Source organism: Klebsiella sp. 10-1 (assembly GCF_009758445.1).
In the GTDB taxonomy this organism is placed as follows: domain Bacteria; phylum Pseudomonadota; class Gammaproteobacteria; order Enterobacterales; family Enterobacteriaceae; genus Klebsiella; species Klebsiella scottii.
Window position 1 is genome coordinate 57,672 of the sequence record NZ_WQRE01000006.1, and the last position, 112,640, is coordinate 170,311.

Genomic DNA, 112,640 nt, shown 5'->3' on the forward strand with positions numbered 1-112,640 from the left:
ACGTTTCATTGAAGCGTTTTGCCGACTACAGCGCGCTGGCGGGGAAAGAGGACGGCTTTGTCGGCGGAAAAAAAGCGCTGGTGGAGGAAGTGCGCTTTATGGCGATCCCCGATGCGGCAACGGTGAAGGCGGGCCTGCAGTCGGGAGCCGTGGATCTGGCGCAGGTGAGCCCGATTGACGGCATCGACCTGAAAAAAGACCCCAATATCTCCCTCGAAGTGGCACCGAACGCCCAGCGTCACGTGATGCTGATCCAGACCGACGATCCGCTGCTGAAAAACGTCAAGCTTCGTCAGGCGATAGCCTCTGCGCTGGATAGCGAACAGATCGCGCTGGGAACCAGCCAGAATCTGGCGCAGGCGTCCAACTCCAACATTTCCGTGGCCTCCGCGTTCTACAGCAATATCCAAAAACAGGGCTATAAGTACGATCCGGCCCGCACGGCCCAACTGCTGAAAGAGGCGGGCTATAAAGGCGAGCCGCTGGAGATTATCGCCAACAAGCGCGCCACCGTGCCGAGTTTTGATATGGCCATTATTATCCAGGCGATGCTGCAGGCGGCGGGAATTAACGCCCGCGTCACTACCATGGAGTGGGCGACCCAGCTTGAGCGCTATCAGTCCGGGCGCTATCAGATGATGACCTTCACCTACTCCGCGCGCTTTAACCCGGCGCTGGCCTTCGAGCAGATGGTGGGGGATAAAACTAAACAGAAACGCAAGGTCTGGGGAGATCCGCAGGCTATCGCTATGACCGATGAGCTGGCCACCGTCGACGATCCGGCGCGGGTCCAGGCCATCACCGATAAGCTGCACCAGCAGATGATTGCTGATGTCCCGCTAATCATCTTTTATCCTGGGCTGGATATTGTCGCGCACCGTAAGGCTATCAGCGGCTATAAATCCTGGCTGGCTGCCGCCGCGCGGCTGTGGAACGTCAGCAAAGCCTGATGAGATAAGGAGACGCGCATGTTGCAGTTTCTGCTTACCCGTATTTTGACCGCTATTCCGACGCTGCTGCTGGTGACCGTGCTGGTCTTTCTGCTGACGCGCATGGTGCCGGGCGACCCGGCCCTGCTGATGCTGGGGGATATGGCGACGGAGTCCAGCCTTGCCGATCTGCGCCACAGCATGGGGCTGGATCAGGGGATAGTGCAGCAGTTCTTTATCTGGTCCGCTAACGTGCTGCACGGCGACTTTGGCCACTCAATTCAGAGCGGTCAGCCGGTACTGCCTTTGATTCTGCAGCGCTTCGGCGTGACGCTAAGCGTGGTGCTGGTAGCCATCGTTATCGCCTCGCTGCTGGCGGTGCCTGCGGGAATGCTGGCGGCGTGGAAACAGAACTCCTCCCTGGATACCGGGCTGGTGATGTTCTCCACGTTTCTGCTGTCGATCCCGAGCTTCTGGATGGGGCTGCTTATTCTGCTGCTGCTTGGCCTGAAGCTCGGCTGGCTGCCGGTTGTCGGCTACGTCTCATTGAGCGATGACCTGAAGGCGGGGCTGCTGTATCTGCTGATGCCGGTGATGACGCTGGTGCTGGTGGAGATCGGCGCGCTGGTCCGCATGATGCGGGCCAGTACGCTGGAGGTGCTGCGGCTTGATTATGTTTCCCACGCCCGGGCGAAGGGGCTGCGCGAGCGCGCGGTCCTAACGCGCCACGTGTTCCCGAATGCCTTTGGGCCGACGTGGACGCTGATTGGCCTGACGCTCGGCAACCTGCTCAGCGGGGTGGCGGTGACGGAAACGGTCTTCAGTCTGCCGGGGCTCGGCCGCCTGCTGGTGGATGCCATTTATGCCCGCGACTATCCGGTTATTCAGGGATGTATGCTGTTTATCGCCACGCTCTATGTGCTCACCAATCTGCTGATTGATGCGCTCTATCCACTGTTCAATCCGAGGGTTTCTGCGTGAAGAGAAAACATATCGTCCTCGCGCCAAACGCGCTGCTGGGAATAGCGCTGATTGGCACCATCGCGCTGGCCGGCATCGTGGGCTTCTTCTGGACCCCGCTGGACCCGTCGCGGATCAATATTCTGGCGCGCCTGCAGTCTCCGGGAGCGGGTCACCTGCTGGGCACCGACGAATACGGTCGCGACGTGCTGAGTCGCCTGCTGGCCGGAGCCAATGCCAGTATGACTATCTCTCTGGTGACGGTTGGCTTTGCGCTGTTGGTCGGTATTACGCTGGGGCTGATCAGCGGCTACCTGCGCGGCGCGGTGGACCGGCTGATTATGATGCTGACCGACGCGCTGCTGGCCTTTCCCGGCATTCTGCTGGCGCTGGCGCTGTTGAGCATCCTCGGCAACAACCGCTACGGCATTATTCTGTCGCTGGGTCTGGCCTACACCCCCTCGGTGGTGCGCATCGTTCGCGGCACCGTGCTGGGGCTACGCGAGGCGGAGTTTGTCTCCGCGGCGAGGGTCATGGGGCACAATGAATGGGCGATCCTACGCCGTCATATTCTTCCTAATTGCCTGGCGCCCCTGACGGTGCTGGCTACCTCGATGCTGGGCTGGGTATTGATTTCCGAAAGCGCGCTCTCCTTTCTCGGTCTCGGCGTGCCGCCTCCGGAGCCGACGTGGGGCAATATGCTGGCCGCCAGCCGCAGCTATCTCGCCCAGGCGCCGTGGCTTGCGCTCCTGCCGGGCGTCTGTATATCGCTGGCGCTGCTGGGGGTCAACATGCTGGGCGACGCGTTACGTGATTATCTCGATCCGAGGATGCAATGATGAACAACACAACCGCATTATTGCAGGTCAGCAACCTGCGGGTTAGCGTCGCGGGGCGTGAAGTCGTAAAAGGCATCTCGTTTACGCTCGCTCCCGGCGAAGTGCTGGCGGTGGTCGGGGAGTCCGGCAGCGGTAAAACTCTGGCGATGCGCTCCTTAATTTCGCTGCTGCCGACGGGGGTAACCAGCTTTGCCGATTCGCTAATCTTTGACGGCCACGATCTCAATCACCTCGCCGCGGAGCAGCTGCGCGAGCTGCGCGGTGCGGGCATCGGTATGGTTTTTCAGGAGCCGATGACATCGCTAAACCCGGCGATGACCATTGGCCGCCAGCTTGATGAAGGGCTGGCGTTACACACCCGCCTCAGCGAGCCCGCGCGGCGGGAAAAGATCGTTGCGATGCTGGAGCGCGTCGGTCTGGCTGATGCCGGGAAATTATTAGGCTCTTATCCCCATGAGTTTTCGGGAGGGATGCGTCAGCGGGTGATGATCGCCGCGGTCATGCTGCTTGAGCCGAAACTGATTGTTGCCGACGAGCCGACCACCGCCCTGGACGTGCTGGTACAGCATGAGGTTATGGATCTGATGCTGGGGCTAACCGCCGAAAAGGGCAGCGCCGTGATTCTGATTAGCCACAATCTGTCGATGGTTGCGCGCTATGCATCACGCATTATGGTGATGGAGCAAGGCGAAGTGGTTGAGCAGAACGGCAGCCAGCGGCTGCTGGCCGAACCGCAGCACGCCTATACCCGGCGTCTGCTGGAAGCGCTGCCGGTACGCCAGCCGGCGCCGGACCGCCAGCGCCTGCTGGCGGCGGAAAGCGTCATTGCGCTGACGGACGTCGATATCCGCTACGTAGGACGTAAGTCCTGGTTCCGCCCGGCAAAGGTGACGCACGCGGTAAAAGGGATCAGCTTTAACGTGCGCGCCGGTGAGACGGTGGCGCTGGTCGGCGCGAGCGGTTCCGGTAAAACCACCATCGGCAAGCTTATAGCGGGAATGCTGAAGGCCAGCCAGGGCGTGCTGGCGTTTCGGGGGCGGGCGCTGGATCCAGCGGATAAGGCGCTGATGACCACCTGGCGACGGGAGTGTCAGATGATCCAGCAGGACCCGTTCTCCTCGCTTAACCCGCGGATGCGCGTCGCGCAACTTATTGAAGAGCCGCTGCTGCTGGTGGCGACGATGAACCGCAGCGCTCGCGAACAGCGGGTTCGCGAGGTGCTGGATGAGGTTGGACTGGGAAGCCTGTTTATGTCCCGCTATCCCCATCAGCTTTCGGGAGGCCAGCGCCAGCGGGTGGCGATTGCGCGGGCGATTGTCCGGCGTCCGGCCTTTATCATTGCCGATGAGCCGACTTCAGCGCTGGATATGACGGTGCAGAAACAAATTCTCGAACTGCTCAAGCGGCTACAGCAGCATTACGGGTTTGCCTGTTTGTTTATTACGCACGATCTCGGTGCCGTCGAGCAGATAGCGGACAGAGTGCTGGTGATGGAAAAGGGGAGCCTGGTCGAGAGCGGGTGGAGTGATGACGTTCTGGATAATCCTCAGCACCCCTATACGCAGCGGCTGCTAAGCTGCCTGCCGGTTCTTATAGCGCGGGAGCAGGGAGGATACCAGCTGCAGCAGCCGGCGTGAGCGGATTAACGGGCGGATATACGAAAAATAGCGGCGGTACTCCGCCGCTATTTCTTTGGCCGCTGTAAAAGAGGGCGTTACAGCGTCGGATAATCGGTATAGCCTTCCGCGCCGCCGCCGTAGAAGCTCTCCGGACGCTGCGGGTTCAGCGCCGCTTTATGCTTCAGGCGGGCAACCAGATCGGGGTTGGCGATAAAGTCGCGACCGAAAGCGACGGCGTCAATCAGGCCTTTGCTAATCAGATCGTTGGCCTTTTCAACCGTATAGGCGCCCGCGCCGATAATGGCGCCCGGGAAGCGCGCGCGAACCTTCTGACGGAACTCATCGCTGTACGGCTGGCCGCCGGCCCAGTCCGGCTCGGACATGTGCAGGTAGGCGATACCTCGTTTAGCAAGCTCTTCAATCAGATACAGCGCGTCGGCTTCTTCATTCGGGCCGTTATCGACGTTCTGGAAGCTGCCGATTGGCGATACGCGGATACCGATGCGATCGGCGCTCCACTCTTTACTGACCGCCTCCACCACTTCCAGCACCAGGCGAGCGCGGTTTTCAACGCTGCCGCCGTACCGATCGCTACGATGGTTAGAGGTCGGGGAGAGGAACTGGTGCAGCAGGTAGCCGTGGGCGGAGTGCAGTTCCACCAGATCGAAGCCGGCGTCGCGCGCGTTGCCTACCGCCTGGCGGAAGTCGTTGACGATCCCTGGGATCTCATCGAGCTCCAGCGCCCGCGGCATGGAGGTATCGGCGCGAACGGCGTGGCCGTTCTCATCACGCAGCGACGTACGGGTGCCGGCGCTGATTGCGGACGGCGCAACCGGCGCCGCGCCGCCTGGCTGCAGGCTGTTATGTGAGATACGACCGGTATGCCACAGCTGTACGGCAATATGTCCCGCTTCGGCGTGAACGCCGGCGGTGATTTTCTGCCAGGCCGCGATCTGTTCAGGGCTGTGCAGACCCGGGGCGCCGGCATAGCCTTTAGCCTGGGCGGAGATCTGCGTCGCTTCCGAAATAATCAGTCCCGAGCTGGCGCGTTGACGGTAATACTCGGCCATCAGCGGAGTAGGGATGTCGCCGGGCTCAATGCTGCGCAGGCGGGTTAACGGAGCCATAAACACGCGGTTAGGTACGGTGACCGCACCCACTTTCAACGGGGTAAACAATTTTGATTCGGACATAATGACTCCTGAGTAGACCGGTCGTCTTGAAATGGGTTAAATAAAAACGCCTGTCAAACGCCAGGCGCGGCAATAATACTTTTGGCATGGGCAAGGGCGCTTTCAAGCGGCGTTGCGCTGCGCGTAATTTTGGCCTGCAGGTTGGCGCCCAGCCACAAGGAGTAGAGCACCTGCGACAGGGTTAACGCGTCGCCGCTGAAAACCAGGCTGCCTTCCTGACGCCCCTTGTCCAGCGCTTCGCCAAGCAGGGTAATAATCTGGCTGGCCCCTTTGTCCATCTCGGTACGCATCGACTCCGACAGATCGCAAACTTCCGCCGACAGCTTCACCGTCAGGCAACCGCTGATAATGCCCTGCTGGCAAAACTGGGTAAGCGTATGCTGATAGTAAGCCAGCAGGCGATCGCGATAGTTGCCTTCGCCGTGGGCGAAATGCTCCACCAGCCGCTGCAGATAGCCGGCGTAGTGATGTTCCAGCAGCGCAACCCCGTAAGCTTCCTTTGAGCGAAAATAGTGATAGAAAGAGCCCTTCGGCACTTCCGCCGTTTTCAGCAGTTCGCTCAGGCCCATGCCGGTAAAGCCGCGGTGCATGCACAGCTGTTCGCCGGTGGCCAGGATATGTTCGCGGGTATCGCATTCGCTATGTTTGTTCATGCCGCTCACTGTAGTAGACCGATTGGTCTAATGCAAGTGATAAATTTAAATGATGTGTGGCGTAGAGGCTGAGCAACAAAAGTTGCCAACCGCGGATGAAACGTCTTCAATGAGAGAGAGAAAGAGGCAACCGGAGGCGTGAGGTGGCAGAGCAGCTGGAGTTTTTCCCGGTACAGAGTCCGTGCCGGGGAATTTGTCAGTCGGACGAACGCGGCTATTGTCGCGGCTGTTTGCGCAGCCGCGAGGAGCGTTTTGCCTGGCAAACGATGAGCGACGTACAAAAGCAGGACGTTCTGCGGCTGTGTCGCCAGCGCCTGTTGCGCAAATTACGCGCGGCTAAGGCGGAAACAGCGGAAGAACCGCAGCAACCCTCACTGTTTTAATTGCAAAAATGGGTATACTCAAAGCACTTTTTTGTTGAGGACGTTGTTATGGTTCAGCGTATTGCTATGGCTCCGCAGGGGCCGGAATTCTCGCGTTTTGTTATGGGCTACTGGCGTTTGATGGACTGGAATATGTCCGCGAAAGAGCTGGTCAGCTTTATTGAGCAGCACCTGGATCTTGGCGTCACAACCGTCGATCATGCGGATATTTACGGTGACTATCAGTGTGAGGCGGCGTTTGGCGAAGCGCTGAAGCTGGCTCCGCAGCTACGTAGCCGGATGGAGATCGTCAGCAAATGCGGCATCGCCACGATGGCGCGGGCGGAAAATACCATTGGCCACTATATTACCGATCGCGACCATATTGTGCTCAGCGCCGAGCAGTCGCTGCGTAATCTGGCTACCGACCATCTCGATTTGCTGCTGATTCATCGCCCGGATCCGCTGATGAATGCCGATGAGGTGGCGGAAGCCTTCCTCGCGCTGCACCACAGCGGCAAGGTGCGCCACTTCGGCGTCTCAAACTTCACGCCGGCCCAGTTTACCCTCCTGCAATCGCGCCTGCCGTTTACGCTGTCGACTAACCAGCTGGAAATCTCGCCGGTGCACCAGCCGCTGCTGCTGGACGGCACCTTAGATCAGCTGCAGCAGCTGCGGATCAGGCCGATGGCGTGGTCCTGCCTGGGCGGTGGCCGTCTGTTTAATGATGAAAGCTTCCAGCCGCTGCGCGATGAGCTGGCCCAGGTTGCCAGGGAGCTTAATGCCGAAAGCATCGAGCAGGTGGTCTACGCGTGGATCCTGCGCCTGCCGTCGCAGCCGCTGCCGATTATTGGCTCCGGCAAGATTGAGCGCGTCCGCTCCGCGCTGGTGGCAGAAAAGCTGAATATGTCCCGTCAGCAGTGGTTCCGCATCCGCAAAGCCGCGCTGGGATACGACGTCCCGTAAGCGACGCAAGAGCGTTACCGGCGCTCGTGATACGCCCCGATAAACCCGGATACGGCCCGCGCCGCTCTCCGGGTTTTTTCTTTCAGCGCCAACGCCTCACGCCGTCCTTTCTTCTATCGTTCCGACGACAGGCGCCTGCTCCAGCTGCGACAGCGCGCAGTAGAGGCGCCAGATAACCGCCGCCAGCTCCTTCGCCGCCGGCTGATGATGATGACTAAGCGTGTCGCAAATGCGCTGTAGCTCCTGCAGCGTCGACGCCAGCGGCCGCTGCTGAACGCCGCGCTCGCTCATCACATCCCGCAGCAGGCTAATGCACAGGTCGCGCACCTGAGAGAGCGGGTCGGAGCGGGTTTCCCATTCCCGAAGCTGCCACACCACGTGGGAGCAGTTAAGCAGCACAACCCCCCAGCGCAGCAGCCAGCGGCGCGCCAGGGCATCCTGGCTGTTACTCAGCTGGCTGATATGGTGGTAAACCAGAGACTCAAACTCGTGCTCGCTATGCTGCGGATGGCGGCTAAGCTGATCGACAAAGTGACGCCGTAACGCTCTGATGTGACGACGGCTCTTGCGCGCATCCGAGCCCGGACTTATCACCGCGAAGGCAAGCCAGGCAAGGCCTACGCCGATGATTTTCCCCAGGTTATCGTTGAGAAATGCGGCAAAGTCGTAGACCGGCGGGTTGGTCACCGAAATAAACGAACCCATAAAAACGATCAGCTGCCCCCACAGACCCGCCAGCTTCGGCATCTGCAGCTTGAGCAGCTGCATGGTAGTGAGCAGCGGGAAGAGGAACAGCAAAAATTGCCATAAATCGGTTATCTGCACCATCAGGCCGAATTTGACCACAAAGCTGAACAGAGAGAGCAGCACCAGCGTGCGCATCAGCAGCGTCAGCGATTTAAACGGCGAGGGCGAGATGGAGTAGAGCACGCAGCAGATAGCGGCGAGGGTGAGCGCGGCGGCGCTGGACTGCCACTGGGTGCTGATGCCCCACGCCCCGACCATCACCAGCGCGCAGAAGGTTCGCACGCCGTTCCACAGCGCTTCCGCCTGATCGGTGTGGCGGGCCAGCGCGGGCGCTGAAGGAACGTTGAATTCGGTCACCGCCGTCGCGTTCTCCACCCGGGCTATCCAGCGGCTGCTCTGCAGATACAGGCGGCAGAAGTAGCGCAGGCGCATCCAGAACGCCAGGTGCCGGTAGTCGGCCGTGGCACCGGGCGCCAGCGGGGCGATAATGCGGGCGACGGAGTAGAGATCGGCGCGCGGGCTGGCCAGCTCGCTCAGCAGCGTCTCCAGCACCGCGCGGGTATTCCTGGGGGCATCGGGCCAGTTGAGCAGCATCCGGCGCAGGCTGGAGATGACGCTGGTCATACGCAGCTGCTGGTGCAGCAAATAGTTCAGCAGCGGATTCTGCCGGCGGAAGCGGTAGTGGCTCCAGAAGGCCTGAATACGCAGCAGGTTCATGGTCAGGATCTGGCCAATAACGCTTTCGTGGGCGGTGCGAATCGCATCGGTAGTTTCCGGTACCCACAGCAGGCTGGCATGCTCCAGCAGGCGCGCATGCATATTTTTCAACGCCGTCAGCAGCGTGGTGCCGTCGGAGGTGCTGGGCAGGATCATCATCATGACCCCGCCGCAAAGGATCCCGACGATGACTTCGCAAACGCGCGACTGGGCAATGCTCCACAGCTCGTTGGCGTCGGTAACGTTGATAACCGGGAAGGCAATAATGGCGCAGGTATAGCCGGCAAGCTGGAAAGCGTAGGCCACGTTGTTGGTGTACATCGCGCAGGCCCAGGTGCAAAGCGCGATCCATGCCGAGATGCTGAATAAGAACAGCCACGGATCGTTCAGGGTATGGCCGGCCAGCAGCAGGGCGGCACAGGCGCCGAGCAGGCTGCCGGCGATACGGCCAAAGCTTTTGCTGATCACGCCGCCGACGGTAGGAAAACTGACCACCGCCGCTGAGGTCATCGCCCAGTAGGGCTCATCCAGGTTCAGCCAGTAGGCGACGCTCAGCGCCAGGCACATGGCAATGCCGTTGCGCAGCGCGTATCGCCACTGCGCCCGGCTGGCCTTAACCCAGGGAAGCGCGCGCCACGTCAGGGCCTGCACCTTCACTATGGCCGGCCGATAGAAACGGTACAGGTGGTGCCGGAGATAAGCGTGATCTCCTGCGGCAGGCCGGTCAGCTCTATGCGTACCGGCACCCGCTGGGCCAGGCGTACCCAGGGAATATTCGGTTTAATATCCGCCACCAGCGCGGCGCCGTTTTCAACGCTTTGGTCAACAATGGCGCGGCCAATGCTGGAAACGTGACCTTGTAACTTTTGCTTGCTGCTATAGAGAATCACCTCGGCGCTATCCCCGGCGCGGATATGACGCAGCTTGGTTTCTTCAAAATAGCCAATGACGTAGAACGAGTGGCTGTCCACCAGCGCGAACTGGGGGCGGCCGACGGAGGCGTAGTCGCCAACGCGGGTGGAGAGATTGGTGACCCAGCCGTCAACCGGCGCCTTAATCACGGTCTGGCTGAGCTGCCAGCGGGCGCGTTCGAGACTGGCCTGCGCGACGCCCATCACGGCTTTGGCCGCTTCGAGGACCGCGTTGGCGGTATTCAGCGCGGTGCCGGCGCTTTCCAGATCTTCGGCGGAAATCACGTTTCGCGACAGATTTCGGCGGCGGGCGGCGTCACTCGCGGCTTTTGCCTGTTCCACCTGGGCCTTCGCCAGATCGGCTCGGGTTTTGGCCAGCTGTGCCTCGGCGTCGAGCAAGGCAATACGATAGGGGGTGTCATCGATCTTAAACAGCACGTCTCCGGCTTTCACCAGCTGGTTATCGCGGACGTTAAGCTGCAGGATGCTGCCGGATACCTGAGGCGTGATGCTGACCTGCTCGGCGCGCACCTTGCCGTCACGGGTCCACGGCGATTGCGTGTAGTAGTTCCAGACCAGCCAGGCGGCAATAATCGCCAGCGCCGCAATCAGTAGGGTTGAGAAGTATTTTATTTTTTTCATTGAGTTAACATTACCAGACGGTCAACAGAACCAGTGCCAGACACACTGAAAGCGCAAACAGGGAGAGATCCATCAGCAGCGGGTGCCAGATATCGCCGGCGTACATCCAGTCGCGCAGCTGACGATGAAGCACCAGCCAGATAAAGAACCCCAGCAGGACGGCTTTAAACAGAGGGGGGAAATAGATAGAAGCGCCAAACACCAGGTCCTGGAGCGACAATCCGCAAGCGTTAAGACTCAGTTTCACAAGCAAAAATCCTTTGCCGTTGCAGGGAGAATGTCAGGTAATGCTATTATTTGCATTGTAAATCATTGTTTTCATATTAGTGAATCAGGTAATTCATTTGTTTTGATTATTTAAATGCTGCACACTATTCTAAAATCAGTATAATAACTTAGCAAGCTAATTATAAGGAGATGAAATTGGAATCGCCACTGGGTTCTGATCTGGCACGTTTAGTGCGCGTCTGGCGCGCGCTGATCGACCATCGCCTGAAACCTCTGGAGTTAACGCAGACGCACTGGGTCACGCTGCATAACATCCATCAGCTGCCGCCTGAGCAGTCGCAGATTCAACTGGCGAAAGCCATCGGAATTGAGCAGCCTTCTTTGGTGCGTACGCTGGATCAGCTGGAGGAGAAAGGTCTCATTTCTCGCCAGACCTGCGCCAACGATCGGCGGGCGAAGCGTATTCGGCTGACGGAAAAAGCGGAGCCGCTGATCAATGAGATGGAAGAGGTTATCAGCAAAACGCGCGATGAAATTCTGGCTGGCGTCTCGACGCAAGAGGTTGAAATGCTGCTCGGTTTGATCCGCAAACTGGAACACAATATTCTGGACCTCCAGGCAAAAGATTAACCTGTTCAGGGCCTTGATCTCTCAAGGCCCTTCATTCTCTACTTCGACTCATGCCGCACGACGACGCGGTTGCGTCCGCCGTTTTTCGCTTCGTACATTGCCGCATCCGCACTCTTCGGTCGTCAGGCGACCGTCAACGGCGGTAAATACGCCGCGCGTGATACCACGAATACAGCATGTCACTCTGCGGGATTAGCACCGGTAGCGTAAATATATAGTCCGAACAAAAGAAGGCGCCGCTGTACCAGAATATATTGCGCAATCGGCTTATATAAACCAGCAGCATTAGCGTTATTAACCAACTAGCGACTATAACCCGGCCAATACGGTTATGCCAGAGCGGATGATTACTTGAATAAAGCCATGACGGAGTAATTATCAGCGTCGTAAAACTCGGGCAGCTCGTCAGAATAACGGTATGAACCTTTCTGGTGAGGCGCGGGCTATGGCGGAAGTGATATAAAATAATCGCGGGAGTAAAGAGTATGACCAGCATCGCGTTGCGCGGAAGATAAAGAAAATCAGCGCGGCGCTAGCGTCAGGTATGGCCCTGGTTGCAGAGAAGCCAGTCCGAATGGCCGCTAAACCTTCCCGGCACCAGCAGCGCCGATCCGCCGTAGGCGCAGGCAATGGCGGTCAGATGCAGGCGCTCCCGAACGCACCAGTACTTCATAGTGAGGTGTAATATCAATAAAAATATAGTCAATACCGGCAACAGCACCGGACTGGACGTCGATGTGCGACTATAACGTCAGGGGCGGCTGAACCGCAAAACGATATGGCCGGATTCAATATCTTGATCTTTGGGGAATAATGCGGCCCCGAAAGGCCGCATGAAAGAATATTAACGCGGGGACACGGTGACCTGGCTGCCGCTGCCGGCAATCGCGACGCGCTGGCCAACGGAGAACGGGGTGCTGCCCTGTTTCTGGACCACCAGAATGGTGTTGCCGTCATCCTTACGGATTTCCAGCTCAACGCCCTGGGTTTTATTCATTGCGCCCTGGACGCCCTGGCCGGCTACGCCGCCCGCAACTGCGCCTGCTGCCGTTGCCAGCGAACGGCCCGTGCCGCCACCGATGGTGTTACCGAGGAATCCACCCAGAACTGCGCCGCCGATAGCACCGATGGCATTGCTGTCATCGCCGCCCTGGATCTGAACCGCGCGGGTATGAACGATGGTTCCGTAAGTTACGCTCTGGACCTGTTTGGCTTCGGATGCGGAGTAAACATCACCGGAAAGGCCGCTGCTGCTGACGCAGCCCGCAAGAGTAAAACCAATCATCGAGACAGCCAAAACACGTAAAATCATTTATGAATCTCCTTCACCAAATAGCGTTCTGTTGAACTTCCATGTGGTCAATTATATGGCATTTAAGCGCCAGCTGGCATAGCTTCCGCATGGACAATATGAAAAATAATAAGCAAAAACGTCTTAACCGCAGCTAAACGTAAGCGCTTTACGCGAAGCGTCGCGTTTATAACTGCGAGGCTTCGGGCTTCTCTGTTCAGGCTTTGGCGCCGTTTTAAAGCGGCTAAAACCTGATTATCTGACAGCCGGAATGATTTAAGGTTTATCCGTTTTAGTGTTAAAAAAAATTATTGTCCCATAGCAATGACCCCGTCTTTATGATGGAGTGTCGCTATACGAGAGTCATGGAATGAAGGAAGGCGTATGAAATCAGGTCGCTTTATTGGCGTAATGTCTGGCACCAGCCTGGATGGCATCGATGTGGTTCTGGCGGTAATTAACGAAAGTATTGTGGCCCAGCAGGCCAGCCTGACCTATCCCATCCCTATCGCAATAAAAGAAGAGATTCTGGCTATCTGTCAGGGGCAGCCGCTCACCTTATCGCAGTTAGGACAGCTTGATACGCGCCTTGGTCGGCTGTTTTCCGATGCGGTACGGGCGCTAATGCGCCAGGAGAATTTGCAGGCCTCGGAGATCGTTGCGATTGGCTGCCACGGTCAGACGGTCTGGCACGAGCCGATGGGCGATGCGCCTAACACATTGCAAATCGGTGACAATAACCAGATTGCCGCCCATACCGGCATCACGGTGGTGGGTGATTTTCGCCGTCGCGATATGGCTCTTGGGGGCCAGGGCGCGCCGCTGGTTCCGGCCTTCCACCACGCGCTGTTGGCGCATCCGGTTGAGCGCAGGATGGTGCTAAACGTTGGCGGCATCGCTAATCTCTCGCTGCTGGCGCCCGGTCTGCCGGTCCGCGGCTACGACACCGGTCCTGGCAATATGCTGATGGACGCGTGGATCTGGCGTCAGTGCGGTAAACCCTACGATAAAGATGCCCACTGGGCCAGCGGAGGCAAGGTGCTGCTGCCGCTGCTGCAGGATATGCTCAGCGATCCGTGGTTCGCGCTGCCCGCGCCGAAAAGTACCGGGCGGGAATACTTCAACTATGGCTGGCTGCAGCGGCATCTGGCCCGCTATCCCGGCGTTAGCCCGCAGGACGTTCAGACCACGCTGACGGAGCTTACCGCGGTCACGATTAGTGAACAGGTGATGCTCAGCGGCGGCTGCGAGCGGCTGCTGGTGTGCGGCGGCGGGGCCCGTAATCCGCTGCTGATGGCGCGGCTGGCGGCGCTGCTGCCGGGTACGGAGGTCTCTACCACCGATGCGGCGGGGATCAGCGGTGACGATATGGAAGCGCTGGCCTTTGCGTGGCTGGCGTGGCGGACTATGTCCGGGCTGCCCGGCAACCTGCCGTCGGTGACCGGTGCCGCAGAAGCCTCCATCCTTGGCGCGATTTTCCCGGCGAATGCGCCGCAGAATCAGAGTTAACTGAATTCGCTATATTTTATTAACCGGTAAACTGGATGAAGTGAGTGGAGGGTCAGTACCCTCCTGGACCGGGAAAGTCGAAGGCAACCAAATGAAAAAAATCCTTATCGCAGCGATACCTTTTATGCTCGCAGGCTGTAGCTATTACAACCAGTTTGTCGAGCGCATGCAGACCGATACGCTGGAGTATCAGTGCGATCAGAAACCGCTGACCGTTCATCTCAATAACGCCCGCCAGCAGGTAAGCTTCATTTACGATAACCAGCAGCTGAATCTGCAGCAGGGGCTATCGGCGTCGGGGGCGCGCTATACCGACGGCGTATACGTCTTCTGGTCAAAAGGCGACGGTGCCACGGTCTACAAACACGACCGCGTGGTGCTGGAAAACTGCCAGCTGCAAACCGCCAAACGTTGAGATTTCTCTCCCGGGGGCGCACAATGACGCCACCCGACGACTATTTTCTCAATTGCCATGTCAGACAACGACGAATTGCAGCAAATCGCGCATCTGCGCCGAGAGTATACCCGTGGCGGCCTGCGTCGCCACGATCTTCCCGCCGAACCGCTGACGCTGTTTGAGCGTTGGCTCCGACAGGCCTGCGATGCCCGGCTGGCTGACCCCACGGCGATGGTGGTGGCCACCGTTGATGAAAGCGGCCAGCCCTATCAGCGTATCGTGCTGTTAAAGCACTATGACGAAAAGGGGCTGGTGTTTTACACCAACCTCGGCAGCCGCAAAGCGCACCAGATCGAAAAAAATCCCCGCGTGAGCCTGCTGTTTCCGTGGCATATGCTGGAGCGCCAGGTGATGGTGAGCGGCAAAGCTGAACGTCTGTCGACGCTGGAAGTGATTAAGTATTTCCACAGCCGCCCGCGCGATAGCCAGATCGGTGCCTGGGTTTCCCGCCAGTCCAGCCGCATTTCTGCCCGCGGTATTCTTGAAAGCAAGTTCCTTGAGCTGAAGCAAAAATTCCAGCAGGGCGAAGTGCCGCTGCCGAGCTTCTGGGGCGGGTTCCGCGTCAATATCGAACAGATGGAGTTCTGGCAGGGCGGCGAGCATCGTCTGCACGATCGTTTTCTGTACCAGCGGCAAAACGACGGCTGGCAAATCGACCGCCTGGCGCCATAAAGGACGCAAAATGTTGTTTTAAGCGCTGGTACTACGTTCCCCGGCGCTTTATTCTATAGGCTTCATTTTTCACGCTGCATCGTAGCTGGCCATGCCTGCTCATCCGGTAGCTTACCCGCGTAAGCGCCTGAGGCTTCCCATGCTTGCCGCTTTGATGCAGCCTGAATCATTTTGTGTAGTATTTTTTCGCGTCTGGCGAAAAGTCGTGTACCGGCAAAGGTGCAGTCGTTTATACATGGAGAATTTGATGGCAAGCAGTAACTTGATTAAACAATTGCAAGAGCGGGGGCTGGTAGCCCAGGTGACAGACGAGGAAGCGTTAGCAGAGCGACTGGCGCAAGGCCCGATCGCGCTCTATTGCGGCTTCGATCCTACCGCCGACAGCTTGCACTTGGGGCATCTTGTTCCATTGTTATGCCTGAAACGCTTCCAGCAGGCAGGCCATAAGCCTGTGGCGCTGGTGGGTGGTGCGACCGGTCTGATTGGTGACCCGAGCTTCAAAGCCGCCGAGCGTAAACTGAACACCGAAGACACCGTGCAGGAGTGGGTTGATAAAATTCGTAAACAGGTCGCGCCTTTCCTCGACTTTGATTGCGGAGACAACTCGGCCATTGCCGCGAATAACTACGACTGGTTTGGCGGCATGAACGTGCTGACCTTCCTGCGTGATATCGGCAAGCATTTCTCCGTCAATCAGATGATCAATAAAGAAGCGGTTAAGCAGCGTCTGAACCGTGACGATCAGGGCATCTCCTTTACCGAGTTCTCCTATAACCTGCTGCAGGGCTACGACTTCGCGTGCCTGAATGAGCTGCACGGGGTTGCGCTGCAAATCGGTGGTTCGGATCAGTGGGGTAACATTACCTCCGGTATCGACCTGACCCGTCGCCTGCATCAGAACCAGGTATTTGGTCTGACCGTTCCGCTGATCACCAAAGCGGATGGCACCAAGTTCGGTAAGACCGAAGGCGGCGCGGTATGGCTGGATCCGAAGAAAACCAGTCCGTATAAATTCTACCAGTTCTGGATCAACACCGCGGATGCCGACGTTTATCGCTTCCTGAAGTTCTTCACCTTTATGGAAATTGACGAGATCAATGCCCTTGAGGAAGAAGACAAAAACAGCGGTAAGGCTCCGCGCGCGCAGTACGTGCTGGCGGAACTGGTGACGCGTCTGGTGCATGGTGAAGAGGGCCTGATCGCCGCAAAACGCATTACCGAGAGCCTGTTTAACGGCAACCTGAGCGAGCTGAGCGAAGCGGACTTCGAGCAGCTGGCGCAGGACGGCGTACCGATGATTGAAATGGAACAAGGCGCCGACCTGATGCAGGCGCTGGTGGATTCCGAGCTGCAGCCATCCCGTGGCCAGGCGCGTAAAACCATCGCCTCCAACGCGGTGACCATCAACGGTGAAAAACAGGCCGACCCGGAGTATGTCTTCGGCGAAGGCGATCGCCTGTTTGGTCGCTATACCTTACTGCGCCGCGGTAAGAAAAATTACTGTCTGGTCTGCTGGAAGTAATTGCGTAAAGGCAGGGGCGTGGGAAACCACGCCCCTTATTTTTTGCTGTCAGGTATCCAAGATGAAGAATATCCTCGCCATCCAGTCTCACGTTGTGTTTGGCCATGCCGGCAATAGCGCCGCCGAGTTTCCGATGCGCCGCCTTGGCGCGAACGTCTGGCCCCTCAATACCGTGCAGTTCTCAAACCATACTCAGTACGGTAAATGGACCGGCTGCGTTATGCCGCCAGCGCATCTGACCGAGATCGTACAGGGCATCGCTGATATTAATCAGCTTCAGCGCTGCGACGCGGTGCTCAGCGGTTATCTGGGATCGGCGGAACAGGGCGAACATATTCTCGGGATTGTTCGTCAGGTGAAAGCGGCCAATCCGGCGGCAAAATATTTTTGCGATCCGGTGATGGGCCATCCTGAAAAGGGCTGCATCGTAGCACCTGGCGTAGCCGAGTTTCACGTGCGCCATGCGCTGCCTGCCAGCGATATTATTGCCCCGAATCTGCTGGAGCTGGAAATTCTCTGCGAGCATCCGGTGGCGAACGTCGGCGAAGCGGTGGCCGCCGCGCGGGAGCTCATTGCCCAAGGGCCGGAAGTGGTGCTGGTGAAGCACCTGTCGCGCGCCGGGATTAGCATGGACCGTTTTGAAATGCTGCTGGTGACGCGCGACGAAGCCTGGCATATCAGCCGTCCGCTGGTGGACTTTGGCCTGCGTCAGCCGGTGGGGGTGGGGGATGTGACCAGCGGCCTGCTGCTGGTGAAGCTTCTGCAGGGAGCGAGCCTGCGCGATGCGCTGGAGCACGTCACCGCCGCGGTGTACGAAATCATGCTGGCGACCAAAGCAATGCAGGAGTATGAGCTGCAGGTCGTGGCGGCGCAGGATCGCATTGCGCTGCCTGAGCATCTCTTCAGCGCCACGCAGCTGTAGGCGCTGACAGCCTGCCCGGAGCCGCGCCCGGGCAGGGCAATCAACCTTACTTCAGTCCTTCCGCTTCCAGCGCCGCCGCCACCGACGGGCGCGCGGCGATGTGCTTCATCCACGCCTCGATATGGCGATAGCCTGCCATATTCAGCTTCACCGCGTACGCCCAGCGCAGTACGGTAAACAGATAGCCATCGGCGATGGTGAAACGATGGCCGTTCAGCCACTGCTTATCCTCCAGTGATTCGTCAATATACTGCAGCTTCTTCTCCAGCTGCGCGCGTACCGTCGGTTTGTAATCTTCCGGCGTGTCCGGACGAAACAGCGGGGTGAAGCCTTTGTGCAGCTCCGTTGCGACGTAGTTCAACCACTCCAGCGTCTGGTAGCGGGCGATGGTGTCCACCGGGGCCAGCAGCTGTCGATCCGGGACGCGATCGGCAATGTACTGCATAATCGCCACGCCTTCCGTCAGCAGGAGATCGTCGTCAAGCAGCAGCGCCGGAACCTGGCCTTTCGGGTTAATCAGCAGGTAATCATCCCCGTTTTCAAGACGCTTTTTCATTACGTCCACGCCCTGCAAGGTGAAATCCAGCCCGCTTTCGCGCAGGGCGATATGCGAAGCAAGAGAACAGGCGCCGGGTTTGTAGAACAGTTTCATCGGTAACTCCTTGTGGCTGCAGTTTTCTGTATGGTAGTCCGCGCAGGGGTAAAAAAAAAGCCGCTAACGGCAGGTTAGCGGCTAAATTAAGTGGTTTTCCCGAAGCGGTTAGGCTGTTGCCGTCTCGCGATCTTTAGCGACGCTATCGTCGTCCAGAGTCATACGATTCAGCTTCGGCGCCGTCAGCAGCATCAGCGCGGCGATTACGGCCGTCACGATACCAATCTGCATGAATACGTGACCGTAAACGTTCAGAGAAACCAGCGGGTCGGTTACGTTTTCCGGAACGGCCATCAGGTTAGCAATCTTACCTGCAATAATTGCTGCGCCCGCGGTGGTCAGGAACCAGCTGCCCATGATGAAGCCCATCAGACGCTGCGGAACCAGCTGGGCAACCATTGCCAGACCCAGGCCGGAAATCATCAGCTCGCCAATACTCTGCAGCGCGTAGCTCAGAATCAGCCAGTTTACCGACACGATACCGGCATCGGTGGCGAATTTGGTGCCCAGCGGCAGCACCAGGAATGCGGCGGAACAGAGAATCATACCGATAGCAAACTTGTGCGGCATCGGCAGACGGTCGCCCATCTTGTTATAGATGGCGGCCAGAATCGGGCTACCGATCATAATCCAGAACGGGTTCAGCGCCTGGAACTGCTCCGGCTGGAAGCTGATGCCCATAATGGCATGCTCAACGTTGCGGATGGCGAAGAAGTTCAGGGACGTCGGCATCTGGCTGTAAAGGACGAAGAAGACGATCGCCTGCACCATCAGAATGAAGGCCACAACCATCTTACGACGCGCGGCGCCCTTCAGGGCGATAGCTTCTTTGGCGAAGATGATGACGATGCCCAGCGCAACCACGCCCAGAACCATACGAGCGATGCCCTGGTTATGCAGTAGCCAGGTAGCGATAACCACCAGGATAACCACGCCGACGAGGGTGGCCAGCAGTTTGCCGTAATGAACCGGGGCGAAGTCGGGTTTAGAACCGTAGTTTTTCACCCATTTCTTGCAGAACATAAAGTTCACCAGCGTAATCAACATGCCGACAAAGCTCAGGGAGAAGGCGATACTCCAGCCGAACTTCGCTGCCAGCCACGGGGTAGCCAGCATCGAGAAGAACGAACCGATGTTGATGGACATATAGTACATGGTAAATGCACCGTCCAGACGCGGGTCGTCTTTCTCATAACAGGTAGACAGCAGGGAGGACGGGTTAGCCTTAAACAGGCCGTTACCGACGGCGATAGTCGCCATACCCATATAAACGATAGCGGCGTCATGTCCGGAATACGCGACCAGCGCATAGCCGATCGCCAGTACGATCGTACCCAGCATAATGACGCGCTTGGTGCCGAGCACTTTATCGCCCAGCCAGCCGCCGATAGCCACGAGGCCGTAGACCAGCGCGCTGAAGGAGGAGAAGAGTGTAATAGAATCCGCTTCTGACATACCCAGCTGTTTTACCAGGTAAACGGCCATGATCCCTTGCAGGCCGTAATAACCAAAACGCTCCCATAATTCGATCGAGAAGATCAGGTAGAACGATTTCGGCTGCTTGAAAGCGTTCAAACTCACGCTTTCTGCTGGTTTATTGTTTGCAGTTGACACATATACCTCTTTTTTTACATCCCATATTAACGGGGGGTGTTCGGGGCGCAATCTTCGATGACCGCCGCCTTTATAGTTATTCTGGAGGGAAAACGGCAGGTAATGTTCACTATCCTGACCGTTCAGGCAATAGCTTTGTAATACTCTGTTACACATAACCGAGGCGTTATAATACGCCGGTCATTCAAATGTTATGCAGAGTTAAACTTCACCGTTTCGCCATTGGTGATATTTTTATCTGTCTGCATCCGCATGGCGGTGCATAAAGGCGATATATTCTGCTGATCAGCCTTGAACCCAGTGATATAGGCTATAATCCTAAAAAATGATGGGGTATTGTCCTGATAAGCAGGGCTCAGATATTGCAATTGCTGGCTTTAACTATCAAATAAGCAACAATAAATTAACATTGAGTTGCATGGATGATCTGGATCACAAATGTATAGAAATTTTTTCTTCGTAAAAAATGATTAACCTGGCTGAGAGTTATATGAGCAGACGATCGCCCTGTTAACTGGCGAAATTATGGCGAAAGTGGCAGGGATGAAAGGGTATGAACAGAACCATTACCACAGACAGGGTAATGGTTTTGCTCAGGGAGCGGACATCAGGCAGCGTAGACCTTCTCTTTGAACTCGCAGAGGTCCTCGATCAGGCAGGAACCGCAGCGCGGCTTGCGGGCGATGCAGGTATAGCGGCCGTGGAGAATAAGCCAGTGGTGGCAGTCCACCTTAAACTCGGCGGGAACCACCTTCAGCAGCTTCTCTTCAACCTGCTCGACGTTCTTACCGGGGGCAAATTGTGTCCGGTTGCAAACGCGGAAAATATGCGTATCTACCGCAATCGTCGGCCAGCCGAAGGCGGTATTGAGTACCACGTTGGCGGTTTTGCGCCCGACGCCGGGCAGCGCTTCCAGCGCGGCTCTGTCCTCTGGGACTTCGCCATTATGCTGCTCCAGCAGGATCCGGCAGGTCTTAATGACGTTTTCCGCTTTGCTGTTAAACAGGCCGATGGTTTTGATATACGACTTGACCCCATCGACGCCCAGGCTAAGCATCGCCGCCGGGGTGTTGGCAACCGGATAGAGCTTCGCCGTCGCTTTATTGACGCTGACGTCGGTCGCCTGCGCCGAGAGCAGTACGGCGATCAGCAGCTCAAACGGCGAGCTGAAATTGAGCTCCGTGGTGGGATGCGGGTCGTTATCCCGCAGGCGGGTCAGAATTTCCAGACGTTTGCTCTTATTCATCAGGCTTTCCCGGTGGCGTCAGAGGGCGCAACGACCGGGGTTTCGGCGCTTACCGCCCGGGCCTTGCGCTGCTTGCTTCGCTCATCAATAAGATATTTGACCGCCAGCATCATTCCGAGGCCGATAAACGCCCCCGGCGGCAGCATCGCCAGCAGGAAGGGGGTATCGGTATGGAAGACCTCGATGCGCAGCGCTTTTGCCCAGCCGCCGAGCAGACTATCCGCGCCGTCAAACAGAGTACCGTTACCAATGATCTCACGCAGCGAGCCGAGCACAAACATGGCGCAGGTGGCCCCCATGCCAATTGCGAAACCATCCAGCGCCGACAGAGCCGGGCCCTTTTTGGCCGCAAAAGCCTCGGCGCGGCCGACGACAATGCAGTTAGTTACAATCAGCGGGATAAAAATCCCCAGCGACTGATAGAGGCCATAGGCGTAGGCGTTAATCAGCATCTGCACGACGCTCACCACCGAGGCGATGATCATCACGTAAATTGGAATACGGATCTCGGCCGGCGTCCAGCGGCGCAGGCTGGAGATAGTCAGGTTGGTCAGGGTCAGAACCAGGGTGGTTGCCAGCCCTAATCCCAGCGCGTTGGTGGCGGTGGAGGTCACGGCAAGCAGAGGGCACATCCCCAGCAGCTGGACCAGCGCGGAGTTGTTTTTCCACAACCCCTGAACAATAACGTCTTTTACTTCGCTCATGCTCTAGTCTCCACAGGCGGTGAATTCGGGAATCTGCGTTGGCAGCGTTTGTGCATACAGGCCAGCGCGCTTAACCGCGTTGACGACCGCGCGCGGCGTAATGGTCGCGCCGGTAAACTGGTCAAAATCGCCGCCGTCTTTTTTAACCGCCCAGCGGCCGTCATTCTGCCCGTGGATAACTTTGCCGGCAAAATGGGTGATCCAGTCAGAAAGACGCAGCTCAATTTTATCGCCAAGGCCCGGCGTTTCGTGATGTTCGGTCACCCGGGTGCCGAGGACGGTACCTTTAAAGTCGGCGGCGACCAGCAGCTGAATCGCCCCGGAGTAGCCGTCCGGCGCGGTGGTTTCCATTACCGCACCCACCGGGATGTCGTTATTTTTAGCAATCCAGATCTTACGCTGTCCTTTCCCCAGCGCCGGGGCGGAGACGAGATAACAGCTCTTCAGCAGATCGTTATTATACAGATCTGCGGGCAGAACCTGGTCAAATAGCGCCTTTTGCTGCTGAGCCGCCTGATCTTCAATAGTCGATTTGGTCAGCTCATTGATAGCCGCCGTCAGGCCGGTGGAGCCGGCGGCGAAAAGCGCCAGCGTGATGCCGTGTTTGCGCATGCTTTTTAACATGACGGGTCCTCAGCGGTGGCCATACACGCGGGGACGCGTGTAGTAATCAATCAACGGAACGGTAATGTTCGCCAGCAGCACGGCGAAGGCAACGCCGTCAGGATAGCCGCCGAAGCTGCGAATGAGCCAGACCAGCAGACCCGCCAGCGCGCCGAAAATAAGGCGTCCGCGGTTGGTGGTGGAGGCGGTTACCGGATCCGTCAGAATAAAGAACGCGCCGAGCATGGTGGCGCCGGACAGCAGATGTATCTGCGGCGCGGCCAGGCTCTGCGGCGAGAAAAACCAGCCGAGCGTGGAGCATACGGCCAGACTCAGCAGGAAGCTGAGCGGAATATGCCAGCGAATCGTCTTCTGCCACAGCAGGAACAGCCCGCCGACCAGATAAGCGATATTAACCCACTGCCAGCCAAGCCCCGCCAGCGTGCCGCCGAATATCGGGTACTGGAGGATCTCCTGCACCTTATGGCCGGCGTGCAGGGAGGTTTTAAAGGTGTCCAGCGGCGTGGCCTGGCTGATACCGTCGACCCCGAGGCGCAGGGCGTTCATATCGCCCCCGGAGGCGGTATGGCCGGTGAAAATGACCCGCAGCGCGTCGGTAAAGCCTGGAATGTGGGCCGCAATCTCCTGCGGCGGCAGCCAGGAGGTCATCTGCACAGGGAAGGAGATCAGCAGCACGACGTAGCCAATCATGGCCGGGTTAAACGGGTTATGCCCCAGCCCGCCGTACAGCTGCTTGGCGATGATAACGGCAAAGGCGGTACCGAGGACAACCATCCACCAGGGCGCAAGGGGCGGAATACTGACGGCCAGCAGCAGGCCGGTCAGCAGCGCGGAGTTGTCGGCCAGAATGGCGGCAATATTCTGTTTTCTCAGTTTGAGGACGGCGGCTTCGGTTCCCCAGGCGGTTAAGGCCGCCAGGATAAGCTGCAGCACGGTGCCCCAGCCGAAAAACCAGGTCTGCACCACGATGCCGGGTACGGCGGCGAGCAGCACCAGCAGCATAATCCGCGAGGTCTGACGCTGGTTGTGGGTATAGGGAGAGCTTGCGATTCTGAAAACCATTTAATCCTCGTTAACTGCCTGCCGGGATGCTTTCCTGGCCTGAACTCGGGCGATTGCTTCTGCGACTGCAGCCTTGCGCGGATCGACGGTCTCAGCCGCCGGCGCGGCAGCGACCTCAGCCTGCTGCTGTTCGGCCTTGCGGGCCTTGGCGCGGGCGATAGCGGCCTCTACCGCGGCTTTGCGCGGGTCTACGCCCTCAGCCGCCGGCACGACGGCGACGTCAGCCTGCTGCTGTTCGGCTTTGCGAGCCTTGGCGCGGGCAATAGCGGCTTCTACCGCGGCTTTGCGCGGATCGACGGCCTCATTCGCCGGCGCGGCCACGACGACGTCAGCCTGCTGCTGTTCGGCTTTGCGGGCCTTGGCGCGGGCGATGGCGGCCTCTACCGCGGCTTTGCGCGGGTCTACGCCCTCAGTCGCCGGCGCGGCCGCGACGTCAGCCTGCTGCTGTTCGGCTTTGCGGGCCTTGGCGCGGGCGATTGCGGCCTCTACCGCAGCTTTGCGCGGGTCTACGCCCTCAGCCGCCGGCGCGGCCGCGACGTCAGCCTGCTGCTGTTCGGCTTTGCGAGCCTTGGCGCGGGCAATAGCGGCTTCTACCGCGGCTTTGCGCGGATCGAGACCTGCGCTGGCCGGCTGCTCAGGCGCGATCTCAGACTGTTCGCTTTTACGGGCGCGAGCCTGGGCTTTACGCGCTTCGCGCGCGGCGATGGCTTCGCTATTATCCGGCTTAGCGCCCGCCTGAATGATAATCGGCTGCGCCGCATCCTGCTGTTTTTCCCGCACGCGGGCGAGGGCGGCGTTAATCGCCTCGCTATCTTTCGCTGCGGGCTGTACGGCAGACTGCTTATGCCGTTCAAGGCGCGCGGCCTTATCGCGCTCCAGACGCGCCTGGCGGGCTTCAAAACGGGCTTTGGCTTCGGCCGCGCGCTTCTCTTCCAGGCGAATCTCCGCGATCTCGGCCTTCTCCTGACGGAAGTACTGCACCAGCGGAATATTACTCGGGCAGACCCAGGCGCAGGCGCCGCATTCAATGCAGTCGGCCAGATTGTGGGTCGTGGCCTTGTCGTGCTGCTGGCCTTTACTGAACCAGTACAGCTGCTGCGGCAGCAGATCGGCAGGGCAGGCATCGGCGCAGGCGCTACAGCGGATGCAGCCTTTTTCTTCTTCCGCCTCGCCCATTTCGCTGGCCGACGGGGCCAGCAGGCAGTTGGTGATTTTGACAACCGGCACGTCGAGCCACGGGAGGGTAAAGCCCATCAGCGGGCCGCCCATAATCACCATCGGCTCAGCGCTGGGGCAGAAACCGGCGTCATCCAAAAGGTGGCGCACCGGCGTGCCCAGGCGGGCCCAGACGTTGCCCGGGCGCGAAACCGCTTCCCCGGTTAAAGTCACTACGCGTTCGGTCAGCGGTTCGCCATCAATCACCGCGCGTTTAACCGCGTAGGCGGTGCCGACGTTTTGCATCAGGACCCCGATATCGGAAGAACGGCCGCCGTGGGGAACCTGCTTACCGGTGAGGATCTGCGTCAGCTGCTTAGCGCCGCCGGAGGGATATTTGGTCGGGATCACGCGCAGGGAGATGCCGTGCGCGTCGCTGAGTACCGCACGCAGCATGGAGATAGCCTGCGGTTTGTTGTCTTCAATGCCGATCAGCACCTGGCTCGGCTGTAATATATGGGCCAGGATGCGAATGCCGTCGATAATCTGCGCCGCGCAGTCCTGCATCAGGCGATCGTCGGCGGTAATGTAGGGCTCGCACTCGGCGGCGTTAATAATTAAGGTGTCGATTTTATCGCCGCCGCCGCGCAGCTTGATCCCGGTGGGGAAGCCGGCGCCGCCCAGCCCGGCAACGCCGAACTGATGGATGCGCTCGATAAGCTCATCCCGGGATTTGCTCTGGTAGTCACTCCAGCCGTCGCGTTCAATCCAGCGGTCTTCGCCATCGGCATCAATGATAACGCTCATCTCCGCCAGCGCGGAGGGATGCGCCGTCGAATGCGGAGCGATGGCGCTGACGATACCTGACGTCGGGGCGTGTACGGGCAGCATTTTTCCCCAGCCGCGGGTAAGCGGCTGGCCGCGCAGGACGCGATCGCCAGGCTGCACGCACAGCTCGCCCTCCGCGCCAATATGCTGCTTCAGCGGAATAACAAACTGCTGCGCAAGGGAGACCTGGCGCAGCGGCGTACCGTTTGACTGGGTTTTCATCTCCGGCGGATGAATACCGCCGTTGAAATCCCAGACTTTGTCTTTTCTGAACGCGGAAAATAGCTTAAACATGTTGTTCCACAGGAATGATGCGCACCGGGATGGTGTGTAGATCCCATTTCCAGGTTGCGGTGGTCGTCGCAACCGGAACCATCTCTATACACTGCGTCGGGCAGGGGGCGACGCAAAGATTACAGCCGGTACAGAGGTCGCTCATCACCGTATGCATCGCGCGGGTCGCGCCGACAATGGCGTCAACGGGGCAGGCCTGGATGCATTTCGTGCAGCCAATACAGTTTTTTTCGTCGATGACCGCCAGCATATGCACGGGCTCGGCCTCCTGCGCATCGCCGTCAGCAGGCTGCGGGTCGACGTTCAGCAGGGTGGCAATTTTTAACATCACCGCTTCGCCGCCGGGGGCGCAGCGGTTGATTTTCTCACCCTGCAGGCCTACCGCTTCCGCATAGGGACGGCAGCCGGGGTAGCCGCACTGGCCGCACTGGCTTTGCGGAAGAAGTTCGTCGATCTTTTCAACGACCGGATCGTCTTCCACCTCAAAACGGCGGGAGGCATAACCCAAAATTAAGCCGAAAATCAGCCCGAGAAGGCTAATAGCAATGACGGCTATCCAGACAGCACTCATATTACAACTTCACCAAACCACTAAAGCCCATAAATGCGAGCGACATTAAACCTGCCGTCACCAGCGCAATGGCGTTACCGCGAAACGGCGCCGGGACGTCCGCAACCACCAGACGCTCGCGAATGGCGGCAAACAGCACCATTACCAGAGAGAAGCCGACCGCCGCCGCAAAACCATACAGCGCGGACTGCAGAAAATTATGTCCAAGGTTAATATTCAGCAGCGCCACGCCGAGCACGGCGCAGTTGGTGGTGATCAGCGGCAGGAAGATACCCAGCAGGCGATACAGCGCCGGGCTGGTTTTGCGCACCACCATTTCAGTGAACTGCACGACCACCGCAATGACCAGAATAAAGGTCAGCGTGCGTAAATAGACCAGATCCAGCGGGATGAGAATCCAGGTATCAATTAACCAGGCGCAGATAGAGGCTAGCGTCATCACAAAGGTGGTGGCCAGCCCCATTCCCATAGCGGCCTCCAGCTTTTTGGAAACCCCCATAAACGGACACAGCCCAAGAAACTTCACCAGCACGAAGTTATTAACGAGGACGGTACCAATAAAGAGCAGTAAATAATCAGCCATCAATTCGACCTGAAACGGAAAAAGCCGCCTATTATCGAATAAAACGATACCGGCGACAACAGGTTAACTGTGGGGTTATTACGGATTGACAAAGGTCCGTTTAACCCGTTCGGAGCGCTTGAAGTAAGGAACCAGCAGCGCGGCAGCAAGGAGTGGGAACAGCAGCTGGCGCAGGGCCAGAATGTCCGATATTGGCGAGAAGGCAAAGGCTTTAATCGCCAGCAGCAGTGAAATCAGCAGCCAGATAATATAGTGCTTCGGCACAATCTTTCGCCGTTTGAAAAAAGCCAGCGTCAGCCACAGGGTGTAGTACCACATGGCAACGGCGAACAGCAGAGACGCAATCCAAAGGATAAGATTCCCGGCGCTCATTGCGCCCAGCAAGGAGAACGTTTGGGGCGCCATTAACGCATTGGCAAATATAAGCAGCGATAGCGAAGCGCTTAATAGCGCCACCAGCAGCCACGCGAGCGGCCCCAGCAGCCATCCGCCAATTCGTTCTGCAGAGTCAGAGGACATACTTTCTCCCGGATTTAACGCCAGTGATATACCCGTTGAGCGTCAGGCTGCACGCGCTTGCCTGAGCAAGCGTCCGCATATTCGTGCTGCTCGCCCGGCGGGCCAGCGCTCAATTTATTCAGGTACAGATCAAAATCAAGGGCGGGAGTATAAGCAACTGGCGTGCTTCAGAACAGTCTTTATTGCACGTAACGCCAGACTGACTTAGGAACCTGTCCAATATCGAACAGTTTACCGCCAGAAACCAGCTCGGCCCGGCGATGGTCAGCGGCGCGGTACATGTTAACAATCTCTTCGTTATCGGTCAGGGAGTAGTTAAGGTGGTCAAAAAGTTTTTCCAGACTTTCCAGCGAGCTGATTTTACGAAATTTTAATAAATAGTCCTGAACGGTCATTTGCGTATCCATTTTATAATCGGAATAAATATAAGCCTATCCCATCAGGCTATTCTGTTTGCCATTTTGGCTCAGGGCCGCGCTCGCATCCTCACGTACTGCGCGTACGCTGCGGTTGTTCCACGTTCCCGGCCTCCAAACTGGCGGCAACAATGACCCTTGGTGGGATAGCTTCTAAGTCGAATATTACCAGCTTTCAGTAAACCTGTTCTCAACCAGCGGCACCTTGTTAACGGGCCTGGGCGGAATTATTTCGGTTGTAAATACTAAAGACAAGAACTGATTACATTCCTGGTGTAGTAATAAGAAATTTAAGAATATTCTAGCGCTGAATCAGGCGCCGGACGGCGCCTGGAGGAGAAGATTAACGCTGTTGGCCGCGGGTGGCAATAACGTTTTGATACCAAAAATAGCTCTTTTTCCGTTTGCGGGCGAGCCCCTGCTGATGGTCGACAAAAACGAAGCCGTACTGCTTCTGATAGCCGTTCAGCCAGCTCAGCAGATCGATAAAGGACCAGGGATAATAGCCGCGCACGTCGGCCCCGGCGTCCAGCGCTTTTTCCAGCGCATCAATGTGGGCGCTGAGGTAGTCGATACGCGGATCGTCGACAATTTCGCCGTCAATAATCGGGTCTTTGGCTCCTAAACCGTTTTCGGTGATGTAAATCGGAATATCGCCGTAGCGCTCCTTAATCATCATAATGCCGTCCGTTAACCCCTGCGGCCAAATTTCCCAGCCCCATTCGGTATAGGTGCTTTGCGGATTACGGACGAAACAGAACAGGCCCTCTACGCCAGGCTCGCCGCCGCTTAATCCTTCCTGCGGATGGGCAGAAACGGTTTCGCGGCGATAGTAGTTGAGGCCGATAAAATCGCTGTGGTTTTCTCGCAGCAGCGCGTCATCTCCGGGGGCAAAGCGCGGGACGCCCCACAGCGCCTGGGTTTGTTGCAGCAGCTCTTCGGGATAGGTGCCTTTCAATACCGGGTCGTATAGCCAGTGGGTATGGATGGCGTCCGCCAGCTCGGTCGCCCGACGATCCTCATCGCTATCGGTGAGCGGCGTATGCGGCTGGAGAACGTTGACGAAACCAATTTCACCCTTAACGCCCATTTCACGAAACGCTTTAATCGCCATCGCGTGGGCCACAAAAACGTGGTGGCAGGCCTGAATTGCGCGGGCCGGGTCGCGGACCGCCGGCGGATGGCAGCCGTTAATGTAGCCATGTCCAATAAAAACGATGGTCTCGTTAAAGGTGGCCCACAGTTTGACCCGCGAACCGAAACGCGCGTAGCACAAGCGCGCGTATTCGGCGAAGGCCTCCGCCGTGCTGCGGGCTTCCCAGCCGCCTTCATCCTGCAGCGCCTGCGGCAGATCCCAGTGGTACAGCGTAATCATGGGCTCGATATTATGCGCCAGCAGTTCGTCGATCAGATCGCTATAAAACTGAATGCCGGCTTCATTTACCTCACCGCGGCCGCCGGGCAGCAGGCGCGGCCAGGAGATGGAAAAGCGGTAGCTCTGCAGGCCCATTTCGGCCATCAGCGCGACGTCTTCGCGAAAGCGGTGGTAGTGATCGACGGCAACGTCACCGTTAGTCTCCTGGAAAGTGGTGCCCGGCTGGTGAGAATAGATGTCCCAGATCGACGGTCCTTTCCCGTCGGCATCGTGGCCGCCCTCAACCTGATAGGCTGCGGTAGCGGCGCCCCATAGAAAATTTTGCGGAAATGCGGCCATCAGAAAGCTCCTTAGCAAATGATAAGGAGAGTGTAATGAAGGGCTATACGCACATGCAACCGGTTTCAGAAACCGGTTGCATACTTGCGAAGCGGGTCACTCTTTAGCGTTAACGCTATTTTGTTTGCACAACGTTAGCGGGAGGCGGGGATTGGTAGTTATCAATGTGATGAGCGATAACTAAAAGCAGGGCTGAAACGCCAAAAACAACCCAACCTATAAGCTCGACAATTCTGCTGAAAACGGCTGCCATAGTTCTGCTATTGAAAGTTAAAACAGAGGTAAATGTTACTAAATGAGGCGAACAACGCAAGTATTAGCTGGCGTTGTTTTGGTGATTGATGCAAGAGTGAGCGGTCGATAATGCATAAGTAAAGCTAATAAGACATTTGAGTCTTATAGTTATGGTGAATCCCCGAACTTTTCGTCAGAGAGGTTGCAAGATGAGTGACAATATTCGCGTCGCAATAATCGGCTACGGGTACGCCAGTAAAACGTTCCACGCGCCGCTGATCGGCGGTACGCCGGGAATGACGCTGGCCGCAGTGTCGAGTAGCGATGAAAGTAAGGTGCGGATCGATTGGCCGACGGTGCGCGTTGTCGCCGAACCCCACCAGCTGTTAGACGACCCCAACATCGACCTGATCGTGATCCCTACGCCGAACGATACCCATTTCCCGCTGGCGAAGGCCGCGCTGGACGCGGGCAAACATGTGGTGGTTGATAAACCCTTTACCGTGACACTGTCACAGGCACGGGAGCTTGATGCCATTGCCAGAAGCCGGGGGCAGCTGCTATCGGTGTTCCATAATCGCCGCTGGGACAGCGATTTTTTGACGGTCAAATCATTGATTAACGAAGGGCTGCTGGGCGAAGTCTGCTATTTCGAATCGCACTTCGACCGCTACCGTCCCCAGATACGCAACCGCTGGCGGGAACAGGGCGGGCCTGGAAGCGGGATCTGGTTTGATCTTGGACCTCATCTTCTCGATCAGGCAATCAACCTGTTCGGCCTGCCGGTCAGCATGACCGTCGATCTCGCCCAGCTGCGCCCGGGAGCGCAATCTACCGACTATTTCCATGCGGTGCTGGTTTACCCGCAGCGTCGGGTGATCCTGCACGCCACTCTGCTGGCAGCGGCGGAAACGGCGCGCTATATCGTGCACGGATCGCGGGGAAGCTATATCAAATATGGTCTGGATCCGCAGGAGGAGCGGCTAAAAAACGGCGAGCGCCTTCCGCAGGAAGACTGGGGATACGATATGCGCGACGGGACCCTGACGCGCGTAGACGGCGCGGATCGCAGCGAGGAGAGCTGGCTAACGCTGCCGGGCCACTATCCGGCGTACTACGCCGCCATCCGCGATGCGCTAAACGGAGAGGGCGAAAATCCGGTACCGGCGGGTCAGGCTATTCAGATTATGGAACTGATCGAGCTGGGGATTGAATCAGCAAAGCATCGGGCCACGCTGTGCCTGATTTGAGGGGAAACGCCCGGCAGGAGTTCCGCCGGGCAGGAACCTAGGCGCGCTGCACGCGCTGAATCAGCGCCGCTTTTTCCTGTGCGCTGAGGAAGGCGAGCTCCAGACCGTTGATTTGCGCCTGGCGAATTTGCTCCCGGCTCAGGCCCGCGGCCGGGGCGGCCACGTTGTATTCATGAATAATATCGATGCCCTGTACCGCCGGATCGTCGGTATTAATAGAGGCCAGCACGCCGTGTTCGAGGAACGTCTTTAACGGATGCTCGGCCAGAGATGCGACGGTGCTGGTCTGAATATTCGAGGTCAGGCAGGATTCAATACCGATACGCTGCGCGGCTAAAAAGTCCATCAGCGCCGGGTCCTGCACCGCTTTCACCCCGTGGCCGATACGCTCCGCGCCCAGCTCACGAATGGCCTGCCAGATGCTTTCCGGGCCAGCCGCTTCCCCTGCGTGAACGGTAATACGCCAGCCGGCGTCGCGGGCTTGCGTAAAGTGTTCCATAAACAGGGCCCCGGGGAAACCGAGTTCGTCACCGGCGAGGTCGAGAGCGGTAATGCCTTCGCGGTGGGCAAGCAGCGCGTCAAGCTCCTGCTGGCAGGCGGCCTCGCCGAAGGTTCGGCTCAGGATACCAATCAGCCGCGCCTCAACGTTAAAATCGCGGCTCCCGTCGCGCACGCCGGCAATCACCGCCTCAACCACGCCGTCAACCGGCAGCCGGTGGGTCATCGCCATATAGCGCGGGGAAAAGCGCAGCTCAACGTAGTGCAGGCCATTGCGTGCCGCGTCCTCGACGTTTTCATACGCCACGCGACGGCACGCTTCCAGCGAAGCGAGAACCTTTACACCCCAGTCAAGTTTGGCAAGGAAGCTTACCAGATCGGGTTCATTGCTGGTGACCTGGACATGTGGACGAAGGGCGTCGAGAGTGGTTGCCGGGAGCGCGATGTTAAACTGGCGGCCAAGATCGAGAATCGTTTGGGCCCGGATATTGCCGTCAAGATGGCGATGAATGTCGGTTAATGGCAAAGTTGAATCAATCATGGTCGCACTCATTTTTTAGTAAAAGTGCACATCATTATACATCAGGGTTATAACTGTTTAAAAGTATTGAAAAAAACCTGTCTATACAAGCATCTGGGGGCATAACGGCAACGCTTAGCTCAATTTAAGATCCAGCCAGGCTGCGGCCCGTCCCGCCGCGTTGACAGTCCGCTGCAGGATATGGTTGTATTATACAACTATGCTGTCAGGAGCGGTTGTTTATGAATAGCGAAATGCAGATCGTTGAAGAAATACGCGTGGCTTCTCGTCAGATGGTACGGGAGCTCGGATTCATGAACAGCACTCTGGCAGCGAGCGATTACTCCCCCTCCGTAGTCCACGCTTTGCTCGAAGTGCACGCGCAGGAGCTAATGACGGCGGCGCAGCTGGTGCAGGTTCTGGGTCTTGAGAAGTCCAGCGTTAGCCGCATGTTGGCAAAACTGGTTCGCGCCAATGAGCTGGAAGAAGTTCTGTCGGCTGAAGATGCCAGGGTCAAGTATCTGAGGTTGACGGTAAAAGGCAGGGATACGGTGGCGAAAATTAATAGCTATGGTAACGAACAGGTGCTTGCCGCGCTGAAAAAAATGCATCCCCACCAGCAGCAGACCGTGGCGCAAGGGCTTAAATATTACGCTAACGCCTTAGCCGCCTGTCGTGAAAACAGCGAGAACGTTACCCGGGATAGCTTTGACATTATCCCCGGCTATCATCCGGGAATGATTGGCCGCATCGCTGAAATGCACGGCAGCTACTATGCCAGAGAGCATCATTTCGGCATCTTCTTTGAATCCAGGGTTGCCGCTGGGCTGGCTGATTTTTCTGGCCGTCTGGATAGGGCATGCAATCAGATCTGGCTGGCCATGCTGAACGGGCGTATTGTTGGCTCGGTCGCGATTGACGGCGACGATCCTGGCAACGGTGAGGCGCATCTGCGCTGGTTTATACTCAATGATGGATGTCGTGGCAGCGGCGTGGGCAGAAAGCTGCTCGCCGAAGCGATGAAATTCTGCGCAGAGAGCGGCTTCAGTACCGTTCAGCTATGGACGTTTAATAAACTTACGGCCGCTCGTCGGCTATATGAATCGTTTGGCTTTAAGCTGGTAAAAGAGTGGCAGGGCGACCAGTGGGGAACCCTTGTCATGGAGCAGCAGTTTACCTGCACGCTGCGCTAAATGGTAACGGCTTCCCGGCGGTGACGGAAAATAATGCTTGCTATCGATGGTTATCTATGTGATCAATAGCAGGTCGGTTTGGTACACAGAACCAATAAAGCGGTTTAGTAAAGCAGTCCTCATCTCAAGCGTTATTCCTAAATAATCCTTTTTTCGAGCCTCCTTATCGTTATTAATTAATTTCTGTGATGCGAACTTTTTCGCCGCAAGGCTTTGAACATTGGGATAATACTTATGTCTGGTAAGATGATTGGTTTAGTAAAATGGTTTAACGAAGGTAAAGGTTTTGGCTTTATTTCTCCTGTAGACGGCAGCAAAGATGTTTTTGTGCATTTTTCTGCGCTGCAGGGCGATGGCTTTAAAACCCTGTTTGAAGGGCAGAAGGTCGAGTTTACTATCGAGAGCGGTGCTAAAGGCCCTGCTGCCGGTAATGTCGTTCTGCGCGATTAATTAATTTTGCGTTTTTATGAATCTGCGATAACGATGACGGTGTAATCCTGAGTAGTCAGATTGATAAAAAACGCGTGCGGTCATCGTGAAGTCGGTAGCGTCTACCGGCTTTAATACCTGCGGCAGGTTGGCTTTTGTCTGGAATTTCAGCAGGCTAAACGTCGTATGGGTGCTGTGGCATGAAGCGTTTTACGGGCTGATGCACTCTAAATCATTACCCCGAGCGACCATGCATCGAAGGAGTGACCGCCTCCTGAAGCAGTACATTGTGTAATTTTTTGTATTTCGTATGCCTGCGGGCAAATTAAAAACCAACAACATCCAAAATAATCGCTGATAAAGTAACATGGTTTTATCTGAAATGGTTTTCAGATTTAGCGTTAAGAAATAATGACAATGATGTCTTTGTTCTACCAACCATTCGAACAGTGATTTCCGCTGTCATTGAAGGTCAAGAAGAGCCTTCAGTTAAATATGGCTAAATGCCCCTGCGGTAGTGAATGTTGTAGCAAATAAAAGGCTAACATCATGACTGACCACATTCATTTCAGGTGCCCATGCTGCCATGGGTCACAGTACAGAACATCAAACTACGATGTATCTGAAAGCAATCCATTCGGTGCGAAGTGTATCTTTTGTAAATCCTCGATGATTACATTTGATAATATTGCCCACTATATTTCGGCAAAAGCAGCCGTATCTGGATTACGCAATTAAGCAGAAGGCCCCGGAAGGGGTCTTTTAATATCCGTGCGGCGGCGCTGGGTTTGTCCACAGCATCATGAAATCTGCTCGCGAGGCGTTAACGCCCGCGCATTTGATGCGCTTCTGCGCCATCCGTACATCAAGCCCCGGCCATCGCCGGGGCTTTGCTATTTTAGCGATCGGCGTAGGCTGCGCGTAGAGCGTGCGGGTCAACAGAGGCCTGGCGGCCGGGCTCATAGCAAAACGCTATTAATCATAGTGAATCAGTATTTAATTTCAGAGATGAGATTTTTTATAGTTCCTGGCGCTACTTTTCCTGCAATGACTGGCAGGCTATTTTAAAAAGGACCCTGGGACTATGGTATTCACTCTAAAAAAATTTGCTGTTTCGCTGGCCGTTGCCGGCTCGCTGCTCCTGACCGCCTGCGGACCCGCCGGACAGGACCCTAACCATATCAAGGTTGGGATCAGCGCCGGTATTGACCAGCAGGTGTGGTCGGTGGTGCAAAAGGTGGCGAAAGAGAAGTACAACCTCGACGTCGAAGTTGTGACCTTTAACGATTTCGTGCTGCCGAACGAGGCGCTCAATAACGGCGATCTGGACATTAACGCTTTTCAGCATAAGCCGTATCTGGATAAGCAGATTCAGGAGCGCGGCTACAAGCTGGTAGAGGTGGGTACCACCTTTGTTTACCCCATCGCCGCCTATTCAAAGCAGATTACCGCTATTGACCAGCTGCCGGACGGCGCGCAGGTTGCCGTACCGAACGATCCGACTAACCTTGGTCGCTCGCTGCTTCTGCTGCAAAAGCAGGGGCTGATTACCCTTAAAGAGGGCGTTGGTCTCCTGCCGACCGCGTTGGATATCGTCAACAATCCGAAGCACTTAAAAATTGTTGAGATTGAGGCTCCGCAGCTGACGCGGGCGCTGGACGATCGGCAAATATCTCTCGCGGTTATCAATACGACGTTTTCCAGCCAGATCGGACTATCGCCGAGCCGTAACGGGCTATTCGTCGAAGATAAGAACTCGCCGTACGTCAATATTTTTGCCAGCCGCGTCGATAATAAAGATAGCGATAAGGTAAAAAATTTGGTGAAAGCGTATCAGACCGATGAGGTGGCCGCGGCGGCGGCGGAACTGTATAAAGGCGATGCGGTTAAGGGCTGGTAATCTCTCTTTCGATATCAGGGCGAGGCCCTGATATCGAATATCGCCTATTTGTTCAGCATTTTATTGTAGACAAAAAAGTCCGTATCTCGCACAAAGCCGTTGCGCTCGTACAGCCCCTGCGCCGGGACGTTGTCGGTCGCGGTGCTGAGCATGATAAATGCGGAATCTGTTTCCGCAGCCAGCTGCTCGGCGCGCTCAATCAGCTTCTGCGCGACGCCATGTTTACGCGATTTGGCATCGACGAAGAGATCGTAAAGCAGCCAGATCCTTTTCATTTCTAATGAGCAGAACAGGGGATAGAGCTGCGCGAAGCCGACGGGCTGGCCGTCAATTTCCGCGAAAAAGATAACCGATTCATTAAGCTCTAAACGTTTGAGAATAAAGTCACGGGCCTGAGCCGGCTGCGCCTCAACCTGATAAAAATGACGATAGCCTAGATACAGCGGCAAAATTTTATCGACGTCCTGGGGCTGAGCTTGAAATATGTTCATTACGTACCTCACACTAAAAGTAAGATAATTGTATTACAACCAGGCTTCGGGTAAATACCTGAGGAACGCCTTCAGGCCGCTGTACGTCGAGGTTGCCGCGCGCGTGGCGTCTTATTTCCGTCCGTCCGCCGTGCGAATTGCCTGAGGGGCGGAAATAATGCGGGGGAATAACGATCGAAGTCATATCGTAGCCAAAAAATAGCCGCTTATTGTTCGACGTTGCTAATTTTCTGGCCGATCTGCCGGCCGGCGGCGGGGCGCCAGCCGGCCTTTTGGCTGATCTATTTCTGAATCAGGTAGCGGATTGTGGGCCCGTCCTGCTGAATATCCAGAACGGTATAGCCGTAGTTTTTTGCATCGTGCGGAATGTTGTTGATCGACTGCGGGCAATCGCTGACCACTTCGAGAATTTCCCCTTTCTTTAACGACGGCATCGCTTCAAGCGTCGCGACGGCAGGATAGGGGCAGGGCTCGCCGACCATATCGAGGCGGTAATCAGGAACGATAGTTTTCATGCGGTTTCCTTAGCGCCGGCAAGGGCAGCGGATTTTTGACGGAAAAAGCGTTTCTCCCAGGCAATGACCAGCATCAGGGCGATAAACAGCAGGAGATAGGTTACCAGCAGGCCGCCGAAAGGACCGAAGGTGCTCAGCAGATTGACCTTATCCCAGCTGGTGGCCAGCGCCGGCGACAGGTCGTCCCAGAAGTAGGCCAGAATGGTTGAGCCGATAACGTTGCCCAGGCCGACCCACCAGTAGTGAACCTGGCCTTCAACGGCGCGATACATCCAGCCGGTTTCACAGCCTCCGGCGAGAACAATCCCAAAACCGAACAGCAGACCGCCGATGACCGCATTAGGGCCGGCCCACATAATTTTCGGCTCCATCCCGAGCTGCACGTAGCTAAAGATGCCTATTGCGCTGGCGGCCATACCGAAAATAATGGCTTTGGCCATATAGGTCCGGCCGGTTATCCACATATCGCGAAACGCCGAGGTAAAGCAGATCTGCGCCCGTTCGATCAGCAGGCCGAAACCGACGCCAAACAGCATGGCCAGGCCCAGCTTCGGCCGGTCGACCGCGGTCAGCAGTCCCCAGGCAATCATGGCGAAAAAGACCAGCATCCCGAGACGAAAACGGCGCCGTGCCTGCTGAGGTTTTTGGGTTAACGGCGAGGCCGCGGAGACTTTCTGCATCTTCACCGCGATACGAAAAACCGGCAGCAGGGTAAAGCGGGCGCCAAACCAGGTCCCAATCGCGGTGGCGATGGCGAAAAACCAGGCGTGCAGCGAGAACTGTGGGATCCCGGTGAAAAATGCCGCCAGGTTACAGCCCATCGCCAGGCGGGCGCCAAATCCGGCAATAATACCGCCAGCGACGGCCTGGATAATGCGGATTCGGCTACGCGGCATACGCAGCTTAACGTTATTAGCCCAGAGCGCGGCGGCAAAACAGCCGCCAAACATGCCAATAATCATCATTCCATCAATGCGGGTTAACGGCGTCCCGTCGAGGTGAATGAGCTTATAGTAGCCCCACTGCTCGCTATGTACGCCGGCAAGCTGCAGTAATTGCCCGCCCCAGCGGGTAAATTCGCCGGTAACGGCCCAAAAGGTGCCGGTAATACCAAAGTAGTAAGTAGAAAGAATACCTGCGGCAATAACCGCCGGGGCGGGAGCCCAGAATTTAATCAGGTAGGTTTGTTTAAATTGTTGCCATGTCATAGAGCTGCCTCTGAACTCAGAAGGTAAATCACCCCTGGCGGGGTTTAAGGGGAGGGAATAATACGCTGACCGGCATGACAAAACGCTCGACGGGATCAAAAGGAATATTTTTCCTGCGCGGAATTAGCGCCCGGTTGATAAAGCGAATATGTCAGCCAGGTTACTGTTTTATGAACAAATCATTAACCTTGCCAAGGTGGATAAAATAGCGAAAGATGACCGCGTTCGGGCCTGAATACTGCTCAATGAGATCCTGAGGGATATATGAGTCAAGACGTTACGTTAAAAATGTTAAAGCCCGATTTTGATATGGAAGTGTCCGGGTTGGTTTATGGCTATCTGTTCCGCGAAGGCAATGCGCCGCGGCAAATATCCTCGAATGAGGTCTGCGCCCAATATCATGAGCTGGTCGGAGGAAATGATTTCGTCTGGCTGCATCTCAACCTGAATCATGCCACTGCCGAAAAATGGCTGATGGCGCATTTTCCCGTCGATGACTTCTTCTTTGAGGAAATTCGCGATGGTTCCCACACTACGCGCATCGAACGTCAGGGCGATAACCTGTTTGCCGTCCTCAACGATGTGCTGTTTAACCCCAAAGAGACCACCTCTGAAACATCAACGCTGTGGCTGTATTGCAGCCAGAAGCTGGTGGTGACGGCGCGCTATAAACCGCTGCGCTTTATTGAATGGATGCTGCCGCGGCTGGCAACGCTAAAGGTGAACTCCTCTACCGAGCTGCTGGCCTTTTTGCTGGAAGAGCAGGAAGAGGTGCTGGAACAGGTCGTCAGGCAGGCAAGCCGCCACGTCGATGCTATTGAGGAGCGCCTGTTAAGTAACCACGTTCAGCGCAACCGTGCCGATCTGGCGCGCCTGCGGCGCATGCTGCTGCGCTTTCAGCGCCTGCTGGCGCCGGAACCGGCGGCGATGTTCCGTCTGCTGAATCGGCCCCCGGCATGGATCGACCGCGCGGTAGTTCAGGAGTTTCGCCAGTTCACGGAGGAGTTTACGGTGGTGCTGAATGATTTGTCCGGCCTGATTGAGCGTATTAGCCTGCTCCAGGAAGAGATTAGCGCCAGGCAAATGGAGCAAAGCAACCGCACGCTGTATACCCTGACGGTGATTACCGTCCTGGCGCTGCCGATTAACATTGTGGCCGGTTTCTTCGGCATGAACGTCGGCGGGATCCCGCTGTCGACCAACCATCATGGCTTCATTTTACTGGTGCTCATTGTCGGCGTCTTTACGATCGGCGCCGGCTATCTGGCCTTTCGGCGGCGGGACGATCTTTAGGCGCCAGCTATGATTTTCGGTAGAAGACCGCGGCGCCAGCTTGCGCTACCTTATTGAGAGGAATTATCAATAAGGAGTTATGGGATGACGAGACTAAGCGCAATGCTGGCTCCGGGCCTGCTGCTGTTGCTGCTGTCGGGCTGCGCCTCCGACGGCGTAAAAAAACCGTTACCGCAGCCGAAGCCGCTGAAAAGGAGCCAGCCTGCCTATCCGATCGTGGCTCGCGCCAACCATCTGACGGGCTACGTTCAGGTTGTCTATGATGTCAACGCGCAGGGCAAAGTTGCGGAGCTGCGGATTATGGATTCACAGCCCCGTTATCTGTTTGACGAGGCGGTGGTGAGGGCGATGGTGCAGTGGGAGTTTGAGAAGAATAAACCGTACAAGGATCTGGAGATGCGCTTTAACTTCCGCCTCGCGCAGCTCAACCCGCCCGGCCAGTGAAAGCGCGTCGATGAGCGTTACGCAGCGGCCCCGCGTAACGCCTCGCGAAGTCCTACGTCAGCGAACGCAGGGCGGCAATCAGCCCCTGAACCCCTCTCTCAAGCTTTACCCGCGGACACCCGGCGTTGAGGCGCACAAACCCCGCGCCTTCTTCGCCGTAGGTCGAGCCCGGCATGATGGCAATCTTTTGCTCGTGGATTAACGCGTGCTGCAGGGCGCTATCGTCAACCTTGAGCGCCCGCAGGTCAATCCACGCAAGATAGGTCGCTTCCGGCGGACGCCAGTTCAGCTGCGGGAAAGCCTGATTCAGCTCCCGGGCGATATAGCGCAGGTTTTCCTGCAGATAGTCCCGCAGGGCGTCCAGCCAGCCGGCGCCTTCGCGATAGGCGGCAATATGGGCAACCAGCGCCGGTACGCTGGGTGAGGAGAGGCCATCTCGTGATTTCAGCGCGCTGAGGTAGCCATCGCGGGCGGCTGCGTCGTCAATCAGGCCATAGGCGCCGGTTAGCGCCGGAATATTGAAGCTTTTCGACGCGGAGGTGAACAGCGCCCACGGGCTGCGGGCGACGTCGCACCACGGCGTATGTCGGTGGTTTTCCCACGCCATATCCATATGAATCTCATCGCTGATAACCTTGACGCCGTGCTTTTCGCACAGCCGGGCCATCGTTGCCAGCTCATCGCGGCTCCAGACCTTTCCGGTCGGATTATGCGGGCTGCAGAGCAGCAGGATTTTATTGCGCGGCTCGGCCAGCGCCCGCTCCAGCTGAGCCATATCGCTGCGCCACTGGCTATCGCGAACGACGAGCGGAACCGGAACCAGCCGCCGCTGGTTGCCGGCAATGGTCTTATAGAAAGCATCGTAGGCCGGGGTATGTACCACGACGCCGTCGCCCGCATCGGACCACTGGCGAATGGTTTCCGCCACCATGTAAATCACCGATGGCCCGTAGACGATAGTATCGCGATCGATGGGGCTCTGAAATCGACTGGAGAACCAGTGGCTAACGGCGCCGAGAAACTCATCGTTTTTCCAGCGGCTGTAGCCCAGCACGCCGTGGGCCAGACGCTGGCTGATGGCATCAAGAATGCAGGGCGCGGCGGCAAAATCCATGTCGGAGATGGTGAAGGGCAGCAGCTCGGCGGTGCCGAAGCGGTCGGCGACGTAATCCCACTGCGTACACCAGGTACCGTGGCGATCGACGGGCGTTGAGAAATCAAACATCGGAACTCCCTTTATCTGAACCCCCTCCGGGCGGGAGGGGGCGCGGCGTTTATGCCTGGACGGTATTCATCAGCACGCTCATCTCATCCTTCACCGACTGCACCTGCGGCCCAATGACCACCTGCAGATTATGCTGGTTGAGCTGAACGACGCCAATGGCGCGGTTGGCCTTCAGCGCGGCGGCGTCGACTTTGCTCATGTCGCTTACCGACAGACGCAGGCGGGTAATGCAGTTATCCAGCGAGGTGATGTTTTCTGCGCCGCCCAGCGCGGCAAGGATCGCCGGCACATTATAGCCGGACTTCCCGACGCTACCGGCCGTGGCTTTCTCAAACGCGGCGCTATTTTCGCTATCGCGGCCCGGCGTTTTGAGGTTAAAGCGGGTGATGGCGAAGCGGAAGATGCCGTAGTACACCGCGAACCAGATGGCGGCGACGACCGGAACCAGATACCACTTCGTAGAGAGACCGTGCAGGATGCCAAAGACCACGAAATCAATGACGTTGCCGTCGGTATTGCCGATGGTCACTCCGAGCACCGCCATGATGGTGAACCCGAGGCCGGTCAGCAGCGCGTGGATGAGGTACAGCGCCGGGGCGACGAACAGGAACAGGAATTCCAGCGGCTCCGTAGTGCCGCCAATGACGCAGGCGATCACGCCGGAGATCAGCAGGCCCTTAATTTTGTGACGATTTTCCGGGCGGGCGCAGTGGTACATGGCCAGCGCCGCGCCCGGCAGGCCGCCGAGGAACGCCGGCATTTTGCCCTGGGAGAGGAAGCGGGTGGCGCTTTCTGAGAAACCGTGGGTTTCCGGACAGCTGAGCTGCGCCTGGAAGATGGTCAGCGCGCCGCTGACGCTGTGGCCGCAAACGTCCATGGTACCGCCCGCTTCGGTAAAGCGGATCAGCGCCACCAGAATATGCTGCAGGCCGAAGGGCAGCAGCAGGCGTTCGCCGGTGCCGAAAATCATCGGGCCGAAGTTGCCCGCGCTGTTAATGACGCTGCCCAGCGCGTTGATACCCATCGCAAAGATCGGCCAGACCAGCGGGATTGCGAGGCCGACCAGCCCCATAACCACGGTAGTCGCAATTGGCACAAAGCGGGTGCCGCCGAAGAAGGCGAGCGCATCCGGCAGGCGGATGTTATGAAAACGCTCATGCAGCATCCAGATAATAATCCCGGCGATGACCGCGCCGAGGATCCCGGTATCGATCGACTGAATGCCGATAACGTTCTGGATATTGTTGGCTTTAAGGATGGCCGCGTCGGTGGTCGGCAGAATGCCTTTCGCCGTCAGCCAGAAGTTGACCGCGAGATTCATCACCGCATAGCCGACAAAACCGGCAAAGGCGGCGACGCCTTTATTTTCGCGGGCCAGACCAAGAGGAATGGCAATACAGAACATCACCGGCAGGAAGCTGAAGGCGAAAGAGCCGATCTTGCTCATCCACACGAACACCGCCTGCAGCAGCGGGGTATTCAGCCACGGCTGCAGGGTGAGGACATCATGGCTACTTAAGGAACTGCCGATCCCCAGCATGATCCCGCAGAATGAGAGCAGGGCCACGGGTAACATAAAGGTTTTCCCTAACTGCTGGAAAAATTCCCACAACGTAATTTTTGGAGTTGTTTTCGCCGTCATAACACGAATCCTGCTGCTTAGGTTATTGGTAGGATGTAACGTCACGGAAAGATAAAACGTTTTACCACTTTTTAGTGCGATAAAAATCACATAATCAAGCGATAATAACGTTTATAAAGGTCACTCATTGATAAAACGTTTTATCGACAGCCACAGGGAGTCGGTTGCAGGCATGGCTATCGCAAGAAAAATCACCATCAACGACGTTGCCCAGGCTGCGGGCGTCTCGGTCAGCACGGTTTCGCTGGTGCTGAGCGGCAAAGGACGCATCTCGTCAGCCACCGGCGAACGCGTCAATCAGGCCATCGAGCATCTGGGTTTTGTCCGCAACCGCCAGGCGGCATCGCTGCGCGGCGGGCAGAGCGACGTAATAGGCCTGATCGTCAGCGACCTCTCGAAGCCTTTCTACGCGGAGCTAACCGCCGGGCTGACGGATGCCCTCGAATCCGCAGGTAAGATGGTCTTCCTCACTCAAGGGGGACATCGGGGCGAAAAAATGCTCCAGCGTTTTGAAACTCTGGTTTCACAGGGGGTCGATGGGGTGATTATCGCCGGCGCTATCGATCGGGGCGGCGAGCTACGCGACCGGGCGGCGGAGGTCGGAATGCCGCTGGTGTTTGCCTCCCGGGCCAGCTACCTCGAGGATATTGATTTAATCCGCCCGGATAATATGCAGGCCGCGCAGATGATCACCGAGCATCTGATCCGCCGCGGACATCAGCGTATCGCCTGGCTGGGCGGGCAAAGCTCGTCCTTAACCCGCGCTGAGCGGGTGGGCGGCTACTGCGCGACGCTGCTGAAGTATGGTCTGCCGTTTCACAGCGAATGGGTGCTGGAGTGCGAATCGAGCCAGAAGCTGGCGGCGGAGGCGATGGCCTCGCTGTTGCGGCAAAATCCGACCATCACCGCGGTGCTGTGCTACAACAGCGTCATTGCCACCGGCGCGTGGTTTGGCCTGATGCGGGCAGGGCGCCAGAGCGGTGAAGACAGCGTTGAAAGCTATTTTGAGCAGCGGGTGGCGCTGGCGGCGTTTGCCGAAGTGCCGGAGGCCGCGCTGGATGACGTGCCCTTAACCTGGGTGACCACGCCGGCGAGAGAGATGGGCAAAAGCCTGGCCGGGTGCATTTTGCGTCGTCTTGAAAAGGGGCCGGAATCAGCGCGCAACCAAATCATGCCGCCGCGGCTGGTGACCAGAAAATAGCCCTCCGAAGAGGGCTATTTCGCATCTTACTGCTGAGGTGTGACCGGCGGGACCAGCTCTTCCGGCTCCGCGCTCTGCGGGGCGGGCTCCGGCGCCGCGGGAACCGACAGGCCGAACATACCGGCGAACTCATCCAGCGGCATTTTCTGCCCGTTCAGGGTCACCTGGCCGTCGGCATACTGCAGGCTGGAGGTGATGGCGTTATTTTCCATGGCGGTGATGCGGAACATCTGCCCCATTGCCGCCAGGCCTTTGACCTGCTGGTCCGCCAGCTTCGCCGCGTCAGCCGGCTGATAGCCTTCCAGACCCGCAATCTGCGTCATAAATTCGGTCGCCATGTCTAGCGGAACGACCAGCTTGCCATCAAGAGACTTCACGCTGCGGTCAATCTCGTCAGCCAGGGTTTGCGCCGGAGCGGTCACCACGGTCGAATCTTTCAGCAAAATTGACAGATTAAAGGTACTTTCGCCCTTCGCATTGCGCCAGCTCAGCGGGGCGATGGTCAGGGACGGGTTGCCTTTCAGCAGCACCGGCAGCGCCTTAAAGAAGGTCTCGGTCATCGCCTGCTGGTAAAGCTCCGGATTCTGGGTCAGCTCCGGCTTCGCCATCAGCGCCTGCGCTTCGCTATTGTACTGCTGGCTGAACTGGTGCCACGCCTGGCCGTCGAGATTATCCAGCTTCACGGTCAGCCTGCCGCTACCCAGATCCTTGTTTTGCAGCTTAAGGCTGTTAACGGTGTAATCGAGCTGGCTGTTGATGCCTTTGCCATCTTCCGTCAGCGTAGATTTCCCGTCGATGTTCATCCCTTCCAGCAGGGCCAGCTCTTTGCCTTCTACGCCAATCGACAGTTTCTCCAGCGAAACTTTTTGCTTGCCGATGCGCTCGTTAAAGCTGGTCATCTCGGTTGTGCCGTCGGTTTTCAGATTGCTGAAGTTCAGCTGCACTTTCTGGTTGTACTCGTTGACCGCGTTGATCTGGCCGCTGCCCGCTTCGCCGGTCAGCGCAATGGCCTTGCCGTCGCGATCGGCATTCAGCTGGAACTGGCCGCCGCTAAAGGTGACTTTTTCGTCGCCTTTACTGTAATCCAGGGGCTTCAGGTCGATAGCCGACCGGCTGTCGCCGCTATAGGCGATCAGGGTATCGATGGTAAACGGCGTACTGCCCTTAGCGATATCAAACAGCGCCTTGCTGGCTTCATTATTGACCAGCGTTGTTTTGACCGACGCCATCGATGGGCCAAACTGGCCGCTTTTCAGCGCCGCCAGCGGAAACGGCCCGTGGCTGACGACTTCGTCAAAAACCAGGGGCTGCCCGGCAGCGAGCCAGCTGCTCTCTTTACCCGCGGCTGGCTTCACAACCAGCTGCAGGTGGCTGCTGAACAGACCGCGCTGATAGTTCTGCCAGCCCAGCTCAAGCCCGGCTTCCGGGGCGCTGTTTTGTAGCTGAGCATTGGCCTGCTGAACCACCTCGGCGATCCGGCTTTCCAGCTGCTTGCCCGTATACCAGGAGCCTCCGGTCCAGACCACGCCCAGGGCCACGATAATTCCTGCTGCGACCAGCGATTTCTTCATAGTATTTGTCCATAAATAAAACCAGGCGCAATAAGACGCCTGGCGATGCTGTCATGATGGGTGAAAGTCTAGCAAGAGCGGCTAAAAAGTTCAGTAACTTACTGGAGCTTATTGAAGACGCGCGCCAGGCGGCCGGTGCCGCTCACCTGTACCGGCGATTCGTCGCAGGCAATAAACGCCGACTCGCCGGGCTTCAGGGTCAGGCGCTGCTCGTCTTTGCGAATTACCGCTTCGCCTTCGACGCAGAAAACAATCGCGGCGCTCTGCTGGGCGATGGTGGACCCTTGCGCCGACAGCGCGTGCAGGGAGAAGGCAAAGTCATCAACCGGGATCGGGAAGTCCAGCTCGGCGCCGTGCTGCTCCGGCTGCGTCAACAGCTCGGCTGCCGGTTTGGCTACGAACTTAACGTTGGCGACCAGCTCCGGAATATCGATGTATTTCGGCGTCAGGCCGGCGCGCAGCACGTTATCCGAGTTGGCCATCACTTCCAGGGCGACGCCCTGCAGGTAGGCGTGCGGAGTTTCAGCAAACAGGAACATGGCATCGCCGGGGTTCAGCTTCACCACGTTGAGCAGCAGGGGAGAGAACAGGCCGCTATCGTCCGGATAGAATTCGGCGATCAGGCGAATCGTCTGCCAGGGTTCGCCCTGCTCGGCGTCGAGCGCTGACTGCAGTACGCTCAACGCGTGAGATTTTTCATCGCCCTGCATATTCAGCAGGCTGGCAAACAGCTGGCTTAAACGTTCAGCATTCGGGCTGCTGAGGAAGTCGCCGATGGCCGGGTGGGCGTCGGCAACCGGCTGCAGGAGCGTGACGATTTCCGCAAACTCGCGGAAGGCGTTCATGGCGAGGAACGGCGTCAGGGCAAATACCAGCTCCGGCTTGTGGTTTGGATCCTTGTAGTTGCGCTCTGCGGCATCAAGTGGGATCCCGGCGGCATTCTCTTTGGCAAAGCCGATTTCAGAGGCCTGCTTATTCGGATGCACCTGAATAGACAGCGGCTGGTCGGCGCACAGCACTTTGAACAGGAACGGCAGCTCGCCGAAGCGTTCGGCCACTTTGCTGCCGAGCAGGCGGGCTTTGTCGCCATCGATAATCTCGCGCAAAGAGCGCGGGGTACCGCTGGCATCGAGGATCTGTGAGCTACTTTTCGGGTGCGCGCCCATCCACAGCTCTGCCATCGGCAGATTGTTGGGGTTAGCGATCCCATAAAGTTCGGTTAATGCGGTGTGACTTCCCCAGGCATAGTTCTGTACTGAGTTAATGAGCTTCTGCATTCTCAATCCCTGTTTCCACTTGATAGTCATCGCTCTATTAAACCAGTAAACGCCTGAGAAGCAACTGCTGAAAGAAAAAGTCGACCTTGTCTCAGTTTTTGTTAAAAAATTGTGTAAAATCGATCGACTCGCTTTTCTACAGGCAAATGGAGTGTCTGCCTGAAATATAATCAGCCAAGCAGTAAGTGAGAGCACAATGTCGAATAAACCGTTTGTTTATCAGGATCCTTTTCCCCTCAAAAAGGATGACACCGAGTATTATCTCCTCAGCAGTGATTACGTCTCCGTTACCGAATTCGCCGGTCAGGAAGTCCTTAAAGTTGAACCCCAGGCGCTAACCCTGCTGGCCCAGCACGCGTTCCACGACGCCTCCTTTATGCTGCGCCCGGCGCATCAGCAGCAGGTGGCCGATATCCTTAGCGACCCGGAAGCCAGCGAAAACGACAAATACGTCGCCCTGCAGTTCCTGCGTAACTCCGATATCGCCGCCAAGGGCATTCTGCCGACCTGCCAGGACACCGGCACCGCCATTATTACGGGTAAAAAGGGCCAGCGGGTGTGGACCGGCGGCGACGACGAAGCGGCGCTGTCGCAGGGCGTTTACAATACCTATATTCAGGACAACCTGCGCTATTCGCAGAACGCCGCGCTGGATATGTATAAAGAGGTCAACACCGGCACCAACCTGCCGGCGCAGATTGACCTCTACGCCACCGACGGCGACGAGTATAAATTCCTCTGTATCGCCAAGGGCGGCGGTTCGGCCAACAAAACCTATCTCTATCAGGAAACCAAGGCGCTGATTACCCCGGCGAAGCTGAAGGACTACCTCGTCGAGAAGATGCGTACCCTCGGTACCGCCGCCTGTCCGCCGTACCACATTGCTTTTGTTATCGGTGGAACCTCTGCGGAATCGACGCTGAAAACCGTTAAGCTGGCCTCCACCCACTATTACGACGGCCTGCCAACGGAGGGCAATGCGCACGGCCAGGCGTTCCGCGACGTGCAGCTCGAGCAGGAGCTGCTGCTGGCCGCGCAGGATCTCGGCCTCGGCGCGCAGTTTGGCGGCAAGTACTTTGCCCACGACATCCGCGTTGTGCGCCTGCCGCGCCACGGCGCCTCCTGCCCGGTCGGGATGGGGGTTTCCTGCTCCGCCGACCGCAACATCAAGGCGAAGATCGACCGTCACGGGATCTGGCTGGAGAAGCTGGAAAGCAATCCGGGCCAATATATTCCGCAAGCGCTGCGTCAGGCGGGCGAAGGTGAGGCGGTGAAGGTCAACCTCAACCAGCCGATGAGCGAGATTCTGGCGCTCCTGTCGCAGTATCCGGTGTCGACGCGCCTGTCGCTGAGCGGCACGATTATCGTCGCCCGCGATATCGCCCACGCGAAGCTCAAGGAGCTGCTGGATAACGGTGAAGCGCTGCCGCAGTACGTGAAAGATCACCCGATCTACTACGCCGGTCCGGCGAAAACTCCGGAAGGTTATGCGTCAGGTTCGCTGGGGCCGACCACCGCCGGACGGATGGACTCCTACGTCGATCAGCTGCAGTCGCACGGCGCGAGCATGGTGATGCTGGCGAAAGGCAACCGCAGCCAGCAGGTGACCGACGCCTGCCACAAGCACGGCGGCTTCTATCTCGGCAGCATCGGCGGGCCGGCGGCGGTGCTGGCGCAGCAGAGTATTAAGAGCCTTGAGTGCGTGGCTTATCCGGAGCTGGGAATGGAGGCTATCTGGAAAATCGAGGTGGAAGACTTCCCGGCGTTTATTCTGGTGGATGATAAAGGCAACGACTTCTTCCAGCAGATCCAGACCTCGCAGTGCGCGAGCTGCGTGAAATAATCGCCCCGATCGTCGGGTGAGCGCCTGCCGGCGAATCCACCGGCAGGTATTTTTAACACGCCGCCGCTGCGCTCTGCGGGGCGGTTATTTGTGTCGCTTAGCGGCACGAACGACTAAAACTAATTATAAATCTGACCAATACTTAACGCTTTTAAGCCAGTGGGCTTTGTCGAAATTACGTACTTTTTATTCAAGGAGACAGTAATGACAACGCATCGCAGTGAAAAAGACTCTATGGGCGCGATTGAGGTTCCTGCCGACAGGCTATGGGGCGCGCAAACCCAGCGTTCGCTGGAGCATTTCCGTATCTCAACGGAAAAAATGCCGGGCGAACTTATCTACGCCCTGGCGTTGACCAAGCGCGCGGCGGCGAAGGTGAATCAGGATTTAGGCCTGCTGGCCGGCGAAAAAGCGCAGGCCATCGTCGAGGCCGCCGATGAAGTGCTGGCGGGAAAGCATAGCGCAGAATTTCCGCTGGCTATCTGGCAAACCGGCTCCGGTACCCAAAGCAATATGAATATGAATGAGGTGCTGGCAAACCGGGCCAGCGAGCTGCTGGGCGGCGTGCGGGGCATGGAGCGCAAGGTGCATCCGAACGATGACGTCAACAAGAGCCAAAGCTCCAATGACGTCTTCCCGACGGCGATGCACGTGGCGGCCATTATCGCGCTGCGGGAGACGCTCATTCCCCAGCTTAAGGTGCTGAAAAAAACGCTTAGCGACAAATCCGCCGCGTTCAGCGATATCGTTAAAATCGGCCGCACGCACCTGCAGGACGCCACGCCGCTGACCCTGGGGCAGGAGTTCTCCGGCTGGGTCGCCATGCTCGAACATAACCTCCGCCACCTTGAGCTGAGCCTGCCGCATCTGAGCGAGCTGGCGCTGGGCGGTACGGCGGTGGGAACCGGACTGAACACCCACCCCGAATACGCGGTGCGGGTCGCGGCAGAGCTGGCGGAGAGTAGCGGCCAGCCGTTTGTTACCGCGCCGAACAAGTTTGAGGCGCTGGCGACCTGCGACGCGCTGGTCCATGCCCACGGCGCTCTGAAGGGGCTGGCGGCGTCGCTGATGAAGATTGCTAACGACGTGCGCTGGCTGGCCTCGGGCCCGCGCTGCGGTATCGGCGAAATTGCGATTCCCGAGAATGAGCCGGGTTCATCGATCATGCCGGGCAAGGTCAACCCGACGCAGTGCGAAGCGCTGACCATGCTGTGCTGTCAGGTGATGGGTAACGACGTGGCGCTGAATATCGGCGGTGCTTCCGGTAACTTTGAGCTCAACGTCTATCGCCCGATGGTGATCCATAACTTCCTGCAGTCGGTGCGGCTGCTGGCCGACGGCATGGAGAGTTTCAACGAACACTGCGCGGTCGGGATCGAGCCTAATCGGGAACGAATCAACCAGCTGCTCAACGAGTCTCTGATGCTGGTGACGGCGCTGAATACCCATATCGGCTATGACAAAGCGGCGGAAATTGCCAAAAAAGCGCATAAAGAGGGGCTGACGCTGAAAGCCTCGGCGCTGGCGCTCGGCTACCTGACGGAGGCCGAGTTCGACAGCTGGGTGCGCCCGGAAGAGATGGTCGGCAGCATGGCTACTCGCTAGCCAGCCACAGGTGCAGGCGCGGGATCAGTAATCTGAGCGACTGCGCCTGGGGTTTATAGCGATACTGGACATTGTCGGCATCGTAATTCAGTAACTCGCCAATATCCGGCACGCTGACCCCCTGAGTGCCGGATATCAGCGTAATGAGCGGCCCAGGGCAGGCGTACTGCACCTGTTTTTGCTCGCCGGCGTACCAGACGCGAGCGATAGGCTGGACTTTGACCGGTCGCTTAATCTTCAGCTTCGCCCGCTGCGGCAGGGCGGCGATATCCTGATATTCCCGTTCCAGCTTGCTCTGCCACTGCTCGCGCGTCCACGGCGGCACCGCGCGCGGCGACTGCAGGCTTTTTTCCAGCTGCATTAGCACCTCATCGCGGGTTAAATTCTTAATCACGTGCTTATTAGCCCAGCCAAAGCGGATGCTGCTGGGATCGAACAGCGGCGTCAGCGTGCGGTAGGCGCTAAGGGTGATTAATCCCGGCAGATGACGATGCACCCACTCAAAGCGGGCCGCGGCGGGGAGGGCGGAGTCGACGGTAATGATTTTTTCGAAGGTGGCCTTTAGCGCGTTGATGCTGGCGATTTTTTGCCGCAGGTCGGCCTGCTCCTCGGCGCTGGTTTGCAGGCAGATCGTCCCGGGAAGGCGCACCGCCGCCTTGCTGCTGCGGCTTTCCGATTGCTGCTGGATAAACAGATGGCCGTAGTGCCTGAGGGCCATCTCCAGCGCCGTTTTACCGATATGCTGCACGACCTGAATCGTCTCAAGCGGGTCGTGTTCGGCATCTTTGCTCACCGCCGGTAGCTCAAATACCCGCGCGGCAAGCAGGCGACAGCGGCTTAGCGCCAGCTTCAGCTCCTGCAGCTCCCGCTCAAGCTGGCGAAAGGTGCCATTGAGTCGTTCAACGAGGTCGTAATTTGCCATCTGCGCCACCTTAGTTACAACATACTAATCGATTTTTAACTATACGCAGGCCGCAGCGCCTGCGCAAGGGGGGTCAGCCAGAGGTAAAATTCGGCAGCTGGTGGTAAATCGGCCAGCTAAAGCTGAAGCTGGCGCCCCCCAGCGGACTGGTGCGGCAGCTCACCTCGCCGGACATCGCCTGGGCGATGCTGTGGACGATAGCCAGGCCGAGCCCACAGCCGCCGGTCGCCCGATCGCGGCTAGGGTCAAGCCGGACAAACGGCTCAAACACCCGTTCGCGCTCGGCAGGGTCGATGCCCGGGCCGTCGTCATTGACCTGGAGAGTCGCCCGCGATCCCGCGAGCGTCAGGCTCACCTGAATCTGCTGATTACTGTAGCGAAGCGCGTTATTGACCAGATTGTCGAGCACGCGCTCCATCAGGCGCATATCCAGCGCGCCGTAGTCGCCGGCGACCACCTCGTGAAGCGTCACCTCGCGCTGCGGGTTAACCATCTGAACGTCTTCCACGTGGGCCTTAATCCAGGCCGGGAAGTCAGGGGTGGTCAGGCTCAGCTCATTTTGCGGCCGGTCAAGGCGGGCGTAGGTTAAAAGCTCTTCGATAAGGGCTTCCAGCTGTCCGATATCGCGGTTTAAGGCCTGTGATTCCGCGGTGGTCAGATTTTCACTCATCTCAAGGCGGTAGCGCAGGCGCACCAGCGGCGTGCGCAGCTCGTGCGCAATGCCGTCGATCAGCTGCTTTTTACTGGCGATCAGGGCGTTGATATTATCGGCCATCTGGTTAAAGGCCACGCCCAGCCGCTCAAAGCTGGACATGCTATCGAAATGAATGCGCTCGCTAAAATGTCCCTCGCCGAAACGCTGGGCGGCGGTCTCAAGGCGCAGCATATCCTGCCAGTGCGGGCGCATCCAGACGAAGACCGGGAACGCCAGCGAAATGGCGATAAAGGCCATCAGCGCGACGTCCAGCAGGCGCATCTCATGCAAAAAATAGAGATAGGGGACCGGGCCTACCGACAACACGTAGTGGCTGCGCGGAATGCGCTGAATAAAGGTGTATTGATCGTCCAGGGCGACGATATCGCCGGCGCGCAGATGCTGCATCGAACTCTCCGCCAGCTTGAATTTGCTCAGCGGTTCAATATGCAGATCAAACGACAGGTTGAGATCCAGCTCTTTGAGCGTTTTGCTCCAGTCACGCGGCGGAATTTCCCGCAATTCGCTGCGCATCAGGTACAGCGAGCTTTTCATCAGATCGTCCAGCGACTGGCGGCCCGCGCGCTCGGCGGTAAATTTATACACCAGACCGACCAGCATGGTCATGACCAGAAAACAGACGAACAGCAGGAGGTAAAACTGCACAAACAGCTTTTTCATAGCCGGACCCGTTAATTAATTGTCCCAGGCATGGGGAGCAAACAGATAGCCTTTGTTGCGTACCGTTTTGATACGGTAGGGTTCCGTTGCGCTATCGAGAAGCTTTTTACGCAGGCGTGAAATGGCCACATCGACGCTGCGGTCCATACCATCGTAGCTGACGCCGCGCAGGTTTTTCAGCAGCGCATCGCGATCCATAATTTGTCCCGCATGGGTCGCAAGCTCCCACAGCAGTTCGAAATCCGCCGTAGAGAGCGCGACGCTGTCGCCGGCGAGCAGCACCTGACGGTTCACCGGGTCGATGGAGAGTGAGCCAAAGGCGATGGTTTTATGTGGCGTCAGCGAGGCGGGCGCCGGGGTGAGCGGAACGGCAACGTGCTGGCGCAAATGCAGGCGCAGCCGCGCCAGCAGCACGGCGGGCGGGGTGGTTTTGAGGATGTAATCACTCGCCCCCATCTCAAGCGACAAAATATGGTTCATATCGCTGTCAAGGGAGGTCAGCAGCACGATCGGACCCTGCCACTGCCCGCGCAGGTCGCGGCAAATCGTCATTCCGTCCTTGCCCGGCAGCATGATATCTAATAACACCAGATCGGGTTTTTCCCGGGCAATAACCTCTTCCGCCCGGTCACCGCGTGGTTCAACCACCACGTCCATATCATGCTTACCCAGATAGGCGGCAATCAGTGCGCCAACTTCCGGATCATCCTCAACAAACACGATCTTATTCATATTTTATATGTATATGTAAAAGGTTAAACATACACCGCCAGCAAATTGCCTGCCATTACTCTTTTATAAACAAATGTTCTTCCGCTATGCTGGCGTAACTTGTTGTTTAAATGTTAAGGCAAAAGGCATGGGGCTGTTGATTAAAGCGCTGCTCGGGGCGCTGGTGGTTGTACTGATTGGCGTACTTTCCAAAACCAAAAATTATTATATTGCCGGGCTCATTCCGCTATTTCCGACATTCGCCCTGATCGCTCACTATATTGTCGCCAGCGAGCGCGGTATTGAAGCCCTGCGTACGACTATCGTATTTGGGATGTGGTCAATCATTCCCTATTTTATCTACCTGCTGTCGCTGTGGTACTTCACCGCAACGATGCGCCTGCCGTACGCGCTGGCGGGCGCCGTTGTTTGCTGGAGCCTGTGTGCCTGGCTGCTGATCCTCGGCTGGAGCCGGTTCCACTAGCGCAGGTGGCGGCCGCCGTCGACGGCGAAGGAGCGGCCGGTAACAAAATGGCTGCTAAACAAATAGTCGAGTAATTCGATGATTTCCGTTTCGCCCGCCGCTATTTTCATCAGCGATTTATCCAGCGCCTGCAGGCGATACTCGGCGTCGTCGCCGTCATTAAACATAATGAGCGACGGGGCGATGGCGTTGACCTTTATTTCCGGCGCCAGCTTGCGGGCAAAGGAGCGGGTCATATTATCCAACGCCGCTTTACTGGCGGCATAGGCGATGTGCTTATCGCTGCCGCGCTCAACCACGTAGTCCGTAATATGAATAATATCGCTGCCCGCGTGACCGTGGCCGCGCAGCAGCGCTTCCAGCGCGTGATTGAGCAGATAGGGCGCATTGACGTGAATTTGCATCATGCTGGCGAGCACCGTGCTGAGAGGCGTCCCCGGCTTTTCCGCCATCCAGCCGCTGGCATTGTGGATAACGGCGCGCAGGCCTTGGCCGGCGTGGGATTTCACCGCCTCGGCGAAGGTTAAAATCCCATCGTCGGTGCTAAAATCCGCCTCCAGACAAACGGCGCCTGCCGCGCGCAGCGCGTCAATAGCCGGATAGTGGGTACGATAGCTGACGATAACGGACTGCTGCCGCTGAAGAAAATGGTGTGCCAGAGCGAGGCCGATTCGGCGGCCTCCTCCTGTTATAAGGACCGGGCGGGGCTGTAGTTCAGCCATGGGTATCTCCTTTGAGTTCCGCGGCAGGGCAACCGCTTACCCCACCAGCATCCACGTTGCCGGTACGGCGGCAACCAGCAATAAACCAATTAAGGCTAATTCACGGCGTTTAAGCATGCGATCGTGCTGGTGCGTACGGCGGGCGTACAGGAAAACCAGAAGACCCGGAGCGTAAAGTATCACTGACAGCAATAAATGCACAGGGCCCGACGCATATAATAACCATAAGCCATAAGCGCAGGCCCCGACGCCTACGGCCTTATGCAGCGGGCGTACGGCAATTTTCAGCAGGAAGGCGCCGACGAGCAGATAGGGAACGAGGATCATCTCGGAGGCGATGGTGAGCAGCGTACCGTAATCCGAACCGGTCAGCCAAATCAGCACCAGCGAGACCTGGACGCTAATATTGGTCAGCCACAGCGAAGCCGACGGCGCATTGTGGCGATTTTGCCGGGCAAACAGGCGCGGAAACGCTTTGTGGGTGGCGGCCAGCCAGGGAACTTCTGCAGCCATGATGGTCCAGCTCAGATAGGCGCCGCAGACGGAAACGATCAGTCCGGCGGCGATCGCCACCTCGCCCCAGGACCCCATCATTCTGACCATCAGCCCGGCCATCGACGGATTACGCATTTCCGCGAGCTCCGGACGCGCGACAACGCCCAGCGAGAGCAGAGTGACCAGAAGATAAACCGCCAGCGCCGAAAGTACGGCCAGCAGCGTCGCGCGGCCAACGTCCTGCTTGTTCCGCGCTCGCGCCGACACTACCACCGCGCCCTCTACGCCGATAAACACCCACAGGGTAATCAGCATGGTATTTTTCACCTGCTCCCACACCGGCACGCCGAGCGCCAGGCCGCTGAAATCGAGAGTGAAGGTCTCTAAACGGAAGGCCATCGCGGCGAGAACGATAAACGCGCCGAGCGGTATTAGCTTGGCCAGCGTCGCGACCAGGTTGATGCCGGCCGCCGTCTGCACGCCGCGCAGCACTAAGAAATGAACGACCCACAGCAGAATCGATGCCCCGACGATTGCCTGCCAGGTATTGCCGTTGCCAAAAATAACCGAGCCGGGCGCGTCGGTGAAGAAGCTCAGCGCCGCAAACACGATAACCAGATAGGAGACGTTGGCGATAACCGCGCAAAGCCAGTAGCCCCAGGCGGAGCAAAAGCCCACCAGCTCGCCGAATCCTTCGCGCGCGTAGGTAAAGATACCGCCGTCGAGGTCGGCGCGAATGCGGGTCAGCAGGAGCATGGCGAAGGCGAGGAATAAGATGCCGACGCCGGTAATGGCCCAGCCGATCAGCAGGGCGGACGGGCTGGCCACGGCGGCCATATTTTGCGGCAAACTGAATACGCCTGCGCCCAGCATTGAGCTGAGGACCAGGGCGGTCAGGGCGCTCAGGCCCAGTCTCTTTTCCATTGCATTCCCGAAGTGACAACCGTGAAGTAAAGAATATTTATTTGGCGAAATCGCATAAAATGGACGATTACGCTAAGGCGCGGGATTTTACGGAGTGTCTTGTGCGCATGCAATGGCGGCGGATGAAAAAAAGCAAAAAGGCGGCAAAGCGCCGCCTTTTTGTTCAGCTGTAGTCCCGTTATTTATACAGGTCAGCGCTGATAGTTATGTTACCGCCGCGTTCCTGCCACTGGCGGGTGATGTGGTAATACTTCGCGCCTTTCTTCGCCGCTCGTTTGGCCACCTGGTAAGAAATTTCGGTCATATTGCCGTAGTTACCGGTGAATTTAATGCTATCGAACGGGGCCATCTGCGCCGCGGTTATTTTGTTCACCTCTTCGACTTTGGTGCCATCAGGAAGCGTGACGGTGTAACGCCCCCCCTTAGAGGACTGCGTTTCGAAGAAGCGGCCTACGCCGGTACCGGAGCCGACGGCTGCGGTAGTCGCCACGCCGGGGATTTCAACGTTTTTGGCCGCCGCGCCGCCTTCAGCCAGCGCTGCGCGCCCGGCTTGAGAATCGGCAGGAATTGCGTCCGGACTTTGCAGAACGCGTTTTTTGGCATCGGCCTTATAAACATAAGCGGTGATGCGCTGGTTGCCGCCCTGGTTAGCATCAACCTGACGAACGATAAAGAAAGAGGCCGCGCCTTTCGCTTTTGCCGCTTTGGTGATGGCATCGTTCACTTCAGGCTGGCTGCGGTAGAAACCCTGCACGGTAACGGTGTCAAACGGTTCCAGCTCAACGGCCTGGTCTTTCGGCAGCTCCATGACTCCATTAATCATTCGATTTTTTGGAGCATCTGCCTGCGGGGCGTTGTCTTTATAAAAATCTGCCGTTACGCGCCAGTTACCGCTGTTGCCATAGTCTGAGGTGTCGACAACATAAAAGGAGGCCGCGCCGTCTTTGTCGGCTTTGCGGGAGACCGCTTTAACAGCATCGCCAATCGCAGTAAAGCGGCCGGTGATGACCACGCGATCGTAGGGCTTCAGCGCCGCCGCCTGCTCCGGTGTCAGCTCGGTCGCTGCATGGGCAGACAGCGCGGTCGTAGCCAGGAGAGCAGACGCCAGGAGTGAGTTCTTAAGCTTCATAAAAATAGTCCTTTGCCTTGCGCAAACCATGTACTGGTATTGTTGTTGACTGAAAACGCTCGATTATTGCATTTAAAAGGAGTGACTGTCTGCGTCAATTTTTGCTAACCGCCCGAAACGCGCGTCACAATAATATAACATTTTGCGATATGTTGAAAAAACAGCCTCTTGACCAGCAAAATCGATAATCGATATCGCTTTAATAAGTTAATGTAATGTTAATACCATGTTCTGGCTGGCGATTAATTGCGTATTAGTGGATAAGCTAAGCGAATTATCAGGCTCGCTTATAAATTTAAGGTAAATATTGCTGCCTGACGCAGTTTGGCGCGCGTTTTACCAATAAAATCAAAAATTCTGTTTTATCGCAGTAGATCACAATCGGGATTTTCAGTAGGTTATAAAAAGTTTGTTACTGTTTCATTTTTTCAGTCGAATATCTGAGCCGGCGGGTTTTGCCGGCGGATAGTCGGCTGTAAGAAGAGAAAACCATCATCAAAAACCGATGAAAGGGAAAACTATGCGTATCGGGGTACCAAAAGAACGGTTAGCCAATGAAACCCGCGTAGCGGCCACGCCGAAAACGGTGGAGCAGCTGCTCAAACTGGGGTTTACCGTCGCAGTTGAAAGCGGCGCGGGCCAGCTGGCAAGTTTCGATGACGAGGCGTTTGCTCAGGCAGGCGCTGAGGTTGTGGACGGCGCCGAAGTCTGGCAGTCGCCTGTTATTCTCAAGGTGAATGCGCCTGACGATAATGAAATTGCTTTACTGAATCCAGGCACCACGCTGGTGAGCTTTATCTGGCCGGCGCAGAATCCGGAGCTGCTGGCAAAACTTTCTGCCCGCAATGTGACCGTCATGGCGATGGATTCGGTGCCGCGTATTTCGCGCGCCCAGTCGCTGGATGCCTTAAGCTCGATGGCCAACATTGCCGGCTATCGCGCCATCGTCGAGGCCGCGCACGAATTTGGCCGCTTCTTCACCGGGCAGATCACCGCCGCGGGCAAGGTTCCGCCGGCCAAGGTGATGGTGATCGGCGCCGGCGTTGCCGGTCTGGCCGCGATTGGCGCCGCCAACAGCCTGGGGGCGATTGTCCGCGCGTTCGACACTCGCCCTGAGGTCAAAGAGCAGGTGCAGAGCATGGGCGCCGAGTTCCTTGAGCTGGACTTTAAAGAAGAGGCGGGCAGCGGCGACGGCTATGCCAAAGTGATGTCCGAAGCCTTTATTAAAGCCGAAATGGCGCTGTTTGCCGCGCAGGCGAAAGAGGTCGACATTATCGTCACCACGGCGCTGATCCCCGGCAAACCGGCGCCGAAGCTAATTACCCGCGAAATGGTTGACTCGATGACGTCAGGCAGCGTGGTGGTTGATCTGGCCTCGCAGAACGGCGGCAACTGTGAATACACCGTGCCTGGCGAAGTGGTAACGACCGCCAACGGGGTGAGAATTATCGGCTATACCGATCTGCCGGGTCGCCTGCCGACCCAGTCATCCCAGCTTTACGGCACCAACCTGGTCAACCTGATCAAGCTGCTGTGCAAAGAGAAAGATGGCAACATTGCCATCGATTTCGACGACGTCGTGGTACGCGGCGTAACGGTTGTCCGCGATGGGGAAGTGACCTGGCCGGCGCCGCCGATTCAGGTATCCGCCCAGCCGCAGGCTGCCGCGAAGAAGGTGGAAGCCCCTGTTGAAGCGAAAAAACCGGTTTCGCCGTGGCGCAAATATGCGCTGATGGCGCTGGCGATTATTCTCTTTGGCTGGCTGGCAAGCGTCGCCCCGAAGGAGTTCCTCGGTCACTTTACGGTCTTTGCTCTCTCCTGCGTGGTCGGATATTACGTGGTGTGGAACGTGTCCCATGCGCTGCATACGCCGCTGATGTCGGTAACTAACGCCATCTCGGGGATTATCGTTGTCGGGGCGCTGCTGCAGATAGGCCACGGCGGCTGGGTCAGCGTGCTGAGCTTTATCGCGGTGCTGATCGCCAGCATTAATATTTTTGGTGGTTTCACCGTCACTCAGCGCATGCTGAAAATGTTCCGCAAAGGATAAGGGGTAACAAATGTCTGGTGGATTAGTTACAGCTGCATACATTGTTGCCGCGATCCTCTTTATTTTTAGCCTGGCAGGGCTTTCCAAACATGAGTCATCGCAGCAGGGCAACTACTTCGGCGTTGCCGGGATGGCGATTGCGCTGATCGCGACCATTTTGGGTCCGGACAGCAGCAACGTCGCGTGGATCCTGCTGGCGATGGTTATCGGCGGCGCTATCGGTATCCGTCTGGCGAAGAAAGTCGAAATGACCGAAATGCCGGAGCTGGTGGCGGTTCTGCACAGCTTCGTCGGCCTTGCGGCGGTGCTGGTGGGCTTTAACAGCTACCTGCAGCATGAAACCGGTATGGAGCAGATCCTGGTCAATATTCATCTGACCGAAGTGTTCCTCGGCATCTTCATCGGTGCGGTGACCTTTACCGGCTCCATCGTGGCCTTTGGCAAGCTGTGCGGCAAGATGTCCTCTAAACCGCTGATGCTGCCGAACCGTCACAAGCTGAACCTTGCCGCGCTGGTCGTCTCTTTTGTGCTGCTGATTGCCTTTGTTCGCACCGATAGCACCGCGACGCAGGTGCTGGCGCTGCTGGTGATGACCGTTATCGCTCTGGCGTTTGGCTGGCACCTGGTTGCCTCCATCGGCGGCGCGGACATGCCGGTGGTGGTATCAATGCTGAACTCCTATTCAGGCTGGGCGGCGGCGGCGGCGGGCTTTATGCTGAGCAACGATCTGCTGATCGTAACCGGCGCGCTGGTAGGCTCTTCCGGTGCGATTCTGTCCTACATCATGTGTAAGGCCATGAACCGCTCCTTCTTCAGCGTCATTGCCGGCGGATTTGGTACCGATGGTTCCTCTTCCGGCAGCGATGATGAAGTTGGCGAGCACCGTGAAATTAGCGCAGAAGATACGGCTGAAATGCTGAAAAACTCGCACTCGGTGATCATTACCCCGGGCTACGGCATGGCGGTAGCGCAGGCTCAGTATCCGGTTGCGGAAATCACCGAGCGTCTGCGCGCCCGTGGTATCAAGGTGCGCTTTGGTATTCACCCGGTTGCCGGTCGTCTGCCTGGGCATATGAACGTGCTGCTGGCGGAAGCCAAGGTTCCCTACGACGTGGTGCTCGAAATGGATGAAATCAACGATGACTTCACCGATACCGACACCGTACTGGTTATCGGCGCTAACGATACCGTGAACCCGGCTGCGCAGGACGATCCGAAAAGCCCTATCGCCGGTATGCCGGTGCTGGAGGTCTGGAAAGCGCAGAACGTAGTGGTCTTCAAACGTTCGATGAACACCGGCTACGCCGGCGTACAGAACCCGCTGTTCTTCAAAGAGAACACCCATATGCTGTTTGGCGATGCCAAAGCCAGCGTGGATGCGATTCTGAAAGCGCTGTGATGCCCTGAAGAGAGCAGACGAGAGTCGCTATACAACGTTTGCTTCTGAAGCCGTCTCCGTTGAGACGGCTTTTTTATATATAGCGCCAGCCCATGAATCGCTCATAAATTAATCGCCCTGGAGTGCTATACTAAAAACGTTTTTTCATCACACTGAGGATATTATGGATACCGAATTAACCCCCGCGCAAATGGCCATCGAATTTCTGCGTCGCGACCCTACCGCTTTAACCCCCGCGCAGTACCTGAAAAAATTTAAACTTCTCGAGCTGGAATTTGCCGATTTAATGTCGCTCTCCTCTATCGAACTGAAAGAAGAGATCGATCACGCCTGGCGTTTGGGTATCCATTAAAAGCCACACTTCAGCCTGCATGCATCGCTGATGAAGGGGGCCGAAAGGCCCATTTTTTCGCGCTACGCCAGGCGACGGGCAAAAAAATCCCCCGCGGCTGCAGGGGAGTGGGGAGTGGCTACGACTGGCGGCCGGCCTGCTGAAGGTTAGTCGTCGTCTTCATCGTCCATTTCAACCGGCGTTTTGTACTGGTCCGGCTTCAGCGCCAGCAGATCGCAGCGCAGATGGTCGATCACCTGCTCGGCGGTATTGCCGAGGAAGGCCGCCGACAGTCCGGTACGTCCGATGGTGCCGAGCACGACAATCCCCGCCTGCAGATGCTCCGACAGATCGGGAATCACTTCTTCCGGTAAACCCTTCTCTACGTGGGTGCGGCTCTCATCAATACCAAACTTTTGCCGCAGCGTTTTCATCGCCAGCAGGTGCTGGCCGCGAATCGCGTCGTTATAGATGCTGGGATCAAAATCAGGTAACTCAATGGCGATATTGATTGGCGTAACCGGATAGGCGCCCACCAGGTGGACCTCGGTGTGGTTAACCTGTTCCGCCAGTTCAAGCGTCTCTTTTACCAGTTTCTCATTCAGAGCATCGTGGTAGTTTTCTTCACTGGCAAGGTTCACCGCCACCAGCGCTCTGCCGCCCTCAGGCCACGGCTGGTCTTTAACCATCCACACCGGGCACGGGCATTTGCGCAGAAGATGCCAGTCGGTCGGGGTGAAGATCACCGCTTCCAGCTTGTCGTGCTGGTGCGCCATTTTCAGCACTAAATCATGCTTGTCGCTGAGGATTTCCTGAATGATGGCTTCGAAGGGGCGGTTGTGCCATACCACCTTGATGTCAATCGGGATCCCGGATTCGATATAGAACCGGGCCTGCTCCTTGATCCAGGCGCTGCGTTGGCTGATAACGCCCTGGCGCATAGCCGTTCGCTCGTCGGGCGACAGCAGGGTCGTCATCTCATATGAAAAATCATAGATTGGCAAAAAGGCTTTAATGCGGCCACCAATCCGTTGGTGTAGGTATACCGCACGCCGTAATGCGGGCTGGTCGTCCTGATTAGGGTCGATTACTACCAGCATGTTCTGATACTTCGCCATACAGGGTCTCCTTACAACTGTAACTGCAGTCTGTAATTAAAAAGATAACCTATATAGATGGATTGAAACAGGGGATGACCCTGGCCAGATCAACAAATAAGAAAAAAATTAGCGATCTGGCGAAGGGATCGGGCAATCAGGCGACGTTACGCGCTTGACCTGCCAGCTGAGAGAGGAGGTCGCTGTTTTCGATGGTGATATATTTACCTTTAACTGCCAGCATTCCGCTTTTCTGGAAACGGCCCAGCAGGCGGCTGATGGTTTCTACGGTCAGGCCGAGGTAGTTACCGATATCGCCGCGGGTCATGGTCAGACGGAATTCACGAGGCGAGAAGCCGCGTTGGGCAAAACGGCGGGAGAGATTATAGATAAAGGCCGCCAGGCGCTCCTCGGCGTTCTTTTTGGAAAGCAGCAGGATCATGTCCTGATCGCCTTTGATCTCGCCGCTCATCAGGCGCATCATCTGCTGACGCAGATTAGGCATCTTGCCTGAGAGGTCGTCCAGCGTTTCGAAGGGGATTTCGCAAACCATTGAGGTTTCCAGCGCCTGAGCGAAGCTCGGGTGGAGACCGGTGCCGATAGCGTCAAAACCGACCAAATCACCCGCCAGGTGGAAGCCGGTAATCTGCTCGTCGCCCTGCTCGGTAATGGTGTAGCTTTTGATGGTGCCTGAACGAATGGCGTACAGCGACTTCAGCTCATCGCCGGCTTTGAACAGGGTCTGTCCTTTCTGGATAGGCTTTTTTCGCTCGATGATATTATCAAGCTGATCAAGCTCGTGCTCGTTCAGAGTAAAAGGGATGCAAAGCTGGCTGATGCTGCAATCCTGACAATGGATTGCGCAACCGCCAGACTGAATGCGTCGTATAATTCTCTTTTCCGGGATCATAAGTCTGCTCAAGCCTTAATTGATATTGGTCAATTTTAACATCTTTTTGGTGAGCAGGTAAGCCTCGAACCGATGAAACACGTAATATTAAAAGGGTAAAGCAATTACACCATTTATCTCATTGATAAGAAATAAGATGTCCGAACATAGCTGATTGTAAAGTTGCCTGATGCTTCCGATAAAAGGCACTTACGGTCAAAGAAGCAAATACCCCTCATGGCGCAATAACCACTCTTTACGCTGAACGCCGCCCGCGTATCCGGTCATGGTGCCGTTACGTCCAATGACGCGATGGCAGGGAACCACGATACTGACCGGATTAGAGCCGTTGGCCGCCCCGACCGCCCGCGCAGCGCCCGGCCGACCCAATGCCTCCGCCAGCTGGCCGTAATGCATGACGTGACCGCAGGGAATGGTGCGCAGCGTTTTCCAGACTTCGCGTTGAAACGGGGTGCCCGCCGTTGCCGTCGGCAGCGTCTCGATAATCGCAAGGTCACCGGCGAAATAGTCGCCGAGCCTGCTGCTCAGCCCGCCCGGATCGCGGGAATCCACGCGCTGATACCCTTCATGGCGATAGTGCAGCTCAAGCAGCTGCTCCATCCGATCGCTATGTTCCTCCCACTCAACGGCACGCAGGCGGAACTGTTCGTCGCAAATGATCCATAGCGGCCCGACCGGGGTATCGATTTTGTCCTGAAGCAGTACCAGCATCGTTTTTCCTTATTACCTGATTCAAATGATTATTACTGCAGCCTGAGCACAAGATATCACGCCATCCGGGTGGGCAACTATACTCCATAAAGGTAAACGGTGAACGGTGCGGCTGAGGGGGCGAATCAATGAGAAAGTTTTCCATTTTGCATCTGCCTGCTGAGCAGAAGCAAAATCAATACGCAACGAAGTGCGTAATATTTAATTTTGTATTCACTACGCCGCGCGGTGCTAAATGGATTTTACTACTTTCTCCGGGCGGTAAATTCCCCTCGGCGAAGGAGCGTCCGGTTCACCCCTTTATGCAGTTTGTCATCCGCACGCGGACTAGTTTGCACTGGCTAATTCATCGGGAGGCACCCGACGCCGCAATACGCTATACAGGCACTCCTTGAATCAATTATTTGTCAGCACTTCAGTGCTGGCTTTTTTTTGTTAACGAGAAAGGTGATGGTATGCAATATATGCTGACTGGCGTTTTGATATTGATTATCAGTGGTTTGCTGTTAAATGCTGTCTCTATTATGATCGAATCGCTTTATAAGTTAATGAAAGATATGCACTTAAAGAAAAAACATCTTTAGGTGCCTGAGCAGGTTCGGCAAGCGTTTTAACGACGAACGCTTGCCGACCTGTTATTCCCGCCAGCAATACAAATATTCAGCAGGTTATCCGTTATTTTCTGGCACTTCCTTTGGCGTAACCGATCTTCAGCGCGGCGGGACGGGCGATTAACGTCGCTATTCGCCCGCCGACAAACGCGTTGAGGGCGCGCGTTGCGGCGGCTATAGTAGCCTCCGGTAGCAGCCGGAGGAGTGCAGATGAACCTTGACGACAAATCGCTATTTCTGGATGCCATGGAGGATGTCCAGCCGCTTAAGAGCGGCAACGACGTGCTGTGGCATCCCGAGCGCCACGCCCGTACCCCGCAGCGCATCGACGCGCTGCAGCTGGATAACTTTTTGACCATCGGCTACCTCGACGTGCTGCCGCTGACGACACCGCTGGAGTTCAGGCGCGAGGGGTTACAAAACGGCGTGCTGGACAAGCTGCGGCAGGGGAAATATAGCCAGCAGGCGAGCCTCAATCTGCTGCGCCGGCCGGTCGAACAGTGCCGGCAAATGCTGTTTGCCTTTGTGGTTCAGGCGCAGAAAGAGGCGCTGCGCAACGTGCTGATTGTTCATGGCAAAGGGCGCGACGACAACGCTCACCCCAATATTATCCGCAGCTACCTGGCGCGCTGGCTGGAAGAACTTCCCGAGGTGCAGGCGTTTTGCGTCGCCTCTGCGCATCACGGCGGCAGCGGGGCGTGCTATGTCGCCCTGCGCAAATCGGCCGAGGCAAAGCAGGAAAACTGGGAACGCCACGCCAAACGCAGCCGCTAGCGCAGCAGCAGCGTCAGCTCCCGGGCAGCTTTTTGCAGCTCGGGCAGCACCCGATCCAGCATTTCGCGGGTGGAAACCTGTCCGGCATGGACGCCGACGTTCAGCGCCGCCTGAACCTGTCCCTGCGGGTTAAACAGCGGCACCGCCAGCGAGCGCAGCCCCATCTCCAGCTCCTGATCGTTCAGCGCATAGCCCTGCTGGTGGACGCGCTTGAGCTCGGCGCGCAGCTTATTCACCGAATCCACCGTCTGCGGGGTATAGCGAATCATCGTCACCCGACCCAGCATATCGTTCAGCTTCTCCTCCGGCTGATGGCTTAACAGCACCCGGCCCATCGAGGTTGCCCAGGCCGGCAGCCGGCTGCCTATATCCAGATCGATAGTCATAATGCGCGAGCTGGAGGCGCGGGCAATGTACAGAATATCGTCGCCGTCGAGGGTGGCGATTGAGCAGGATTCATTAAGCATTTCGCTCAGATGCTTGAGTACCGGCTGGGCAGAACGCGCCAGCGGGGTTGAGGCGAGCCAGGCGTGGCCAAGGGCGAGGATGCGCGGGCGCAGCTGAAAATTCTTACCATCTTCGGCATAGACAAACCCCAGCTTGCCCAGCGTGTAGAGGCAGCGGCGCACCGCCGCGCGCGGGATGCCGGTCTTCTGGCTGATCTGCGAGATCGACAGCACCGGACGCTGCGGGGTGAATGCCTGGATCACCTCCAGCCCGCGGGCCAGCGAGGCCATAAAGTTCGGATCGCCCTTAAACGGGTCGCTATCGCCGGTCAGTAAATCGTCTGGATGCTTCTCCATTTTGTTCTCCATATTTGCCATCGATCACATTCTTTCGCTAAAGATATACGATGTTCGATTATCGCACCATATTTCGATTATCGCCCTTGACCAACATCGTTAAGCGGGTCACATTTTGTGCGAACAACGTATATAAGTGCGATTACCGCACATAAAGGAGCGACCTGATGATTGATAAAAGCGTGTCGACGCTAAGCGATGCCATCGCCGGGATCCACGACGGAGCGACCATCATGATCGGCGGTTTTGGTCCCGCCGGTCAGCCAACGTACCTGATTGATGCCCTGATTGAGCAGGGCGCCCGCGAATTAACCATTATCAACAACAACGCGGGCAACGGTGAGGTGGGCCTGGCGGCGCTGCTGAAGGCCGGGCGGGTGAGCAAGATGATCTGCTCTTTCCCGCGTCAGGTTGACTCGCAAATTTTTGACGATCTCTACCGTCGCGGCAAGGTTGAGCTGGAGCTGGTTCCGCAGGGCAATCTGGCGGCCCGCATCCAGGCCGCCGGCGCCGGGCTGGGCGCGATATTTACCCCGACCGGCTACGGCACGCCGCTGGCGGAAGGCAAAGAGACCCGCGAAATCGACGGGCGGCACTACGTTCTCGAATATCCGATTAAGGCCGATTTTGCGCTGATCAAGGCCCACCACGCGGATCGCTGGGGCAACCTGGTCTATCGCAAAGCGGCGCGCAACTTCGGCCCGATTATGGCGACCGCCGCCAAAACCACCATCGCTGAGGTCTCCCGCCTGGTCACTCTTGGCGAACTGGACCCGGAAAATATCATTACCCCGGGGATTTTTGTCCAGCGCGTCTTCTCGCTGGAAAAAGCCATTACCGCACAGAGCGCCTGAGGAGCCAACGATGCAAAAATTAACTCGTGATGAAATGGCCCAGCGCGTGGCTCTCGATATTCCGGAAGGGGCCTATGTGAACCTCGGTATCGGCTTACCGACCCGCATCGCCAACTATCTGCCGGCGGATAAAGAAGTGTTCCTGCACAGCGAAAACGGCCTGCTGGGAATGGGGGGCAGGCCGCAGCCGGGCGAAGAGGACCCGGAGCTGATTAACGCCGGGAAAGAGTACGTCACGCTGCTGAAAGGCGGCTGTTTCTTCCACCACGGCGACTCCTTCGCCATGATGCGCGGCGGCCATCTTGATATCTGCGTGCTGGGAGCCTATCAGGTCTCTGCCTGCGGCGACCTCGCCAACTGGAGCACCGGCGCGCCGGACTCGATTCCAGCCGTCGGCGGGGCGATGGATCTGGCCATCGGCGCGCGGCAGGTCTTCGTGATGATGGATCATCTGACCCGCGACGGCGAGTGCAAGCTGGTCGAACGCTGCAGCTATCCGCTGACCGGCGTTGGCTGCGTCAGCCGCATCTACACCGACCTTGCGGTTATCGATATCACCCCCGGCGGCCCGGTGGTGCGGGAAATCTTCAACGGCCTCTCTTTTGAGGAGCTGCAGCGCATCACTCCGGTGGCGTTGACCTTCGAACATCTGGCGAAAAGCGCGTAAGGAACCTATGATGAATCAGGCATTTATCTGTGATGCGGTACGTACACCCTTCGGTCGCTTTGCGGGCGCTCTGGCGCCGATGCGCGCCGACGATTTAGGCGCGCTGCCGCTAAAAGCGCTGCTGGAGCGCAATCCGGGGCTGGATCCTTCACGCATCGATGACGTGATTTACGGCTGCGCCAACCAGGCCGGTGAGGATAACCGCAACGTCGCGCGCATGGCGCTGCTGCTGGCCGGCCTTCCGGAAACGGTTCCCGGAAGCACCATTAACCGTCTGTGCGGCTCGAGCCTTGATGCGATCGGCGTCGCAGCGCGGGCGATTAAAAGCGGCGAGACTCAGCTGATGATCGCCGGCGGGGTAGAGAGCATGTCGCGCGCGCCCTTTGTCATGGGTAAAGCTGAAAACGCCTATAGCCGCAGCATGCAGATTGAAGATACCACTATCGGCTGGCGCTTTATCAACGCGCGGATGAAGGCGCTGTATGGCGTCGATTCGATGCCGGCAACCGCCGAAAACGTGGCCGCTGATTTCGCGATTTCGCGCGCAGACCAGGACGCTTTCGCCCTGCGCAGCCAGCGGCGAACCGCAGAGGCGCAGGAGGCCGGGCGCTTTGCCGATGAGCTCATAGCGGTCTCGATCCCGCAGCGTAAGGGCGAGCCGCTGCTGTTCACCCGCGATGAGCACCCGCGCAGCACCTCGCTGGAGGCGCTGGCGAAGCTAAAAGGCGTGGTGCGTGCCGACGGCTCGGTGACCGCCGGCAACGCTTCGGGGGTCAACGACGGGGCCTGCGCGCTGCTGCTGGCAAGCGAACAGGCGCTGATGGCGAACGACCTGCAGCCGCTGGCGCGCGTTGTCGGCGTGGCGACGGCTGGGGTCGCGCCAAGAATTATGGGCTTCGGCCCGGCTCCGGCAGTGCGCAAGGTGCTGGCATTGACCGGGCTGACGCTGGCGCAGATGGATGTTATTGAACTCAACGAAGCCTTTGCCGCGCAGGCGCTGGCGGTGACGCGCGATTTAGGCCTCCCGGACGCCGCCGCACACGTTAACCCTAACGGCGGGGCGATTGCCTTAGGCCATCCGCTGGGCGCATCCGGCGGGCGGCTGGCGATGACCGCCGCCTATCAGCTACGGCGCACCGGCGGCCGCTACGCGCTGTGCACCATGTGCATCGGCGTCGGCCAGGGAATTGCGCTGATTATTGAACGTGTTTAAGGAGCCAAAATGAGTTTGCTGACCCCGATGATGCGCACCAGCCCGCTAACCGCCTGGTTTAGCGATGCGCAGCGGGTACAGGGGATGCTGGATTTTGAAGCCGCGCTGGTTCGTGCCCAGGCCGCCTGTGGCATTGTGCCGCAGTTCGCCGTCGCGCCGGTGGTCAACGCCTGCCGCCATTCGCAGATCGATTTTTCCGCTCTGGGACAGGCGGCGACCCGCGCCGGTAACCTGGCGATCCCGCTGGTCAAACAGCTCACCGCCTGCGTTAACGCCGCGGACCCGCAGGCCGCTCGCTACGTGCACTGGGGAGCCACCAGCCAGGATGCTATCGACAGCGGTCTGGTTCTGCAGCTGCGCGGCGCGCTGGCGGAGACCGACTTGCTGCTGCAGCGCCTGACGGCTGAGTTTGCGCTGCAGGCGCAGCGGCATCAGCATACGGTCATGCCGGGGCGCACCTGGATGCAGCACGCGCTGCCGGTGACCTTTGGCCTCAAGCTTGCGGGCACCCTCGATGCGCTGCTGCGCTGGCAGCTGCGGCTGCGAGAAATGCGCGCCCGCGTCCTGGTGCTGCAGTTTGGCGGCGCGGCGGGCACGCTGGACGCGTTAAAAGGGCGCGGGCCGGAGGTCGCCGGGCAGCTGGCGACCGAGCTTGGCCTGGCGCTGCCGGACGCCCCGTGGCACAGCCAGCGCGATCGGCTGCTGGAAGTGGGCGCCTGGTACGCCGGGGTCTGCGGGACGTTGGGAAAATTTGCCAACGACTTTTCGCTGCTGATGCAAACGGAAGTTGCCGAAGTTGCGGAGCCGGTAGGGGAAGGCCGCGGCGGCTCGTCGACGATGCCGCACAAGCGTAATCCGATCGCCTGCGCGGCGATTCTGACGGCGGCCCAGCACACGCCGGGCCTGGTGGCCTGCCTGTATGCCGGCCAGGTTCAGCAGCACGAGCGCGCGCTCGGCGGCTGGCAGGCGGAGTGGGAAACGCTGCCGGAGCTGATTACCCTCGTCGGCGGCGCGCTGCAACAAAGCGTCGATCTGGTGCGCGATATGCAGGTTTTCCCGCAAAAAATGCGCGCCGATCTCGATATGACCCACGGCCTGATTATGGCTGAAGCGGTCACTCTGGCGCTGGCGGAGTTTATCGGTAAGGCCGACGCCCATCATCGGGTAGAGGCGCTGTGCCGTCAGGCGATTGACCAGTCGCGCCCGCTGCTGGCGCTGCTGGAAAGCGATCCTCTGGTGAGCCAGCACCTTAGCGCAAGCCGTTTAACCCAGCTGCTGGACCCGACAACGGCGACCGGCAGTGCGGAAATTTTTGTGCGCCAGGTCGTGGCGCGTTACAAGGAACAACGTGATGAACCTTGATTACCAGATTGACGGGCCGGAAGGTGCGCCGGTTATCGTTCTGTCCAACTCGCTGGGTACCACCCGATCGATGTGGCAGCCGCAGCTGGCAGCCCTAACCGCGCAGTTTCGCGTACTGCGTTACGACACCCACGGTCATGGTCAAACCGCTAAAAGCGGTAAAGTGACCCTCGCCCAGCTTGGTGAAGACGTTATTGCGCTGCTCGATCATCTGCAAATTGAGAAAGCCTGGTTTTGCGGGATTTCGATGGGCGGGCTGACCGGACTATGGCTGGGACGCTTTGCCCCGGAACGATTTTACGCCATCGCGGTGGCCAATACCGCCGCGCGGATTGGCGACCAGGCCAGCTGGCTCTCGCGGGCGCGGGCCGTCCGTCAGGAGGGGATGGATGTCGTCGCCGCCGGCGCGGCGGATCGCTGGTTTACCCACGCCTTTCGTCAGAAAGCGCCGGAGGTGGTGGAGTCGCTATGCCATCAGCTGACCCATAGCGATGCCGAAGGGTATGCCGCCTGTTGTGAAGCGCTGGCGGCGGCCGACCTGCGTAGCGAAGTGGGGCACATTAGTCTTCCAACCCTGATTATCGCCGGGGAAAGTGACCCTGTCACGACGGTGGCGGATGCTAACTTTTTGCATCAGCAGATCCCCGCCTCGCAGGTGGTGGTAGTGGCCGCATCGCATCTGTCTAATATCGAAGCGGCGGGGGTATTCAGCGCCGCATTGCTGGGGTTCTTCCGGGGGGAACGGCATGGATGATAAAGCGCGTTATCAGGAGGGAATGGGCGTACGGCGCAAGGTGCTGGGCGATGCGCACGTCGACCGCACGCTGGACAAGCTGACCCCGCTTAATACCGAGTTTCAGGATTTTATTACCCGCTACGCATGGGGCGAAACCTGGACCCGGCCGGGGCTGGATCACCATACTCGCAGTATGATCACCATCGCGATGCTGATAGCGCTTAACCGCGAAGCGGAGCTCAAAATGCATCTGCGCGCTGCGTTTAATAACGGCGTGACCCGCGATGAGCTCAAGGAGTTGATTATGCACTCCGCGCTCTACTGCGGTCTGCCTGCGGCCAACGCCACGATGCACCTGGCGCAGCAGGCGTTTGACGAGCTGGACGCGCAGCAGGCGTAAGCAAGCGTTCTCGGGCCGGGCGTTTGCGCCCGGCTTTCCTCGCGTTAACCCTCTATTTTGTTGACCTCTTCCGGCGCAACCGTCGGCGCTCGTCCTGACAAAATGTGCGATCTTCTTGACACGGCGTTGACAAATAGATGCCTGGTCAGTAATTTCATCTGCAATTACTGACCAGGCAAATATCATGAGTAACCATCCGGGTATTATCAATAACAAGTTCCACTTGGGTTTATTAATTCATCTGGCAAACCAGTATAAAGACCAGCTAATCAGCCAGTACTTCTCCGGCATGGATATTACTGCCGCCCAGTTTAAGGTGCTGATCAGCATCTATAAGGGCGTCACCAGTCCGGTTGAGATCAGCAAAAATCTGGTCATGGATGCCGGGGCGATGAGCCGCATGGTGGATCGCATGGTTAAGCGCGATCTCATAAGCCGTTCGCCTAATCCGCAGGATAAGCGGCAGGTCGTGCTGGCGCTGACCGGCAAAGGCGAGCTGATTTGCGAGCGCTTTGTTAATGAAGCGCTGGCGTCAATCATCAGCGACCTTACCGCCCGACTGACCCCCGACGAGTCTCGTTTACTGGTAGAGCTAATGACAAAAATGCTGCCAGACGAAATTGTTGCCCCTCATCGCTAACGTATTCAAGAAGGTCCGGACAAGATGGAAACCACACCTGCACAGCACGCCGAGCGCGGCAGCAAGCGCAAACGCAACTTTATTATTTTACTGATTATTCTGCTGCTTGCCGCCGCAGGCGGCCTGGCATGGTACCTGCTGTACGCCCGCTACTATGAATCGACCGACGATGCCTACGTCAACGGCAACCAGGTAACGCTGACCCCGCAAATCGGCGGTACGGTGACCCAGGTTACGGTGGATGAGGGCGACTTTGTGCAGAAGGGGCAGCCGCTGGTGCTGCTCGATCCGAGCGATACCGAAATTGCGCTGCAGCAGGCGGAAGCCAATCTGGCCAACACCGTGCGTCAGGTTCGCGGACTCTACAGCACGGCGGATAACTACCGTGCCCAGGTCGCGGCGAAAAGGGTTGCCCTGCAGACGGCGCAAAACGACTACGCCCGGCGGCAGAAAATCTTCCAGAGCGGCGCCATCGCGGCGGAAGATCTCTCCCACTATCGGGATGCGGTCACCAGCGCGCAGAGCGACTTAGCCGCCGCTCAGGAGGCGTTACGCACCAACACGGCGATGGTTGATGACACGGTTATCGACAGTCATCCCGAAATCAAAAGCGCGGTGGCCACGCTGCGTCAGCGCTATCTGGATAATTCGCGCAGCACCATCGTTGCGCCGGTCAGCGGCTTTGTAGCCAAACGCGCGGTCCAGCTCGGCATGCGCGTCGATTCGGGGACCACCCTGATGGCTATCGTGCCGCTGAATGAGGTTTGGGTCGACGCCAACTTCAAAGAGAGTCAGATGAACGCGATGCGCCTGGGGCAGAAAGTGACGCTCAGCGCGGATCTTTACGGCGACGACGTGGAATATCACGGCACCATTGAAAGCCTGGGCATTGGCACCGGCAGCGCGTTCTCGCTGCTCCCCGCGCAGAACGCCAGCGGCAACTGGATCAAAATCGTCCAGCGTCTGCCGGTACGCATCACGCTGGACCCGCACGATATGCAGAAAAACCCGCTGCGGGTGGGGCTGTCGATGAACGTTCGCGTTGATATTCGCGATACCGATGGCCATCTGCTGCCGCAGCAAACCGTTAGCGCCCCGCGTTTCACCACGGATGTGTATCAGAACCCGCTGGAACAGGCGGACCAGCTGGTGGCTAAAATCCTTCATGACAACAGCAAAGCGGTAGCCGCCGGCGCCCGTTAAGAGAGACGTTATGCAAGATAAGGCCGCATTTACGCCGCCCAATATGTGGCTGGCGGTGCTCGCGCTGTCGCTGGCCACGTTTATGCAGGTGCTGGACTCCACTATTGCCAACGTGGCGCTGCCGACGATTGCCGGCAACCTCGGGGTGAGCGCCGATCAGGGGACCTGGGTTATCACCTCCTTTGCGGTGTGTAACGCCATTGCGCTGCCGCTGACCGGCTGGTTTACCCGGCGCTTCGGCCAGCTAAAGCTGTTTATCGGCTCGGTGGTGCTGTTTACCCTGACGTCGTTCCTGTGCGGCTTTGCCCACAGCATGAGCGAGCTGATTATCTTTCGCGCCCTGCAGGGTTTTTTCGCCGGACCGATGTTCCCGATGTGCCAGACGCTGCTGCTGGTTATCTTCCCGTCGAGCAAGCGCAGCATGGCGCTCGCGCTGCTGTCGATGGTGACGGTGGTGGCGCCGATTGTCGGGCCTATAACCGGCGGCTGGATCACCGATAACTACTCCTGGCCGTGGATTTTCTACATCAACGTGCCGATCGGCATCTTCGCCGCGATCGTCGTCTGGACGCAGATGCGCGCGCGGGAAGAGACCACCACCCATGCGCCGATTGACTACATCGGCATTGCGCTGTTGGTGCTTGGCGTCGGGCTGCTGCAGGTGGTGCTGGACAAAGGCAACGATCTCGACTGGTTCGCCTCAATTCACATCGTTGTGATGTCGACGATTTCGGCGATTTCGCTGGTTGCGTTTGTCATCTGGGAGCTGGGCGAGCGCCATCCGATCGTCAACCTGCGCCTGTTTAAGGACCGTAACTTTGCTATCGGTACGCTTTCGCTGACCCTGGGCTATGCGGCGTTCTTTGCCATCAATATTATTTTGCCGCAGTGGCTGCAAACGCAGATGGGCTATACCGCCATTTGGGCCGGGCTTGCCGCCGCGCCGATGGGCGTGCTGCCGCTGGTGATGACGCCGGTTATTGGCCGCTACGCCAATAATTTCGACCTGCGTATTCTGGCTTCGCTCTCGTTCCTGACGATGGGGGCTTCCTGCCTTATTCGCGCGCAGTTCAACACCGACGTCGATTTTTGCACTATCGCCGAAGTGCAGCTGTTTATGGGGATTGGCGTCGCGTTTTTCTTTATGCCGATCACCACTATCGTGCTGTCGAACCTCAGCGGGGCGGAGGTGGCGGAAGGCTCCGGTCTGGCGACCTTCTTCCGCGTGCTGGGCGGCTCGTTTGCGTCTTCGCTGACCACCTGGATCTGGTCGCGGCGGGAGGTGTTCCACCATGCCAACCTGACCGAAAGCGTCTCTGCTTATAATCCGGCGGCGGTGGACTACGTGGAGAAGATGGGCGGAGCGACCCAGCAGCATATGGCGCTGATCGATAAAACCATTGAGCAGCAGGCCTATATGATGTCGACCATCGACTACTTCTGGGTTTTAGGCTGGGGCTTTATGGCGCTGATTGTGGTTATCTGGTTTGCCCGTCCGCCGTTCAGCCGCGCCGGAGCGCCGGGCGCGCCCTCGGCCGGTCACTAGCCGCGAGGTGATAAAAAACGTGCCCGAGCTGCGCCTGTCAATTCGATCGTTGCCTGCTTTTTCCTCGATCGTTGTTGCTCTCCGCAGTGATGGACATTTTGGGATGAAAAGGCGTGCAGCGGGGCCCTGGACCCCGCTGAAATCGGCGAACCGAAGGCCGGAAGACAAGGGCTGGCCGCCAGGGATGGCGGCAAGAGGCGAATCGAGACAGGAGCGAGCCCCGGAACGGGCGAGCAGGTCGAGTTGAGCCGACCGCAGGCTGCAGGCCGGGAGGTGAGCGCAGTGCGCAGCACCGATTTCCGTGCGGGACCGCGGGGATTGTTAAGGGGAAGATGGTTATCTTCCCCTTAACCCGGTCACTTCGCACTGAGGCCGCATGTTCTGCCTGACGTAGGGTGAACGGAATACCTCTTAGCTAAATGATACCACGCAGCGCCCGGCTTTAGCCGGCAACATTACCGCTGGGCACAGCCGTTACACTGCTGGTTCTGGATCTGCTGGAAGAAGTCGTTGCCTTTATCATCCACCAGAATAAACGCCGGGAAGTCTTCCACCTCGATTTTCCAGATAGCCTCCATTCCCAGCTCCGGATAAGCCACGCACTCAAGGCTCTTAATACTCTGCTGCGCCAGCACCGCCGCCGGCCCGCCGATGCTGCCGAGATAGAAGCCGCCGTGCTTATGGCAGGCATCGGTCACCTGCTGGCTGCGGTTGCCTTTCGCCAGCATCACCATGCTCGCGCCGTGGGACTGCAGCAGATCGACGTAGGAGTCCATCCTTCCGGCGGTGGTCGGCCCCAGCGAACCTGACGCATAACCCTCCGGCGTTTTCGCCGGACCGGCGTAGTAGATCGGGTGATCTTTCACATACTGCGGCAGCGCTTCACCGTTATCCAGCAGCTCCTTGAGCTTAGCGTGGGCGATATCGCGGGCGACGATAATCGTGCCGTTCAGCGTCAGGCGGGTTGAAACCGGATGGGCCGAAAGCTGCTTGAGGATATCGTTCATCGGCTGATTGAGGTCAATGCTGACGACCTGGCCTTCACCCTGTCGGCGCAGCGCTTCCGGGATGTACTGGCCGGGGTTGCTCTCCAGTTTCTCAATCCAGATCCCGTGACGGTTGATCTTCGCCTTGATGTTGCGGTCGGCGGAGCAGGAAACCCCCATCCCGACCGGGCAGGAGGCGCCGTGGCGCGGCAGGCGAATCACGCGGATGTCGTGGGCAAAGTACTTGCCGCCAAACTGCGCACCGAAGCCGAGATCCTGCGCGGCCAGCAGCAGCTCCTGCTCCAGCTGCACGTCGCGGAACGCCTGGCCGTGCTCGTTGCCTTCGGTTGGCAGGTCGTCGTAATAGTGGGTGGAGGCCAGCTTAACGGTTTTCAGCGTCGATTCCGCAGAGGTCCCGCCGATAACAAAAGCAATGTGGTACGGCGGGCAGGCGGCGGTGCCGAGGGTACGCATCTTCTCGACGAGGTAGTTTTTCAGCTTCGCCGGGGTAATCAGCGCCTTGGTTTCCTGATAGAGATAGGTTTTGTTGGCCGAACCGCCGCCTTTTGCCATGCACAAGAATTTGTATTCGTCGCCGTCAACGCTGTACAGATCGATCTGCGCCGGCAGGTTGGTGCCGGTGTTGACCTCTTTATACATATCCAGCGCGGCGTTTTGCGAATAGCGCAGGTTATCTTCGGTATAGGTGTTGTAGACGCCGCGCGCCAGCGCCGCTTCGTCGCCGCCGCCGGTCCACACCCGCTGGCCTTTCTTGCCCATGATGATGGCGGTGCCGGTGTCCTGACAGGTGGGCAGAATGCCCTTGGCGGCAATCTCTGAGTTACGCAGGAACTGCAGGGCGACGTACTTGTCGTTTTCGCTGGCCTCGGGATCGAGCAGAATGGCCGCTACCTGCTGCTGGTGGGAAACGCGCAGCATAAAGGCCGCGTCGTGAAATGCCTGCTGGGCCAGCAGGGTGAGCGCTTCAGGCGCAACCTTGAGAATTTCCTCGCCCTCGAACCCGGCGACGCTGACGTGCTCTTTGCTCAGCAGATAGTATTCAGTCTTATCTTTCGCCAGCGGAAAAGCTTCCTGATAAACAAACGGTTTAGTCGACATTGTTTAAGCTCCCTAAGAGTAAAACCGCCGGGAGTGACCCCGACGGTTGTGAATCAGAACATCATGGACATCCACGGATAACCAATCAGCAGCAGGGCGGCCAGGAAGATGGCGCCGAAGATGGTGCCGAGGCGCCAGTAGTCTTTGGTCGGCAGATAGCCGCTGCCGTAGTAGATCGGGCTGGGGCCGGTACCGTACGGGGTGATGATCCCCATAATGCCCAGCGAAGTGACCATCAGCAGTACGAATACCTGCATATTCATACCCGGAATGGTGGAGGCGATGGTCAGCATGGCCGGCAGCAGCGCGGTGGTATGGGCGGTGGTGCTGGCAAACAGGTAGTGCAGCAGGTAGAACGCCAGCAGCAGCAAGATGGTGGCGACTCCCGGAGAGATACCGCTCATCAGCGCGCCGCCTTCTTTACCCAGCCAGGCGATAAAGCCGGTGGAGGAGAGGCCATCCGCCAGCGCCACCAGGGTGGCGAACCAGACGAAGGTATTCCACGCCGCTTTATTATTGGTGATATCGCTCCATGACAGAACGCCGGTCCACAGCATCAGGACGATGACCAGCAGCGCCGCCAGCGCCGGTTCAATCCACTCGGCGGCGAAGATCCACATCGTCAGCGCGAAGCAGACGAACACCAGCAGCAGAATTTCATTACGCGACAGCCGACCCAGTTTTTCCAGCTCACGCGCGGCCCACAGCGGCACCTCATCATTCACCTTCACCTCCGGCGGATAGAACCAGTAGGCCAGCAGCGGCATCACCAGAATCAGCAGCACGCCCACCGGCAGGAAGGCGATAAACCAGGTGCCCCAGGAGATATTGATACCGACAATACTTTTCACCAGCGCGAGGGCCAGCAGGTTAGGCGCCAGCGCCGAGAGGAACATCGAGCTGGTAATACAGGCGGCGGTAATAGCCACCCACATCAGATAGGAACCGATCCGCCGGGCGCTAGGGTCGTTAGGCTTAGAGCCATACAGCGGCGGCAGGTTGGCGATAATCGGGTAAATCGTCCCGCCGCTACGGGCGGTATTCGACGGAGTGAAGGGGGCCAGCAGCAGGTCGGCAAAGGTGATGGCGTAGCCCAACGTCAGGCTGCGGCGGCCGAGGTATTTTACCAGAATCAGCGCCAGACGGCGTCCAAACTGGGTTTTGTCGTAGCCAGCGGCAAACATAAAGGCGCCGAAAATCAGCCACACGGTAGAGTTACCAAAGCCGCTTACCGCCCACTTAAACGAGGCGCCGGCAAGCTTGAATTTGGGGTCCGCCAGCTGCGCCGGATCGAATAGCAGCCACTGGCTGCACAGGGCGATAACCACCACCCCGGTGATCCCGATCACCGCCCCGGGAAGGGGTTCGAAAATCAGACCGACGATCACGCCGACGAAAATGGCAAAGTAGTGCCAGGCATATGGCGGCAGGCCATCAGGCACCGGGATGAAAAGTAGCAGTACGGCCACGATAATGGGCAGCGCCATCATCAGCAGACGACTTTTATCAACAGCCTTAGGACTGGCTGCACCGGCAGGCGGCGTGGTTGTCTTTTTCTCTTTCATAATGAGTATCTGCAAGTAGTTAAAAATAAGGTTTAGTCATCGGTGACTTCTGATTTCTTTAATTTCAAAACTTTCTTTAGTTATTAATCATTGGCTTTTATTATCACCGCGACGGTTATTTAACGCATTTTTTAGGGCGCTAAATTAAATCTGTTGGTTATTTATATATTGCTCTTTGATGTCGAATTGCAATTGATTGAGATCAATAAATCCAGGGGTGTGGCGTTTTTTTTACTTCGCGCAATAACCCTGCGGGAGAGGGTGGTTATTTGTGCGAAATATCGCTAAATGTTAAAAATAAGTCGGTTTTTAGAGTCTTGATGAAACGGGATTATCTTTTAACGTGTTGATTTTTATTGGTTGAAATATTTACGATCATTTTATTGCTTATTAACAAAAGTATCTTATTTGTTATCGATATTATGCTTTGTGTAAACGTTGTATTTTAAAAAAATAATACGATGGAGGTAGTGATGTTATTGTTGGTATTAAATAGTTTTTTAACTAACGTAAGTGATTTGGTAACTAAAAAATTCGCTATATTATTAGCATGACAACAGGAATTAAAAGCACAACTAAAAATAAATTCCTTACCGAATTCTGAATTTCAATATTTAAAATCTGGAGTATTACTATGACCAGTAATCAACGTATTTTTCAGCCCTTTACCTTACCAAACGGAACTGAGCTAAAAAACCGCCTGTTTATGGCACCGATGACCACCTGCACCGGCTATTTTGACGGCTCCGTCACCAGCGAGCTGGTGGAGTACTACCGCGCCCGAGCGGGCAGCATCGGTACCATTATCGTCGAGTGCTGCTTTATCGATGACTATGGCCTGGCTTTCCCTGGCGCCATAGGCATCGACAATGATGACAAAATTGCCGGCCTGGCCAAAATTGCCGAAGCCATCCAGGCGGAAGGGTCGAAAGCCGTTTTGCAGATCTATCACGGCGGCCGCATGGTCGACCCGCAGCTTATCGGCGGCCGACAGCCGGTAGCGCCGAGCGCGCTGGCCGCTCCGCGCGACGGCGCCGCGATGCCGCGCGCGCTAAGCGCTGAGGAAGTAGAGGAGACGATCGCGAAATTTGGTGACGGCGTCCGCCGCGCGATTCAGGCCGGTTTTGACGGGGTCGAAATTCACGGCGCCAATACCTATCTTATCCAGCAGTTCTATTCCCCGAACTCTAACCAGCGTGACGACTGCTGGGGCGGCAGCCGCGATAATCGCGCCAGATTCCCGCTGGCGGTGCTGGATATCACCCATAAAATGGTCAGCCAGTACGCGGACGACGCTTTTATTATCGGCTACCGTTTCTCGCCGGAAGAGCTGGAAGAGCCGGGCATCCGCTTTGACGACACCCTCTACCTGCTGGAAAAACTGGCGGCGCGGGGCCTCGACTATCTGCACTTCTCGGTAGGCGCCTCGCTGCGCCCCTCCATCGTCGATACCTGCGATCCGACGCCGCTGATTGAAAAATACTGCGCGCTGCGCTCCGCTAACCTCGCGCAGGTTCCGGTGATGGGCGTTGGCGGGATCGTTAACGCCGCAGATGCCGAGCAGGGGCTGGATCGCGGCTACGATCTGATCGCCGTTGGGCGGGCCTGCATTGCCTATCCTGACTGGACCGACCGCGTTGCCGATGGCGAAAATCTGGAGCTGTTTATCGACAGCACCCGGCGTGAAGCCCTGCATATTCCGGAGCCGCTGTGGCGCTTCTCGCTGGTGGAAGCGATGATCCGCGATATGAGCATGGGCGATGCGAAGTTTAAGCCCGGCGTCTTTGTTGAAACCGTACAGGACGAGGCCAGCGAGCTGGTTATCCACGTCAGCCTTGAGAGCGATCGCATTGCCGACGTGGAGCTGGCCTCCAGCGCGGTACAGACCGTGGAGTTCACCACCAGCTTTGAAGAGATCCGCGAGCGCATTTTGACCGCCAATACTCCGCACGTTGACGCCATATCCGGCGCCACCAGCCAAAGCGAGGCGGTGAAAAAAGCGGTATCCAAAGCGATGCTGAAATCCAGCAAAGCGCTGGCGATTGAAGAGGGCGGCGACGATCGCGCGGTGAAAAGCTACGACGTGGTGGTGGTGGGCAGCGGCGGTGCGGGTCTGGCGGCGGCGATTCAGGCCCATGATGAAGGCGCCAGCGTGCTGCTCGTTGAAAAAATGCCGACTATCGGCGGCAATACCATTAAAGCCTCCGCCGGGATGAACGCCGCGGAAACGCGCTTCCAGCGGGTAAAAGGGATCGTGGACAGCAAAGAACTGTTCTATCAGGAAAGCCTGAAGGGTGGGCATAACAAAAACAACCCTGAGCTGCTGCGCCGCTTTGTCGAAAACGCCCCGGAGGCGATTGAGTGGCTGGCCCGCCGCGGGATCATGCTTAACGATATCACCACCACCGGCGGGATGAGCATTGATCGTACCCACCGTCCGCGCGACGGGTCGGCGGTCGGCGGCTATCTGATTAGCGGCCTGGTGCGCAATATCAGCAAACGCGGGATTGACGTGATGCTGGACACCTCGGTCAAAGAGATCCTGATGGCAAACGACGAAGTGAGCGGCGTACGTCTGCTCAACGATGAGCAGGAGCGCTTCGACGTGCAGACGAAGAGCATCGTGGTCGCCACCGGCGGCTTCAGCGCCAACAGCGCGATGGTGGTGAAGTACCGTCCGGATCTCGCCGGTTTTGTCACCACCAACCATAAAGGGGCGACCGGCGGCGGCATCGCGCTGCTGGAACGCATCGGCGCCGGCACCGTGGATATGGGCGAAATCCAGATCCACCCGACCGTTGAACAGAAGACTTCATACCTGATTTCGGAGTCGATTCGCGGCGGCGGAGCCATTCTGGTGAGCCAGCAGGGGCGGCGCTTCTTTAACGAAATGGCGACCCGCGATAAAGTATCGGCGGCGATTATCGCGCTGCCGGAGCAGTACGCCTGGATCGTCTTTGACGAGCATGTGCGGGCAAAAAACAAAGCGGCAGATGAATATATCGCCAAAGGCCTGGCCACCAGCGCCAGCTCCCCGCGCGAACTGGCGGAGACGCTGGGGATGGATTACCATGCCTTCCTTGCCACCCTCGAACGCTACAACGGCTTTGTTGAAAACCAGCGTGACGATGATTTTGGCCGGACCACCGCGCTGCGGGCGCCGATTAACGAAGGGCCGTTCCATGCGATCCGCATCGCCCCGGGCGTTCACCACACTATGGGCGGGGTGACGATTAATACCGCGACCGCAGTGTTAAATACCGCTCAGCAGCCGATTCCCGGCGCCTATGCCGCCGGGGAAGTGGTCGGCGGCATCCACGGCGGCAACCGTATCGGCGGCAATGCGGTGGCGGATATCATTATCTTTGGCACCCTGGCGGGCCATGAGGCGGCAAAACGCGCCAGAGGATAACCCTTCGCGATATACCCCGGCCGCAAGCCGGGGTCATCCACAGGAGCTGCAACCATGTCTGACGATAGTCGCGTTTATAGCTACTCCGCCGTTTTAATGGGTTCGCCCATTTTGCTTAAACTGTTCCGTCACGATGACGCGCTCGCCTCCCGCACCTTCCAGCTGATTAAACGCTACGAAGATCTGCTTACCGTAAACCGCGCGCGCTCGCAGGTGATGGATATTAACCATGCCGCCGGTCGCCATGCGGTGGCCGTCAGCCGTCCGGTGTATCAGCTGATCAAATGCGCAAAAGCCGCCAGCATGGTGCGGGATAGCGCGTTCAACCTGGCGATTGGCCCGCTGGTAAAGCTCTGGCGCATCGGCTTTCAGGGGCGCAGCGTTCCGGCGGCGGCAGAGATTGCCGCCCGCCTGCCGCTGATCCGGCCGCAGGATGTGATCCTTGATGAGGCGGCGGGCAGCGTGTTTCTTGCTCAGCCGGGTATGGAGATCGACCTTGGCGCCATTGCCAAAGGCTACATTGCCGATCGGGTGCGCGATGACCTGCGGCGGCAGGGCGTCGACGCGGCGCTGATTAATCTCGGGGGAAACGTGCATACCCTCGGGGAGTGGTCCATTGGTCTGAAAAAACCGTTTGCCGCCGCCGACGAGCTGGTCGGCACGATTGCGGTTACCGGCCAGTCGGTGGTGACCTCCGGCGTCTATGAGCGCTATTTTGAGCAGGACGGCAGGCGCTGGCACCATATTCTCGACCCGCGCAGCGGCTATCCGTTGGATAACGAGCTGGAGAGCGTGACCATCATTTCTGATGACTCTCTCGACGGTGATATCTGGACCACCCTGATCTACGGCCTGGGCGTTGAGAAAGGGCGCGCAGCGCTGCGTCAACGTGAGGATATTGAAGCGATTTTTGTGACTAAAAATCGCGAAGTGATCCTCTCATCGCAGCGCCGCTTTCGTTTTCAGCTGCTGGATAGCGGCTATCGGCTTACTGACTGTACTGCTTGAGCAGGCTGTACTGCTCCGCCACCAGCCGATAGCGATAGACCGGCCGGCCGGTGGCGCCGTAGTGAATGCTGGTGTAGAGGATATTAATCTGCGCCAGCCAAATCAGATATTTGCGGCAGGAGACGCGGGAAATGTTCACCGCGACCGCCAGCTCGTCGGTGGAGAACTCGGTCGCCGGGTGCGCATCGATCCACTGGCAGAGCGTGCGCAGCGTTTGCGAGGTGAGCCCCTTCGGCAGCTTACGCGCGTCGGTTGCTTCCGGCGCGTCGCCGTGCAGCAGGCGGTCAACGTCCGCCTGCTCATAATAAGTCTGTCCGGTCATCAGCTTTCTTTTCTCGCGCCAGGCGGTTAACGCCTCCTCAAAACGCGGGAACTGGAAGGGCTTAATCAGATAATCGACAACGCCGTAGTGCATCGACGTTTGTACGGTGGCGGCATCGGCGGCGGAGGTGATCATAATCACGTCGATGGCGCGGCCGGAGGCGCGGATGGTCGGCAGCAGATCCAGCCCGCTATCGTGCTGCATATAGACGTCGAGCAGTACCAGATCGATCTCCAGCTCGTCGTCGTTAATCATCTCCCGGGCCTTATTCAGCGTAGATGCGGTGCCGCAGCAGCTGAAGCCGGAAATCCGCGCCACGTACAGGCGGTTCAGTTCGGCTACCATGGCATCGTCATCAACAATTAATACATTTATCACGCACTGTTCCTTTTACTATCCCAGGGTAGGTGGACAAAAAATTGGGTAAATACGCCGGGTTCGGACTCGACGGCAAGCGTCCCGCCCAGTTCGCGCAGCTGCTGGCTGGCAAGAAACAGGCCAACGCCGCGATTCTCGCCTTTGGTGGAGAAGCCTTTATTAAAGATCGCATCGATATTCGCCTCCGGGATCCCCGGGCCGTCGTCGCTCACTTCGCCGCTTAGCCAGCCATTTTGATAGTGTAACAGCAGGCTGACTTCACCCTCGTGCTGCTCGTGCATGGCGTCGAGCGCATTCTCAATCAAATTGCCCAGTACGGTGACCAGGACGGTAATCTGCTTTTCGTTGGGGCAGTCGGGGACGAGGCTCTCCTCCGCGAGGTTAAGGCTAAACCCACGCTCTTTCGCACGCTGGATTTTACCAATCAAAAAGCCGGCTACCACCGGCGATTTTATGCGGTGCTGGATTTCGCCGATGTCGGCCTGATAGGTATGGGCGGTTTGTAGCACGTACTCCTCAAGCTTGTCATAGCTTTTCATATTCAGCAGGCCGAGGATGACGTGCAGCTTATTCATAAACTCGTGGGAAGTGGTACGCAGCGCATCCACATAGTTGACCATGCCGTCGAGTCGCTGCAGCAGCTGGCTGACCTCGGTCTTGTCGCGGAAGGTGCTGATGGCGCCGACGGTGGCGTTCTGGCTGCGCACCGGTACGGTATTGCTGATAAGCAGCAGACCGTTGCAGCCGAGCTCGCGGTCGTAAATTGGCGTCCCGGTGCGCAGGACCTCCTGTAAATCGGCGAGCAGCGGCGTATGGCCGAGGGTTTTATCGGGGCCGCTGAACAAAATTTCGCGCGCGGCCGGATTGATAAGGGTCACTTGCCCTTCGGTATCGACCGCCACCACGCCCTCTTTTAACGAGTGCAGCATCGCCTGGCGCTGCTGGTACTGGGTGGAGATCTCCTGCGGCTCCAGGCCGAGCAGCACGCGCTTGAGGCCGCGAACCAGGCTCCAGGTTCCGAGACCGCAGACCAGGGCGCTGAATAGCACGGTAAAGAGGACGTCCCAGCGGCTGTTGGCGATCTGGGTATCCACCTTGCTAAGCGAAATACCGATTGCCACGACGCCAATTTGCCGGTGGTTAGCGTCAAAGACCGGCGTAAAGGCGCGCAGGGCCGGGGCCAGCACGCCGTGGTTGACGGCAACGTTCTCCTTTCCCTGCAGCGTGGGGTTAATGTCATCGCCAATAAACCGCTTGCCGATAATCTGGCTGTTGGGGTGCGAGTAGCGAATACCCTGCATATCGGTGACCACCGCAAACAGCAGATCGTTGCGCCGGACGATCGCCTGCGCCAGCGGCTGAATAATATCGCTGTCCGCCGGCTGGGTCAGGCCGCGCTTCATTTCCGGCATATCGGCAAGCGTCCGCGCCACCGCCAGGGCGGTGTCTTTCAGCCCGTCGCGGGTGGTATCACTGATTTGGATAAACCACAGCGCGTAGACAAGCAGCAGTACCGAACCCAGCACGCTGCCAATCATCAGCGTCACGGCGGTACTCAGCTTCATGCTCTTACGGCGTTTGCGCGCGGGCGGTTCCTGCTCCGCTAACTCATTCATAACAACCCCAGGGTAAACAGCGAAGGCCTATTATCGCTGATGGTGTGAATTTCTTAAAGGCATGTAAAAAAGCAATAAACGATTCGCCGGGAACCGGGAAGCGTGACCCCACTCGCAGGAGACGGCGGTAAATATCCCTATAGTGAATGCGGAGTTATTTAAATGGAGGTTTTTATGAGCAGTAAGCCAACCGCTTCAATGACGGAACGACGCCACCCTGATACCCGCCGCATCGATAGTCTCACCACCTACGACATGCTGACGATGCTGCACGCAGACGGTCGGCAGATTGCCAACGCCATCGACGCCTGCCTGCCGGAAATGACCCGCCTGGTCGATAACGCCGCGGCGACCCTTAGCCGAGGAGGGCGGCTGGTGATTGTCGGCGCCGGCGCATCCGGACGCGCGGCCCTGCAGGCCGTCAACGAGTTTGCGCCTGAGGAGAAACATTCGCTGGTGGGGCTCATCGCCGGTGGGCCAGCGGCGGCGCTGCAGGAGATGGAAACGGCCGCCAACGACTACGATCTTGGCGCTTGCGAGCTGCAGGCGCTGCGCTTTAGCAATAACGATATGCTGCTGGCGCTGACGGTCAGCGGCAAAACGCCGTGGGTATGGGGAGCGATGCGCCACGCCTGGTCGCTCGGCGCGCCGGTCGCGGTGCTGACCCAGCAGGCGGATAGCGAAGCGGCGCAGCTGGCGGACATTATCGTTGCGCCGCAAACCGGTCCGGAAGCGGTCGCGGGGTTTGGTAACCCGAAAGCCCAGCTGGCGCAGCGGCAGCTCCTCAGCATGCTGACCACCGGGCTGGCCATTCGCGGCGGCAGGGTCTTCAGCAACCTGCGCGTCGATCTGCAGGCCACCAGCCCGCGCTGGGCTGAACGCCAAATCGCCATCGTAATGGAGGCCGCCGGCTGTTCGCGCAGTGAGGCGAAAGCCGCGCTTGCCGGCTGCAATCAGCACTGCCGGACGGCGATTTTGATGCTGCTTAGCGGGCTTGACGCATGGCGGGCGCGCGAGCTGCTGATGGAAAATAACGATCATCTGCGCATTGCGTTACAGGATAAAACGCATCAGCTGGCAGGGTCGCAGAGTTAATTCCCGGCGGCGCGCCATATTCCCGCGCGCCGCTGCTTTTACCTTATGTAACTAAAGAAACCGGCGGGGAGCGCCGTCAGCCCTTTAATTATCGCTATACGTTGACGCATTTTAATTTTATTAATCACTTTTCACTTTTTTAAGTTAAAAAAGTAAATTCAAATAATTGATTAACTGTGCGGAAAATGTAAATGATATTTTAAAATATAATGAAAGTGCGTTAACATGTTGGCACTTATTTCATTATGCTATGCGATAATTCTATTATGCCTGCAATAAAAAACTCGATCTTATCCGTGACCGCATTGGCGCTGTTCGTCAGTACGGCAACCTACGCAAATACCGACGCCGCAAAGAAAACCGATTTTCTGCTGATTGGCGGCGGGATCATGAGCGCCTCGCTCGGCACCTGGCTGCAGGAATTACAGCCGGACTGGAAGCAGGTGATGGTAGAGAAGCTTGACGGCGTTGCGCTGGAGTCCTCTAACGGCTGGAACAATGCCGGTACGGGCCACTCGGCAAACATGGAGCTGAACTACACGCCAGAGCGTGCGGACGGCTCTATTGACGTCAGTAAGGCGCTGGATATCAACGAGCAGTTTATGATTTCCCGTCAGTTCTGGACGGCGCAGGTAAAGCGCGGCATTTTGCATGACCCGCACTCATTTATTAATTCCACCCCGCATATGAGCTTTGTCTGGGGCGATAACATTGATTATCTGCAAAAACGTTATACCGCTCTGCAGCAAACCACACTATTCCAGGGGATGAAATTCTCCACCGACCATGCGCAAATTAAACAGTGGGCGCCGCTGGTGATGGAAGGGCGCGATCCGCAGCAAAAAGTGGCGGCCACCTGGACCCCGGTCGGGACCGACGTCAACTACGGCGAAATAACCCGTCAGCTGATCGGCAGCCTGAAGAAAAATAATAACTTCTCGCTGCAAACCTCCTCTGAGGTAACCGCATTTAAGCGTAATGCCGATAATTCGTGGCACGTGACGATTAAAAACGTCAATAGCGGCGACGAGCAGACGATTGACGCGAAATATGTCTTTATCGGCGCCGGCGGCGGCGCGCTGAAATTACTGCAAAAGACCGGTATTCCGGAAGCCGACAACTATGCGGGCTTCCCGGTGGGCGGCTCCTTCCTGATGACCGAAAACCCGGCGGTGACTAAAGAGCATCTGCAAAAAGTCTACGGCCAGGCTTCGGTCGGCGCGCCGCCGATGTCGGTTCCGCATCTTGACGCCCGCTTCCTTGACGGCAAGCGCGTGGTGCTGTTCGGGCCGTTCGCGACCTTCTCGACGAAGTTCCTCAAAAATGGTTCTATCTTCGACCTGCTGAGCACTACCACCACCGATAACGTTCTGCCGATGACCCACGTCGGTCTCGACAACTTCGATCTGGTCAAATACCTGGTGAGCCAGGTGATGCTCAGCGACGATGACCGCTTTGCGGCGCTGAAAGAGTACTATCCGGACGCGCGTAAAGAGGACTGGAAGCTGATTCAGGCCGGCCAGCGCGTGCAGATCATTAAAAGAGACGCCGATAAGGGCGGAGTGCTGAAGCTGGGGACCGAAGTGGTGGTCGACGAGCAGAAAACCATCTCCGCGCTGCTTGGGGCCTCTCCGGGCGCCTCTACCGCCGCGCCGATTACCCTGAACGTACTGAAGCAGATGTTCCCGCAGCAGTTCAGCTCCGCGGAGTGGCAGAGCCGCATCCACGCGATCGTTCCGAGCTATGGCCAGAAGCTGAACGATAGCCCGGCGCTGACCCAGCAGGTGTGGGACGACACCGCCGCGACGCTGCAGCTGACCAAACCGCCGGTGATTAATATGAGCGGCACGAAGCCTGCCGCCGCGCCGTCCGCGGAACTCAAGCCTGCGGACTCTCCGCAGCACGATATGGCGCTGTAGTCGCCGTATTAACCCCGCCCGCGTGCGTAATGCCGGTCAGCTCAGCAGCTGACCGGCATTTTTTTTGCCTATCCGCTATTGCGCTGCTCCCTGATGCCCGACAGCACCGGCTGGTTCCTTGCGTTGCGTTAAAACATTTACCGGCGTTACGGTTATACTGGCTTGAATTCACACAAGAAATAACGAGCCGCGGCGGAAAGAGGGAGTGCAGCGCCATGAAAGACGACATTAACCAGGATATTACCTTCCGTAAGCTGGCGGTATTTATGATGTTTATGACCAAAGGCAATATCGCCAGAACCGCCGAAGCGATGCAGCTCAGCGGCGTCAGCGTCCACCGGGCCCTGCATACCCTGGAAGAGGGGGTGGGCTGCCCGCTGTTTGTCCATAAGGGACGCAACCTGCTGCCGCTGCCGGCGGCCTGGACGCTGCTGGAGTATTGTCAGGACGTCACCACCCTGATGGCGCGCGGGCTGGAGGCGACGCGAAAGGTCGCCGGCGTCGGCCAGGGGCGACTGCGGATCGGCACGCTCTATTCGCTCACGCTGGAGACCGTCCCGCGGATCATCATGGGGATGAAGCTGCGGCGGCCGGAGCTGGAGCTGGATCTGACGATGGGCTCCAACCAGATGCTGCTGGATATGCTGGAAGACGACGCCCTGGACGCGATCCTGATCGCCACCAACGCAGGGGAGTTCAGCAACTCGGCGTTTGACGTGGTGCCGCTGTTTGAAGACGACATTTTTCTCGCCGCTCCGGCGGCTGAACAGCTGGATACGACAAAACCCGCCGACCTTCGCGACTACGCCGACCGTAAATTCGTTTCGCTGGCGGAAGGCTTCGCGACCTACGCGGGCTTCCGAGAAGCTTTTCAGGTGGCCGACTTCGAGCCTGAAATTGTCACCAGGGTCAACGATATCTTTTCGATGATCAGCCTGGTGCAGGCCGGGGTCGGCTTCGCGCTGCTGCCCGGCCGGATGAAAAAGGTCTACGAAAACGACGTGCAGCTGTTAAAGCTGGCGGAGCCGTATCAGATGCGTCAGCTGATTTCGATCGTCTATTCCCACCATCGCGAACGCGATGCGGACCTGCTGGCGCTGGCGGCAGAAGGGCGGATGTACGCCCGCAGCCTTAACGGCTGAGGCGCTTCGCCAGATGCTGTGCTACTTCAACACTGTTACGCTCCATGCAGATGGCATCGCCCTGCCAGCCTGCGAGGTGCGTCAACCCGGTCAGCACGCTACCGGGCGGCATCTCAATCGCCAGCCGCGCATCGCGCTGATTGGCGGAAACCATTGCGTCCTGCCACTGTACCGTCCGCGCCATGTTGAAGGCTAAATCTTCGGCGATTTTCTGCGCTTCCCACAGCACACGACCGGTCGATCCGCTAAGGTAGGCTAGCAAAGGACGTGACAATGTCACTGATTCAAACGCCTGAGCTAATTCTGCCGCCGGTTTATCCAGCAAAGCACAGTGCGACGGCACGCTTACCGCAAGCCGGGCAGCCTTGTTGGCTCCGGCAGCCAGCGCTTTTCTCGCGACCTCCGCCATATCCTCATCCCGGCCGGCAATCACTATCTGCGTTTCGGCATTAAGGTTGGCGATGTAAGTGCCGCTACCTGTCATCAGCTTTTCAACCTGATTCAGCGTGAGGCCGACAATCGCCGTCAGGCCGTAGCCGTGGGGATACGCCTGCTCCATTAAATCGCCGCGCAGGGCCACCAGCCGCAGCGCGTCGCGAAAATCCAGCGCGCCAGCCACCACCGCCGCAGGGTAAGCGCCAATCGACAGGCCGCTGACGATATCGGGCGTCACGCCGTTACGCATCAGTTCACGTGCCCACGCCACGCCCGCAATAAGCAGGCAAAGCTGCACCGCGCGGGTGTGCTTCAGCGCATCGGGCGCGTCGAGCGTATTGGCTTCGTCGCCAAGCACCGCGCGGACTTCAGTAAGAACGGCATCGCCGTCGGGCAGGTTTTGCAGCATTCCCGGGCGCTGGGTGCCCTGGCCGGGAAAGGTAAAGAGGATTTTCATCATGACTCCCTGTGCCACGGCGTCGCGGTGAGCTGCGGCCCGGTGGCGGTTTTCAGCAGAACGCGTCCTTCGCGCAGCCATTCGTTGAGCGCAAACGCGCCAAAGGGCGTTTCAATCTGGGTGTCGGCGCGGCACGGCAGCTTTTCCACCTGCGCCTGCCACTGCCGCAGTTCGTCATCGGTCAGCGGTTCAGGGGCGCGAATCAGTAGATCGAGATCGCTGTCGGCGTGCAGGACGGGAATTTCGGTGGCGAGGGCGTAGGCCGTGCTGCCGGTAATGCCCCAGATCCACGGCCACGCAAAGGTGGTCAGCAAAATAGCCGCCTGAACGGGCGGCTGGGAAACAAACGGCGAGTGCAGCAGGCGCTGGCGCTCGACCAGCGCTTCCGGCGTGATAATGCGGGAAACGGCCTCGGCCTTAACCCATCCGGCGGCGCGCTGTTCGCGCTTTATGCCGCGCACGCCTACCGGAATATCGCCATTGTCATTCACGTCACGCCGCACGACCACGGGCAGACCCGGCTGCCACTGGCTGGCTACCCACGCCTCCTCAACGTTGAGCAGGGCGTCGCGGCTTTTCAGCCACAGTAAATCGTGAGGGCGCGAAGTGAATGTCATATCAGATACCTGAAGTTAAGGTGATGAACAGCGGCAGCGACAGGATACACAGAACCGAGCTTAACAACAGCACCGCTTCCGCATCCGGCGACTGCACGCCAAAGCGGTTGCCGAACACCACGCCGAAGAAACCGGCAGACAGCGCAATCATCAGGATAGCGGTGATCGCCACGGAGCCGTGCAGGCCGAAAGCCAGAACGATAGCCCAGGCGATAAACGGCTGGATCAGCAGTTTGGCAATGGTCGCAATGCTTACCATCGCGTTCAGCTGCAGCTTACGCGCGGAGAGGATCACCCCGGTCAGGAACAGCGCCGCCGCGGTGGCTGAAAGACCGAGCGGTTTGATTGCCGCCAGCAGCAGCTCCGGCATTTTGATGCCGATAGCGGAGAGCACCACGCCGAGCAGCGGACCCCAGACAATAGGTTTTTTCACCGAACGCCACATCAGAACCGGCAGCATCGCCAGCGTTGAACCGCTGTTTTCACCGGCGGCGCGCGCTTTTTCACGCTCCAGAATCAGCAGACAGAACGGCGTCATCAGCACCGAACCGCAGGCGATGGAGACGGCGACGGAGAGAGACGTCGCGGAGCTTTCACCCAGTACGCTACCGAGAATCGGCAGGCCTAGCGCGGCATAGTTCGGCAGCGCCACGGTGAGGGTCAGCACGGCGGCATCCTGCGGGGACTTTTTAAACACGCTGGTGGCGAGGAAGTAGATCGCCGCGTAGGTGATCCACATCGCGCCCGTCAGCACTACAATCAGCGGCGACTGGGCAACAATACCGGCCCACGGCGTCTGCACGGTGGCGCTAAACAGCGCGGCGGGCAGGGCAAAGTCCATCACAAAAATATTAAGCAAAGAGACGTTTTTGTTATCAACCATTTTGGCTTTGCCGGCCCAGAAGCCCAGCAGCATGATGAGAAAAATCGGCGCAAGGGCATGAACAATTACATAAGTCATAGATCACCTGTAGTAAGAAAAAGAAATACGCGTCATCCTTCAAGCTGCCTCTGCGTTGGCTGCCTTCCTTATTCGGCTCATCCGTGAGCCTCACCCTTATCAGGGCCGCTGCGAGCAGCGTTCAAATCTGTTCCTGACAGATTTGTCCCCCCAGTCACTTACTTAAGTAAGCTCCTGGGAATTCACTCAGTTGCCGCCTTGATCCAACTTGAATGATTTAGCGTATTGGGCTAATTGCGATGTTTTTATTTTTCTAAAAGCAGCGATCCGTGGGCGCTATGCTGCGCCCGACGGTTGCCGCTTTCGGCAGGTCTTTTTTTACGTACTTCTGATGTTGCCCGTTACCAGCTGGCGCGCATCCGTTCGCGTACCAGGGCAGAGCTGCGGCGATTCTCCGCGCCGAGACGGTTTTTCAGGCTTGGGTCTTTACGTGCATCCGAGATGGCCTTCTGCACGGTGAGTTCCACCAGCGCCAGATCGGCATCGGACGGCGCGTCCGGGTTGCTGAGGTTCAGCAGGTCGGAGAGCAGGCCGAGGGTGGCGTAGTTGCTGACGTCATAGGCCATTGGCGGAATGGTCGCCGCCAGTTTTTCCAGCGCATCGACGGTACGCAGAGTGATACGGGCGGCGGACTCTTTGCCCATCGCGTGCACCAGCACGCCTTTATCGTTGATGGCAATCAGTCGGTTGGCCTGATAACCGTGGGCGAGAAACGCCCCGGACATCGCCTTGCCGACGATCAGCCCGATTACCGGATGGCCCGCCAGGCGCGCTTTCGCGTAAGCCCCTGCGGCTCCGGCCAGCGCCTGGTGAATGCCGAACGCTTCTTCCCGACGACCATAGGCCTGGCTTGGGACGTCGATGACCGCCACAATCGGGCGCTTTACGTCGCTGTTCGCGTCGGCATCGATGGTTTCATTCACCACTTTTGCCAGCGTCCAGCCTTCCAGCAGGCCCACTTCGCCTTTAGCGGCGCGCGGGTAGTGGTTATTGGCATCCGCCACCACGGCGATGAAGCGCACGCTCTCGCCGTTCAGTTCACCGTCGGCGACCTGTACTGAAGGACACAGGCCGTTCATGCGCGGCGCATTTGGCGCCAGTTTTTCCAGCCACAGGGCTCCACGGCTATTGGACTGAGTCATCATTTCACCTCCCCGGCGAAAAGCCGTTTAATCTGCGCGGTATCGGCCTGCTGACGAGTGTCAAAGTTGCTCAGACGGGTCAGGAAGTCGGCATATTTGTCGCTGCGATGCTGGGCCGGAACGCCTTTGGCGATGGCGTCGTTCATGGCGGTTTTTACGGCGTTGACGCCGTCGTTGACCAGCGCATCAACCAGGCCGCTCTCATAGCGGATCTCGCCGCCGGTCATGCTCCAGATAAACGGCCGGTTACGCGAGTCGTACTCTTCAATTCCCGCCTCCTGCTCGATGACCTGCGGGCCGTTGAGCCCAAGGCGCGCTTCGCGGGTGACGATCAGGTAGCTGCAAAGGGCAGCGGCAATCGACATCCCGCCAAAGCAGCCCACGGTGCCGGAGACAATGCCGACCACCGGGGTATAGCGACGCAGGTCGACAATCGCGGCGTGGATGTCGGCAATCGCCGCCAGGCCGAGGTTGGCTTCCTGCAGGCGCACGCCGCCGGTTTCCAGGCACAGCACCGCCTGGGTCGGGATGCCGTTGCGGTTATCTTCTGCCGCCAGCTCCAGCGCGGCGGCCATTTTGGCGCCGGAGACTTCGCCCATGCTGCCGCCCTGGAAGGTGCCTTCGATGGCGATGACCACCGCCGGCTGACCGTTAATGGTGCCTTTCGCCACCACCATGCCGTCATCGGACTGCGGGACGATGCCCTGGGCGCCTAGCCACGGCGACATGATTCCTTCGAACGGGTCCAGCAGCTCGCGGTAGCTGCCGTCATCCAGCAGCGTGCGGGCGCGTTCACGGGCGCGGAGTTCGATAAAGCTGCGATCGTTACGCATGGGCGGCCTCCTCAAAAACCTGTTCGATGCGAATACGTGCGACGCCCGGCGTGGCGCCAAAATCATGAATGAACAGCCGTCCGGCGGGCAGGCCGTTGATTAGATTGAGCCGCTCAAACAGCGCGGTCCAGCGCGCCTGGCTGTTGTCCACCGAGGTGGTGATATCAACCTCAAGCGTGGCGTTTTGCCCGGCGGTATAGAGCACTTCCATATCGCCGGAGCCTACTACGCCTGCCAGGGCTTTGCCGCTGAGGGCGCGGTTGGCAGGGAATGACAAATTAATCTGTTCCATAACATCCTCTGAATGCGTTAGCCGGCAACCCGGTCGAGAAACAGGGTGGCGGCAAGAAGATCGGCGGCGCCGCCCGGCGAGGCGTTTTGCGCCAGCATCTGCGCGTCAAGCTGCGCCAGCGCCCGGCGTCCGCACGCCGTGGCGCAACCGCCGGCGGCCAGCACCCGGCGGGCGCCGTGCTGCATGGCCTCAAGGCCGGACATACCGGCGCGGGAAAGCACGCAGGTGTCGCTCAGCGAGGTCATGATCGCCATCAGCGCGTCGAGGCGGGCCTCGTCTTCGCTGGCGCCCTCGGTCCGGCTGCGCCGCAGCTGCGGTAGCGCAAGGGTGGTGATATGCGGAAACGCGCGCTGCGCCTCTTCGCGAGCGCCCGGCACCTGCCAGCGGCGGCTGGCGCGCAGGCCTTTACTGAAGGTTTTGGGCGCCGCGGCGTCCGGCAGGGCGGCGAGAAGCGCGGCGGTCTCCGCTATCGACCGTGAATGACCCGTCCCGCCCAGCATCGCCGCGGCGCTAACCAGCAGGCCTAGCGCCCAAATTGCTCCGCGATGGGTATTCACCCCATCGGTAGCCAGCATCATCTGCCGCTCGCCTTCCCGGCCCAGGCGGCCGATGGTTTCGCGCAGCGCAATATCCGCCGGCCGCTGCCAGCTCTGCTCGGCGAGCACCTGAAAGGTGGGGAGCAGGCTGCGGGCCGAACGCTCCATCAGCGCAAGGCTTAAATCGAGATGCGCGCCGTTACCGCGGCTGTCGACCAGCCCCGGTTTGGGGCTGAGCCGCGCTTCGTCAATCAGGCACTCGCTGGCGGTGCGGGCAAGCCAGCCGGTTTGCGCTTCAGCGCGCCGGGGGGAGAGTCGTTTCATTACCAGCTCCGGAATTTTGCCGGTGGGTTATAGAGTCCGTCGGACCACTCCACCAGATCGGCTACGCTGCCGGCGGCCAGCAGAGAGCGGGTCGCATCGCTACGGCGGATGCCGATATCTTCCGGATAAACCACCTTGCCGCTCTGGCGCAGCGCGGCAACGCGCTTAGCGTCGACGCCAAGGCCGATATCGGTGATCCCGGCCACCGCGGCGACCATCGCCCGGCGCTCTTCCAGGCTTTCAGCGCGGTAGAGGTAGGCGATCCCTTCTTCGGTGAGCACGTGGGTGACGTCATCGCCGTAGATCATCACCGGCGCGAGCGGCATGCCGGAGGCTTTCGCCACCTCGATCGCATCGAGTTTTTCGACGAAGGTGGGCTTCACGCCGGCCTGGAAGGTTTCGACCATCTGCACTACCAGCTTTTTACCGCGCTGCATCGGGTCGGGCTCGGTTATCATGTTCAGCCAGGCCGGAGTCGCGTGGCGGCGGCCGTGCGGATCGTGGCCCATGTTGGGCGCGCCGCCGAAGCCTGACAGCCGGCCGCGGGTCACCGTGGACGAGTTTGCCAGGCCGTCAACCTGCAGGGTCGAGCCGATAAACATATCGACCGCATATTGCCCCGCCAGCTGGCAGAAGGCGCGGTTCGAGCGCATTGAACCGTCGACGCCGGTGAAGAACACGTCCGGACGCGCGCGAATGTACTCCTCCATCCCCAGCTCGCCGCCGAAGCAGTGCACGCTTTCCACCCAACCGCTTTCAATGGCGGGAATAAGCGTCGGGTGCGGGTTTAGCGTCCAGTGTTTACAAATTTTGCCCTTCAGGCCGAGCTGCTCGCCGTAGGTGGGCAGCAGCAGCTCGATGGCGGCGGTGTTAAAACCGATACCGTGGTTAAGAGACTGCACCTGATGCTCGGCGTAGATGCCTTTAATCGCCATCATCGCCATCAGGATATGCTCCTGCTTGATCAGCCGCGGGTCGCGGGTAAACAGCGGCTCAATAAAGAACGGCTTATCGGCGACCACCACGTAATCGATCCACGAACCCGGAATATCAACGCGGGGCAGGTCGCACTCGTCGTCGACAAGCTCATTAACCTGGGCAATAACGATACCGTCGTGGAAGGCCGCAGCCTCAACCAGCGCCGGGGTATCTTCGGTACTCGGTCCGGTATAGAGGTTGCCTTTGCGATCCGCTTTGTAGCCGGCAATCAGCGCGACGTTCGGCGAAAGATCGACGTACAGGCGGGAGTAGAGCTCGATATAGGTGTGAATCGCGCCGATTTCCAGCAGGCCGTCCTCCAGCAGCTGCGAAATACGCAGGCTCTGGGTGCCGGAAAAGGAGAAGTCGAGCTTGCGGGCGATACCCTTTTCAAAGAGGTCCAGATGTTCGCTGCGTCCGACGCTCGGCATGATCATATGCAGATCGTGGACTTTTTGCGGGTTCACTTCCGCCAGCATGCGGGAGAGGAAGTCAGCCTGCTTTTGGTTGTTGCCTTCCAGCACCACGCGATCGCCGGGGGCGAGCAGATGTTCCAGCGCGTCCACCAGCTGTGCGGTGGGGATAACCTTACCGGAGACGTTGGCGGCGGTCAGTCGCCGCTGCTTTTCCGTACGGCGGCGGTTCCAGACCCGTCCCGTCGTTTGTTCGGCATTCATTATTAACCTCCTGATTCGACAAATCGTTTTGACTGTCATGGTGTGGAAGTTAGTGTGCGACGCGAGGCGCAGGGCATCAATTAAGCCCGCGGGCAGATTGTTAGCTTCAGAGTAATGAATGACGGACGTGAGATGTGACGAGGATCAATAATGCCAAAGGAGTAGTGGTCTACGGGCCGGTTAGCCCGTAGTGGGGAGTCGGGAGCTAATCCTTGCTGAGGTCGCTAAGCAGGAAGGCGATGCTCTGTCCGCTCTCGCTCTGTTCAAGGGCAATTTTAACGATGATGGTCAGCGGCACCGAAAGTAGCATCCCCACCGGTCCCAGCAGCCAGCCCCAAAAAATCAGCGACAGGAACACCACCAGCGTCGAGAGCCCGAGCCCGCGCCCCATAATCCGCGGTTCGAGGATATTGCCGAACAGCAGATTGATCACCAGATAGCCCGCGAGCACGATCAGCGCGTCATACAGGCCGCCGAATACCAGCACCTGCAAAATAGGCGGAATGGCCGCCAGCACCGAGCCGATATTGGGAATATAGTTGAGTGCGAAAGCCAGCAGCCCCCACATAAAGGCAAAGCGCACGTCCAGCAGTACCAGCATGCCCCAGACCACCAGCCCGGTAACCAGGCTAATGGCGGTTTTTAGCACCAGGTAGTGCGAGACGCTGTCGAGCGCGCGCTGGATTGCGCCCATGCCCTCAACCGGGCGGGTCATCAGCTGCTGCAGCTTGGCCGGCAGCTGCGGAACCTCCAGCAGCATAAATACCACCGTCAGCAGCAGCAGGAAGATCGAGGACATGGCGTTCGAGAGCTGGGTAAGCAGGCCGGTCACCATCGTCATGACCGCGTTGGGGTCTATATATTTGTTCAGCTCGACGACGGAAACGGTAAAGCCGAATCTCTGCAGCCACGGGGTGATGGTCTGCACCGGCTCTGATAACGACGCGCGATACTGCGGCAGGGTGCGCGCCAGCTCGTTCAGGGAGGTGCCCAGCGAGGCCAGCAGAACCACCGCCAGCATAACGATGGCGCTGATCAGTAGCGAGATCGCCAGCACGCGCGGCACCCGACAGCGCACCAGCAGCTGCACCAGAGGGTTAAGGACCACCGCGAGAAACAGCGCCAGAACAAAAGGTACGATGATATCCGCGGCGAAGCGGATGCCGGTAAGGATGATGACCAGCATGCCCAGCATGATGACAATCTTTAATCCGTTAAGAGTGATGATGGGTTTGGCCATACGAATCCCTGAAAATAGAGCCTGGTTTTCCTCACAGTGTAGACGCAGATGCGGATAAAAAATCACGACTTTTTTGCGTGCAGACCGTGGAGTAATTGTTCGCCATGCTTCTGTCGGTGGCGATAAAATCATCACGCGACCCAATTAAAATAATGACGCGTAATCATAATGGCGATCGGCATCAGAAAAAGCTAATCCAAATCAAATAGTCGAAGTAAAGAAATGCAAAGGCTTTGAGTATAATGTAGCATTATGCTACAAATTAACTGTGTATAACTACCGAGGACAATTTTCATCCGCAATGACGAGAAGCAATACCGCGGATAATTGTAATTTTATGGACAATCAGTTCAGTATGTATATTTCTAATCACCCTGCATTTTCCCGCACAAACTCCCGCTTTGTTGGCGAACAGCACTGGCGCTCGGCGCTTTAGACCCTCTCTCTCTGCCTGAGCTGGCGCAGCATGCGCACGGCTAAATCTACGTCAGAATTTTTTCGGTTTACCTTTGCTGTAGGCCGTCATGGATTATATTCTCAAGCAGGAGAAGGGATCATGTTTTATTGGGTTTTATTAGCCCTGGCCATCATTGCAGAAATTACCGGGACCCTTTCGATGAAATGGGCGAGCGTCAGCGGCGGCCATACAGGTTTTATTTTGATGCTGGCAATGATTGCGCTTTCATATATTTTTCTGGCCTTCGCGGTTAAAAAGATTGCCCTTGGGGTGGCCTACGCTCTGTGGGAAGGTATCGGTATTTTGCTGATCACTCTGTTCAGCGTGCTGCTGTTTGATGAGACGCTCTCGGTGGTCAAAATGGCGGGTCTGGCGACGCTGGTGGTCGGGATTGTCTTAATCAAGTCCGGGACCCAGAAGGCGGTAAAGCAGCCTGAAGAGAGGACCCATGCAGCAGTTTGAGTGGGTTCATGCGGCCTGGCTGGCGCTGGCCATCGTGCTGGAAATTGTCGCTAACGTCTTTTTAAAGTTTTCCGATGGTTTTCGTCGCAAGATCTACGGCGTGATGTCACTGCTCGCCGTGCTGGGCGCGTTCAGCGCGCTATCGCAGGCGGTGAAGGGGATTGAGCTGTCGGTGGCCTACGCCCTCTGGGGCGGCTTCGGCATCGCGGCAACCATAACCGCCGGTTGGGTACTGTTCGGCCAGCGTTTGAATAGTAAAGGCTGGATCGGCGTGATGCTGTTGATCATCGGAATGGTGTTAATAAAACTGGCCTGATCTAACGCCGCCTGCGTCCGCGGGCGGCAAAATCTGTTCTCTGTATTACTCTTTAAAAAAGAGTATATTCGGTGCGTTTTTCCCCAGCCGCGATGAGGATAGATAATGGTTAATTTGCCTGGTTGGCGTCATCTTCCTTCGGCCAAAACGCTTTCGGTCATTATTCTCCTGGCCGGGATGGGCCTGATCGCTTCCGTTATTTCTCTGCTTTATCTGTCGCAGCACCTGATTGGCATCAAGGCGAATGAGATCGATCGCCATCGCTCGGTACTGTCGGTTAACGGCGCGGTGCAGACCTCGGTGAACCGCGTGATGTCGCTGGTGCTGGATAACTCCATCTGGGACGACGCCGTGAAGCAGACCTACGCGCCAACGCTGGATAGCAAATGGCTGTTTGATTCCTGGGGTTCGGGGTTCAAAATAAATAACCTCTACGACGGTACCTTTGTCCTCGATCAGCACTACCGGGTGCTGTGGGGATCGTTTCGTAGTCAGTCCTTTAATGAAACGGATATCCGCTTTTTCGGCAGCGGCCTGCAGACAATGATCGCTCAGCACGCCGAAGCGCTGCGTAGCGGAAAAAGCGCCTACGCCGGGATCACCCGTACCCGGGAGGGCATTGCTTTTATTGGTATTGGCCTGATTCGCCCGACTATGGGCCGCCTGCAGGTGTACGACGATACGCGGCGCTATCTGGTCATTACCCGGCACATTAACCCCGATATGCTGCAAAAGCTCGGGGATACGTTTCAAATTCGTCATCTGCATACCAGCGAAACCCGCGACGACTATAGCGTGGCGCTGCGCACCAACGCCGGTGAGACTATTAGCTATCTAAGCTGGCAGCCGCGGCTGCCGGGGGTGGAAGCGGCTCAGGCGGCCTCCGGCAGCATTCGCCTGATCGCGCTGGTGGCTGCCAGCCTGATCCTGCTGTTCATCCTCTTTAGCTGCCTTGGGCTGTATAAGCTGGCGCGCGGCGAGAAGCTGGCGCGTAAAATCGCCATGACCGACTGGCTGAGCCAGCTGCCCAACCGGCGGGCGCTGATTGAGCGGCTCAACGCGCTGTGCGAGCGTTCGCAGCACCAGATGCAGAGCGTGGTGTTTATCGACCTCGATGGCTTTAAAGATGTTAATGACAACTATGGGCATGACGTCGGCGATGCGCTGATTACCCATATAGCCCGCGAGCTGCAGGAGAGGGTGCCCGTCGGGGGAATGCTGGCGCGGATGGGCGGCGATGAGTTTGCCATGACCGTCGGCGGCGAGCAGGCGGTAAGTCAGGCGTCGGCGTTCGCATGGGCGGTGCTGGAAATGCTGAAATCACCGATTGACCTGAACGATCGCAAAATCTATATCAGCGCCAGCCTGGGGATCGCCAGCGGAACGCCGGCGGCCTGCTCCAGCACCGAGCTTTTTCGCCGCGCCGATATCGCCATGTATCATTCGAAGAAGACCGGAAAGGGGCGCACGACCTGGTACGACGAGGCGCTGAGCGACGCCAGGCAATATCAGCTGAATCTGGAAAACGGCATCCGTCAGGGGCTGGAAAATGATGAGTTTGACGTCTGGTATCAGCCGATAGTCAACGCCGGGACGCTGACCATCGAAGGCGTGGAGGCGCTGATACGCTGGCCGCGGCGGCCCCAGGGCGCGCTGCCGCCGGACGCGTTTATCAGCATCGCCGAGAGCAGCGGCCTGATTTACGCGCTCGGTCAGTTTGTGCTCCATCGCGCCTGCTGCGACCTGCAGCCGATGGGGGATCTGATGCTGTCGGTGAATATCTCGCCGGCGCAGTTTCGCGACCCGGAGTTCGAGTCGCGGGTGGTGCAGGTGCTCGCCCGCTGCCATTTCCCGGCCCGCCGCCTGCAGATTGAAGTGACCGAAAGCTACGTGATGGAGAACCCCGATCGCGCCCGCGCGGCCATTGAAAACCTGAAGGCGCTGGGTACGGCCGTTGTGCTGGATGATTTCGGCATCGGTTACTCAAGTATCGGCTATCTGCGCAGCTTCAGTTTTGACAGTCTGAAGATTGATAAATCGTTGGCCGGGCTGGTAGATACCGATCCGCAGGCGGCGGAGCTGGTGCGCGGTACCGTGCGCATTGCCGGCGCGCTGGGAATGACGGTGGTGGCGGAAGGGGTGGAGAATCAGCAGCAGCTGGCGCTACTGCGTCGTGCGGGATGCGACAAGCTGCAGGGCTACTATTTCAGCGAGCCCATGCCGATTGCCTCTTTGCTTCTGCTGCGCCAGCAGCAGGGCTAACGGTTACTCGCTGGCAAGCGTCTCCAGCTTGTCACGAAAACCGGTCACCGAAATGGCCCGATTATCCGCGCGCCAGCGATCTTTCGGCCCCGGAGCCGAGCTTTGGACGGCAATCACCTGCCAGCCGCTATCGGTTTTTAACAGCAGCGGCGAACCGCTATCGCCGGGTAAGGTATCGCACTGGTGTGACAGAACCGAGGTCTGCGCCCAGCCGGTAACGATGCAGTCCTGATGGTTGTACAGATTATCGAGGTGATCTTCCGGGTAGCCGGACTGGGTCACCTTGCGCTCGGCGACCTTTAGCGCGGCGGTCAGGTCGGCCTTACTGCCGGGAAACACGGGGATCGGGTCGATTCCCGAAGGCGCGTAGCGCAGCACCACTAAACCAAAGTCCGAGGGCGCTGCGGCGGAGGGGACGATCCAGCCGTCGCCGTCGGCCTTCAGGCGCTTGCCTAACGACGGGTCTACGCGACCCTCGACGCCGTGAATTTCGTAAACCCAGCCGTTTTTGCGCGAGATAAAGCGCAGCGCAACGACCTTATCCGGTTTACCCTTCGGCGGCGTCAGCAGGCAGTGCCCGGCGGTTAGCGCCAGGTTGGGGGAGATCAGGGTGGCGGTGCACAAATTGCCGCTGGCCGTTTCCAGCTGGCCGATGGCGTCCCAAGGGGCTTCGGCGGGGTTGCTTACCGGCTTGCGGTCATCATGACCAAAAAACAGGGTCTTGATATCTTTCGCGCTCATGCCGTCATCGTCAGCGTGCGCAAACAGAGGAAACAGGCAAAATGAACACAGTAATAACAGTACGTCTCTACGCATATCACTCTCTGAGGAGATAATTATACTCACCATCCTGCAGGACACCTTAGTGAGCGCGGCGGGGATGATTTTGGCTATATTGAAAGTAGCAGGAGATTTAAGTTTATGAAAGTTAACAGTAATTTTAATTAAACCAGCAGGCCGTCAGCATTCAGTAAAAGTCCCTTTTTTCACGCAAAGAAGGTCGATAACTCAACCAGTTAGCGCGCATTTCTTGCTGCTGTCATTTCCGCAGAAACCGGCTCCGGAAGCAACAGATATCGGGTTACAGAAAGTACCAAAAAGAGGACGCCGTGTACGCAAGGGCATGATGCGTTTTGCCAGCGTTTGTTCATGATAATTAGTCAACTAATGTCATAGAAAACAAACAACTTCACAAAAACCCGCCCATTTTTACACCATTTGTGCTTACTTGCAAAACGAAACATTTTCTCACTCAAAATGCTGTTATTGATAGCTGCCGTTGAGCAAGCAGAGATGTTGTCCCCGCGATGATATCGGTGATTTCTGGTTCCTGTCTCGGGAGGACATATGTCAAAAAAAGGTATTCGTGCGTTGGTTTATGTTTCCGTTGTCTCCGTCTTTATCTGGGGGGCTGCGGGGTATCTGGTGGCGCAGGCGGTTAGCGTTTTGTAAACCACCGCCCCAATCGCGGCACGTTATCGCGGCACCTTTCCCCGACGAAGGACCCCGTCGGGGAAAGGTGCCGCGAGGTGAGCGAGTAAAAACGCCTGCAGCAGGGCGATGGGCTGCGGGCTGAGCGTATTTGCGGACCACACCAGATAGTATCCCTCACCGGTCGCGACGGCCTGCCTGAACGGTAGCGTCAGCAATCCCGCCTGCAGCGCCTGTTGGCTAAGCAGCAGATCCCCCACCGAAACGCCGTGGCCGCTCATGGCCGCCATATTGCCCTGTTCAAGGCTATCGAAAACCAGCCCCTGGGCAAGATCTACCGCCGGCTGCTGCCCGCTATGCTGCAGCCAGCGCCGCCAGTCCCGGCGATCGGTGGTCGGATGAATCAGCGGGCAGGAGGCTAAGTCTTCACGCGCCGCTGAGGCCATTGCCGGCGAACAGACCGGGATCAGCCACTCCGCGAACAGCAGCGTCTGGCGCTTATCCGCGCCAAAATTCCCGTCGCCGAGGAGGATGGCGCAGTCGTACGGTTCCAGAGCAAAATCCACGCTATCCTTGTCCATCCACACGCTGCTGAGCTCGATTTCAGGGCGCTGATGCTGCTGGCGAAATTGCCGCAGTACGTCCAGCAGCCAGCGCATGGTTAGCGTGGACGGGGCCTTCAGCCGCAGTTTTCCCGCCTGTCGGCGCAGCGTATGACAGGCTCTGTCGATAGCCGAAAAGCTCTCCTCCAGCGCGTTTGCCAGCTGCCGCCCGGCATCGGTGATGATCACTTTTGGCCCCTGGCGAATAAAAAGTCGGCATTCGAACCAGGCTTCCAGGGTGCTGATATGCCGGCTGACGGCGCCGGGGGTAACGTGCAGCGCGGCGGCGGCCTGGCTAAATGAACCCAGCCGCGCGGCGGTCTCAAACGCGCGCAGAGCATACAGCGGAGGCGTTGACATCGTTATGGATCTCTATGGTGAGTAATACTCACATTCAAACTCACCATTTCTCGTTTTTCAACCAGGAAATCAAAGGACAGAATGCATCAATCTGAATAATTGAGTGAGTTATTGTCATGAACTACGTGCTGGTGGCGGGATATTGTCTGACGGTTGTGGCCCTGATTGCGACTCCGGGTCCGGTGGTGCTGCTGGTGACCGGTACGGCAGCGCGGGAGGGCTACGCCCGCGCGGTACGTACGATGGTCGGCGGAAATCTGGCCTCGCTGCTGCTGATTGCCGTAGCGGCGGCAATGCTGACCGGCGCGCTGCACCTCGACCCGCAGGCGCTGGCGCTGGTGGCTATCGGCGGATCGCTGTACATTGCCTTTCTGGCGATAGGGATGCTGCGCGCAACCTCAGCCGCTCACCCGGCGGCCCGCCGCAGTGGTGGGCTGGCGGTGGGATTTATCACCGCGCTGGCTAATCCAAAAGATATCCTGTTTTTTGTCGCGTTTTTTCCGCAGTTTATTCATATCACCGCTGATACCGGCGTAAGCCTTGGGATACTCACCGCGCTCTGGGTCGTTATCGACCTCAGCGTACTCTCACTTTATATTCTCGCCATTCATCGCTGGCTGACGCTGGCGCATACCCGGCGTTTGACGACGATTTCAGCCGCTTTTTTGCTGGCCCTGGCCCTTTACGGTTTTGGTTACAATCTCTGGCAGCTAATCGGTAGCCGGGTATAAGAAAGCGGCTATGCTCGAAAGAGAGGAGAAAAAACGATGATAGAGAACGACGCGCTTCGCGCAGCTGCGAACGGTGAAAGAGACGATATTGCGCCTGCGGTATTCGCCGCCGGGCTCCTGGCTGCCAGGGAGAGAATTACGCATCTCGAACGGCAGCTGGCAACGCCGGTCAGGCTGCCCGTCTGTTGTGCGAGTCCGGTATGTGAAATTGAAGCGGGCTATGCGGCAGGGGTCAGCGATTGTCGAAATGCGATCCGCCTGGCGGGTTATCCGATCGAAGGGGATGATTAAGCGGTGCCGCGTTAGTAGAGGAAAAAGCGCGTCGCAACCAGCGCACAGATAATCAGCAGGATCAGAATAAGCTCGAAACGGTAGCGCCGCAGCATAGTATCCTCCAGAAAAAAACGGCGCTGAAGCAGCGCCGATTTATTACGATACCAGACTAACCGGGGTAATTATGCAGCCGGCTGTGCAGCTGGTTTAGCCGCAGCGTGGTGCTTGGTAGTTTTGTGGTGTTTTTTAGCAGCCTGAGCTTTCTGCGCTACCGGTTTAGCAGCGGCTTTGTGGTGTTTCTTTGCGGCCTGGGCTTTCTGAGCAGCGGCTGGTTTAGCTGCAGCTTTGTGGTGTTTCTTAGCGGCCTGGGCTTTCTGAGCGGCAGCCGGTTTAGCTTCAGCTTTTTTGTGTTTTTTCACAGCCTGAGCTTTCTGCTCTGCGGCCGGTTTAGCGGCGGCTTTGTGATGTTTTTTGTGATGAGTGGTCCTGGCAACGGTGCTGTGAGTTGCAGCAGCCGGAGCCTGAGTGGTGCTTACCGCGTCAGCGGCGAAAGCAGCAGAAGACAGACCCATAGCAGCGGCAACGACCAGAGCTAATACTTTTTTCATTCTGATATCCTCGAAAAGGTTTTTTTCATTCAACCCCACTGCGGGGCCGGTGAAAGAACTATATGCTTCTCTTTTCGAGCTTTCCGTGAGTGTTTGGTATCGGCGTGTAACCGAATGTACGGTGGGGATAACGCGCCGGGACGCCGCCCGGCGCGGAGGCTTACAGATAGCGGGAGGTCAGATGCTGGCGGAAGTAGTCGCTGTTCAGGTCTTCCCCGGTGGCGTTGTGGATCAGCTGGGAGGTCGTGAAACGGCTGCCGTGCTGCCAGATATTCTGCTGCAGCCAGCCGAACAGGCTGGAGAAATCACCGCTGGCAATCTGTCTCTCCAGCTGCGGTAAAGCGCGTCTGGCGGCCGCCATCAGCTGCGCCGCGTACATCGCCCCCAGCGTGTAGGAAGGGAAGTAGCCAAAGCCGCCGTCGGTCCAGTGAATATCCTGCATACAGCCGTTGCGATAGTTACCGGTGGTGGACAGGCCCAGCCAGCTTTGCATTTTTTCATCCCAAAGCGCCGGAATATCCTCAACCTCGATGTCGCCGTCAATCAGCGCCCGCTCAATCTCATAGCGCAGAATAACGTGCGCCGGATAGCTGACCTCATCGGCATCCACGCGAATAAACCCAGGCTTGACGCGCTGATTCCAGGCGATGAAATTGTCGCTGCCGAACGCCGGCTGCTCGCCGAAACGCTGGCGAATGGCAGGCAGCAGACGGTTTAAAAACGCGTCGCTGCGGCCCAGCTGCATTTCGAAAAACAGGCTTTGTGATTCGTGGATCGCCGTTGAGCGGGCGAGGGCGACCGGCTGGTCGAGCCATTTGCGCGGTAAATTCTGCTCATAGCGGGCGTGACCCGTTTCGTGGATAACGCCAAACAGCGCGCTCAGCAGATCGCTTTCGTTGTAGCGGGTGGTGATGCGCACGTCCTGCGGCACGCCGCCGCAGAATGGATGGGCGCTGATATCCAGACGCCCGGCGTTGAAGTCAAAGCCCAGTACGCGCATCGCTTCCAGCCCCAGCTCGCGCTGGTCGGCGATGGGGAACGGGCCCTGCGGCTCGATTAGCGGATGCTGCGCCTGTTTTTCAACGACGTTAGCCAGCAGCGACGGCAGCCAGGATTTGAGGTCGGCAAACAGCACGTCCAGCCGGGCGCTGGTCATATCGGGCTCGAAAATATCCAGCAGGGCGTCGTACGGCGAACAGCCCTTAGCTTCGGCGCGCAGGGCTGCCTCCTGGCGGCTGAGCCTGACGACTTCGCGCAGGTTTTCGGCGAAGCCCTCCCAGTCATTGGCCGGTCGCTGGCTGCGCCAGGCGTGTTCGCAGCGGCTGCCGGCCAGAGATTTAGCCTCAACAAGGCTCTCCGGCAGCAGGGCCGCCTGGGCGTGCTGGCGGGTCATTTCGCGCAGGTTGGCCTGCTCAACATCGTTAAGATCTTCCTGACGGGCGTCCTGGAGCGCCTGAGCCACGCTCTTATCGGTCAGGATTTGGTGCTGCAGCACGCCCAGCTCCGCCAGCGCCTCGCCGCGCGCCGCGCTGCCGCCCGGCGGCATCATGGCGAACATATCCCATCCGGCGATGGCGCCAAGATGCGAAAAGCGCGACAGACGTTGGAAAGTACGGGTAAGCTGCTGATAGTTTTTATTTTCTGCCATAGTAAATTCGGACCTGTTGCAAGTGAACGAAAGGTATAGCCTGTTGACTCCTACACTATCCTGATCCTCCGCACGGGTCGAGTGATGCGCGTGAATTGCCTCCCGGGATAAGCGCGGCGACGGCCTGCCGCTGCGGCAACTGAAACCACCGGGGCGTCCGCCTACGACCCGCATCGCCGCGGCGGTCAGTCATCATAATGTCATCGTGATGTGGCCAGGATAGCAGATTCTTTCTGAGCCAGCGGCTAAACTCATCAAGAGCCAGGGCCGCTGCTGCGGGGTAAATATGAATCCGTTCACCTTGCTGTTTATCGCACTACTTTCAATCGATGCCGTCAGGGAGCTGCTGGGGGCGTCATCGGTGCTAGGAATGTGGTGAGCAGCGTGGCCGTGAAGGCCACGTGATGACTTGCTATTTGAGACGGTTGTGCAAACAAGCGCCGGTAATGAGTGCTGCCGTTAACATCAGGGCGATAAAGCCGCCAACGCCATTCCAGCCGTAGTTATGCCAGAACACTCCGCCTAAGGTCCCGGCAATACTTGACCCCAGATAATAGCTAAACAGATACAGCGACGATGCCTGCCCGCGGGCGCGTCGGGCGCGTGGGCCAATCCAGCTGCTGGCGACCGAGTGCGCGGCAAAAAAACCGGCCGAAAAGAGCAGCATGCCGCTGAATATCAGCCACAGCGAGGCGAAAAGCGTCAGCAGCAGGCCGCCAAGCATTACCGAGATGGAGAGCAGCATCACCGGGCCGCGCCCGTAGCGGGCGGTCATTGCCCCGGCCTTCGGCGAGCTCCATGTTCCGGTCAAATAGGCGACCGAGAGCAGGCCGACCACCGCCTGATTCAGCGACCACGGCGACATCATCAGACGATAGCCGATGTAGTTAAACAGCGTCACGAAAGACCCCATCAGCAGGAACCCTTCGAGAAAGAGCAGCGGCAGACCGCGATCGCGCCAGTGCAGGCGGAAGTTAATCAGCAAGGATTTTGGCCGCAGCGAGGTCGGGCGGAAATGGCGCGACTCCGGCAAAATTCGCCAGAACATAATGGCTGACGCGAGGGCAAAACAGCCGATCGCCGCCAGCGCCACGCGCCAGCCGAAGAAATCGGTAAACACCCCGGTGAGCAAACGTCCGCTCATCCCGCCAATAGAGTTGCCGCTGATGTACAGCCCCATCGAGAAGGCCACCACGCTGGGGTGGATCTCCTCGCTCAGGTAGGTCATGCCGACGGCCGCTACGCCGCTGAGCGACAGGCCGATCAGCGCGCGCATGATAAGGATCCCGTGCCAGGTGGTCATTACCGTTGACAGCAGGGCGCAGCAGGAAGCCAGTACCAGCGCGGTGACCATCACCTTTTTACGCCCGATGGCGTCGGAGACAGGACCGGTAAACAGCAGCCCGACGGCGAGCATGGCGGTGGAGATCGATAGCGATACGCTGCTGCTGGCCGGGGTGATGCCGAACTCGCTCGACAGCACGGGAAGGATCGGTTGAACGCAATAGAGCAGGGCAAAGGTTGCGAGACCGGCAGAGAAGAGCGCCAGGGTGACGCGCATAAACTGAGGGGTACCGCGTTTGATGAACTGATTTGGCTGGGATACGACATTGTCGATGACCTCGCTTGCCGGCGCGGTGTCAACGGTAGTTGTGCGACTCACGGAAAATCCTTGCTGAGAAACTCGGGGGTTATGTGACCTCACAGATCACATTTTTAGGGTATGAAAATGTAAATATTCTGTCTAATATATTAATAATCTCAAATAAGACGTTTTAAATATGAATGTCGAGCTGCGCCACCTGCGCTACTTTATTGCCGTTGCCGAAGAGCTCCACTTTGGTCATGCGGCGGCGCGGCTGAATATCTCTCAGCCGCCGCTCAGCCAGCAGATTCAGATCCTTGAGCAGCAGATCGGCGCCCGGCTTTTTGCCCGTACCAACCGCAGCGTAAGCCTGACGGCGGCGGGAAAACAGTTTCTTGCCGATAGCCGCCAGATCCTCACCCAGGTTGAGGATGCCGCCGCGCGGGCGGGGCGTCTGCACCACGGCGAAACCGGCGAGCTGCATATCGGCTTTACCTCCTCGGCGCCGTTTATTAAGGCCGTCTCCGATACCCTGTCGACCTTTCGCCGCCGCTATCCGGACGTGCACATCCAGACCCGGGAAACCAATACCCGGGAACAGATTGTGCCGCTTAACGAAGGGGCGCTCGACCTGGGGCTGATGCGCAACACCCAGCTGCCGGAAACGCTGGTGTGGCAGTGCATTCTGCGCGAACCGCTGCTGGCAATGGTGCCCAGCGATCATCCCCTGGCGCGCCAGGATGCCGTCAGCCTGGCGGAGCTGGCGCGTCAGCCGTTTGTCTTCTTCGACCCGCACGTGGGCACCGGGCTGTACGACGATATTCTGGGGCTGATGCGCCGCTATGGCTTAACGCCGACGATAGCTCAGGAAGTGGGCGAGGCGATGACGATTATTGGTCTGGTGTCGTCCGGGCTTGGCGTATCCATTCTGCCAGCCTCATTTAAGCGGGTTCAGCTCAATGAAATGCGCTGGCTGCCGATCGTCGAGCAGGATGCTGTGTCCGAAATGTGGCTGGTCTGGTCAAAGCATCGCGAGCAGGGGCAGGCGGCACAGCGCTTCCGGGAACAGCTTCTTCACGCCGCCGTAAGGCATAATTAGGACAAAATCAGCTCAAAATTGTGCAGTAAATCACAAGGCTAAGCAAAAATTTGACGTGCACCGTCGAAGTGCTTCACCATAGCTGAAAGTTTATTTCGAAGCGCGAAAATAAAGGGAGTCAATGGTGGTAGCGGATAGTCAGCCTGGCCATATCGATCAAATAAAGCAGACCAATGCAGGAGCAGTGTATCGCCTGATTGATCAGCTTGGCCCGGTATCGCGCATCGATCTCTCCCGTTTTGCTCAGCTGGCCCCCGCCAGTATTACCAAAATTGTCCGCGAGATGCTGGAAGCGCATCTGGTGCAGGAAACGGAAATCCAGGACCCGGGCAGCCGCGGGCGCCCGGCGGTGGGCCTGATGGTTGAAACCGAGGCCTGGCACTATCTTTCCGTGCGCATCAGCCGGGGAGAGATTCACCTCGCGCTGCGGGACTTAAGCAGCAAGCTGGTGGTCGAAGAGCAGCTCGAGCTGGCGCTGCAGCATGAGCAGCCTTTTCTGACGCGGGTCGTTGAGCATATCGATCGTTTTTTTATCCGCCATCAAAAGAAACTGGAACGCCTGACCGCGATTGCCGTCACCATGCCGGGAATTATCGATACCGAAAATGGCATCATTCATCGGATGCCGTTTTATGATGACGTGAAGGATCTGCCGCTCGGCGAAGTGCTGGCCAACCATACCGGGGTTTCGGTTTATATTCAGCACGATATCAGCGCCTGGACTATGGCGGAATCGCTGTTTGGCGCCTCCAGAGGGGCGAGGGACGTGATTCAGGTGGTTATCGACCACAACGTCGGCGCCGGGGTGATTACCGACGGTCGCCTGCTGCATGCCGGGAGCAGCAGCCTGGTGGAAATAGGTCATACTCAGGTCGACCCTTATGGCAAACGCTGCTACTGCGGCAACCACGGCTGTCTGGAAACCATTGCCAGCGTGGAGAGCGTGCTGGAACTCACCCAGGTGCGGATGACCAAATCGATGAGCTCAATGCTGCACCAGCAGCCGCTGAGCGTTGAGTGGCTCTGTCAGGCCGCGCTGCAGGGGGATTTGCTGGCCCGGGATATTATCAGCGGCGTTGGTCAGCACGTAGGACGGATTCTGGCGATCATGGTTAACCTCTTCAATCCGCAAAAAATTCTTATCGGCTCCCCGTTTAGCCTCGCGGCGGATATTCTGTTTCCGGCTATTTCTGACTGTATTCGTCAACAGTCGCTGCCAGCCTATAGCCGACATATTACCGTCGAAAGCACCCAGTTCTCCAACCGCGGAACCATGGCCGGTGCCGCGCTGGTCAAAGATGCCCTCTATAACGGATCGCTGCTGATACGACTGTTACAGGGTTAACATTTTTTCATAGTCACACTAAAAATTGCGCTATCTCAAGCTGGCATTCATCGGCTTCGCGTAGACTTTTCCCACAGTTTAGTATCCATTTTCTGTATATATCCGCAAAAATCACGCAGCAGGAAGGCCGCCACGCAGGGAATCCCGACCCTTACTCCGGTAAGCGTCCAGGGGGAGCGAGGACGCTAACCGCAATGCCGCCTGAGGGCTGACGGATATATATTTCATCAATATAACTGTGGGGTTAGTGATGTTTAAGCGTTTCTTTATAACAGGTACTGACACTGCCGTCGGGAAGACGGTGGTTTCGCGTGCGCTGCTGCAGGCTCTGGCCGCTGATGGCAAAAGCGTAGCCGGGTATAAACCTGTGGCGAAGGGCAGCAAAGAGACGCCGGACGGATTGCGTAACAAAGACGCGCTGATTTTACAAAGCGTGTCGACGCTGGCGTTACCCTATGATGCTGTCAATCCCATAGCGTTAAGCGAAGATGAAAGTAGCGTGGCGCACAGTGGCCCGATCAACTACGGGCTGCTGACTGACGGCCTGCAGCGCCTGAGCGGTCAGGTTGACCACGTGGTCGTTGAAGGGACCGGCGGCTGGCGCAGCCTGATGAACGATCTGCGTCCGCTTTCCGAATGGGTGGTGCAGGAGCAGCTACCGGTACTGATGGTGGTGGGCATTCAGGAAGGCTGCATCAACCACGCTCTGCTGACCGCCCAGGCCATCGCCAATGACGGCCTGCCGCTTATCGGCTGGGTCGCCAACCGCATTAATCCGGGGCTGGCGCACTACGCTGAAATCATCGACGTATTAAGCAAAAAGCTGCCGGGGCCGCTGATTGGCGAACTGCCCTATCTGCCGCGCCCCGAGCAGCGCGAGCTGAGCCAGTATATTGACCTGGCGCGGCTAGGCGAGGTGATGGCGGTAGATCGAGTCCTGGCGTAGCGTCCGGGAAAGCACCGATGCCAGCACGCTGGCCTTCAACAAACCGGGCAGGAGCGCATATTGCCCGGTCATTTCACAAATCATCAGGGTCGACATAATCGGGGGCATGCCTTGTTGCCGCCAGAAACGTCGCCATTCCAGCCAGACCCAGCATAATTGCCGCTGCAGAGCTATGCCGCCACAGGCCGCTGAAGCTGGCGAACAGCATCCCATTGCCAGCCCGACGAACAGCGTCGGCGTAAACACGCCGCCAGGCGCTTCCGAGCCGCCACCACCGGGGGAGATGGAAAGTTTTTATGTGACGTTGTCACTCATGGGTTGACCATGCCGAGGTCGTCGGCATGGTCATAAGGCTAGCGATACAGCGGTTTATCGGCGACGGCAAGAGTCAGCGCGTTTTGCCATTCCGCCAGCGTTGCCTGGCTTAGCTGACCCAGGGCCTGGTAGAAAGGATGTCCGGCTTCGCTGACGAAAACCTCCAGGAAGCGGCCCGACCAGGGCAGCAGATGCCGGGCCAGCAGCTGCGAAAAGGCCTCGTCCTGCCCGGACTCACATAGCCAGGCGGCCAGCAGCAGAAGGGTGCCGAAACTATCTTCCGGCTCGTTATTCTGCGCGGCGCGGGCGATGCCGTTCAGCCGCATCCACTCCCTGAGCTCCAGCGTCGAGTCGCCAAACAGGACGTTTTCTTTATCCAGCCAGACGGAACCCCACGGCGGCGCCGGCAGGGCCCAGGGGCCGATAAACAGGCGCTGCCACGCCTCGGCTAGCGGCTCGTCGTTTTCTTCAGCGAACCGGGCAACCAGCGTAGCGGGCACCGTATAGGGCCACTGGCTCTGCCAGCTTCCGTCGCGCAGGGCGTTGACCAGCGGGGCGGCCTGCTCGCTCTGCGGGGCAAATGAAAATAGCGAGCCCAGAGTGCGGGCGCTCAGCGCGACTGCGTCGCGGAATGGGGGTTGCATCATGCTCATGTTCCTTACGCGCGAAAAATTAACCGGCAACCGCCGTGCCGACGGTCATATGCAGGCCATAAAACAGCCCGCGGCCAATCAGCTCTCCGGCCAGTACCAGCAGCAGCCCGAGGGATAACCCGCCGATACGCGGGCGGGTACGTCGGATCAGCGGGCACAGCCAGCAGCCCAGGCCAAGAGCCAGCAGCGCGATGCGCCAGATTTGCCAGCTCCCGTACCCGGGAACCAAGGCGTCGGCGCGCTGCACCGGGCTCTGAATATCGCCGAGGCCAAAACCTTGCAGCACGACGATGGCGATGCTGGCCAGCAGCGCCAGAACGCTCAGCGAGGCGAA

The 112,640-nt window shown here is 58.0% G+C and carries 108 protein-coding genes and 2 pseudogenes (2 of these 110 cut by a window edge); 50 read left to right on the top strand and 60 right to left on the bottom strand.

The features are described 5' to 3' along the window. The 4 genes in view from GO007_RS20195 to GO007_RS20210 are tightly spaced (at most 18 nt apart) and all read left to right on the top strand, a layout consistent with a single transcriptional unit that may run on beyond the window. Positions 1-950: the 3' portion of an ABC transporter substrate-binding protein gene (locus GO007_RS20195; protein WP_095103073.1), read on the top strand. The gene continues 595 nt to the left of window position 1, outside the view; the window shows 950 of its 1,545 coding nt (coding positions 596-1,545); its start codon lies off the left edge, out of view; the stop codon is at positions 948-950. 18 nt (positions 951-968) lie between these two features. After that, positions 969-1,910, top strand: a complete 942-nt coding sequence (locus GO007_RS20200; RefSeq protein ID WP_095103075.1) for an ABC transporter permease — start codon at positions 969-971, stop codon at positions 1,908-1,910. Continuing rightward, positions 1,907-2,728, top strand: coding sequence for an ABC transporter permease (locus GO007_RS20205; protein WP_095103077.1), 822 nt, complete (start codon positions 1,907-1,909; stop codon positions 2,726-2,728). Before GO007_RS20200 ends, GO007_RS20205 begins: the two co-directional genes overlap by 4 nt. Further along, positions 2,725-4,365, top strand: a complete 1,641-nt coding sequence (locus GO007_RS20210; protein WP_095103079.1) for a dipeptide ABC transporter ATP-binding protein — start codon at positions 2,725-2,727, stop codon at positions 4,363-4,365. The genes GO007_RS20205 and GO007_RS20210 overlap by 4 nt, the downstream gene beginning before the upstream one ends. Before the next feature lie 77 nt (positions 4,366-4,442). On the opposite strand, the gene nemA is transcribed toward GO007_RS20210, so the two are convergent. Both nemA and GO007_RS20220 read right to left on the bottom strand, forming a co-directional pair. Then, entirely contained in the window at positions 4,443-5,540 is a 1,098-nt protein-coding gene (nemA, locus tag GO007_RS20215) for an alkene reductase (protein WP_095103081.1), read from the bottom strand. Positions 5,541-5,593: 53 nt separating this feature from the next. Beyond that, positions 5,594-6,193, bottom strand: coding sequence for a TetR/AcrR family transcriptional regulator (locus tag GO007_RS20220; RefSeq protein ID WP_095103083.1), 600 nt, complete (start codon positions 6,191-6,193; stop codon positions 5,594-5,596). 143 nt (positions 6,194-6,336) lie between these two features. On the opposite strand from GO007_RS20220, the gene GO007_RS20225 reads away from it, so the two are divergent. Beyond that, entirely contained in the window at positions 6,337-6,576 is a 240-nt protein-coding gene (locus tag GO007_RS20225; protein WP_076946795.1) for a DUF1289 domain-containing protein, read from the top strand. A 48-nt stretch (positions 6,577-6,624) separates the two neighbouring features. Further along, positions 6,625-7,521, top strand: coding sequence for an aldo/keto reductase (locus tag GO007_RS20230; protein ID WP_095103085.1), 897 nt, complete (start codon positions 6,625-6,627; stop codon positions 7,519-7,521). A 96-nt stretch (positions 7,522-7,617) separates the two neighbouring features. Here the strand turns inward: GO007_RS20230 and GO007_RS20235 are convergent, their stop codons facing one another. From GO007_RS20235 to GO007_RS20245, 3 genes are read right to left on the bottom strand one after another with little or no spacing between them, the layout of a single operon-like run. Further along, positions 7,618-9,642, bottom strand: a complete 2,025-nt coding sequence (locus GO007_RS20235; RefSeq protein WP_095103087.1) for an FUSC family protein — start codon at positions 9,640-9,642, stop codon at positions 7,618-7,620. Then, entirely contained in the window at positions 9,642-10,538 is an 897-nt protein-coding gene (locus GO007_RS20240; RefSeq protein ID WP_095103088.1) for an efflux RND transporter periplasmic adaptor subunit, read from the bottom strand. Before GO007_RS20240 ends, GO007_RS20235 begins: the two co-directional genes overlap by 1 nt. A 10-nt stretch (positions 10,539-10,548) precedes the next feature. Then, on the bottom strand, positions 10,549-10,785 hold the full coding sequence (locus GO007_RS20245; RefSeq protein ID WP_095103090.1) for a DUF1656 domain-containing protein: 237 nt from the start codon (positions 10,783-10,785) through the stop codon (positions 10,549-10,551). A 170-nt stretch (positions 10,786-10,955) separates the two neighbouring features. Between GO007_RS20245 and slyA the strand changes: the two genes are divergently transcribed. Further along, positions 10,956-11,396 (top strand): transcriptional regulator SlyA, encoded by a 441-nt coding sequence (gene slyA / locus GO007_RS20250; protein ID WP_071844932.1) that lies wholly within the window; start codon positions 10,956-10,958, stop codon positions 11,394-11,396. A gap of 133 nt (positions 11,397-11,529) precedes the next feature. Here the strand turns inward: slyA and GO007_RS29215 are convergent. Further along, positions 11,530-12,069, bottom strand: a pseudogene (locus GO007_RS29215) (MASE4 domain-containing protein). Between the two features lie 171 nt (positions 12,070-12,240). Further along, complete coding sequence (slyB, locus tag GO007_RS20265) at positions 12,241-12,708, bottom strand: outer membrane lipoprotein SlyB (protein ID WP_095103095.1); 468 nt, start codon at positions 12,706-12,708, stop codon at positions 12,241-12,243. Positions 12,709-13,071: 363 nt separating this feature from the next. On the opposite strand from slyB, the gene anmK reads away from it, so the two are divergent. From anmK to pdxY, 5 genes are all read left to right on the top strand, one after another. Continuing rightward, a complete protein-coding gene (anmK, locus tag GO007_RS20270) occupies positions 13,072-14,196 on the top strand; it encodes an anhydro-N-acetylmuramic acid kinase (protein ID WP_095103096.1) in 1,125 nt (374 codons plus the stop codon). A gap of 91 nt (positions 14,197-14,287) precedes the next feature. Continuing rightward, on the top strand, positions 14,288-14,611 hold the full coding sequence (mliC, locus tag GO007_RS20275) for a C-type lysozyme inhibitor (RefSeq protein WP_095103098.1): 324 nt from the start codon (positions 14,288-14,290) through the stop codon (positions 14,609-14,611). A 57-nt stretch (positions 14,612-14,668) separates the two neighbouring features. Continuing rightward, complete coding sequence (gene pdxH, locus GO007_RS20280; RefSeq protein ID WP_095103099.1) at positions 14,669-15,325, top strand: pyridoxamine 5'-phosphate oxidase; 657 nt, start codon at positions 14,669-14,671, stop codon at positions 15,323-15,325. Between the two features lie 247 nt (positions 15,326-15,572). Further along, the gene (gene tyrS, locus GO007_RS20285; protein ID WP_095103101.1) at positions 15,573-16,847 is read left to right on the top strand and encodes a tyrosine--tRNA ligase; all 1,275 of its coding nucleotides are present in this window, start codon (positions 15,573-15,575) and stop codon (positions 16,845-16,847) included. Between the two features lie 61 nt (positions 16,848-16,908). Beyond that, positions 16,909-17,769, top strand: coding sequence for a pyridoxal kinase PdxY (pdxY, locus tag GO007_RS20290; protein ID WP_095103105.1), 861 nt, complete (start codon positions 16,909-16,911; stop codon positions 17,767-17,769). A 46-nt stretch (positions 17,770-17,815) separates the two neighbouring features. On the opposite strand, the gene gstA is transcribed toward pdxY, so the two are convergent. From gstA to blr, 13 genes are all read right to left on the bottom strand, one after another. After that, positions 17,816-18,421 (bottom strand): glutathione transferase GstA, encoded by a 606-nt coding sequence (gstA, locus tag GO007_RS20295; RefSeq protein ID WP_095103110.1) that lies wholly within the window; start codon positions 18,419-18,421, stop codon positions 17,816-17,818. A gap of 108 nt (positions 18,422-18,529) precedes the next feature. Continuing rightward, a complete protein-coding gene (gene dtpA / locus GO007_RS20300) occupies positions 18,530-20,035 on the bottom strand; it encodes a dipeptide/tripeptide permease DtpA (protein WP_095103113.1) in 1,506 nt (501 codons plus the stop codon). Between the two features lie 607 nt (positions 20,036-20,642). Further along, positions 20,643-21,281, bottom strand: coding sequence for an endonuclease III (gene nth, locus GO007_RS20305; RefSeq protein ID WP_095103115.1), 639 nt, complete (start codon positions 21,279-21,281; stop codon positions 20,643-20,645). Further along, positions 21,281-21,985: an electron transport complex subunit E gene (locus tag GO007_RS20310; protein ID WP_095103117.1), complete on the bottom strand. Its 705-nt coding sequence runs from the start codon at positions 21,983-21,985 to the stop codon at positions 21,281-21,283. The genes nth and GO007_RS20310 overlap by 1 nt, the downstream gene beginning before the upstream one ends. Positions 21,986-21,988: 3 nt before the next feature. Further along, positions 21,989-22,609 (bottom strand): electron transport complex subunit RsxG, encoded by a 621-nt coding sequence (gene rsxG / locus GO007_RS20315; RefSeq protein WP_095103120.1) that lies wholly within the window; start codon positions 22,607-22,609, stop codon positions 21,989-21,991. Between the two features lie 9 nt (positions 22,610-22,618). Continuing rightward, complete coding sequence (rsxD, locus tag GO007_RS20320) at positions 22,619-23,671, bottom strand: electron transport complex subunit RsxD (RefSeq protein ID WP_095103122.1); 1,053 nt, start codon at positions 23,669-23,671, stop codon at positions 22,619-22,621. Further along, positions 23,672-25,948: an electron transport complex subunit RsxC gene (gene rsxC, locus GO007_RS20325; RefSeq protein ID WP_095103124.1), complete on the bottom strand. Its 2,277-nt coding sequence runs from the start codon at positions 25,946-25,948 to the stop codon at positions 23,672-23,674. Further along, positions 25,941-26,519, bottom strand: a complete 579-nt coding sequence (rsxB, locus tag GO007_RS20330; protein WP_095103126.1) for an electron transport complex subunit RsxB — start codon at positions 26,517-26,519, stop codon at positions 25,941-25,943. Before rsxB ends, rsxC begins: the two co-directional genes overlap by 8 nt. Before the next feature lies 1 nt (position 26,520). Continuing rightward, positions 26,521-27,102: an electron transport complex subunit RsxA gene (gene rsxA, locus GO007_RS20335; RefSeq protein ID WP_095103128.1), complete on the bottom strand. Its 582-nt coding sequence runs from the start codon at positions 27,100-27,102 to the stop codon at positions 26,521-26,523. Between the two features lie 78 nt (positions 27,103-27,180). Continuing rightward, positions 27,181-27,621: a DUF2569 domain-containing protein gene (locus GO007_RS20340; RefSeq protein ID WP_095103130.1), complete on the bottom strand. Its 441-nt coding sequence runs from the start codon at positions 27,619-27,621 to the stop codon at positions 27,181-27,183. A gap of 179 nt (positions 27,622-27,800) precedes the next feature. Beyond that, positions 27,801-28,016: a transcription modulator YdgT gene (gene ydgT / locus GO007_RS20345; RefSeq protein ID WP_041147653.1), complete on the bottom strand. Its 216-nt coding sequence runs from the start codon at positions 28,014-28,016 to the stop codon at positions 27,801-27,803. A gap of 364 nt (positions 28,017-28,380) precedes the next feature. Beyond that, positions 28,381-29,751 carry a GH1 family beta-glucosidase gene (locus GO007_RS20350; protein WP_095103132.1) on the bottom strand — a complete coding sequence of 457 codons (1,371 nt, stop codon included), beginning with the start codon at positions 29,749-29,751 and terminating at the stop codon, positions 28,381-28,383. Between the two features lie 115 nt (positions 29,752-29,866). Further along, a complete protein-coding gene (blr, locus tag GO007_RS20355) occupies positions 29,867-30,004 on the bottom strand; it encodes a division septum protein Blr (protein ID WP_072051871.1) in 138 nt (45 codons plus the stop codon). A 190-nt stretch (positions 30,005-30,194) separates the two neighbouring features. On the opposite strand from blr, the gene GO007_RS20360 reads away from it, so the two are divergent. Next, positions 30,195-31,235, top strand: a complete 1,041-nt coding sequence (locus GO007_RS20360; RefSeq protein WP_095103134.1) for an oxidoreductase — start codon at positions 30,195-30,197, stop codon at positions 31,233-31,235. Between the two features lie 37 nt (positions 31,236-31,272). On the opposite strand, the gene add is transcribed toward GO007_RS20360, so the two are convergent. Beyond that, positions 31,273-32,274, bottom strand: a complete 1,002-nt coding sequence (gene add, locus GO007_RS20365; protein ID WP_095103136.1) for an adenosine deaminase — start codon at positions 32,272-32,274, stop codon at positions 31,273-31,275. 221 nt (positions 32,275-32,495) lie between these two features. Here add and GO007_RS20370 point away from each other — a divergent pair, with 221 nt between their 5' ends. The 4 genes from GO007_RS20370 (at position 32,496) to metQ (ending at position 35,775) form a co-directional block, all read left to right on the top strand. Then, the gene (locus GO007_RS20370; RefSeq protein ID WP_095103138.1) at positions 32,496-33,446 is read left to right on the top strand and encodes a bifunctional helix-turn-helix transcriptional regulator/GNAT family N-acetyltransferase; all 951 of its coding nucleotides are present in this window, start codon (positions 32,496-32,498) and stop codon (positions 33,444-33,446) included. Between the two features lie 234 nt (positions 33,447-33,680). Beyond that, on the top strand, positions 33,681-33,896 hold the full coding sequence (gene cspA, locus GO007_RS20375; protein ID WP_041145816.1) for an RNA chaperone/antiterminator CspA: 216 nt from the start codon (positions 33,681-33,683) through the stop codon (positions 33,894-33,896). Between the two features lie 528 nt (positions 33,897-34,424). Then, the gene (gene ymcF, locus GO007_RS20380) at positions 34,425-34,613 is read left to right on the top strand and encodes a cold shock small protein YmcF (RefSeq protein WP_095103140.1); all 189 of its coding nucleotides are present in this window, start codon (positions 34,425-34,427) and stop codon (positions 34,611-34,613) included. Positions 34,614-34,959: 346 nt separating this feature from the next. Continuing rightward, entirely contained in the window at positions 34,960-35,775 is an 816-nt protein-coding gene (gene metQ / locus GO007_RS20385; protein WP_095103142.1) for a methionine ABC transporter substrate-binding lipoprotein MetQ, read from the top strand. A 44-nt stretch (positions 35,776-35,819) separates the two neighbouring features. On the opposite strand, the gene GO007_RS20390 is transcribed toward metQ, so the two are convergent. The 3 genes from GO007_RS20390 to yedE all read right to left on the bottom strand — a co-directional run bounded on the left by GO007_RS20390 (position 35,820) and on the right by yedE (position 37,989). Beyond that, entirely contained in the window at positions 35,820-36,266 is a 447-nt protein-coding gene (locus GO007_RS20390; RefSeq protein WP_095103144.1) for a GNAT family N-acetyltransferase, read from the bottom strand. A 281-nt stretch (positions 36,267-36,547) separates the two neighbouring features. After that, the gene (gene yedF / locus GO007_RS20395) at positions 36,548-36,781 is read right to left on the bottom strand and encodes a sulfurtransferase-like selenium metabolism protein YedF (protein WP_041145813.1); all 234 of its coding nucleotides are present in this window, start codon (positions 36,779-36,781) and stop codon (positions 36,548-36,550) included. Beyond that, positions 36,778-37,989, bottom strand: coding sequence for a selenium metabolism membrane protein YedE/FdhT (gene yedE / locus GO007_RS20400; protein WP_095103146.1), 1,212 nt, complete (start codon positions 37,987-37,989; stop codon positions 36,778-36,780). The genes yedF and yedE overlap by 4 nt, the downstream gene beginning before the upstream one ends. A 264-nt stretch (positions 37,990-38,253) precedes the next feature. Here yedE and GO007_RS20405 point away from each other — a divergent pair, with 264 nt between their 5' ends. Then, complete coding sequence (locus tag GO007_RS20405) at positions 38,254-39,282, top strand: CorA family divalent cation transporter (RefSeq protein ID WP_095103148.1); 1,029 nt, start codon at positions 38,254-38,256, stop codon at positions 39,280-39,282. Between the two features lie 84 nt (positions 39,283-39,366). Next, positions 39,367-39,726, top strand: a complete 360-nt coding sequence (locus GO007_RS20410) for a TonB family protein (protein ID WP_095103150.1) — start codon at positions 39,367-39,369, stop codon at positions 39,724-39,726. Between the two features lie 52 nt (positions 39,727-39,778). Here GO007_RS20410 and GO007_RS20415 read toward each other — a convergent pair whose 3' ends face one another. Then, positions 39,779-40,951 carry a MalY/PatB family protein gene (locus GO007_RS20415; protein ID WP_095103152.1) on the bottom strand — a complete coding sequence of 391 codons (1,173 nt, stop codon included), beginning with the start codon at positions 40,949-40,951 and terminating at the stop codon, positions 39,779-39,781. 49 nt (positions 40,952-41,000) lie between these two features. Next, a complete protein-coding gene (gene malX, locus GO007_RS20420; protein ID WP_095103154.1) occupies positions 41,001-42,593 on the bottom strand; it encodes a maltose/glucose-specific PTS transporter subunit IIBC in 1,593 nt (530 codons plus the stop codon). A gap of 172 nt (positions 42,594-42,765) precedes the next feature. On the opposite strand from malX, the gene GO007_RS20425 reads away from it, so the two are divergent. Beyond that, on the top strand, positions 42,766-43,794 hold the full coding sequence (locus GO007_RS20425) for a Mal regulon transcriptional regulator MalI (RefSeq protein ID WP_095103156.1): 1,029 nt from the start codon (positions 42,766-42,768) through the stop codon (positions 43,792-43,794). Between the two features lie 26 nt (positions 43,795-43,820). Here GO007_RS20425 and GO007_RS20430 read toward each other — a convergent pair whose 3' ends face one another. Together GO007_RS20430 and manA are read right to left on the bottom strand one after the other, a co-directional pair. Then, positions 43,821-45,365 carry a YdgA family protein gene (locus GO007_RS20430; protein WP_095103158.1) on the bottom strand — a complete coding sequence of 515 codons (1,545 nt, stop codon included), beginning with the start codon at positions 45,363-45,365 and terminating at the stop codon, positions 43,821-43,823. 98 nt (positions 45,366-45,463) lie between these two features. Next, entirely contained in the window at positions 45,464-46,642 is a 1,179-nt protein-coding gene (gene manA, locus GO007_RS20435; RefSeq protein ID WP_095103160.1) for a mannose-6-phosphate isomerase, read from the bottom strand. 196 nt (positions 46,643-46,838) lie between these two features. Here manA and fumA (GO007_RS20440) point away from each other — a divergent pair, with 196 nt between their 5' ends. Together fumA (GO007_RS20440) and fumC are read left to right on the top strand one after the other, a co-directional pair. After that, positions 46,839-48,485 (top strand): class I fumarate hydratase FumA, encoded by a 1,647-nt coding sequence (fumA, locus tag GO007_RS20440; protein ID WP_095103162.1) that lies wholly within the window; start codon positions 46,839-46,841, stop codon positions 48,483-48,485. A 204-nt stretch (positions 48,486-48,689) separates the two neighbouring features. Next, on the top strand, positions 48,690-50,090 hold the full coding sequence (gene fumC, locus GO007_RS20445) for a class II fumarate hydratase (protein WP_095103164.1): 1,401 nt from the start codon (positions 48,690-48,692) through the stop codon (positions 50,088-50,090). Here the strand turns inward: fumC and tus are convergent. From tus to rstA, 3 genes are all read right to left on the bottom strand, one after another. Then, on the bottom strand, positions 50,080-51,012 hold the full coding sequence (gene tus, locus GO007_RS20450) for a DNA replication terminus site-binding protein (RefSeq protein WP_095103166.1): 933 nt from the start codon (positions 51,010-51,012) through the stop codon (positions 50,080-50,082). The two genes, fumC and tus, sit on opposite strands and share 11 nt — an antisense overlap. 73 nt (positions 51,013-51,085) lie before the next feature. Continuing rightward, entirely contained in the window at positions 51,086-52,387 is a 1,302-nt protein-coding gene (gene rstB, locus GO007_RS20455) for a two-component system sensor histidine kinase RstB (protein ID WP_095103168.1), read from the bottom strand. A 15-nt stretch (positions 52,388-52,402) separates the two neighbouring features. Further along, the gene (gene rstA, locus GO007_RS20460) at positions 52,403-53,119 is read right to left on the bottom strand and encodes a two-component system response regulator RstA (RefSeq protein WP_095103170.1); all 717 of its coding nucleotides are present in this window, start codon (positions 53,117-53,119) and stop codon (positions 52,403-52,405) included. A gap of 127 nt (positions 53,120-53,246) precedes the next feature. Here rstA and GO007_RS20465 point away from each other — a divergent pair, with 127 nt between their 5' ends. Further along, a complete protein-coding gene (locus GO007_RS20465) occupies positions 53,247-53,582 on the top strand; it encodes a GlpM family protein (protein WP_045858494.1) in 336 nt (111 codons plus the stop codon). Here the strand turns inward: GO007_RS20465 and folM are convergent. The 3 genes from folM to ydgH all read right to left on the bottom strand — a co-directional run bounded on the left by folM (position 53,579) and on the right by ydgH (position 56,852). After that, positions 53,579-54,304 carry a dihydromonapterin reductase gene (gene folM / locus GO007_RS20470; protein ID WP_095103172.1) on the bottom strand — a complete coding sequence of 242 codons (726 nt, stop codon included), beginning with the start codon at positions 54,302-54,304 and terminating at the stop codon, positions 53,579-53,581. The two genes, GO007_RS20465 and folM, sit on opposite strands and share 4 nt — an antisense overlap. Positions 54,305-54,340: 36 nt before the next feature. Continuing rightward, entirely contained in the window at positions 54,341-55,723 is a 1,383-nt protein-coding gene (locus tag GO007_RS20475) for an amino acid permease (RefSeq protein WP_095103174.1), read from the bottom strand. Between the two features lie 178 nt (positions 55,724-55,901). Continuing rightward, a complete protein-coding gene (gene ydgH / locus GO007_RS20480; protein WP_095103176.1) occupies positions 55,902-56,852 on the bottom strand; it encodes a DUF1471 family protein YdgH in 951 nt (316 codons plus the stop codon). Between the two features lie 520 nt (positions 56,853-57,372). Between ydgH and pntA the strand changes: the two genes are divergently transcribed. The 3 genes from pntA (at position 57,373) to GO007_RS20495 (ending at position 60,653) form a co-directional block, all read left to right on the top strand. Next, complete coding sequence (pntA, locus tag GO007_RS20485) at positions 57,373-58,902, top strand: Re/Si-specific NAD(P)(+) transhydrogenase subunit alpha (protein ID WP_095103178.1); 1,530 nt, start codon at positions 57,373-57,375, stop codon at positions 58,900-58,902. 10 nt (positions 58,903-58,912) lie between these two features. Further along, positions 58,913-60,301 carry a Re/Si-specific NAD(P)(+) transhydrogenase subunit beta gene (gene pntB, locus GO007_RS20490; protein ID WP_095103180.1) on the top strand — a complete coding sequence of 463 codons (1,389 nt, stop codon included), beginning with the start codon at positions 58,913-58,915 and terminating at the stop codon, positions 60,299-60,301. Positions 60,302-60,464: 163 nt separating this feature from the next. Continuing rightward, positions 60,465-60,653, top strand: a complete 189-nt coding sequence (locus GO007_RS20495) for a YdiH family protein (protein ID WP_041145794.1) — start codon at positions 60,465-60,467, stop codon at positions 60,651-60,653. 146 nt (positions 60,654-60,799) lie between these two features. On the opposite strand, the gene uspE is transcribed toward GO007_RS20495, so the two are convergent. The 3 genes from uspE to ogt all read right to left on the bottom strand — a co-directional run bounded on the left by uspE (position 60,800) and on the right by ogt (position 63,350). Beyond that, positions 60,800-61,750: a universal stress protein UspE gene (gene uspE / locus GO007_RS20500; RefSeq protein WP_095103182.1), complete on the bottom strand. Its 951-nt coding sequence runs from the start codon at positions 61,748-61,750 to the stop codon at positions 60,800-60,802. Positions 61,751-61,886: 136 nt separating this feature from the next. Next, positions 61,887-62,639, bottom strand: a complete 753-nt coding sequence (gene fnr, locus GO007_RS20505; protein ID WP_095103185.1) for a fumarate/nitrate reduction transcriptional regulator Fnr — start codon at positions 62,637-62,639, stop codon at positions 61,887-61,889. A gap of 195 nt (positions 62,640-62,834) precedes the next feature. Beyond that, entirely contained in the window at positions 62,835-63,350 is a 516-nt protein-coding gene (gene ogt, locus GO007_RS20510) for a methylated-DNA--[protein]-cysteine S-methyltransferase (RefSeq protein ID WP_095103187.1), read from the bottom strand. Positions 63,351-64,171: 821 nt separating this feature from the next. Here ogt and smrA point away from each other — a divergent pair. Next, the gene (smrA, locus tag GO007_RS20515; protein ID WP_095103189.1) at positions 64,172-64,735 is read left to right on the top strand and encodes a DNA endonuclease SmrA; all 564 of its coding nucleotides are present in this window, start codon (positions 64,172-64,174) and stop codon (positions 64,733-64,735) included. On the opposite strand, the gene GO007_RS20520 is transcribed toward smrA, so the two are convergent. After that, on the bottom strand, positions 64,732-65,538 hold the full coding sequence (locus GO007_RS20520; protein WP_041145790.1) for an IclR family transcriptional regulator domain-containing protein: 807 nt from the start codon (positions 65,536-65,538) through the stop codon (positions 64,732-64,734). The two genes, smrA and GO007_RS20520, sit on opposite strands and share 4 nt — an antisense overlap. 167 nt (positions 65,539-65,705) lie before the next feature. On the opposite strand from GO007_RS20520, the gene GO007_RS20525 reads away from it, so the two are divergent. The 9 genes from GO007_RS20525 (at position 65,706) to GO007_RS20565 (ending at position 74,159) form a co-directional block, all read left to right on the top strand. Continuing rightward, positions 65,706-66,392 (top strand): 3-oxoacid CoA-transferase subunit A, encoded by a 687-nt coding sequence (locus tag GO007_RS20525; RefSeq protein ID WP_095103191.1) that lies wholly within the window; start codon positions 65,706-65,708, stop codon positions 66,390-66,392. A 10-nt stretch (positions 66,393-66,402) separates the two neighbouring features. Further along, the gene (locus GO007_RS20530; protein ID WP_095103193.1) at positions 66,403-67,059 is read left to right on the top strand and encodes a 3-oxoacid CoA-transferase subunit B; all 657 of its coding nucleotides are present in this window, start codon (positions 66,403-66,405) and stop codon (positions 67,057-67,059) included. Positions 67,060-67,069: 10 nt separating this feature from the next. Next, a complete protein-coding gene (gene pcaF / locus GO007_RS20535) occupies positions 67,070-68,272 on the top strand; it encodes a 3-oxoadipyl-CoA thiolase (RefSeq protein WP_095103195.1) in 1,203 nt (400 codons plus the stop codon). A 9-nt stretch (positions 68,273-68,281) separates the two neighbouring features. Further along, complete coding sequence (locus GO007_RS20540) at positions 68,282-69,634, top strand: 3-carboxy-cis,cis-muconate cycloisomerase (RefSeq protein ID WP_095103197.1); 1,353 nt, start codon at positions 68,282-68,284, stop codon at positions 69,632-69,634. Further along, positions 69,624-70,388, top strand: a complete 765-nt coding sequence (pcaD, locus tag GO007_RS20545) for a 3-oxoadipate enol-lactonase (protein ID WP_095103199.1) — start codon at positions 69,624-69,626, stop codon at positions 70,386-70,388. Before GO007_RS20540 ends, pcaD begins: the two co-directional genes overlap by 11 nt. Beyond that, entirely contained in the window at positions 70,381-70,770 is a 390-nt protein-coding gene (gene pcaC / locus GO007_RS20550; protein WP_095103201.1) for a 4-carboxymuconolactone decarboxylase, read from the top strand. The genes pcaD and pcaC overlap by 8 nt, the downstream gene beginning before the upstream one ends. Before the next feature lie 184 nt (positions 70,771-70,954). After that, positions 70,955-71,410, top strand: coding sequence for a MarR family transcriptional regulator (locus GO007_RS20555; protein WP_095103202.1), 456 nt, complete (start codon positions 70,955-70,957; stop codon positions 71,408-71,410). Positions 71,411-71,434: 24 nt separating this feature from the next. Further along, a complete protein-coding gene (locus tag GO007_RS20560; protein ID WP_095103203.1) occupies positions 71,435-72,613 on the top strand; it encodes an efflux RND transporter periplasmic adaptor subunit in 1,179 nt (392 codons plus the stop codon). Positions 72,614-72,623: 10 nt separating this feature from the next. Further along, on the top strand, positions 72,624-74,159 hold the full coding sequence (locus tag GO007_RS20565; RefSeq protein ID WP_095103205.1) for a DHA2 family efflux MFS transporter permease subunit: 1,536 nt from the start codon (positions 72,624-72,626) through the stop codon (positions 74,157-74,159). A 455-nt stretch (positions 74,160-74,614) separates the two neighbouring features. On the opposite strand, the gene fumA (GO007_RS20570) is transcribed toward GO007_RS20565, so the two are convergent. After that, positions 74,615-76,264, bottom strand: coding sequence for a class I fumarate hydratase FumA (fumA, locus tag GO007_RS20570; RefSeq protein ID WP_095103206.1), 1,650 nt, complete (start codon positions 76,262-76,264; stop codon positions 74,615-74,617). Positions 76,265-76,317: 53 nt separating this feature from the next. After that, positions 76,318-77,829 (bottom strand): anion permease, encoded by a 1,512-nt coding sequence (locus GO007_RS20575; RefSeq protein ID WP_095103208.1) that lies wholly within the window; start codon positions 77,827-77,829, stop codon positions 76,318-76,320. A gap of 634 nt (positions 77,830-78,463) precedes the next feature. Here GO007_RS20575 and GO007_RS20580 point away from each other — a divergent pair. Continuing rightward, positions 78,464-81,241 carry a flavocytochrome c gene (locus GO007_RS20580; RefSeq protein WP_095103210.1) on the top strand — a complete coding sequence of 926 codons (2,778 nt, stop codon included), beginning with the start codon at positions 78,464-78,466 and terminating at the stop codon, positions 81,239-81,241. Positions 81,242-81,295: 54 nt separating this feature from the next. After that, complete coding sequence (locus GO007_RS20585) at positions 81,296-82,249, top strand: FAD:protein FMN transferase (protein ID WP_095103212.1); 954 nt, start codon at positions 81,296-81,298, stop codon at positions 82,247-82,249. Here the strand turns inward: GO007_RS20585 and dcuR are convergent. Next, on the bottom strand, positions 82,230-82,949 hold the full coding sequence (gene dcuR, locus GO007_RS20590) for a two-component system response regulator DcuR (RefSeq protein ID WP_095103214.1): 720 nt from the start codon (positions 82,947-82,949) through the stop codon (positions 82,230-82,232). The two genes, GO007_RS20585 and dcuR, sit on opposite strands and share 20 nt — an antisense overlap. After that, positions 82,946-84,565 carry a sensor histidine kinase gene (locus GO007_RS20595; RefSeq protein WP_095103216.1) on the bottom strand — a complete coding sequence of 540 codons (1,620 nt, stop codon included), beginning with the start codon at positions 84,563-84,565 and terminating at the stop codon, positions 82,946-82,948. Before GO007_RS20595 ends, dcuR begins: the two co-directional genes overlap by 4 nt. A gap of 174 nt (positions 84,566-84,739) precedes the next feature. Between GO007_RS20595 and GO007_RS20600 the strand changes: the two genes are divergently transcribed. From GO007_RS20600 to GO007_RS20610, 3 genes are all read left to right on the top strand, one after another. Further along, positions 84,740-85,660 carry an N-acetylmuramic acid 6-phosphate etherase gene (locus GO007_RS20600; protein ID WP_095103571.1) on the top strand — a complete coding sequence of 307 codons (921 nt, stop codon included), beginning with the start codon at positions 84,740-84,742 and terminating at the stop codon, positions 85,658-85,660. Between the two features lie 266 nt (positions 85,661-85,926). Next, positions 85,927-87,579 (top strand): malate dehydrogenase (quinone), encoded by a 1,653-nt coding sequence (gene mqo, locus GO007_RS20605; RefSeq protein ID WP_095103573.1) that lies wholly within the window; start codon positions 85,927-85,929, stop codon positions 87,577-87,579. Positions 87,580-87,794: 215 nt separating this feature from the next. Continuing rightward, entirely contained in the window at positions 87,795-88,721 is a 927-nt protein-coding gene (locus tag GO007_RS20610) for a LysR family transcriptional regulator (RefSeq protein ID WP_095103218.1), read from the top strand. On the opposite strand, the gene mdcH is transcribed toward GO007_RS20610, so the two are convergent. The 9 genes from mdcH to GO007_RS20655 all read right to left on the bottom strand — a co-directional run bounded on the left by mdcH (position 88,711) and on the right by GO007_RS20655 (position 97,213). Continuing rightward, entirely contained in the window at positions 88,711-89,613 is a 903-nt protein-coding gene (gene mdcH / locus GO007_RS20615) for a malonate decarboxylase subunit epsilon (RefSeq protein WP_095103220.1), read from the bottom strand. The genes GO007_RS20610 and mdcH overlap by 11 nt on opposite strands. Continuing rightward, entirely contained in the window at positions 89,613-90,230 is a 618-nt protein-coding gene (locus GO007_RS20620; protein ID WP_095103222.1) for a malonate decarboxylase holo-ACP synthase, read from the bottom strand. Before GO007_RS20620 ends, mdcH begins: the two co-directional genes overlap by 1 nt. A gap of 1 nt (position 90,231) precedes the next feature. Further along, positions 90,232-91,191: an AEC family transporter gene (locus GO007_RS20625; RefSeq protein ID WP_095103224.1), complete on the bottom strand. Its 960-nt coding sequence runs from the start codon at positions 91,189-91,191 to the stop codon at positions 90,232-90,234. 341 nt (positions 91,192-91,532) lie between these two features. Continuing rightward, positions 91,533-92,333 (bottom strand): biotin-independent malonate decarboxylase subunit gamma, encoded by an 801-nt coding sequence (gene mdcE / locus GO007_RS20630; RefSeq protein WP_095103575.1) that lies wholly within the window; start codon positions 92,331-92,333, stop codon positions 91,533-91,535. Then, positions 92,333-93,166, bottom strand: coding sequence for a biotin-independent malonate decarboxylase subunit beta (locus tag GO007_RS20635; RefSeq protein WP_095103226.1), 834 nt, complete (start codon positions 93,164-93,166; stop codon positions 92,333-92,335). The genes mdcE and GO007_RS20635 overlap by 1 nt, the downstream gene beginning before the upstream one ends. Further along, on the bottom strand, positions 93,159-93,458 hold the full coding sequence (gene mdcC, locus GO007_RS20640) for a malonate decarboxylase acyl carrier protein (RefSeq protein ID WP_095103229.1): 300 nt from the start codon (positions 93,456-93,458) through the stop codon (positions 93,159-93,161). Before mdcC ends, GO007_RS20635 begins: the two co-directional genes overlap by 8 nt. A gap of 17 nt (positions 93,459-93,475) precedes the next feature. Continuing rightward, positions 93,476-94,318: a triphosphoribosyl-dephospho-CoA synthase gene (locus GO007_RS20645; protein ID WP_095103231.1), complete on the bottom strand. Its 843-nt coding sequence runs from the start codon at positions 94,316-94,318 to the stop codon at positions 93,476-93,478. After that, entirely contained in the window at positions 94,318-95,973 is a 1,656-nt protein-coding gene (mdcA, locus tag GO007_RS20650) for a malonate decarboxylase subunit alpha (protein ID WP_095103233.1), read from the bottom strand. Before mdcA ends, GO007_RS20645 begins: the two co-directional genes overlap by 1 nt. 205 nt (positions 95,974-96,178) lie before the next feature. Beyond that, entirely contained in the window at positions 96,179-97,213 is a 1,035-nt protein-coding gene (locus GO007_RS20655) for an AI-2E family transporter (RefSeq protein WP_095103235.1), read from the bottom strand. 556 nt (positions 97,214-97,769) lie between these two features. Between GO007_RS20655 and mdtJ the strand changes: the two genes are divergently transcribed. The 3 genes from mdtJ to GO007_RS20670 all read left to right on the top strand — a co-directional run bounded on the left by mdtJ (position 97,770) and on the right by GO007_RS20670 (position 100,710). Next, complete coding sequence (gene mdtJ / locus GO007_RS20660) at positions 97,770-98,132, top strand: multidrug/spermidine efflux SMR transporter subunit MdtJ (protein ID WP_095103237.1); 363 nt, start codon at positions 97,770-97,772, stop codon at positions 98,130-98,132. Next, the gene (gene mdtI, locus GO007_RS20665) at positions 98,119-98,448 is read left to right on the top strand and encodes a multidrug/spermidine efflux SMR transporter subunit MdtI (RefSeq protein WP_095103239.1); all 330 of its coding nucleotides are present in this window, start codon (positions 98,119-98,121) and stop codon (positions 98,446-98,448) included. Before mdtJ ends, mdtI begins: the two co-directional genes overlap by 14 nt. Before the next feature lie 105 nt (positions 98,449-98,553). Then, positions 98,554-100,710: a putative bifunctional diguanylate cyclase/phosphodiesterase gene (locus GO007_RS20670; protein ID WP_095103241.1), complete on the top strand. Its 2,157-nt coding sequence runs from the start codon at positions 98,554-98,556 to the stop codon at positions 100,708-100,710. Between the two features lie 3 nt (positions 100,711-100,713). Here the strand turns inward: GO007_RS20670 and GO007_RS20675 are convergent, their stop codons facing one another. Together GO007_RS20675 and GO007_RS20680 are read right to left on the bottom strand one after the other, a co-directional pair. Next, positions 100,714-101,526, bottom strand: coding sequence for a trypsin-like serine peptidase (locus tag GO007_RS20675; RefSeq protein WP_095103243.1), 813 nt, complete (start codon positions 101,524-101,526; stop codon positions 100,714-100,716). Between the two features lie 659 nt (positions 101,527-102,185). Beyond that, complete coding sequence (locus tag GO007_RS20680) at positions 102,186-103,103, bottom strand: LysR substrate-binding domain-containing protein (RefSeq protein ID WP_095103244.1); 918 nt, start codon at positions 103,101-103,103, stop codon at positions 102,186-102,188. A 116-nt stretch (positions 103,104-103,219) separates the two neighbouring features. Here GO007_RS20680 and GO007_RS20685 point away from each other — a divergent pair, with 116 nt between their 5' ends. Both GO007_RS20685 and GO007_RS20690 read left to right on the top strand, forming a co-directional pair. Beyond that, positions 103,220-103,834 (top strand): LysE family translocator, encoded by a 615-nt coding sequence (locus GO007_RS20685; protein WP_095103245.1) that lies wholly within the window; start codon positions 103,220-103,222, stop codon positions 103,832-103,834. Positions 103,835-103,870: 36 nt separating this feature from the next. Then, positions 103,871-104,125: a hypothetical protein gene (locus GO007_RS20690; protein WP_095103247.1), complete on the top strand. Its 255-nt coding sequence runs from the start codon at positions 103,871-103,873 to the stop codon at positions 104,123-104,125. An 11-nt stretch (positions 104,126-104,136) separates the two neighbouring features. Here GO007_RS20690 and ydgU read toward each other — a convergent pair whose 3' ends face one another. From ydgU to GO007_RS20705, 3 genes are all read right to left on the bottom strand, one after another. Further along, positions 104,137-104,220, bottom strand: coding sequence for a small membrane protein YdgU (ydgU, locus tag GO007_RS29740; protein WP_095103248.1), 84 nt, complete (start codon positions 104,218-104,220; stop codon positions 104,137-104,139). Positions 104,221-104,289: 69 nt separating this feature from the next. Next, positions 104,290-104,715, bottom strand: a complete 426-nt coding sequence (gene asr / locus GO007_RS20700; RefSeq protein WP_095103027.1) for an acid resistance repetitive basic protein Asr — start codon at positions 104,713-104,715, stop codon at positions 104,290-104,292. 160 nt (positions 104,716-104,875) lie between these two features. Beyond that, positions 104,876-106,363 carry a carboxypeptidase M32 gene (locus tag GO007_RS20705; protein WP_095103249.1) on the bottom strand — a complete coding sequence of 496 codons (1,488 nt, stop codon included), beginning with the start codon at positions 106,361-106,363 and terminating at the stop codon, positions 104,876-104,878. Positions 106,364-106,649: 286 nt separating this feature from the next. Between GO007_RS20705 and GO007_RS29220 the strand changes: the two genes are divergently transcribed. Further along, complete coding sequence (locus tag GO007_RS29220; RefSeq protein WP_223261803.1) at positions 106,650-106,742, top strand: KPN_01571 family protein; 93 nt, start codon at positions 106,650-106,652, stop codon at positions 106,740-106,742. A gap of 33 nt (positions 106,743-106,775) precedes the next feature. Here GO007_RS29220 and GO007_RS20710 read toward each other — a convergent pair whose 3' ends face one another. Further along, entirely contained in the window at positions 106,776-108,026 is a 1,251-nt protein-coding gene (locus GO007_RS20710) for an MFS transporter (protein ID WP_095103251.1), read from the bottom strand. Between the two features lie 118 nt (positions 108,027-108,144). On the opposite strand from GO007_RS20710, the gene GO007_RS20715 reads away from it, so the two are divergent. The 3 genes from GO007_RS20715 to bioD all read left to right on the top strand — a co-directional run bounded on the left by GO007_RS20715 (position 108,145) and on the right by bioD (position 111,338). Next, a complete protein-coding gene (locus GO007_RS20715; RefSeq protein ID WP_095103252.1) occupies positions 108,145-109,047 on the top strand; it encodes a LysR family transcriptional regulator in 903 nt (300 codons plus the stop codon). Between the two features lie 124 nt (positions 109,048-109,171). Beyond that, a complete protein-coding gene (gene mlc, locus GO007_RS20720; RefSeq protein WP_095103577.1) occupies positions 109,172-110,392 on the top strand; it encodes a sugar metabolism global transcriptional regulator Mlc in 1,221 nt (406 codons plus the stop codon). Between the two features lie 250 nt (positions 110,393-110,642). Beyond that, entirely contained in the window at positions 110,643-111,338 is a 696-nt protein-coding gene (gene bioD / locus GO007_RS20725) for a dethiobiotin synthase (RefSeq protein WP_095103253.1), read from the top strand. Here bioD and GO007_RS20730 read toward each other — a convergent pair. The 3 genes and pseudogenes from GO007_RS20730 to GO007_RS20740 form a co-directional block, all read right to left on the bottom strand. Continuing rightward, positions 111,300-111,605: pseudogene (locus tag GO007_RS20730) on the bottom strand (chloride channel protein); the annotation flags it as partial. The gene bioD and the pseudogene GO007_RS20730 sit on opposite strands and share 39 nt — an antisense overlap. 86 nt (positions 111,606-111,691) lie before the next feature. Next, complete coding sequence (gene dmsD / locus GO007_RS20735; RefSeq protein ID WP_095103254.1) at positions 111,692-112,300, bottom strand: Tat proofreading chaperone DmsD; 609 nt, start codon at positions 112,298-112,300, stop codon at positions 111,692-111,694. A 25-nt stretch (positions 112,301-112,325) separates the two neighbouring features. Further along, positions 112,326-112,640, bottom strand: the final stretch of a protein-coding gene (locus GO007_RS20740; protein WP_095103256.1) for a DmsC/YnfH family molybdoenzyme membrane anchor subunit. The gene runs 543 nt beyond the window's last position; only the last 315 of its 858 coding nucleotides appear in the window; its start codon lies beyond the right edge, outside the window; it ends in the stop codon at positions 112,326-112,328.

What these genes read in the sequence shown, in the direction of transcription:
- GO007_RS20200 (WP_095103075.1), top strand. Translation starts at nt 969, where the DNA reads ATGTTGCAGTTTCTGCTTACCCGTATTTTGACCGCTATTCCGACGCTG.
- GO007_RS20210 (WP_095103079.1), top strand. Translation starts at nt 2,725, where the DNA reads ATGATGAACAACACAACCGCATTATTGCAGGTCAGCAACCTGCGGGTT.
- nemA (WP_095103081.1), bottom strand. Translation starts at nt 5,540, where the DNA reads ATGTCCGAATCAAAATTGTTTACCCCGTTGAAAGTGGGTGCGGTCACC.
- GO007_RS20220 (WP_095103083.1), bottom strand. Translation starts at nt 6,193, where the DNA reads ATGAACAAACATAGCGAATGCGATACCCGCGAACATATCCTGGCCACC.
- GO007_RS20230 (WP_095103085.1), top strand. Translation starts at nt 6,625, where the DNA reads ATGGTTCAGCGTATTGCTATGGCTCCGCAGGGGCCGGAATTCTCGCGT.
- GO007_RS20240 (WP_095103088.1), bottom strand. Translation starts at nt 10,538, where the DNA reads ATGAAAAAAATAAAATACTTCTCAACCCTACTGATTGCGGCGCTGGCG.
- slyA (WP_071844932.1), top strand. Translation starts at nt 10,956, where the DNA reads ATGAAATTGGAATCGCCACTGGGTTCTGATCTGGCACGTTTAGTGCGC.
- slyB (WP_095103095.1), bottom strand. Translation starts at nt 12,708, where the DNA reads ATGATTTTACGTGTTTTGGCTGTCTCGATGATTGGTTTTACTCTTGCG.
- anmK (WP_095103096.1), top strand. Translation starts at nt 13,072, where the DNA reads ATGAAATCAGGTCGCTTTATTGGCGTAATGTCTGGCACCAGCCTGGAT.
- mliC (WP_095103098.1), top strand. Translation starts at nt 14,288, where the DNA reads ATGAAAAAAATCCTTATCGCAGCGATACCTTTTATGCTCGCAGGCTGT.
- pdxH (WP_095103099.1), top strand. Translation starts at nt 14,669, where the DNA reads ATGTCAGACAACGACGAATTGCAGCAAATCGCGCATCTGCGCCGAGAG.
- tyrS (WP_095103101.1), top strand. Translation starts at nt 15,573, where the DNA reads ATGGCAAGCAGTAACTTGATTAAACAATTGCAAGAGCGGGGGCTGGTA.
- pdxY (WP_095103105.1), top strand. Translation starts at nt 16,909, where the DNA reads ATGAAGAATATCCTCGCCATCCAGTCTCACGTTGTGTTTGGCCATGCC.
- gstA (WP_095103110.1), bottom strand. Translation starts at nt 18,421, where the DNA reads ATGAAACTGTTCTACAAACCCGGCGCCTGTTCTCTTGCTTCGCATATC.
- nth (WP_095103115.1), bottom strand. Translation starts at nt 21,281, where the DNA reads ATGAATAAGAGCAAACGTCTGGAAATTCTGACCCGCCTGCGGGATAAC.
- GO007_RS20310 (WP_095103117.1), bottom strand. Translation starts at nt 21,985, where the DNA reads ATGAGCGAAGTAAAAGACGTTATTGTTCAGGGGTTGTGGAAAAACAAC.
- rsxG (WP_095103120.1), bottom strand. Translation starts at nt 22,609, where the DNA reads ATGTTAAAAAGCATGCGCAAACACGGCATCACGCTGGCGCTTTTCGCC.
- rsxD (WP_095103122.1), bottom strand. Translation starts at nt 23,671, where the DNA reads ATGGTTTTCAGAATCGCAAGCTCTCCCTATACCCACAACCAGCGTCAG.
- rsxC (WP_095103124.1), bottom strand. Translation starts at nt 25,948, where the DNA reads ATGTTTAAGCTATTTTCCGCGTTCAGAAAAGACAAAGTCTGGGATTTC.
- rsxB (WP_095103126.1), bottom strand. Translation starts at nt 26,519, where the DNA reads ATGAGTGCTGTCTGGATAGCCGTCATTGCTATTAGCCTTCTCGGGCTG.
- rsxA (WP_095103128.1), bottom strand. Translation starts at nt 27,102, where the DNA reads ATGGCTGATTATTTACTGCTCTTTATTGGTACCGTCCTCGTTAATAAC.
- GO007_RS20340 (WP_095103130.1), bottom strand. Translation starts at nt 27,621, where the DNA reads ATGTCCTCTGACTCTGCAGAACGAATTGGCGGATGGCTGCTGGGGCCG.
- ydgT (WP_041147653.1), bottom strand. Translation starts at nt 28,016, where the DNA reads ATGACCGTTCAGGACTATTTATTAAAATTTCGTAAAATCAGCTCGCTG.
- GO007_RS20350 (WP_095103132.1), bottom strand. Translation starts at nt 29,751, where the DNA reads ATGGCCGCATTTCCGCAAAATTTTCTATGGGGCGCCGCTACCGCAGCC.
- blr (WP_072051871.1), bottom strand. Translation starts at nt 30,004, where the DNA reads ATGGCAGCCGTTTTCAGCAGAATTGTCGAGCTTATAGGTTGGGTTGTT.
- GO007_RS20360 (WP_095103134.1), top strand. Translation starts at nt 30,195, where the DNA reads ATGAGTGACAATATTCGCGTCGCAATAATCGGCTACGGGTACGCCAGT.
- add (WP_095103136.1), bottom strand. Translation starts at nt 32,274, where the DNA reads ATGATTGATTCAACTTTGCCATTAACCGACATTCATCGCCATCTTGAC.
- GO007_RS20370 (WP_095103138.1), top strand. Translation starts at nt 32,496, where the DNA reads ATGAATAGCGAAATGCAGATCGTTGAAGAAATACGCGTGGCTTCTCGT.
- cspA (WP_041145816.1), top strand. Translation starts at nt 33,681, where the DNA reads ATGTCTGGTAAGATGATTGGTTTAGTAAAATGGTTTAACGAAGGTAAA.
- ymcF (WP_095103140.1), top strand. Translation starts at nt 34,425, where the DNA reads ATGACTGACCACATTCATTTCAGGTGCCCATGCTGCCATGGGTCACAG.
- metQ (WP_095103142.1), top strand. Translation starts at nt 34,960, where the DNA reads ATGGTATTCACTCTAAAAAAATTTGCTGTTTCGCTGGCCGTTGCCGGC.
- GO007_RS20390 (WP_095103144.1), bottom strand. Translation starts at nt 36,266, where the DNA reads ATGAACATATTTCAAGCTCAGCCCCAGGACGTCGATAAAATTTTGCCG.
- yedF (WP_041145813.1), bottom strand. Translation starts at nt 36,781, where the DNA reads ATGAAAACTATCGTTCCTGATTACCGCCTCGATATGGTCGGCGAGCCC.
- yedE (WP_095103146.1), bottom strand. Translation starts at nt 37,989, where the DNA reads ATGACATGGCAACAATTTAAACAAACCTACCTGATTAAATTCTGGGCT.
- GO007_RS20405 (WP_095103148.1), top strand. Translation starts at nt 38,254, where the DNA reads ATGAGTCAAGACGTTACGTTAAAAATGTTAAAGCCCGATTTTGATATG.
- GO007_RS20410 (WP_095103150.1), top strand. Translation starts at nt 39,367, where the DNA reads ATGACGAGACTAAGCGCAATGCTGGCTCCGGGCCTGCTGCTGTTGCTG.
- GO007_RS20415 (WP_095103152.1), bottom strand. Translation starts at nt 40,951, where the DNA reads ATGTTTGATTTCTCAACGCCCGTCGATCGCCACGGTACCTGGTGTACG.
- malX (WP_095103154.1), bottom strand. Translation starts at nt 42,593, where the DNA reads ATGACGGCGAAAACAACTCCAAAAATTACGTTGTGGGAATTTTTCCAG.
- GO007_RS20425 (WP_095103156.1), top strand. Translation starts at nt 42,766, where the DNA reads ATGGCTATCGCAAGAAAAATCACCATCAACGACGTTGCCCAGGCTGCG.
- GO007_RS20430 (WP_095103158.1), bottom strand. Translation starts at nt 45,365, where the DNA reads ATGAAGAAATCGCTGGTCGCAGCAGGAATTATCGTGGCCCTGGGCGTG.
- manA (WP_095103160.1), bottom strand. Translation starts at nt 46,642, where the DNA reads ATGCAGAAGCTCATTAACTCAGTACAGAACTATGCCTGGGGAAGTCAC.
- fumA (WP_095103162.1), top strand. Translation starts at nt 46,839, where the DNA reads ATGTCGAATAAACCGTTTGTTTATCAGGATCCTTTTCCCCTCAAAAAG.
- fumC (WP_095103164.1), top strand. Translation starts at nt 48,690, where the DNA reads ATGACAACGCATCGCAGTGAAAAAGACTCTATGGGCGCGATTGAGGTT.
- tus (WP_095103166.1), bottom strand. Translation starts at nt 51,012, where the DNA reads ATGGCAAATTACGACCTCGTTGAACGACTCAATGGCACCTTTCGCCAG.
- rstB (WP_095103168.1), bottom strand. Translation starts at nt 52,387, where the DNA reads ATGAAAAAGCTGTTTGTGCAGTTTTACCTCCTGCTGTTCGTCTGTTTT.
- rstA (WP_095103170.1), bottom strand. Translation starts at nt 53,119, where the DNA reads ATGAATAAGATCGTGTTTGTTGAGGATGATCCGGAAGTTGGCGCACTG.
- GO007_RS20465 (WP_045858494.1), top strand. Translation starts at nt 53,247, where the DNA reads ATGGGGCTGTTGATTAAAGCGCTGCTCGGGGCGCTGGTGGTTGTACTG.
- folM (WP_095103172.1), bottom strand. Translation starts at nt 54,304, where the DNA reads ATGGCTGAACTACAGCCCCGCCCGGTCCTTATAACAGGAGGAGGCCGC.
- GO007_RS20475 (WP_095103174.1), bottom strand. Translation starts at nt 55,723, where the DNA reads ATGGAAAAGAGACTGGGCCTGAGCGCCCTGACCGCCCTGGTCCTCAGC.
- ydgH (WP_095103176.1), bottom strand. Translation starts at nt 56,852, where the DNA reads ATGAAGCTTAAGAACTCACTCCTGGCGTCTGCTCTCCTGGCTACGACC.
- pntA (WP_095103178.1), top strand. Translation starts at nt 57,373, where the DNA reads ATGCGTATCGGGGTACCAAAAGAACGGTTAGCCAATGAAACCCGCGTA.
- pntB (WP_095103180.1), top strand. Translation starts at nt 58,913, where the DNA reads ATGTCTGGTGGATTAGTTACAGCTGCATACATTGTTGCCGCGATCCTC.
- GO007_RS20495 (WP_041145794.1), top strand. Translation starts at nt 60,465, where the DNA reads ATGGATACCGAATTAACCCCCGCGCAAATGGCCATCGAATTTCTGCGT.
- uspE (WP_095103182.1), bottom strand. Translation starts at nt 61,750, where the DNA reads ATGGCGAAGTATCAGAACATGCTGGTAGTAATCGACCCTAATCAGGAC.
- fnr (WP_095103185.1), bottom strand. Translation starts at nt 62,639, where the DNA reads ATGATCCCGGAAAAGAGAATTATACGACGCATTCAGTCTGGCGGTTGC.
- ogt (WP_095103187.1), bottom strand. Translation starts at nt 63,350, where the DNA reads ATGCTGGTACTGCTTCAGGACAAAATCGATACCCCGGTCGGGCCGCTA.
- smrA (WP_095103189.1), top strand. Translation starts at nt 64,172, where the DNA reads ATGAACCTTGACGACAAATCGCTATTTCTGGATGCCATGGAGGATGTC.
- GO007_RS20520 (WP_041145790.1), bottom strand. Translation starts at nt 65,538, where the DNA reads ATGGAGAAGCATCCAGACGATTTACTGACCGGCGATAGCGACCCGTTT.
- GO007_RS20525 (WP_095103191.1), top strand. Translation starts at nt 65,706, where the DNA reads ATGATTGATAAAAGCGTGTCGACGCTAAGCGATGCCATCGCCGGGATC.
- GO007_RS20530 (WP_095103193.1), top strand. Translation starts at nt 66,403, where the DNA reads ATGCAAAAATTAACTCGTGATGAAATGGCCCAGCGCGTGGCTCTCGAT.
- pcaF (WP_095103195.1), top strand. Translation starts at nt 67,070, where the DNA reads ATGAATCAGGCATTTATCTGTGATGCGGTACGTACACCCTTCGGTCGC.
- GO007_RS20540 (WP_095103197.1), top strand. Translation starts at nt 68,282, where the DNA reads ATGAGTTTGCTGACCCCGATGATGCGCACCAGCCCGCTAACCGCCTGG.
- pcaD (WP_095103199.1), top strand. Translation starts at nt 69,624, where the DNA reads ATGAACCTTGATTACCAGATTGACGGGCCGGAAGGTGCGCCGGTTATC.
- pcaC (WP_095103201.1), top strand. Translation starts at nt 70,381, where the DNA reads ATGGATGATAAAGCGCGTTATCAGGAGGGAATGGGCGTACGGCGCAAG.
- GO007_RS20555 (WP_095103202.1), top strand. Translation starts at nt 70,955, where the DNA reads ATGAGTAACCATCCGGGTATTATCAATAACAAGTTCCACTTGGGTTTA.
- GO007_RS20560 (WP_095103203.1), top strand. Translation starts at nt 71,435, where the DNA reads ATGGAAACCACACCTGCACAGCACGCCGAGCGCGGCAGCAAGCGCAAA.
- GO007_RS20565 (WP_095103205.1), top strand. Translation starts at nt 72,624, where the DNA reads ATGCAAGATAAGGCCGCATTTACGCCGCCCAATATGTGGCTGGCGGTG.
- fumA (WP_095103206.1), bottom strand. Translation starts at nt 76,264, where the DNA reads ATGTCGACTAAACCGTTTGTTTATCAGGAAGCTTTTCCGCTGGCGAAA.
- GO007_RS20575 (WP_095103208.1), bottom strand. Translation starts at nt 77,829, where the DNA reads ATGAAAGAGAAAAAGACAACCACGCCGCCTGCCGGTGCAGCCAGTCCT.
- GO007_RS20580 (WP_095103210.1), top strand. Translation starts at nt 78,464, where the DNA reads ATGACCAGTAATCAACGTATTTTTCAGCCCTTTACCTTACCAAACGGA.
- GO007_RS20585 (WP_095103212.1), top strand. Translation starts at nt 81,296, where the DNA reads ATGTCTGACGATAGTCGCGTTTATAGCTACTCCGCCGTTTTAATGGGT.
- GO007_RS20595 (WP_095103216.1), bottom strand. Translation starts at nt 84,565, where the DNA reads ATGAATGAGTTAGCGGAGCAGGAACCGCCCGCGCGCAAACGCCGTAAG.
- GO007_RS20600 (WP_095103571.1), top strand. Translation starts at nt 84,740, where the DNA reads ATGAGCAGTAAGCCAACCGCTTCAATGACGGAACGACGCCACCCTGAT.
- mqo (WP_095103573.1), top strand. Translation starts at nt 85,927, where the DNA reads ATGCCTGCAATAAAAAACTCGATCTTATCCGTGACCGCATTGGCGCTG.
- GO007_RS20610 (WP_095103218.1), top strand. Translation starts at nt 87,795, where the DNA reads ATGAAAGACGACATTAACCAGGATATTACCTTCCGTAAGCTGGCGGTA.
- mdcH (WP_095103220.1), bottom strand. Translation starts at nt 89,613, where the DNA reads ATGAAAATCCTCTTTACCTTTCCCGGCCAGGGCACCCAGCGCCCGGGA.
- GO007_RS20620 (WP_095103222.1), bottom strand. Translation starts at nt 90,230, where the DNA reads ATGACATTCACTTCGCGCCCTCACGATTTACTGTGGCTGAAAAGCCGC.
- GO007_RS20625 (WP_095103224.1), bottom strand. Translation starts at nt 91,191, where the DNA reads ATGACTTATGTAATTGTTCATGCCCTTGCGCCGATTTTTCTCATCATG.
- mdcE (WP_095103575.1), bottom strand. Translation starts at nt 92,333, where the DNA reads ATGACTCAGTCCAATAGCCGTGGAGCCCTGTGGCTGGAAAAACTGGCG.
- GO007_RS20635 (WP_095103226.1), bottom strand. Translation starts at nt 93,166, where the DNA reads ATGCGTAACGATCGCAGCTTTATCGAACTCCGCGCCCGTGAACGCGCC.
- mdcC (WP_095103229.1), bottom strand. Translation starts at nt 93,458, where the DNA reads ATGGAACAGATTAATTTGTCATTCCCTGCCAACCGCGCCCTCAGCGGC.
- GO007_RS20645 (WP_095103231.1), bottom strand. Translation starts at nt 94,318, where the DNA reads ATGAAACGACTCTCCCCCCGGCGCGCTGAAGCGCAAACCGGCTGGCTT.
- mdcA (WP_095103233.1), bottom strand. Translation starts at nt 95,973, where the DNA reads ATGAATGCCGAACAAACGACGGGACGGGTCTGGAACCGCCGCCGTACG.
- GO007_RS20655 (WP_095103235.1), bottom strand. Translation starts at nt 97,213, where the DNA reads ATGGCCAAACCCATCATCACTCTTAACGGATTAAAGATTGTCATCATG.
- mdtJ (WP_095103237.1), top strand. Translation starts at nt 97,770, where the DNA reads ATGTTTTATTGGGTTTTATTAGCCCTGGCCATCATTGCAGAAATTACC.
- mdtI (WP_095103239.1), top strand. Translation starts at nt 98,119, where the DNA reads ATGCAGCAGTTTGAGTGGGTTCATGCGGCCTGGCTGGCGCTGGCCATC.
- GO007_RS20670 (WP_095103241.1), top strand. Translation starts at nt 98,554, where the DNA reads ATGGTTAATTTGCCTGGTTGGCGTCATCTTCCTTCGGCCAAAACGCTT.
- GO007_RS20675 (WP_095103243.1), bottom strand. Translation starts at nt 101,526, where the DNA reads ATGCGTAGAGACGTACTGTTATTACTGTGTTCATTTTGCCTGTTTCCT.
- GO007_RS20680 (WP_095103244.1), bottom strand. Translation starts at nt 103,103, where the DNA reads ATGTCAACGCCTCCGCTGTATGCTCTGCGCGCGTTTGAGACCGCCGCG.
- GO007_RS20685 (WP_095103245.1), top strand. Translation starts at nt 103,220, where the DNA reads ATGAACTACGTGCTGGTGGCGGGATATTGTCTGACGGTTGTGGCCCTG.
- GO007_RS20690 (WP_095103247.1), top strand. Translation starts at nt 103,871, where the DNA reads ATGATAGAGAACGACGCGCTTCGCGCAGCTGCGAACGGTGAAAGAGAC.
- ydgU (WP_095103248.1), bottom strand. Translation starts at nt 104,220, where the DNA reads ATGCTGCGGCGCTACCGTTTCGAGCTTATTCTGATCCTGCTGATTATC.
- asr (WP_095103027.1), bottom strand. Translation starts at nt 104,715, where the DNA reads ATGAAAAAAGTATTAGCTCTGGTCGTTGCCGCTGCTATGGGTCTGTCT.
- GO007_RS20705 (WP_095103249.1), bottom strand. Translation starts at nt 106,363, where the DNA reads ATGGCAGAAAATAAAAACTATCAGCAGCTTACCCGTACTTTCCAACGT.
- GO007_RS29220 (WP_223261803.1), top strand. Translation starts at nt 106,650, where the DNA reads ATGAATCCGTTCACCTTGCTGTTTATCGCACTACTTTCAATCGATGCC.
- GO007_RS20715 (WP_095103252.1), top strand. Translation starts at nt 108,145, where the DNA reads ATGAATGTCGAGCTGCGCCACCTGCGCTACTTTATTGCCGTTGCCGAA.
- bioD (WP_095103253.1), top strand. Translation starts at nt 110,643, where the DNA reads ATGTTTAAGCGTTTCTTTATAACAGGTACTGACACTGCCGTCGGGAAG.
- dmsD (WP_095103254.1), bottom strand. Translation starts at nt 112,300, where the DNA reads ATGATGCAACCCCCATTCCGCGACGCAGTCGCGCTGAGCGCCCGCACT.